The organism is Streptococcus infantis, assembly GCF_047460405.1.
GTDB lineage: Bacteria > Bacillota > Bacilli > Lactobacillales > Streptococcaceae > Streptococcus > Streptococcus infantis_Q.
Genome location: NZ_JASHGH010000008.1, coordinates 1 through 94339, shown reverse-complemented (window position 1 = coordinate 94339; position 94339 = coordinate 1). Strand labels below are relative to the sequence as shown.

The window sequence follows — 94339 nt, the reverse complement described above, 5'->3', positions numbered from 1 at the left end:
GTTGTTCCATCGTTACCTACTTCAACTTTCGTTGCTGTTGGGTTAGCTTTCTTAACGGCTTCTTCTACTTTAGTTTTTTCTGCGTCTGTTAAGTTTGCTGGATCTTTAACTGGAGTTACTTCTGGATCTACAAGACCATTTGAGTCAGCTGTTTTAGCTGTCTTCTCTGGTGTTAGTTTTGCTGTTGATCCGTCTGGGAAGGTTACAGTTGTTGTTCCATCGTTACCTACTTCAACTTTCGTTGCTGTTGGGTTAGCTTTCTTAACGGCTTCTTCTACTTTAGTTTTTTCTGCGTCTGTTAAGTTTGCTGGATCTTTAACTGGAGTTACTTCTGGATTTTTAGCTACAAAATCTGATAATGATCTTGTATCTTTAGATCCGTCTGTGTATGTTACTACAAGATTTCCATTAGCATCTTTTTCTACTGATTTAATCTTAGTCTTAGCATCTTCAGCATCTACAGCTTTACCTTTTTTCTCTGCTAAGTTAGCATCATCATTACTCTTAGAATACTCAATTTGTAATTTTTCTTTGATTTTATCTAACTCATCTTGCGTTACGTTAGCTGGGTCTGTTACAGCAACTTTTTCAGTTGGAGTTGCTATATCGTATTTAGATGTTTGATTTTTAACTACAAATCGAACATATCCTGGTTTTTCTTTGGCGTTAGGATCTACATCTATCGCTCTATAATCAGTGTTTGAAAGTTTACCGTCATTATCTTTAGACACAACGAAACTTGTCCACTCTTTACCAGCTGCTAGATTAGTTTTACCAGTCATCTTGACAGTCGCTGTTCGTTTGTCAGCAGATACTTCACCTACTCCTGTAGTAACTGTACCATCAGTGATTTTACCTGTTGTAAAACCATAGTCTGTAGTATTATCTTTACTAATATCTCCAGGTCCACGTAGGTAAAGATCTTTAACTTCATTTTCATCTGCACCTTTGAAAGTTAAATCAGTATTTTCACCTGTATAAACATAGATTTGTTTATTAGCTTGATTTGAGTATGGAGCCTCAACTGTTGGCGCTGGACCTTGAACAATTACAGTGTGAGTTAATACATCTGATTCTTTTCCTTGGCTATCAACCGCTTTATATTTAACTTCATATCTTCCCGCAGTTGTTGTATCCACAGTCTTAACAGATTCATCTCCATTTACTGAGATTACTTCAGCACGTACTTTAGTTCCAAGTGTTGCATCTTTATCATCTTCATGGTCTGCTGCAGTAACAAGTGATACTGGATCTACAGTATCTCCTACATTTACTGTAGTTTCTGGTTGAGCATTTTTAGAAGCAAGTGTTGGTTTTTCGTTTGTTACATTAATTTTGTATCTTCCTAAACGACTTGGAGGCGAAGAAGGTCCATTATGACTGATAATTTCTAACTTATTGTCACCTTCTTGGAATAGCGCATTTTCGTTCATTGTCAATGTGATTGTATGAACAGATACTCCTTTTTCCACTGACTTAATAGTTGCTTTATCACCATTTTTGATGATTGACCATCCATTTTGGCTTTGTTCTAAAGCGACCTCAGTCGTAGATGTAGCACCTTTATTAGTATAGAAGAAATATGATCTTCCCGCATCATGTGGTACAGTGATCGTTACTTCTTTTGCTCCTGCTACAACACTCTTACCATCTTTAGCTGCTGCTGATGGTAAAATCTTAGATTCCCCTACTGCTACTGAAACTGCTCTTGACTCAGTCTCAATTCCATTTACAACTTGTGTAATTTCTACTGGATTTTTAGGTGCAAAGAAGCGTCTTGTTGCTTCATTAGCTCCTGGTAATTGTGTATTACTATTTAATCCTTCTTCTAATGGAAGTCTCCAGTTACCATCTTCTCCTACTACAGCTGTTTTTTCTGAAATCACAGCTCCTGTTTCTGGATTCTTAACAGTAACTTTAACTTTTGCTCCAGGTGTACCTGTCCCTGTTAATTCTGAATCTGATGATGGAACTGAATCCGGAATACTTCCTGATGCTTTTATTGTTGTATTTACTGTTGGTGCAGTTCCGCTCTTGATTAGTTTAGATTTTGCGATTGAATCTGTTGATCCATCTTTATAAATAACAGTGAAATTATTACCAGACTCGGTTACATCGGCAACTACAGTTTTAGCATCATCAAGTAAAGTTCCTTTTTTACTTGCTAATTGTGCATCGTCATTTGTTTTTGAATATTCAACCTTAAGGCTGTTTTTAACGTTTGTTAGTTCTTCTGTTGTTAGTTGAGCAGGATTTGTAACTAAAACTTTATTTGCATTCGCTAACTCAACTGGATCGTATTTATATGTCTGAGGTTTTACAATAACGTTGAATGCTCCTAGGTCTCTGTCTTTTGATTTGTCACCTTGAGCAATATTATCAAGCATATTACCTGCCTTATCAACTACTCTAACATATCGCCAACCTAAAGTAAGTCCAGTAGTTTTGGCTTTTTCTAACTGTCCTGCATTCAGTTCACCACCTGGTAACCCTCTATAATGAATTATAGCTGGACTTTGTTCAGATGCTGTTGTATCGCTAGTAAATATATTTGCTTTATAACCATATTGTACATCAAGCATATCTGTTTCACCTGCTACAGGATTGAAAGAATTATTCCCTCCTCGTAAAACAGTTGCACTTTTGATAACACCTGAATTATCTTTAATCTTGATATCGAAACCTGATGGCTCCGCTCCATAAACGTAGACATCTTTACCATTTGAAAATGGAATTTCTACTGTTGGCGCTTCGTTTTCAGCAGGATTTACAACTACAGTAACTTCAATCTCGTTTGACTCTTTACCTTGGCTATCAACAGCTTTATACTTAACTGTATAAGTGCCTTGGGTATTTGTATCAACTGTCTTGGTTGCTGCGTCACCATTTACTGAAACAACTTCAGCATGGACTTTATTACCTACTGTTACTTGCGCATCATCTTCTGTATCTGCTACTGTCACAAGAGATGCAAGGTCAAGTTGAGCACCTTGAGCAACAGTTTTTCTGTTTCCTTCAACTGCTGATGCTATTGTAGGTGCTTCGTTCGTTGCAGTTAATGTTGGACGTTTAGCTTCTGGTGCTTCTGTTGCTCCAGGTAGAGCTCCTCCTGCCGCACTGTAAAGAGATTGTGCTTGTATGTTAATTCCATTAGAACCTTCTTTAATTGCGTTTTGAACGAATGTTAATTTTACTATATGGAAGATAGGATCATTTTGTGTATCTGCCATTGTTGCAGTTAGTATTGATGTATCTTTAGATTCAGGGTTCCCATTGTTCATAGCTACTTGAAGGTCATTAGAATTTGCGAATCCTACCCATAAATTGTCCGCGTCTTTCGGAACTTTTACCAATACTTCTTTTTGTCCTGCAACTACTGTATTGTTAACAAATTCTGGACGTCCAAGATAAACTCGTGTCTCATCGTTTAATATATTATTTACATCTATATACTTTACTGTAATTTTTGTTTCATGCTGATCTTTGTTAAATGCATCTCTACTAGCTTTTAATGGTTCTTCTAATGGCACAGTCCATTTTCCATTAGTTACTAATGCGCTATAAACTCTCGTACCTCTATCTGGAGTTTCAACTGTAACTTCTACAGTTTTTCCGTTAGTCCCAGTCCCTGATAAAGAAGCATCTGCAGATGTTACACCACGACGGGGTACACCTGCTCCATCAGTATAATTTACAGTGTCTGTAACTTGAGGAGCCCCTGAATCGTTTCTTCTAAATCCTGAACCTTCTTCGGCCTTTGCAGGAATGGCGTGTGAATTAGTCGCACTTGGTTCAGTGTTTTCTGCTTTTTTACCTACAGTTTCTTTTCCTTCAGTTGTATCTACCGCTGGAATTTCTTTTTTCTCTACAGGTTTATTTTTTAATTTAGAGTTAACTGTAGTGACAAGTTTGCTGTAAGCTTGTTTTAGTTCAGCTTGAGTTGTTGCATTCGCTAATGTAGCTTTTGCTGCTTCTAAATCAGCTTTTAAGGCTGCAACACTTTCTTCAGTTTTGTTATCGTAAAAACCGTTAGAAAGTTTTGTCTCAATTTCTGAAATGTAGCTTTCAAGTTGAGTTTTGTTCAAAGCTGGCGCTACTTCTGTCGCAGGCTTAGACTTGTCTTCTTCAGGTTGTGGTTTAGCGCTTTCAGTAACCTGATTTCCCTGAATTTCATCCGCTTGAACTGATACAGCTCCATTACCTAAGAACATGAAAAGAGCAGCGACTGCTACACTGGCCGCTCCAAAGCTATATTTACGAATCGAGTATCGCGTGACCTTTTCACGGCGCAAACGTTCAACACGACTCATGGAGTTTTTGTGTTCCATTTTTTTTCTCCTTTTGGAATTAGTTGATATAGCTTCTACATAACAAAATTTATTACTTAAAAAGAATGAGTAATATCCTCTTGTGTATGCAGGAACCTACACTCATATTCTACCCTATTTTCAATATATATGCAAACTTTTCGAATTCAAAATTTCGCAAAAAATAAAAGAAACAGTTTGAAAAAGTAGGGAATTTTCAGACAGTTTGATTTTGCATTTTTTGCACTTATATATATTTAATTGTAACATTATACAGTTATATTTTAGTGCGATTTATACTTAATTACAGAAGATTTTACATATGCATAATTAGAATTCGAGTAAGTTTAAAAACGAAAACAAGCATTGACTATTGACCCAATACTTAATGAAAATCAAAGAACAAACTAGAATGCTAGCCGCAGGCTACTCAAAACAGTGTTTAAGGTCGTGGATAGAACTTACACAGTCAGCTCAAAGCACTGCTTTGAGGTTGTAGATAAGACTGACGGAGTCAGTCACATATATAATCCAATGCGACGTTGACGTTGTTTAAAGAGATTATCGAAGGGTACAATATAAAACATGCTATCTAATTCGATAACATGTTCCCATTCTCATTTATAGCAAAGACCCAAACTCAGCAAGGGGCATGCCCAATTGCTGGCTGGCAAATTCAGAAGCCAGAAGACCTTGACGAACCATATCCAGAAAGGCAAAAAGTTTCTCACGCTCCAGTCCCTGTTCTAAGCCTTTTTCTTCGGCTCGTTCCAAAGCATAGTCCTGTGGTAACAAGGCTTGTTCTTCTCGCATACGTAGTTGACTAAACATTTTCCTGTCCTCCTCGGACCAGCTTTTGTAGTCTAGCAGTTGGTCTGCTTGGCTGATGGCTCGGTCGGGTTCTTGGGTAAAGGGTTTGTTCCCGAAAAACTCCAACCAGGGCTTGCGAACCTCGTCTTTACTGGTTTCTCAGTTTTTTTAATTCCAAGAACGCTATCTTGACTAGATGGTTTTTTTATACTATAAATCTCCAGCTATTCATTTTAGTTTCTATAACTTCACTTTTCTTTTCTATCATTTTCCTTGCTTTTTTGATATAATAAATTTAGAATGATTCTTCAAAGGAGGCATCTATGCGTTTTAATCAATTCAGTTACTATCCTGTAAGCCAGCAACAAGCTTTACATGAATTATCCAGTCTTGGCTTCAAGATCGACCCTGCACTTTCAACTAAAGAACAGTTTGAAGTTTTTGTCAGAACTTGTTTTTTTAATTATAAAAATACCGACTATCCCCTCTCAACTTTGGCAGTTGATAAGGAGACTGACCTACTCACTTTCTTCAATTCTGATCGTGAATTAACTGCAGAAATCTTTTATACCGTAGTTTTTCAATTGCTTGGATTCAGCTACCTTATAGACTTCGAAGATGGTCAAAGCTTTCATAAAAAAACAGGACTTCCTATCGTATTCAGCAATTTAGATGATAACCTCTATCAAGTCCTTAACACGCGCACTAAAAAAGGAAATACCTTGATCGATCAGCTCGTTAGTGATGGTCTTATCCCTGAGGACAATGATTATCACTACTTCAATGGCAAGAGTTTGGCTACTTTCTCAACTCACAATGCTATTCGTGAAGTTGTTTATGTAGAAAGTCGTATTGATTCTGATAATGATGGTCTACCTGATTTAGTCAAGGTTAACATCATCCGTCCGTCTTACCAAGGCAAAATTCCAGCTGTCATGACTGCAAGTCCATACCACCAGGGAACCAATGATAAAGCTAGTGATAAGGCCCTCTACAAAATGGAAGGGGAATTAGCAGTCAAAGAACCTCACGAGATTAGCTTAGAAGAACCAAGTATTAGTTTTGTTGAGCCAGTTAGCCAAGCCGATCTTGTGGCTGAAGCCGAAGAAAAACTCACTCATATTAATAGTAGCTACACTCTCAATGATTATTTCCTTCCGAGAGGATTTGCTAATATCTATGTATCAGGTCTTGGAACCAAGGATTCACAAGGTCTGATGCCAAATGGTGATTATCGTCAAATTGAAGGCTACAAGAATGTTATCGATTGGCTCAATGGTCGTTGTCGTGCCTTCACAGACCACAGTCGTAAACGTCAAGTCAAGGCTGATTGGTCAAATGGAAAAGTTGCTACTACTGGACTTTCTTACCTTGGTACAATGTCTAATGGTCTTGCTACTACAGAAGTTGATGGTTTAGAGGTCATCATTGCTGAAGCAGGGATTTCATCATGGTATAACTATTACCGTGAAAACGGTCTTGTCACAAGCCCTGGAGGTTATCCAGGTGAGGACTTCGATTCATTAGATGAATTAACTTATTCACGCAATCTTCTAGCTGGTGACTATATTCGTGGGAATGAAGCTCACAAAGCATCCATGGAAGAGCTTAAGATAAATCTAGACCGTAAGACTGGGGATTATAACCAATTTTGGCATGACCGTAACTATCTGCTTAATGCCCACAAGGTCAAAGCAGAGGTTGTTTTCACACACGGTTCGCAAGACTGGAACGTGAAACCACTTCATGTCTATCAAATGTTCAATGCACTGCCAAGTTCTATTAAAAAACACCTCTTCTATCATAATGGTGCTCATGTTTATATGAACAACTGGCAGTCTATCGACTTCCGTGAATCCATGAATGCTTTGTTGACTCAAAAATTACTGGGCCAAGAAACTGAATATCACCTACCTACAGTCATTTGGCAGGATAACACCAGCCCTCAAACTTGGTTGACACTAGATGATTTTGGCAATCAGACTGATAGGAAGATTATCCCACTTGGTAGTGATGAGGCAGTTATTGATAACCAGTATGAAGAGTCAGACTTTGAACGTTTTGGGAAAACCTATCAAACCTTTAATAATGAACTCTATCAAGGCAAGGTCAACCAGGTTACCATTGATATTCCTATTTTAGAAGATATACAACTAAACGGGCGTGTCAAACTTAACCTCCGTCTCAAGTCAAGTACCAATAAAGGTCTTCTCTCTGCTCAACTTCTCGAACTTGGTCAAAAGAAATACCTACAACCGTATCCAGGAGTCTTGTCTGCTCGTACGATTGATAATGGTCGTTACCACATGCTGGAAAATCTTTGCGAGCTACCGTTTAGCCCAAATGCACAGCGCGTTATCACCAAAGGCTATCTCAATCTTCAAAATCGTCATGATTTACTGAAAATTGAGGAAGTTAAGCCTGATGAATGGATGGAATTTCAATTTGAACTCCAACCAACTATTTACAAACTAAAAGAAGGCGATACAGTACGTCTCGTTCTTTACACAACAGACTTTGAGATTACTGTACGTGACAATACAGACTATCACTTGACTGTAGACCTTGAACAGTCCAATCTTGAGATACCTTTTCAAAGGGAGGTAACTGTAGATGAACAAAGCCGAGCAAAGACACCAGCTCATCCGAGCCCTAATCACTAAACAAAAAATTCATACCCAAACTGAATTACAAGAACTACTGATTGAAAACGGAGTACAGGTCACACAAGCAACACTTTCAAGAGACATCAATCTGATGAATCTTTCTAAGATTCGTGAAGGGGAGCACTCCTATTATTCAATCAACACTGACTCTACATCCAAGTGGGAAAAACGGCTAGAAGTCTATATGGAGGAAGCCCTCTACATGATGCAACCCGTCCAACACCAGGTTGTTATCAAAACCTATCCAGGTTTGGCACAATCCTTCGGATCTATCTTGGACGCCCTAAACTTCCCTGAAATAGTGGCTACTATCTGTGGAAATGATGTCTGTTTGGTTATCTGCGAGGATAAGGAACAAGCTCAATCTTGCTTTGAACGCCTCAAACAATTTGCACCACCTCTATTTTTTGATCGGTAGCAAAAACCCGTGATTACAGTCATCACGGGTTTATTTTATGATTTGTTATTTTCAGCTTGCTTTTTAGTCCTTGCAAGTCTCAAAGCACGATTTGGATTGAGGCGATTAAAGAGTTCTTCTAACTTTTTCTCATTCCAGACGTCTGCTGCAGAAACAAAATTTCCATCAGCATCACGGAAAGATATCGGTTTATCTCCCATAGCTATCTCCTAGTCTACAAACTCAAACTCAAACTTACCGATACGAACCAAATCTCCATCCTTGGCGCCACGAGCACGGAGAGCTTCATCAACTCCCATACCACGCAACTGACGAGCAAACTTCATGACAGACTCATCACGATCAAAGTTAGTCATGTTAAAGAGTTTGATGAGTTTTTCACCTGAAAGTACCCAAGTTGCATCGTCATCACGACTAATTTCAAATGGTTTTTCTTCTTCGTCAAAGCCATAATAAACTTCTTCTTCCATTTCTGACTCGTCATAAAGAAGGAATTCTGGAGTCTTATCAAGGAGCTCTGCTGTTGCATCTAGTAAAGGTGCAAGACCTTGCTTAGTCAAACCAGAGATTGGGAAGATGGCTGGTAAGTCCTCGAACTCATCATAGTTAGCCGCCAATTTTTTCTTGAACTCTTCAAGGTTTTCTTGACTATCAGGCATATCCATTTTATTGGCAACAATAATCTGTGGACGCTCCATAAGACGAAGGTTATAAGATTCCAACTCTTTGTTAATAGCTAGATAATCTTCGTAAGGATCGCGACCTTCACTGGCTGACATATCGATGATGTGAAGGATAACGCGAGTACGCTCAATATGGCGAAGGAATTGAGTTCCCAAGCCCACACCTTGACTTGCTCCTTCAATCAAACCAGGAAGGTCTGCCACTGCAAAGGACTCACCTGATTGGGTACGGACCATACCAAGATTTGGAACGATTGTTGTAAAGTGATAGGCACCAATTTTAGGTTTTGCAGAGGTAATTACGCTGAGCAGAGTTGATTTTCCAACTGAAGGGAATCCAACCAAACCAACATCCGCAAGAATTTTAAGTTCTAACTGTAATTCGCGCTCCTGACCAGGTTCTCCATTTTCAGAAATCTCTGGAGCAGGATTTTTTGGTGTCGCAAAACGGATATTCCCACGACCACCTCGACCACCGTGAGCAACGATAAACTCTTGACCGTGCTCAATCAAGTCAGTAATAACTTTTCCAGTTTCTGCATCACGAACAGTTGTTCCTTGCGGTACTCGAACAATCAAGTCTTCTGCACCGCGTCCGTGCATTCCTTTGGTCATCCCTTTTTCACCCGATTGGGCTTTAAAATGACGATTGTAACGGAAGTCCATCAGGGTACGTAAACCTTCATCTACAACGAAAACAACGTTACCACCACGGCCACCGTCACCACCCCATGGTCCTCCATTAGGGACATATTTTTCTCGGCGAAAAGCAACCATGCCATCGCCACCATTTCCAGCCTTGACCTTAATCTTGGCTGTATCTAAAAACATACTCATATTCTTTTCTCACTTTAAAAAGGGCTGGGAAATCCCAGTCACCAACTATTACTACTTGCTAGAAATACTAGCTTCTTAAAATCTGCTAAATACACCGATGGCTGTAGCAAAGATACCTGCTAAGGTTACAAACAACATAATCAAAACGACGAATAGTGTCAATTTCTCAAAAAATGTTTTTTTACGTTTTCCATTATCACCAAATGCCATTATTTTCTCCTTTTCTATAATTCCCTATTTTTAATATTCTTCCGAAACTGGAGCAATTGCCCACAAGATTAAGTAAGCAATAAGTCCGCTACCATAACAAAAAGCTAGAACTCCCCAGATCACACGTACGATTGTCGGATCAATATCAAAATAATTAGCCAAACCAGCGCATACTCCACCGATTTTTTGATTTCGACTACTTCTCATAAATTTCTTTTTCATTTCTTCATTTCCTTTCTTCGAAGACCTTAGTCATTCCAATAATCTCTCAAATCATTCAACTGTTTCTTGGATGCTTTTAACATTCGTTTAGAACTTTTGACTGGAACTGAAACTGCCTGTTGTGGCAAGTAAAATACTGTCTTTAAAATCCGTTGTGTCATCGGCTCATCACGAGTTAATTCTTTTTCAAAATTGTTTGAGATGATAGCATCCAAATAAAACTCATGGACTCTCTTAGCAAAATTCTCAGCTGAAATTTCATACAATTTTTCAGCCAAAAGTTTTTCATCCATCCTTGGAGTTGCAATTAAAGCTTCTAAAATAGCCCCTGCTAGATCTCTCTCTTCATAATAAAGAGTTCCAAACATCTTATCGCTAATCAAATTATCTAGATAAGGATTTCCATGAGCTATTACCGGAGTCTTACTTGCAAGACTTTCAAGATAGGTCAAGCCTTGCGTCTCACTAGTTGAAGCTGAAATGAAGAAATCAGCCGCCTTATAGTAAAGTGCTGTCTCGCTTGGAGCGATCATACCTGTAAAGATAACAGAATCCTGAATCTGCAAATCTTCTGCTTGCTCCTTGAGGTTTTCCAGATAAGGTCCATCTCCAGCTACGACTAATTTAACATTTTGCTCTTCTTTTAGAACATCTGGAAGTGCTGCCAAAACAGCTTGAATGTTCTTTTCGTAAGACACCCGGGAAAGACTAAGAAGCATCTTTTCGTCTTTCTTAATGCCTAATTTATCACGTAAGTCTACGATATGTTCTGGTCCAATCTCAGGTTGTTCAAACTTGGCTAGCTCAATACCTGTAGGAATGACACGCTTTTCAACTTTGACCTTATAATCAGATAACAAGTCACGCACAATCTCACTCGGACAAATCACACCATCCACATCATGAAGAAATCCCCTTACAAGATACTTGACCATGCTCGGACGAATCAACAAACCCTTAGCAATGTAGTGAACATAGTCCTCGTACTGGGTATGATAGGTATGAATGACTGGGATTTTCAGTTCTCGAGCAATCCAAATTCCCAATAAACCAAGAGAAAACTCAGTCTGCGTATGAATAATATCCAGCTTGTATTGTTTGGCAATCTCAAGAGCTTTCGTAAATCCACGATAGGCGAAACGACGGTCTTTAAAGGCAAAGAAAGGAACACTAGGGATACGGATAATCTGCCAGTCTTCATAACGATTGACATCCTTATCGGTTGTCGTAAAGATAAAGACGGCATGTCCTTGCTTTTCAAGTTCTGTTTTTAAGGTTCGAATACTGGTCGCAACACCCGAGACCTGTGGGAAATAAGTATCTGTAAATAATCCAATTCGCATATACTACCTCATTTTTTTCCTAAAGCTGCTTGCTCCCGATAGAATTTTAGCCAGATTTCAAGCAAATGCTCTTCTGAGTATTCTCTTGAAATAGCCTTTGCCTTTTCTTTCAATTCTCTCAGAGCTTCTGGATGCTCCCGATAGTCCAAGATAGCTTCTTTCATCTCATCCACATCAGTAGTTGGTCTATAATTTCCCTCCAGAATGACCTTGTATAGATCCAAATCACGAAGCATAATGGGAGCTTCACAACTTGCTGCCTCTAAAATAGTCATTGGAAAGAGTTCATTATAGCTTGGAAGTAAGAAAAGATCAGCCAAGGCATAGAGCTCTCTCATCCGTTCTGGGTCAACAATCCCTGGGAAAATTAGATTTTCAGGAGGATTATCCATAATCTTTTTATAGCGTTCATAACCATCCGTTATACCACCAAATGAGAAACCACCAGCCCAAATAAAAGTAATATCCGGTAATTCCTCAGCTAGAGTGATAAAGTCATCTATTCCTTTACGCTTCTGAACCTGACCTGCACCAACGACTACAAACTGATTCTCATCAATTCCCATATCTTTTCGAAGTTGTTCAACTTGCTCTATAGGAAGTGGATGCCATTTTTCTTTGTTGACAAAGTTAGGAATATAGGTCACTTTTTCACGTGGAATCCCAGCAGCAACCAAATCATCAATGAAGGTAGGATTAACCACAACCAGATGCTCCATACGCTCATAAAAAGAAAATACATAGCGTTTGACAATCCCCTTTAAGAAGAATGGAATCTTCAAACTACCTTCCAAGGTATCTGGTAAGAAGTGAACATAGCCAATCTTACGACCAGAACGTTTTTTCTGAAAGGTCGAGAGATAATAAGGAAAATCAATCGTATGAAAATGAGTAACGTCCGCCTCAATCGGTAGATTTTCCGTTACGATCAGTTGGTCTTTCGCATCTCGTTTCAAAAGCTGCACCAGTTCACGGTAAGCACCAGACACACCTTGGCCAGCTACCTTTTCACTTGAACTTAGCATATTGATGCGTAATTTCTCTTTTTCCATAGTAACCATTATACCATTTTCTTCAAATAAAATCAGCAAATTAAAAGAGAGATAGTATAAAAGCTGGGAATTTCCTGGCGTCAACACTATTTCTCTTTTTATCATTTATTTACTTGATGCCTAAAGCGATACGAGCGTAACGGCTCATTTTCTCAACTGTCCAAGCTGGATACCAAACTAATTTGACTTCAACGTTAGTAACCTCTGGAACATCCGTCATAGCATCATAGATTTGGTCAGTTAAAAGATCTGCCAAGGGACAACCCATGGTTGTCAAGGTCATATCAATTTCAGTCTCACCTGTATCGCCATCAAAACGAATCTCGTAGATCAAGCCTAGATTGACAATATCAATCCCCAATTCAGGGTCAATCACTTCTTCTAGGGCTGTCAAAATACGTGTTTTGATATTTTCAATTTGCTCTTCTGTATAAGCCATCTTCACTCTCCCTCAACTTAATCTTCAATGAAATCACGAAGTGGTTTGCTTCGACTTGGCTGGCGAAGTTTTCTCAAAGCTTTTGCCTCAATCTGACGGATACGCTCACGAGTCACGTTGAAGACTTTACCAACATCTTCCAAGGTACGCATTTTCCCATCATCAAGACCAAAACGGAGACGCAAGACATTTTCTTCACGATCTGTAAGAGTATCCAAGACTTCATCCAACTGCTCACGCAAAACGATACGAGTTGTGTAGTCAACTGGATTTTCAATCACTTCATCTTCGATAAAGTCACCAAGATGGCTATCGTCCTCTTCACCGATTGGTGTTTCAAGAGAAACCGGCTCTTGGGCAATCTTGAGGATTTCACGAACCTTGTCAGGTGTCATATCCATGCGTTCAGCGATTTGTTCAGGAGTTGGATCTTGTCCCAACTCTTGAAGAAGATTACGTTGTTCACGAACAAGCTTGTTAATGGTTTCCACCATGTGTACTGGAATACGGATGGTACGAGCTTGGTCAGCAATTGCACGAGTAATGGCCTGACGAATCCACCAAGTCGCATAAGTTGAGAATTTGAACCCTTTAGAGTAGTCAAATTTATCAACGGCCTTCATCAAGCCCATGTTTCCTTCTTGGATCAAGTCAAGGAACTGCATTCCACGTCCAACATAACGTTTAGCGATAGATACTACCAAACGAAGGTTCGCTTCTGCAAGGCGTTGTTTAGCTTCGATATCACCCGCTTCAACAGCAAGGGCCAACTCTTTTTCCTCTTCATTTGTAAGCAGAGGCACAACCCCGATTTCTTTCAAATACATACGGACAGGGTCATTGACCTTAGCAGAGGTTGAACCAATCAAATCTTCATCAGTCAACTCTGGTTCTTCCTCAGTGCTCAAAACACGCGCACTAGGATTTCCTTCGTTGTCCGTAATTGAGATACCAGCATCTTGAATGCGTTGCAAAAGATTCTCAATACCTTCCACATCTAAAGTGAAGGGAATTACGAGGGCGTTATTGATTTCATCATCAGTTGCTGTACCAGTTTTTTTATGATTGCGAATAAATTCCGCTACTTGGACGTCAAAGGTTGTTACTTCTTTTTGTTTTGTTGCCATTCTTACTCCATTCTTCTTTTTTGGGCAATTAAGCGTTCTAGCTCTTCTAATGCGGTGTCTGTATCACCGACATGGCTAGCTTCCTGAACTTTCTTTTTAATTTGCAGATTTTCCTGATTCAAAAGAGCTCTTTTTCGTGACTCTTCCACTTCAGCTAACTCGTGAGGGGACATCTCAGGTGGCAAATCTAAGGCTAGGACTTGATACCACGCACTCTCCACTTCTCTGGTCTGATGAGCCAAATCCTCAGATGAGATACTTCCATTATCAATCAAGAGTCCATACAAGGTCTGAAACTCTGGAGTTTCAAAGATAAAATCCTCTCTTAAGCGATAGTCATTAAGCACCAAGGGATGTTCCATCATTCGGTAGAGGATATGGGCTTCCGCTCTCATCACTGCTGTCAGCTGCTTGGTAACAGACATAGTGACAGGACTCGGACTATAGGTCTCCTTGACCTTCTCCTTTCTCTGTCTAACACGACTTTCATTGACAATATGTTCGACTTGCTGATAGTCAAAAGATGGCAAGTGATCCGTCAAAATGTGAATGTAGGAATTCTGAGCTGTGATAGAGGGTTCCTTGGCGATTAAGGGGGCAATTTTCTCTATAAATTCAATCTGGGCTTGTAGATTTTCACTATTTTCAGGTCTGAAATGATGAATGTAAAACTCAACAGGACTAATGCGTGTATTGGTTAAGAGATAAGCCAAGTCTTGAGGAGAGTTTTTCTGCAAATATTCATCCGGATCCATCGCATCAGGAATCTGGACTACTTGGACAGGTATATCTTTAAGCTCGTCCAAGGCTTTAGCCGTCGCAGCTTGCCCAGCCTTATCTCCGTCATAGGTGACGATCACTTTTTTGGTAAAGCGTTTCAGATGCTCCACATGTTCACTTGTCAGTGCGGTACCCATAGAAGCAACTGCATTTTCAATACCAGCACGATAAGCCGCAATGACATCCATAAACCCTTCCATCAGGTAGATTTCAGGAGCCTTGCCCGAGCCTTTTTTTATCCTCTCCAAATGATATAATTCGTAACTCTTGTTAAAAATTGCCGTCGCTCGACTATTTTTATACTTTCCAGTTTGAGAATCTTCTTCTTGCCATACACGACCAGAAAAGGCAATCACCTTTCCTTGATCATTTGAAAGAGGAAACATAATGCGATTATGAAAGGTATCAAAGAATTGGTTACTCTCAGATAGATAAAACAAACCTGAATCCAGCAAGTCCTTCTCACTATAATCATCTGCTAAACGTTGATAGAGATAAGAGCGTTCTGCTGGGGCCAAACCAATCATAAAATGCTTGAGAACATCATCTGTTAAGCCACGTTTATAGAGGTAGTTCCTAGCCTCCTCACCCATCTTAGTTGTCATGAGGATGGCATGATAAAACCGAGCAGCCTTGTCATGCATATCGTAGAGATTTTGATGCGGCGACCTAGGCTGTACAGAACTATGAACAGGCGCTGCCATCTGAATCCCAAGTCTCTCAGCTAATATCCTCACCGCATCCGCAAAGGTTACCTGCTGATACTCCTCGATAAACTTAAAAACATCTCCAGAACGACCACATCCAAAACAGTGGTAAAACTGCTTATCCTCGACCACGTTAAAGGAAGGAGTCTTTTCACCATGAAAAGGACAGAGCCCTAAAAAGTTCCGTCCAGATTTTTGTAAGGAAATCACTTCTCCTATGATTTCGACAATATTGGTATTGTTTTTGATCTCTTCGATGAGTCTCTTGTCAACCATAGACAATACCTCCATTTTATCACAGTTTACTCTAACTAGTATAGCTTATTTCTGAAAAAAAGTAAACCATTTCATACACTTTACATGAGACTATTTCATAAAACTAGCTAGTCACTTTCTCCACTTTTACATCATTTTCAGATACAATATCCACTAAAAAATGCGTCGACATTAATTTGTAGTGATGGAGCTTTTTATTAACTATATTTGCAGAAGCGACCAAGTCCCCAAATTCTGCATTCTCGACTTCATAGATATAGTTGGTCAGATAAAGTGGTCTGTTCTTTGCTAATCCTTGCTCCCAGTAACTATCTATTAATTCTAAACTTTCCTGGACTGAACGGAAAGCCCAAACTTTTGTAAAGGTAAATTTAAATTTTTCCGAATCTTCCAAGTAGGCAATTAGAGTATCTCCGTCTATATTTATCTCGATACCATAGTCGCCAAAAGGGATGAAGCCCGGTTTAATTTCCGTCCATTTTTCCATATCAATTCTCCAAGTTCTATTTTCTGATAATTGTACTACAGCGGTGTACATGTTTATTTAGCAAATTTTCTAGTATTGACTGATACTTAAATTAGAATTTGCGGACACAAGAATCTCCACTACACTATCTTGAGTTATGATGATATAATGTTGTGAATACAGTGTTCCTGCACTACCATAGGCTGTATATCCGAGTTTATTCACTAATTGACTATTTTTGACTTCATAAATGATATTTTGGAAATTATTTTTTTCATATTTTTTAAACATCTCTTTATCCAGAATTGCAGATAAATACAATTCCCTGCTAAAAAATCGTGCTTCATCATAGCAAAAACATGATAATTTAAAACGATTCTTTTCTCCAATCAACCGAATTTCTTGACCATCTGACAAGTTTGTCAACAGGACCTTTAACCTATAATTATCTACAGGAATCAAATCTTTAAAGACTTCTACCCATTCTTCATTTTTAGTTTCTAGTTCTAATTTCATTTATACCTTCATTATTCTCTTTTAACGTTTTAAACATCTAATTTTCATCTATTTCATTTGATACTTCAATCAGTAAATCTTGAAGTTCCTCTAAATCAAGATACAGATTTCTAACTCCTACAAGTAACTGAGAAAAGGCTTGTCTATCTAATTGGCGATTCTCACTTAATGACTCAACAATCCAAGAATTTCCCTTCTCTATCCATTTTAAATGAAGGGGTAAATAATCATTTAAAATATCATCTATATTTTCTAGATTAGTAGAAGATATCTTGTTAGAGGTTTGACTGTCATTTATTAAAGATAAACTTTTACTTATTTTTTTCAACTCTGTTTCTATCGTCACTTTAATCTCCTCCCTTGTGAGCCAATATCTAAGACTCCAAATCATCCAAAGATTAGATGCTATAGTCTTAATGAAGGCCTTATTCCCCAGCAAACTCCCTGGTAAAATAGTCCATCTTAAATCCAATGAGGAAAATCCATTCTTGAAAATCTTCTTGTATGTATGCCATGTTTTTATCTCCTGCTTTTTTATAAAACAATGCCTTTATCTGAATTTCTAAAATTTTTTAAAGTTACTTGGCTTAATCATTCATTTTGTTTTTTTAAAATATACCATAGTCATTCAGAAAAGATTATTGCAAAATCTCTGTAATAGTAACTTCTCTTTCTGACTTTAAATCATAAAATCCTATATGTACATTGTCATCATATAGCCAAAACAAATCTGTTCCATATTTTGCGGGAAAAATTTCTAGTAGAACCGGAGCAATTTGCACTATACTTGTCACACCTAGAATTGTAAAATTATCAGGATTAGAAATATATTCTTCATCATCGATAGAAGATAATATTGTCCAGCCATTTAACTGAGAAATTGAAGATTTCTCTCTATAAGTGTACTGAATCGGATAGCCATTTATTACATTATTTGAAACCATAAATCCACCAAAATCACTATTATTCATCAGCAAGTAACCCTCCATTTTCAGATAATAAATCTTGTCTCCAACTGAATTCTCTCGCATAATCTATAGCTGACTTCCCTTGAAAATCTTTACGGTGAATATCAGAACCACTAGCAATCAACATCTCATATAAAGGCAAGGCTTCCTTGGTTGTTAATTTCAAGACTGTAATCGCAGCAATCAATGGAATTGCCCCATATTTATCAACTTGGTTAACATTTATCCCTGCTTTCAACAACATTGACATGACCTTAGTTGCATACTCAACATCTACTCTCCAATTCGCTTTAAACTGAAACAAATTATGTAAGGCATTTCTATTATCTGAGTCTAAACAATTAACATCAATTTTTTCATCAATAAGAAACTGAATAATCTTAAGTTTTTCATCTAGCAAAGTATTGCTAGTTAAAACCATGTTCAACAAATTCAATTTCTCATGTGTGTTTTGATTGACATCTCCCTTGTAGAGCGAATAAAACTCTTCAAACGTTCCTTCTTGAGCTGCATCAAATATATCTTGTAATACCATTCCTTCACCTATTCATATTTATGACTTCTATTTGATTTTGGTACTTCAATTTGAAAGTTAGCAGGATTTGACCGGTTTGATTCTAATCAATCTACTATTTGGATCTATTGCTTGCTAAACTATCAACTTGCCAAATCTTAATCATATGTCACTTTTACTTTAAATTCAACTGTCTGATCAGATATATTCTTTATTTTGATTTCGAATCCTTTCTTTGAAGCAAACGAAAAAAGTGCATTTTGAGGTGGATCCATAATAATACCTTCGCGATCGACACCAATGCCATTATGAGGATTCTCTAATATCGTTACATCCCAGCTTTATGTTTTTTCATTGTAATGATAGGTTTCAATCCGAGAATCCTTAATATTATATCCAATTCCTTTTTCAGGATCAAACCAATCATCACCTCGAGAAAGCTTTATATTCCCATCTGTAGTAACTGGAATTACCTCTACATGGATTATGGAGTCCAAACTCTCGGAGTGTCCGTTTACACGCACCTTTGTCTCTTCACTTGGACCTAAAGTAATGATTCCCCATTTTATATTACAGATCACAAGAGTTAGGATGGATACAGTAAACAGTAAGATGGCTAAAAGAACAAAATCTAATTTTTTCAATTTAACTAACATCCTTATTTCATATTAAACTTATACTCACAAAATTTATCGTATAAATCTTACTTTCAATTAACTTTTCAATTTTAGATTTATACTCTTCGAAAATCGAATTCAAACCACGTTAGCTTCACCTTGCCGTACTCAAGTACAGCCTGCGGCTAGCTTCCTAGTTTGCTCTTTGATTTTCATTGAGTATTATATTCAGAACTACAATAATTTAATAAAAGCAAGTTAGTCTACAACTTGCTTCCTTGAGTAAAGATAAGTCGAATCTTAAAAATCCCCCCATATTATTTATCTTTTATTTCATTGGTTTTCTGCATTTACGAATCTCTTCTCCTAATTCAGAATCCAATTGTAAGGCTTTATCATCTGACAAGAGTAATGGAATCATTTTGAAATATTCATCTACATAACTATGATGTAATGTTTCAGCATTTGCAACCTCAAAATAAGGTAAAGTACCAAACTTAATATAACTGAAAGCTTTTCTTAAAAGTTGAGCTGGCGAACATACACAATAAATTTGTTTAAATTTCATTTCTTCAAAAATCTGAGTTGCAACATAACACTCATCAGTAGAATTATAAACTCCCTGATCTCCTTTATATTTTACATTCATCTCATCACTATATATTACTGCACTACTTATCCCTTTTTCTACTAAATAATTTTTTCCGGCACCGCTAAGAGAAAGTTCATCTACTACTTCATTATTTTTATGAATACTTCCTGGAACATAAATATATACACTTTCTCCCGATTGATTTAATCTGTTATATAACTCTATAGCCTTATCCAAGCGTTTTGAAAACTCTTCATTAGGATATTTTCCTTCATCTAATGGGTGCTGGGCTGCAACTTCAATTAATAAACCTTTGCCAGTTTGTCTTGACTTTATCATCCGTTCTGATGAAGATTTTAATAACTCTTCCCAATTTTTGTACTGAGATTCTTTTTTTATTTCATTTTCACCTAATGTTAGAGAAGCCTTATTCCAGATACTTTCAAAGTGTTCTTCCATCATTTCAATAAAGTTAAAATCCCCCTCATCTTTGTTAATATCATCAACCCTCTCACCAGTTAACATAAAATTTTCAACAGACTTATATGGAGGAAGAGTGATATTCAACCATACTTTCGTTGTTATTTTACCCTTTGAAGGTTTACTTTGAGATAAAATAAACGGTAAACGATACTCAGTTGAGTAATAGCGAATTTCCATCTTTTTTTCACGTTTATAATACTCAAGTTGTTTACATAACTTTTCAATTTCCTTTTTTATATCTTTGCCATTTTCTAAATAGCCTTGTTCAATGTCTAGTTGTTCTAGTTGCTTAATCTTATTTAAATATTGCTCTACCACGTTAATATCTAAAATGTATGATTCATACTCGTTGACTATTTCACGAATCTCTTCACTAATCTTTGTTCCAGATTTACGATTTTTTTGCTCTACTTCTAAATTTTCAATATCAGTTAAGAAATGATTATCTACTTGCGCGCATAAAAATCGAATGTGCATACCTTTATCCATAGCTTTTTTTAGAGGCGTCTTGTTAGCACTAAAAAAACCATAACCCGATACAAAGATAATATCTAATCTCTCAGTATCTTTACACATCTTCTTTATATCAGTTTTAGAAAACCCCTTCTTTGAAGCCGTCCCCTTAAAACCATAGGATTCCATTTTTTTTGAAATACGGATATAGCTTGTCATTTTATCAATTACAAATAATGCAAATCCTCCTGCTATAATTGTTGGAATTAAATTAGTCAGACTCCCCTCGATGATAGCTTTATAATCAAGTTCAGAAAAAATATTCAATAAATTCATAAAAATCACCTCAAGTTCATTTCCTATATTATAACATACATTTACTATTTATAAAGCTCTCTCTATTCATACTTAGTTCTATTCTTTCATAGATTTCAATGGCACAATCTCTACATCCCCAAGATTATCAACGGAGTAGCGTTGACTACCTTTTTTGAACCAGCGTTCTAGAACAACATCATAGAGCATGAGGTGGGATTTTTCTTTAATCCAAGCTTCATCAATCCCATAAGGCTTTAAATACTCTAGTGCTTCGTTGGGATCTGTTAGCTGAAAACTTGGTAAACCTTTAGTCGAACTAAAACCATAGGAAATTTTCAAATATGATGCTAAATCAAGTTCTCCTCTAGTCTTTATTTCTATACGATAACCGGTCAATCCATATGCTAATGATTGATCAGATTCCGAAATTTCAATAGTTTGTTTGAGCATCTTATCTCTATAATCATAATCAATAAAAAGGTATCTGCCATCAGGTAACGACCGCCTATACTCAATTAGAAATGTTTTTTCAATACCTACATACACTAATATAGTTTCACTCTCAGATAAGCCTGCTTCAGGACTCATACCAACTATAATATCCTTATCGCGATATGATTGGCCTCCGTCAACGGCTTTACTAAAATCAGCAAGTCCAGGTAAAACACCACTATGGGTTTCTGCATAGTTCATCTCTAAAAAGACATTACTTAAAGATTCATACACTCCTTTATAATAATTCTTTTGATACAAACGATATAAACCAAACAAAGTTAGAAAAACTAATACAGTTATGACTAGGATTTTTAAAATTTTTTTCATTTACCTTTTTCCTTACTTAAATCTTGGATAAACTGATAAGCAACATTATTCTTCTCTTTTAACAGCTCCATTGCTTGGGTATCATCCTATTCAGAAAAACTTAGTGGCATAATCTCTACATCCCCAAGATTATCAACCGAGTAACGTTGACTACCATTTTTAAACCAGCGTCCTAGAACGACATCATAGAGCATGAAGTGGGATTTTTCTTTAATCCAAGCTTCATCAATCCCATAAGGCTTTAAATACTCTAGTACTTCGTTGGGATTAGTTAAGTAAAAATTTGGTTTTTCCACAGTGCCCGCTCTCTTAAAATACGACTCCAAATTTATCTCCCCGCTATCCTTATTTCTTATATTATACGCAGCTAAGTAGTATGCCAGTGAACTTTTAGAATCTGAAATTTCGATAGTTTGGTTAAGATTTTTATTCTTATAATTGTATCTAATAAATAGATATCTCCCATCAGATAACAGTTGCTGGTATTCAATAATAAAAGTTTCTTCAAAACCTACAATCACTTCTAAACTTTCATTTTCAGACAAGCCTGCATCAAGTCCTATGGAAATTATCCTGTCTGGATCTCTAAACGATTGACTCCCGTCAATAGCTTTACTAAAATCAGCAAGGCCAGGTAAGACACCACTACGGGTTTCTGCATAGTTCATTTCTAAAAAGACATTACTTAAAGATTCATATACTCCTTTATAATAATTCTTTTGATAGACACGATATAGACCAAACAAAGTTAGAAAAACTAATACCGTTGTGAGGACGATTTTTAAAATTTTTTTCATGACTTTTTCCTTACCTAGAACTTATATACTTTACAAAGTAAAAATACATTTTAAATACCTTATTTTAGAGACAAGATAAAATTTAGACGCAAAACACTTTTTTATAATTTTTTTATCTTTAGCAACATTTTCCTTATAATCATTATACTATAAAATCTTAGACGGTGGAATCCAGACCATTTTTAGATAATCTCCCTTTAATACAAAAAACTTAGAAGCAAAAGCCTACTTCTAAGTTTTTAAGGATGCGTGATTTAAAAATTATCTACTCAAACAGTTGATAGTAATCGGAAATCTTCATCTTGGCTTTTTCATCCTTGTTTAAATCTTGGATGATTTGTCCATCTTTCATAACAATCAAGCGATTTCCATACTTGAGAGCATCTTCCATATGGTGAGTAATCATCAAAGCTGTTAGATGGTCCTTGTTGATAAAGTCATTCGTCAATTCCATCAAGGCGACACTTGTCTTAGGATCAAGAGCAGCTGTATGTTCATCCAACAAAAGGAGTTCTGGACGTTTCAAGGTCGCCATCAATAAACTCAAGGCCTGTCTTTGTCCACCTGACAAGAATTCAATCGGTGTATCCAAGTGTTTCTCTAGTCCATTTCCAACCTTCTCAATAGTTGCTTGAAATTCTTCCTTGTAAGCTGAGAGTCTTCTTGGAAAGAGACCACGTTTTTCTCCACGGAATTTTGCAATCAAAAGATTTTCTGCAACTGTCATACGAGGGGCAGTTCCCATCTTAGGATCTTGGAAGACACGAGAGAGGTACTTGGCACGCTTTTCAGGACTGAAATGAGTCACATCCTCACCCATGATGCGAATACTCCCGCTAGTCAAAGGCAGAGTCCCTGCAATGCTATTAAAGAGGGTTGACTTGCCTGCTCCATTTCCACCCAAGATTGTGATGAAGTCATGTTCATAAATATCCAACGAAACATCGTTTAGGATAATTTTTTCCTCATCGAAGCCATTTTTCACAATTTTTGTGGCATTTTTTAATTCTACAATTGCTGTCATTTGCTTAACTTGATTCCTTTCAAGTATTTATCCTTAAGTGTTGGAATTACAAGACAAGTTGCTAGGATAAGAGCACTGTATAGGCGAAGGTAACTAGTATTAAAACCGAGAGCAATAACGCCCCATACCAAGAATTGATAACTGATGGAACCAACAACAATAGTAACCAAGCGTTCTGCTAGAGTAAGACTCTTAAAGAGAACCTCACCGATAATCAAGCTGGCAAGACCAACAACGATAACACCGATACCACGAGAGACATCCGCATAACCTTCTTGTTGAGCGATAAGTGCGCCAGCAAGTGCGATTACACCATTTGACAAGACCAAGCCCATAAGCTCCATACGTCCTGTATTGATACCAAAACTACGAGCCATGTCTGGATTATCCCCTGTAGCGATATAGGCCTGTCCAAGTTTGGTATCTAGGAAGAAAAGCATGAGAAGGATAACCAAAGTCACAAAGATTAAACCTGTCAGTAATTGATTAACCTCTGATGAAAATGGAAGAACATCTTGGATTTGCTTGGTGTTTAAGAGTCCAAGGTTAGCCCGTCCCATAATCATGAGCATAATAGAATGACAAGAAGTCATGACTAAAATTCCTGATAAAAGAGTTGGAATTTTCCCTTTGGTATATAATAACCCCGCTGCTAAACCAGCAAGACACCCTGCCCCTACAGCCGCTAAAGTCGCAAGAAAAGGATTAACTCCTTGCGTAATCAGAGTCACTGCTACAGCTCCTCCCAAGGGGAAAGAGCCCTCCGTTGTCATATCTGGAAAGTTCAGGATACGAAAGGTCATAAAGATTCCTAAACCTAGGATAGCCCAGACCAATCCCTGTGAAATAATAGATATTAGCATGTTTGATTCGTTTCCTTTATTCTAAAAATTGGAGGAGATGTCTCCAACTCCTCCTTTATTCTTATTCGATTACTTGACCAGCTTCTTTGAGAACTGATTCAGGAATTGTGATTCCAAGTTCTTGAGCAACTTTTTTGTTAATCACTGATTTACCAGTTGAGAAGACATTAACTGGTGTATCTGCAGGTTTTTCACCCTTCAAGACTTTGGCAATCATTTTACCAGTAGCAACACCAAGATCGTGTTGGTCAACAACCACTGATGCCAAACCGCCTGCTTCTACCATGGCAGTCGCACTTGGGTAGATTGGTTTTTTAGCTGTTTGGTTGCTTGATACTACAGTTGAGAACGCAGATGCGATTGTGTTGTCAATTGGAATCCAGATTGCATCTACTTTACCAGTCATAACATTAACTGTTGAAGCAATTTCGTTAGTTGATGGAACTGCGAATGTTTCTACTTTCAAACCAGCTTTTTCAGCATAAGTTTTAAATTCTTCAACTTGTGATTTTGAGTTATCTTCACTACTTGAGTAAAGAGCTCCAACCGTCTTGACATCAGGAGTCAATGTCTTGATCAATTCAACCTGTTGTTGAGCAGGGTTATGGTCGGATACCCCTGTGATGTTTCCACCTGGTTTTTCCAAGTTTTGTACAAGGTTAGCTCCAACTGGGTCTGTAATAGCTGCCATGATAACAGGAAGGTCTTTTGTTGCACTTGCTAGACCTTGAGCTGCTGGAGTTGCAATACCGACAACAACATCGTTTCCGTTTGCTACCAATTGTTTACTCATGGTTGCAACCTTACTTTGGTCACCTTCTGAGTTCATAAAGTCGATTTTAACTTGGTCACCTTTATAGCCTTCTTCAGCAAGTCCATCTTGAATACCTTGATAAATCAAGTCGAGTGATGGGTGGCTGACGAACTGTAGAACACCAACCTTAGCAGTTTTATTTGCTGTCTCAGTTTTAGTTTCTTGCTTCGTTAAGCTAGAATACACCAAGCTTCCTCCAACTACAAGTGCTAATGCTACGATAATACCAATTAAACGTTTATTCATATCTATTTCTCCTTATTCCTCTTAAACTTAGTAATGTTCATTTCACTTTCAATATAACTTTACTAAGCGTCGCCATCGTTTGATTTCCATAATTTTTTCCTCCCCATAGAAAAAGTCCTCACACAAAAAACTTGTGTGAGGACGTCGATGCGCGGTGCCACCTCAATTATAGGAACTAGTCCTATCGCTCTTACTCGCTAAAACGAGTTGCACTGTAAGGTGTGCTCACCGAATTCTTATGATTTCAAATTCTTAATAACATTCAGCCCAATTTTCATCACTTCCACCTATCTGTTTCCACCAACCACAGACTCTCTAAAAAATTTCAATGATTACTTTCTGAATGCTTAAATTATATCATTTTACTAAAACTTGTCAAGGGTTTTCATAAAATATTTTAAAAAATTACGAAAATTCCTACGATTTTTGGAAAATGGAGCTTGTATCAACCTGAATTACGTAATCCTGTAGCAATTCCGTTGATAGTTGTATGGATCAATCTTTCTTCATCTGAAGATAGCTCACCACGACGTTGACGCTTAATCAATTCCAACTGAATATAGTTAAGGATATTGAAATAAGGCATGCGGTAGTTGAGACTGTCTTTCAAATAAGTATTTTCTGCCAAGAGATCATCATAGCCTTCGATGGCTAAGATAACGTTCTTGGTCAATTGCCATTCATCTAAGATGGTATAGTAGATTGCTTGGACTTCTTCACTTTCACACAGTTTAGCGTACTCAAAGGCGATGTTCATATTTGATTTGGACAAGACCATATCAACGTTAGATAGGAGTGACTGGAAGAATGGCCAGTTTTGATACATATCACGAAGATATTCGATATTTTTGGGATCTTGGTCAATAAATTCCTTAAAGCTTGAACCAACTCCATACCAACCTGGGAACATAACACGACTTTGTGACCATGAGAATACCCAAGGAATAGCACGTAGACCACCGATTTCAGTGATCGTTTTACGAGCTGCTGGACGAGAACCAATATTGAAACTTGAAATAGCCTTGATTGGACTAGATTCAAAGAAATAATCATAGAAATGGTCATTTCCAAATACAAGCTCACGGTAGATATCGTAACTACGTTCTACTACTTGGTCCATGATGGCTTCATAGCGATTTGACGTATTGGTATCACTCTTCTTCTTGGTAATCATACGGTTGATAGCTGCTGAAACCAACATTTCAAGGTTATAGTAAGCTGCATCCTTGTTTCCGTATTTGTTTCCGATAACTTCCCCTTGCTCTGTCAATCGAATACGATCCTTAATTGACTTGAGCGGTTGAGAAGCAATAGCATCATAAGTAGGGCCACCACCACGGCCAACGGTACCACCACGACCATGGAAGAAGGTTACTTTGACTCCAAATTCATCACCAATAGCAGTCAATTGTTGTTGGGCCTTATAGAGTGTCCAACAAGATGATAGATAACCGCCATCCTTATTACTATCAGAGTAGCCAAGCATGATTTCTTGGTAATTGTTTTTAGAAGCAATCCATTTCTTAGCAAGTGGTAGAGAGAAATACTTTCTCATTGTTTCTTCAGAATGGTCCAAGTCCTCAATTGTTTCAAAGAGAGGAACAATCTGAACACGCGCTTTTTCAGCATCTACCAGACCAACTTCTTTTAGCATAATAGCCAACTCAAGCATATCTGATACGCTAGTTGCGTGAGAGATAATCGTTTGACGAATAACGTCCTCTCCCAAACGATCTTTTAATTCACGTGCCGTTTTGAAAATAGCTAATTCTTTTTCGAGAAGTTCAGACTTCTCAGCATGAGTTGCAGACAAGATTCGAGGATCTTCTAACAATTCATGTAAAAGCAAGTCGCATTTTTCATCTTCTGATAAATCACTATAGTGGTCATTGATTCCAGCAGATGCCAACAATTCTGCTACACAGGCTTCGTGGACGCTTGAATCTTGACGCATGTCGATGGAAGCCAAGAAGAAACCAAATACTTCTACAGCTTCTAAAAGTTCTGCAAATTCACCTGTGAGTAAGGACTCTGCCTTGTTTTCAAGTAATGAATCCTTAATGGTATATAGATCTTTTTTAAACTCTTCAACTGTTTCGTAAAATGGTGGACGATCTTCAGCTAGCTCTTGAATAGCTCCTGAAAGTCGATTGCTAATATAATCTGTAATCACTCCTTGTTGATGCCCTTGAGTACCAAGAAGACGTTCAACAGGATGACGTTCATCAGCTGACGAGCCAACAACAGACCATTCTTTTAAATTCAAGAGAGTTTGAATCAATTTGGACTGAATCAAATGAAAGGCACGACGATAAGGTTCTTTTTCACGAAAGACTGATGTATCTCCAGACTGAGCAGCCATTTCTTCAACAGCTTTACTAGTTTTTGATAAATTCGTCGAGAGAGAGAAGGTACGATAGAGACTAGAAATCTTGCTAATATAGTAGTTCAAGATCACTTCACTTTGGATAGTAGCAGAACGCATAAGTGTTTCAGCTGTTACAAATGGATTTCCATCACGGTCTCCGCCGATCCACATTCCCATAGTAATTGGTTTGGCTTGTTTAAGATCAATTCCTTGCTCTTTTGCTAGACGTTTGTACTCTAGCATCAAGTTAGGGACAGCCTGTAGGAAGGAACTATTGTAGTACTCCATCACATTGGTGATTTCGTTGGTTACTTTTAGTTTCTTCTCACGAATCATATCTGTCTGCATGATAATCTCAATATAGCGACGAAGATCATTATGCCATTTTTCCTTGTTAATGAGTCCCATTCTCACGTCACGATATTTACGTAAAAGGGTATGGATATGAGTGGTCAAATCCAACATACTCTTACGTTGAACTTGAGTTGGATGGGCTGTCAAAACTGGCACCACATTCAAGTGTTCAAGAATCTCGGCAGCATTTTCTTTTTCAGCCACCATTTTAATAGTTGTTGACAATTTACCCAAATAGTCTTGATCAACATTATTTAGGTGGTTAATCTCATAAGCCAAGTCAACATCTTCTGAGATGTTAATTAAAAGAGGTAAAATAGAGAAGTATCTAGAAATGTAGACCATCTCATCATTTGAAAGCCCTGTTACTACTTTATCTAGCCCTTGATAGTCAAGTTTTGAAGAAAGTTCCTTCAAGTGCATAATCTTATCAAAGGTTTCAGCAGGAAGCATATTTTTTGTGATATCTTCCAGCATATCTGTCAAGATTTGAACTTCTTCTTGTACGACCGTTTTGTTACTATAATTTTCTAACTTTTGAAGAGACATTTTTTTCTCCTTGTTATATTATGTCTTAGAGTTGCGCTTCTAATTCGCGATAGAGTTTGGCACGTTTTTCGCTGGCATCAATATTCAACACAAAGGCGATAGCTACTGATAGGACCAAAAGACTGTTTCCACCTTGCGATAGGAAGGGGAAGGTTACCCCTGTTGAAGGGATCAAGCCTGATATACCGCCAATGTTAACAAATACCTGTATTAGAATCATTCCACCAATACCAATTGCCACCATAGAGTTGAAAGGATCTCTCGCTCGAATACCAACCAAAATAATACGAAGAATCAAGAAGAATAGAAGAGCCAAAATAAGACTAGCTCCTACAAATCCAAACTCCTCTATCACAATCGAAAAGACAAAGTCTGTATGAGCTTCTGGTAGATAACCTCGTTTTTCAATGGAATTTCCTAATCCAAGACCAAACCAGCCACCGTTAACCATTGCATAGTAAGAATTAGCCAACTGATGTCCAGATCCTGCTAGGTCATTAAAGGGGTTGAAAAAAGCACTGAAACGCTTGGCAACATAACCAAATACGGGAATTTTAGAGAATTTCTCAACACCGATAAAGCGAATGGCTGTTAAGGAAATCATAGAGACACCAGCTAGTAAGCCAAGAATAGTTGTGAACCATCGATAAGCTATTCCACTGATGGTATACATGAGCAAGGATACTAAAATCAAGATGGTTGCATTTCCAAGGTCAGGGAAGATTGCCAAACTACCAATCATGACCAAGAGGACAAAACGCCAATCATTAAAGGCTCTTGGCAACCACTGATTGAGGGTTAAAACTTGGAAGTCATAAACTGCTATCTCATCTTGTTGTTTTGAAAAACGCTGAGCCAAGTACCAAATGATAATAATCTTTAGATACTCTGCTGGTTGAATCGTGATGGGACCAACCTTGATCCAGCCATAGGCTCCATTGATGGGACTACCTATTAACCGTGCCAGAGCTAGGAGTATCAGCTCGACAAACATAACGATAAAGAGCAACCGCTCATTACGAAGAAATCCTAATTTTAATTTATAGATTAAGGCTATTAAGAATAAACTGGCTATCCAGAAAATTCCCTGATTTCGCACTAGATATAATGCACTTTTCCCCTCCTGAATAAGGGTCGCACTAGTTGTCGAATAAACTACTATCAATCCTAAAACGGATAACAGTAAATAAGGAATCAAAATGGAATAATTCAGCAGGTGCCTTTTACTTATTTTCATATGTCACCTATCTTTCGGAAAAATATTTTTATTTTCCCTTATTATTTCTAGTTTTACATGCTATTATACCATTTTTTAGCCTAGAAAAAAACTCTTACAGTATAAACATTCGAATTTTACTCAAATATAGCATAAAAAGGGCAGTAACGCCCTTTCTATTTTATCTATATTTTCGTTTTCCTGCTAAAGCAAGTAGTCCAATACTTGCACCAAGCACTGCTAAGAGATTCGATTCTTTCGTTCCAGTATTTGGAAGTTGTTTCTCAGGTTCTGATTTTGCATTTGTAGCTTGTGCAGGCGCTTGATAAGTTTTATCGTCTTTAGTTCCTACAGTCACTTTCTCTGCTTTGTAATTAACCACATTCCCACGACCGTCTACCACTGGTACTGGTTGGTAACCTGCTTTTTCTAGCTCTTTACGTTTTTCGTCTGCAAGTGCAGCCAAGCGTTTTGTTTCTGCTTCTTCATACTTCGCTTTGGCAGTTTCGTAAGTAGTCTTAGCTTGATCTGCTGCAAGGCTCTTAACTTCATAGTCTACTTTAGCTTCGTTTTGTGCTTTATAAGCATCTTTAAGCTCTGCTTCTGCTTTTTCAAGTTCTGCTTTTACTTCTGCCAAACGAGTATGCGCACTGTTAAGGTCTGCAAGCTCTTTTTCGGCTTGTTTAACTTCTTCTTGTGCATCTTGAAGTGCTTTCTTAGCATTAGATACCGCTTTGGCTTTGCTTGAAGCGATTACTTCAAGATTTGCCATCTTATCTTCTTCTGCTTTAAGTGCCTCTTGTGTAGTTTGAAGAGCTTTCTCAGCGTCTTTCAATTTTGCTTGTGCATCTTTAAGAGCTTCTTCTGTAACAGCTGCTGCTTGCTTTTCTTTAGCATCAGCAACTCCATTTTGTTCTTGAGTGACTTCTGCTTGTTTTGTACCAACAGTTTTGCCTTGAATAGCTACATTACGGTCTGCATCATCTTGTTCAGTTTGCGCAGAAGATACCCCTTGTTCAGCAGTTGGAACGCTTGCTTTAGCAGTTTCCACTTTCTTTTCTGCGTTTTGAATCGCTTCTGGTGTTGCTTTGTCAGCAATCTTTTGAGCATCGTCTTTAGCTTGTTTCAAGCTTTCAACTTTCTTTTCTGCTTTATCAGAAGTTTCATTCGCTCGATCCAAAACCTCTTTTGCCTTATCGGCATCTTCTTGGGTTTGTTTAGCAGTAACACCAAGTTCAGCGACTTCTTCCTTAGTAGGAGTTTTCACTTCTACTGGTTTTGGTGTTTCTTTTTCAACCAATGCTGGCTCGTTTTTGACATCAATAACATTAATTGTTGGCTCAGTTTGAGCATTGCGCACACCACCTGCATTATCGACATTCAGTTCAGTTACCTCATTTGCACTTACAGTCGTTGCAAGTCCAGTTGCTGCTATTGCAGTCAAAGTAATCAATTCTTTTTTCATAGGTTTCCCCTCATTATTTTTTTATAACTTCATTATATCATATTTTACAACTTTTTAAAGTTATTTTATAAAAATGTAACCATTTAAAGTCTAAAAAATACAGTCGTTTGTCTGTATTATGTAAGTAGCGAGGTACTACATGGTAAACAAAAAAAGTAATTTGCAAGACTACATTTCTAAACGCATCCGTTTACTCAGACTAGAAAGAGGATATACTCAAGAACAATTAGAGGAGATGGCTGACTTAGGAACAAATTATGTTTATAAACTAGAAAATCTGTCAACAAACTTAAAAATTCAAACACTTGAAAAAGTTATGGAAGCATTAGATGTTGACTTAGATACCTTCTTTGACATTCAACTTAAAGAAGAAGATCCAAAAATATCACGACTTATTGATGAATTAAAGATACTTCCATTAGAACAACGTTCTCGAGTAGTAGATGCACTCTTACTAATTTTAAATGAAATTCAATAACAAAAAAACTATCTACTTTCTAAAATAAGAAAGGCAGATAGTTTTTTTTATTAGTTTGATGAACTACTGCTACTGTCAGTAGTTGCTTCACCCTTGATGTACTGAGTAAAGATATTTTGGAAAGTTTGGTCTTTCACTTTGATGTTGGCATCTGTCAATTCTTTACCGATAACACCTTGAACAAAGGTTGCATCATTTTGTTTTTGAGTCAAAATAATTGTTTTGAGCTTTTCTTTATAATCGTCTAGATTTGAAGATTTTTCTGACTTCTTCGTTAACTTAACAATGTAGAAACTACTTGTATAAGCTTGAGTTCCTGGAGCAGTGATAACATCTGAAATTCCGTTGACATCAAGAGCAAAAGCTGCTTTCTTAACTACATCTGGTAATTCTGTTGATGCAGAGTCAAAAGTAATTTCTCCACCATTTTCTTTTGTCTTTTCGTCTGTAGAATTGTCTTTTGCAAGTTGTGCAAAGTCAGCTCCAGACTCTTTTGCTTTGGCAAGAACTTCCTTAGCCTTATCTTCACTGTCAAGTTTAATAATTTGAGCCGTTACTTCTGGAGTATACTCTTCAAAAGCTTTTTTGTAGTTTTCATCTGTTAATTCAGCTTCAGCAGCTTTCTTAACAGCATACTCAACTAATTTACTTGTACGAATTTGAGCTTTACGGCTTTCTGCAGTCATACCTGAACGGGCGAGAATCGTTTGATAGCTATCACCGTATTTCTTTTGTTCTTCTGCAACTGCATCATCTACTTCTTTATCACTTACTTCTGAACCATATTGTTTTTCAAAAACTTTTTGAATGGTCATATTCAGCAAGACTTGTTGAGCAGTAGCATTATTTTTGACTTCTTCAAAGAATTGATGCTCAGTAATAACATCGCCTTTCATGCTAATCAAGTCAGTTCCTTCAGAACTGTTTGAACAAGCAGCCAAAGTAGCTACTGACAACAATGTGATGGCTCCTGCCATTAGTTTTTTCTTCATGTTTACTCCTTTTGTATACTAAATAAAGGTTTACCTTATCTATTTTACTGAATTGTCTTAAATTTATCTGAAAATCAATCAATCTCGGGTAGTTCAATCTCTGCTGTATTTTTTCTCAGCATGAGAATTCCGTCTCCAAGAGGAACCAAAGTAGCGGTTAATCCTGGATTGTCCAAAGTCGCATCAAAGAGGCGTTGCAAGCCACGATAGATGGTTCTTTGTCCTCGACGAACTTCCATGATATCCTTAGCCACATCCCCACCCTGGAATATATCATCCAAGACTACCACTCCTCCAACTTCCAAACGTTTGAGGATTTCTGGTAGAAAGATGATGTACTTGGATTTAGCAGAATCCATAAATACAAAGTCATAGGTCTCAGTCAACGTTGACAGGACATCTACCGCATCACCTTCTAAGAGAGTGATTTGTTTGCGGCTATCAAATTTTGCAAAATTTTCTTTGGCAAAACCAATCATCTCAGGATTTCGGTCAATAGTGGTGATTTTTGACTTGGGTGAATGCTCTGCCATTAAAAGTGCTGAAAATCCAATAGCCGTACCGATCTCTAAAATGTTTTTTGGTTGAATGGTTTCCATAAGGAAACGAAAATAAGCGACGGTTTCATGAGGAATGATAGGGATATTCTCCTTGCGAGCAAAGTTTTCTAGCTCTTTTAGAGAACCCGTCACCTGCTTTTGTCTGTGGCGCATGAACTCGACAATCTCATGCTTGACAACAGGACGTCGCATGTTATGATTGGCATTTTTACTATAAGACTTTACCATCTGCCTTATGCCAATCCTAATTTTTCAACAAGAGCTTCAAACTCATCTAAACGGCGTTCAAAGACAGCAAAGGCATCGTTGAGGTAGTCTTCCTTCTCCATATCAACGCCTGCTTTTCTCATGACATTAAGTGGATAGTCTGACTTCCCTGCTTTGAGGTAATCGATATAGCGATCACGATCTTCTTGGCTACCATGCACAATCTTTTCAGCCAAGGCTGAAGCTGCTGCAAAGCCTGTTGAATATTGATACACATAGTAGTTGTAGTAAAAATGTGGAATACGGGCCCATTCATATTGAATTTCAGGATTGTCTTCTTTACTCAAACCATAGTAAGCTTCATTCAAGTCGGCATAAAGCTCATTTAAGAATTCACTAGTCAAGACTTCACCATTTTGGTCAGCTTGGTGGATAGCGTGTTCAAATTCAGCAAACTGAGTTTGACGGAAGACTGTACCACGGAAGCCATCTAGGAAGTTGTTTAAGATTGCAAAGCGAGTTGCATCATCTTGAACTTCCTCTAACAGTTTTTCAGTTAGGATATTCTCATTAGTAGTTGAAGCAATTTCTGCTAAGAAAATTGAATAGTCTCCATAAACGTATGGCTGGGTTTCACGAGTATAGCTAGAGTGCATACTATGTCCAGTTTCATGGACAAGAGTAAAGAGATTATCTAGATTGTCCTGCCAGTTAAGAAGCATGAAGGCATTTGTATCGTATGATCCACCTGAATAAGCACCTGAACGCTTGCCTTGGTTTTCATACACATCTATCCAACGTTCGCTAAAGGCACGTTTAACTCGACTCAAGTAATCATCACCCAAAACTGCCAAAGCTTCTTCTGCCTTCTTTAAGGCTTCCTCGTAAGTAAAGCTGTAGTCTACTGAAGAAAGTGGTGTATAGACATCATACATCTTGAGGTCTGGAATACCCAAGATTTTTGAACGTAGTGCAAGATAACGATGCAAGAGTGGCAAGTGTTTGCGAACTGCTGACACTAAATTGTCATAGACACTTTCTGGTACAAAGTTAGCCGCAAGAGCAGCCTGACGAGCACTCTCATAATTGCGAACTTTAGCACGGTAGTTTTGGACTTTGACATTGGTCTGTAGAGTCTTAGCATAGGTGTGCTGGAACTGCTCGTAAGTAGCATAAAGTGCTTCATAGGCACAACGACGTACTTCTCGATTTTTTGATTCCATCAAACGTACGTAGGTTCCGTGAGAGAGCTGCACTTCATTATCTTCGTCATCTAAAACGTAAGGGAAAGTAATATCAGCATTGTCTAGGATAGCAAAGGTTTCACTTGCCGAACCAAAAATTTCACTGGCTCCTGCAAGCAATTCTTCTTCACGCTGTGAAAGAACATGATCTTTCTTTTGTAAGAGCTGATCAAAAAAGTGTTTATAAAGCTCAAGTTTAGGTTCAGCAGCCAAGAAAGCTGTCATTTGTTCCTCAGTAATCTTCATAAACTCTGGCTCGTAGAAAGAAAGTGCCTGATCCAGCTGGCTATAAAGCGTCATAGCCTTAGCATAGTATTCTTGATACTTAGCTTCGCGCGTGTCTTGGTCATTTTTCATGTGCGCATAGACATAAAGCTTCTCCAACTGGCGCTCTAACTCTAGAGAACGTTCCGTAATTTCAAGCAAACTCTGAGCGCTGTCTAAAAGATGACCTACATATTGGTCAACTGTTTCCACTTCCTCTGACAGTTGCTTGAGGGCTTCTTCCCAAGCCTGATCAGTAGCAAAGATCGTTGATAGATCCCATTTGTCTTTTTCATTTATTTCATTTCGTTGTAATACCATAAGATTCCTCCATCCTTTCTATTTTACCACATTTTTTAAGAAATATTGCTGATAAAAAGCTGGGGGATAGAGCTTTTGTGTGTCAGTTTTGGGATTTTGTTGATAATAGGCCTGAAAATTGTTGTAATAGCCCTGCAAATCTATAGTTATCTGGCAAAATTGACCTTTTTCTATAGGCCTTACTTGGGGAAACCAGTCTTGAACATCAAAATTTAGTAAATTCTTTCCCTGAGCATAAGCTTCCCCCTGTTTCCTCATCCAGTAAGGATTTTTATAATAGAGTTGTTGGCGAATATAGTCACAAATCGTTTCATCTTGTGATACATCCATACTTGCTATTCTTTGCTTCTGATAGGGAAGCCGTAAAATCTCTATGAGATTGCCTTGCCCATAAGGAAACTCCCTTATTTGATAATAAAGATTCCCCTTTAAATCTTGATGGATCATGTATTTCAAGCGTAGTATGTCCCTTTGCTGATCTAATTCCCATAGATGAAAGCCCATATTTTGACTAAAGGAAAGCAGGTCTCTTTGGAGCTGAGTCAAACGTTCTTTTAACCAAAGTTTTTGACCGACTAGCCAAAGTACTTGGTAGCCATTTTTTCGATAGCCCAGGCTTCTCTCCTCCAAAAGTTGGCGTGAAATAGGACTACACTGAACTTCTAAGGCAAGCTGTTTATTGACTAAAATATCTGCAATTTGTTTTAGTTGAGGAATGGGACATTCAAGCTCGGCCTTGTCATTTTTCATCGCCCAATTAAAAAGGGCAACCTTATTTTCCAGATGCTCTAGACTCTCATTTTCGTAGTAAAAATCACACTGTTTGAGCGAAACATGGGCAAAATGCGTCCGTAGGTTCTTCCCTTTTCTTAATCGAACCAAAGCTCCACAAGCTGGACAAGTATAGCTTTGTTTAACTAATTTATCCTCCAAGGCATTGACTAAGCTTCCTTTTTCATCTCTGGCTAAAAACATTTATACCCCCTTTTCTACTTTATTCGAAAAGAATAAGAAAAAGGCTGATCAAACCAGCCTCATGGATTATTTAACGAATTAAGAGAGGAATCTTATCCCCTTTTTCTTTTTAATTTCTTTTCCAACATAGGGATGATGTTAGAAATCTGATCATTTTTTATGACTAGGACTCCGTACTCATGGCAACGATTGATATATGCTGGATTTATTTTCCCAGAACAAACAATTAGTTTTAGACAACTTTCCCCAGCAAAATGATTGGCGTAAAGCTCTAATTCATTAATCGCCTCTACTGATAAGTCTGTCATTTTACAGGAAATAAAAACAATGGACCGACCTTTACGAAGTACAACATCAATCTCATTTTGTACATTATCAGCCTCAGGGAAAATACCATTCCAATCAATTTCAGCTCCAATCATACATTCATCAAAATACTCTGACTCTAGCGCTAAAAGATAGAGATAGAGTTCCAAAATGTGACCTTTGCTACGACAAAGGAGTTGGGCCTCGGGGCTAGAAAAAGTATAACTAACGCGATTAGAAGTTTCCTCTTCAATATGGAGCAAGTCAGCATCTGTTAATAAGGAAATGATGGATTTAGGGTAATAATAACGTTTCCCATTATTCTCTAGCACTTTCCCTGTTTCAGAATGAAGATTACTCGTCTTTGCTAGAGCAAAAAATTGAGTTACTTTTAACCATTCTTCTGGTTTTGAAAGGGCGCTATTTGCCAATTTTTTGATAGCAGCAATTTGTTTAGGCGTATGGAAAGGTTGCTTGGACTTTAGTAGTTTACCACCACGTAGGGCAATCAACTGCTGGATGGATAGAGTTGGGACCACCAGGTTCTTTTTCTCCAATTTTCCAAGCTTCCAATCATACTGTAGACCATGGTCAACATCCATTGCAAGAAGTGGTATATTTCTGTCCAAAGCATACTGATAAAGAGATAGAGCTAGTAAAGAGTCGCCTCCAAAAACATCAAAGGTTATTTGTTTGTCATTTGTGAGGATAATATCCAGATTCTCTGCTAGATTTTCAAGACTTAGTTGCCTAAAGTGAACCTGTTTTATACGTGGGACTTGCTTCGTCAAAAAATGTTTCAATGACAACTTTTCTTCTTCGGAGATTTTCTTCCTAGCAAGAAATAGGATCTCGTCATAGTCACTCACGAAGGCTGGATAAACATTTTTCTCTAAAGAATGGCGATCATAGATTTCTACTAGCAAACCGGTCATGCTACTACCTCCCTATACAAACATTGGTTGTTGGCATGGAAACTTCTAAATGTTTGAAAATATCCATAAAAATTCTGGCTACTTAAACTTTTTGCCTACACTTCTAGTATAGCATAAATTGAGAACTTCCTTTCTTATTAGGGTAACAAAAAAGGAAATAGAAAAATCCTTTTCTATTCCCTTAGTCTTTTATTTTACTTTTCTTGCCAACATGGTCGCAAAGCGTAGTTGGATACGATTTCCGTTTTCATCACGACGGTGCAAATGACCAGGATTTTCATTATACTTCACTAACTCCCAGTCCTGGTAGTAATTTGCTAATTCCCCCTCTTTAAAGGTAAAGGGAAAATTAACTGAACATGGATAATCTTCCGTATCCATGGCACAAACAATCAAATTGTAGCCACCGATAGAGGTTTGTTCCTGCATGTTTCGGATAATAGCAGGAATACGTTCTGCTTGTAAAAACATGAGCACAACCGTTGATACGATAAAATCATAAGTTTGTCCAATGCTAGCTGAATTGATATCGTAGAGACCTACAGGCATTTCTAAATCTTCTTGCTCTACGATACTTTGCAACATTTCAAGGGATAGCTCATTTTGATCTACAGCTGTGACATCAAATCCATGTTGAGCGAGAAAGAGGGCGTTTCTTCCTTGACCACATCCTAGGTCAAGTGCCTTACATGGCTTCACCGTCTGCATAGCTTCTAAAACCTCCGAATGAACTGGATTGCTATTGTATTTCTTTGGGAAATAATCCTCTGGTTTACAATAAAATTCCAGATACCATTCTACATCATCTGTGGCAGCTTCCACTCTGTGCCAAGCTTGAGGTTGCGCCATAGGATTATCGGCACCTGCTTCAAAGAGGTGCTCAGCTATAACTTCCCCCTCCTCAGTCAATTCAATAAACTTAAGAGCCCCTTTTAATACGGTAATCTTGCCCCAGGTTCCGACCTTAGTATTGTGTTTTCTTTGAACAGCTTCTGGCATGGTGTCTTTATTCCAGACAGGCATGCGTTTATAGGCAACTAGTTTTTCCATTTACTTCACTCTTTCTATCGATGGTTAACTGCTTTCATAACACGCGCAATGTCTCGGTCTTGCTCACGACGTTTAATCGACTCACGTTTATCGTAGTCATGTTTTCCTTTAGCAAGTCCTAAAAGAAGCTTGGCATAGCCGTCTTTGATGTAGACTTTAAGTGGAACCAGAGTCATCCCTGTCCCTTTGGTTTCTTGCTCCAATTTCTGGATTTGTTTTTTATGAAGGAGAAGTTTACGACGACGTTCTGGCTCCTGGTTCCAGATGTTGCCCTCCTCATAAGGAGCGATATGGACATTGCTCAGCCAAACTTCCCCATTCTTAACCTGAGCAAACCCATCTTTCAGATTGATGCGGGCTGCTCGAACACTTTTGATTTCTGTACCAGTGAGGACCATTCCTGCTTCAATGGTATCAACAATTGTATAATCGTGGCTTGCTTTCTTATTTTGTGCGACGACCTTTCCCTCGCCCTTTGCCATGCTTAGCTCCTTTCTTTGCTACTTCCTTATAAAAAGGTTTCTTGCTCTTTTTCTTCTTGTCTTTTGATGAATGCTTGCGCTTATCACTTGAGCGACCAGCTTTTCTCTTGTCTTCTTTCTTATCCGAACGACTACCTCTATCCTTGCGGCCAGAGTCTTTCAAACCTTTCTCAATCACATCAAATTCGCTTGGAATAAAGGAGAAATCAATCTCCCCTGTCATCTTATCGGCTCTTTCGACACGAATGCGTATCTGTTGTCCCACACGGAAGGTTGTCCCTGATTTCTCCCCACGAAGAGTCAAATCACGTTCGTTAAAATGATAGAACTCAGGTAAATTAGTAATGTGAATCAAGCCTTCGACTGTATTTGGCAATTCAACAAAAAGACCAAACTTGACGATACTTGAAACGACTGCATCATACTCTTCACCCACAAACTCTTCCATGTATTCAGCTTTTTTCATGGCTTCAACTTCACGCTCTGCCTCAATAGCTCTGCGCTCACGATTTGAAGACTGGGTCGCAATCTCAGGAATTACTTGTTCAAAATGCTCCGCTACTTCCTTAGAACGTCCATAGTCACGAATCATACGATGAACAAGGAGGTCCGGATAACGGCGAATCGGACTGGTAAAGTGAGTGTAATAGTCCGCAGCTAGTCCATAATGACCGTGATTATGCTCAGAATAACGAGCCTGTTGCATAGAACGCAGAAGCATCATAGAGAGAACATCCGCATAAGGCTCACCTTCAACAGCACGCATGATGTCTTGAAGAGCTTCCTGACTAATCTCACTAGCAGTCCCATAAATTCTCAAGCCAAAACTTGAAGCATAATCAATAAATTTCTGAACTTTCTCAGCTTTAGGCTCCTCGTGAATTCGATAAATAAAAGGAAGTTCCAACTTGCTAAAATGCTCAGCAACTGTTTCATTGGCAATCAGCATAAAGGACTCAATCATACGTTCTGCAGTACCGCGATGACGAAGAACAATATCTACTGGTTTCCCTTGCTTGTCAACCAAGATTTTAGCTTCATTGGTATCAAAATTAAGAGCTCCACGCTTAATCCGCATACCTTCAAGAATTTCATGGAGCTTGGCCATGAGTTCGATGCTAGGAACAATTTTCTTATACTCTTGTCTCTTCTCTTCATCACCTTCTAGGATATCATTCACATCACTATAAGTCATACGGAAACTTGTCTTGATAACTGTCTGCGTAATGGTGTAATTACGAACCCGACCATTTTTGTCAATCTCCATAATAGCAGATTGAGTCAAGCGGTCCACTTGAGGATTAAGAGAACAGATGCCATTTGAAAGGCGTTCTGGTAGCATTGGAACTACTCGGTCTGTCACATAGACAGAGGTCGCTCGATTGAGGGCTTCCTTGTCAAGGGCAGAACCCTCTGTTACATAGTATGAAACATCCGCGATATGAACTCCTAGTTCAAAATTTCCATTCTTCAAGTGCTTGATGTGAACTGCGTCGTCCAAGTCCTTAGCATCTGCTCCATCTATGGTAAATGTAATTTCATCTCTCAGGTCCAGACGGCCTTCCATGTCTTTTTGGGATGGAGCATCAGGTACACTTTCTGCTTCTTTAATAACAGCCTCTGGAAATTCTGAGACAATGTCCATTGATTCCAAGACCTCAAGAACGTCAATTCCTGCATCCGTTGAATGTCCCACAACATCTAAAACACTCGCCACAAAGAAGTCGTGTTTCTTACTTGGGTATTTATCGATAAAGACCTTGAGAACTTCTGTCCCTTCTAGTTTGAGAGATGGCTTTTTCACATAAATCGGTTGACTAATCTTTTGATTTTTAGAACGGATATAACCCGCATACTTTGGTTTCTCTTCATCAAGAATAATTTGCCCAACAACTGTTGTTAAACTGTGCTCTAGGATGTCGATAATCTTTGCTTCTGCAGCAGTTCCTTTGTTACGGTCAGCAACTTTCTTGATGACAACTTCAACAGTATCACCATCAATGGCATAATTAACATCACTTTTTCCAACAAAAAGATCGTCTTCTTCGCCTTCAAGACTTACAAAACCGAACCCATTTTTATGGGCATGGAAAATTCCTTTTAGGGTAATCTCATGTTTTTTCTTCTGTTCTAGGGTTAAACTACCATCTTCTTCAAAGCGAATCTGGTGCTTACGTTCCATCAAGGAAAGAGTTTTGATTAACTCACGGAAGTCCTTTGAACCACCCTTCCCGAGAGCACTGGCCAAGTCATTAACTGTGACACTCCCCTTTTCTTGTAAATATTCTTTTATTTTATCTTTCATGTTTACTTTCTAGATTTATAATATTTTCTTTTTGGTGTAAAACCTTCTCAAACATCATTTAATACTCAATAAAAATCAAAGAGCAAACTAGAAAGCTAGGCGAAGGCAGTACTTGAGTACGACAAGCCGACGCTGACGTGGTTTGAATTTGATTTTTGAAGAGTATAAAAATAAAAATAGGCAAAGATCCAGTCCCGCCCATTATTTTCTTATCTACTTGATAATACCGTCAATGCTAAGGCAATGGCTAGCCAGAAAAAGACTAAAATTCCTGTCAAACGTTGCATCACAGCTTCAAAACCGCGCGCTTTGCTACGTTCAAACAAATCACCTGCACTGGCATCAAATACATTGCTAGATTGGTTTTTAGTTGGTTGCATAAAAATTGCAATCACAATCACAACAGATAATACTAATAGAATGGTTAATAATAGGTTATACATATCAAACTCCTTAAAATCCCTATTATTCTACCATAATTTCTACTTAGATTCAAGATGTAGAGTCACTTTTCTTTCTTTAGGACAATACTTTAAGACCTCAATCTTGTCTGGATGGGTTTTGGAGTTCTTACTGGTTAGATAATTGATGCTGCCACAAGAGGAGCATTTGAGATTGATTTTTACTCGCACTAGATTTCCTTCACTTTTAATAATGTTCTAAATTGGATAAGGTTAAATAAACAACTGAGAGCTACACAAAGAGCTGTTGCATAAAATACTGAGTGATAGCCAAATTGTCCCGCTACTGCTGATCCTGCTAAGGGACCTATCACTCCTCCTAGATAAAAGAAGACTTGATTAAAGGCAAATACCCTTGAAATGCCAACTTTAGGGGTCATTTTGCTTAGGAGAGCATTGACACCAGGTATCAGAGCTCCTGTCCCCAAACCAAATAGAAAACGATAGAAGCCTAATTGGAATGGGCTAGTCGCATTTGCACATAATAGATATATGAAAACTGAATATCCCTGAGCTAGGACAAGGAGTCGATGATTGCCCACTTTATCACCTAATTTACCCATGATACCTGCACTCATCATACTTGAAAATCCCATGCTGGATACAATCAAACCAGAGACAAAGAGGAGATTCTCTTTCTGTCCCAGATCTCGTACATACAGGGCAAGGATGGGACCAATAGATTGGGCAGCAAATTGAATCACAAAGCTAGTTAGAAATAGATTTATCAGGAGAAAAGGGTATTTAACAGAAGTAAAGAGCTCTTTTGTAGGCAGTGCTTTTTCTTTTGGCACTGGTTGAAAGTTTTCTTTGATAAAAAGAATGGTTAAGATAGCTGCCAAAAACAGGAAACTACCAACCAATAAAAAGACATTTCGAATTCCAAAAATTTCGGCAATGAAACCACCTACAAATGGACCGGTCAAAGTTCCAGCGACAACACCAGTTGATAAAGTCCCTAGAGCGTATCCCGACCTATCTTTGGGAACTTGACTTGCAATTAAAGCTGTCGCATTAGGTACAAATCCTGTAAAAACTCCATTAAGAAACCGTAAGAACAAGAGCCAGAAAACATTTGGAACAAAGGCCAGACCACCCATAGTGATGGTCATGGCTAGACCTGCTCGTATCATCATAGGTTTTCGACCATACTTGTCTGCCAATATTCCCCAAATTGGTGATACAAAGGCTGCAGAAATGGCTGAGACTGATATAGCTAACCCTGAATAAAAGGCAACTTGATCCCCTTTAATTCCTAATTGTTCCACAAAAATAGGCATGAAAGGGACAACAAGAGAAATGCTGGCTCCCGTTAAAAAGCAACCAAACCAAGCAATACGAAGATTATCCTTCCAACTAATCTCTTGCATGGACATCGCCTCCTTCAAGTAAGGTCACTACTTGACTCAAAAGCTGCTCTCGACTGCCATTATTGTCTAATATATAAGTAGCAAATTTCTTCTTTTCTTCTAAAGGCCACTGTGAAGCTAAACGAGTTTTAGCTGACTCTTGAGATAACTGATCACGGTTCATTAAGCGATCCAGCTGGGTATCTCGCCTTACATAAACTAGCCAAGTTTCATCGAACCATGAAGCATAGTCCTGTTCAAAAAGCAATGGAATATCCATGAAAAATAGGTCCTCAGTCTTAGATAACTTATCTCTCAAAGAGCCTAACTCTTCACGGATAATTTGTCCCTGGGTTTCCTTGGACCATTCTTGCTCTTCAGGATTTGAAAAAATAAGGCTCGCAAGCAAGGGACGATTCAGTTCACCATTTTCAAGAAGGATCTTTTCCCCAAAATGCTCCACTAAAATCTGATAAAGGCGACCACCAGGTTTTTGAAGTTGGTGAACAAGAGTATCCGCATCTACCACTTCAAACCCTTTTTGTCTTAGAAAATTTGTGACAGTGGACTTACCTGACGCAATACCACCAGTGATTCCGATTATTTTTCGCATCAGTCCCTCCTTTGACACTGAGGACAAAAATGGGTTCCACGACCACCGAGTTGAATTTTTTCGATGATGGCTCCACAGCGAGAACATGCCTCTCCAGTCTTATCATAGACCTGATGAAAATCCTGCATGGTTCCATCTTCCCCAAAGGCATTGGTATAGGTCCGAATGGTTGAGCCACCTTTTTCAACAGCCTGTCCCAATACAGCAATGGTCTGGTCATGAATGGCTGTCGCTTCTGCTGCTGTCAAAGTCTGGGAAGGTCTAGCCGGATGAACCTGAGCTCGCCAGAGAACCTCATCCACATAGATATTGCCAAGTCCAGCTACCAAAGTCTGGTCTAGGAGATGGGATTTGATAGGCTTTTTAGATTTCTTCAGGGCACCTATAAAATTCTCTAAATCAAAGTCCTGGTCTGTAGGTTCAGGACCTAATTTTTTAAAAAGAAAGTAGGCTTCCAAAAGGTCAGGCGCCAAGAGTTCCATAGTACCAAACTTGCGAACATCCTCATAAACAAGCGTGCCACTATCCTCAAATTGGAAGAAAACATGGGCATGCTTTCGTTCAGGAACCTGGTCTGGATAATAAAAATACTTGCCTTCCATTCGCAGATGGGAAATCAAGACCTTATCTGTCAGGTAGAAAAGCAGATACTTGCCACGGCGTCCCATCGATTGAATTTCTTGACCAGGCACTTCATTTTGAAACTCGTCCAAATCTGTCTTTATCATCTTAGGATAACGAATATCAATGGTTGTAATCTTCTTCCCCAGAATCAATTTTTCAAGACCTCGTCGAACCGTTTCGACTTCAGGTAATTCAGGCATAGCTTCTCCTTCTCTAAAAACAAGAAGCAGGCTACTGCCCACCTCTTCTTAATATTCTTTTTCGTTATAGCCAAAGTCAGCCAAATCTAGCTTCTTATCTCGCCAGTTTTTCTTAACCTTGACCCAAGTTTCTAGGAAAACCTTGTCCCCTAGCATAAGCTCGATATCACGACGGGCCATAGTCCCAATCTTCTTGAGCATAGCACCACCTTTACCGATGACAATCCCTTTTTGGCTGTCACGCTCCACCATGATGGTTGCTCGGATATGAACTTTATCAGTTTCCTCATCTCGTTTCATAGAGTCCACCACTACTGCAACTGAGTGTGGAATTTCTTCACGAGTTAAGTGTAAGACCTTTTCACGAATCATCTCAGAAACCAAGAAACGCTCTGGATGGTCTGTGATTTGATCGGATGGGAAATATTGGAAACCTTCTTCAAGATTTTCACTGAGGATATCTACCAAGCGAGAGACATTATTGCCTTGAAGGGCTGAAATAGGAACAATTTCCTTAAAGTCCATCTGATTACGGAAATCATCGATTTGAGCCAAGAGCTGGTCTGGATGAACCTTGTCAATTTTATTGACCACCAAAATTACAGGAACCTTAGCAGCCTTGAGTCGTTCGATAATCATGTCATCACCCTTACCACGTGGCTCGTCTGCAGGAACCATAAAAAGAACAGTATCTACTTCACGAAGGGTGCTATAGGCTGACTCTACCATAAAATCTCCGAGTGCTGTCTTAGGCTTGTGAATTCCAGGAGTATCGATAAAGACGATTTGCTCCTTATCAGTGGTGTAAATCCCCATGATCTTATTGCGCGTTGTCTGCGCCTTATCACTCATGATAGCAATCTTTTGCCCCATAACGTGATTTAAAAACGTTGACTTCCCTACATTTGGACGTCCTAAAATGGCTACAAAGCCTGATTTAAATGTCATAATTTCCTCTTACTGTTTAAAATAATAAATCCCAAATCCGTGGGAGAAAGATGAGTGCACCTGTCAAAGCGGCAAAAAGTGAGACTACGAGCACGGCACCAGCTGCCATGTCTTTAGCTTTCTTTGCCAACATAGAAAAGTGATAGTGACTAGCCAAATCTACTACATTTTCAATAGCTGAATTAATAATCTCAAAAGCTACTACCATGAAAATGCTCAAAAGCAGAAATAACCATTCGATTCGTGACACCTGAAAAACAAAACCTGCAAGGACAACTACAAGAGCTGTTGCTGCATGCTTTCTCATATTACGTTCTTCCTTAATCGCAGTAAAAATCCCTGTAATGGCAAATTCTAAACTGGAGATTAGGTCACGATTTTTCCATTTTCGTTTATTGTCTTGTGAGTCCATAGGCTGTCAAAATTTCTTCTTGTAAACCGAACATCTCCGCTTCTTCCTCGGGAGTGTAGTGATCATAGCCGTTAATGTGTAAAAAGCCGTGCACTGCCAAGAAGCCCATTTCACGTTCAAAACTATGACCGTACTCCTCAGCTTGCTCATGTGCCTTATCAATAGAAATGAAAAGCTCACCGATATAAGCATCAAATTCTGACATCATATCTGCCAAGTCGGGATCATTTTCCAGATCTTCCTCATCAAAGGCAATCTCTAACTCCGGCTTATATTCAAGACTGATAACATCTGTTGGACGATCGGTATCACGAAACTCTAGATTGAGTTCATGGCTTCGTTCGTTGGTCACAAATGTGACCGCCATTTCCTTGTCTTCTTTTCCAATTTTTTTTGCAGCAAATTCTAAAATTTCCTGTGTTTGTTCTAAAATTTCTTTTGAAACTTGTCCAGTTTCATCTACCATTTCAATATACATGTGCTTCTCGATTCTCTTTACTTGGCTTTATTATATCACATTTCTATGATTTTATTCTACCTTTTTGATATAATACTATGGAATACATTCACGAGGAGAGAACCATGTCATTTGATGGATTTTTTTTACACCACATGGTTGAGGAATTGCGAACTGAACTACTCAATGGTCGCATCCAAAAGATAAATCAACCCTTTGACCAAGAACTGGTCTTGCAAATCCGTAGCAATCGTAAAAGTCATCGTTTGCTCCTGTCTGCCCATCCAGTTTTTGGTCGCATCCAGTTAACAGAGTCTACCTTTGAAAACCCTGCTCAGCCATCTACTTTTATTATGGTATTGAGAAAGTACCTTCAAGGAGCAGTTATCGAGTCAATCGAGCAGATTGAGAACGACCGTATTGTGGAAATCACAGTTTCCAATAAAAACGAGATTGGGGACCATATCCAGGCCACACTCATCATCGAAATTATGGGGAAACACAGCAATATTCTCCTTGTAGATAAGTCTAGTCACAAAATTCTTGAAGTTATCAAGCATATCGGTTTCTCTCAAAATAGCTACCGTACCTTATTACCTGGTGCTACTTATATTGCTCCTCCAGGCACAGAGGCTCTCAATCCTTTTACCATCAAGGATGAAAAATTGTTTGAGATTCTACAAACTCAAGAACTAACTGCCAAAAATCTCCAGAGTCTCTTTCAAGGTATAGGGCGAGATACGGCAAACGAATTGGAAAAATTATTAACGAATGATAAACTATCCAATTTCCGAAGCTTTTTTAAGCAAGAAACCAAACCTTGCTTAACAGACAAGTCTTTCTCTTGTGTGCCTTTTTCTAGCAAAACAACGGAGAATTTTGATAGCCTTTCTCAATTACTTGATGTCTATTACAAGGATAAGGCAGAGCGTGATCGAGTTAAGCAGCAAGCTAGCGAACTCATTCGCCGAGTTGAAAATGAGCTACAAAAAAATCGTCAAAAACTTAAAAAACAAGAAAAAGAACTCCTTGCTACTGAAAATGCAGAGGAATTTCGTCAAAAAGGTGAATTGCTAACGACTTTTCTTAATCAAGTTCCCAATGACCAAGATCAGGTCATTTTGGACAATTACTACACCAATCAACCTATCACGATTGCACTTGATAAAGCTTTAACACCAAACCAAAATGCTCAACGTTACTTCAAGCGTTATCAGAAATTAAAAGAAGCTGTTAAATACCTGACTGAACTAATCGAAGAAACCAAGGCTACTATTCTTTACCTAGAAAGCGTAGAGACAGTTCTCAACCAGGCTGGACTAGATGAAATTGCTGAAATTCGTGAGGAATTAATTCAAACAGGATTTATCCGCAGAAGACAAAGAGAAAAAATCCAGAAACGACAGAAACCTGAGCAGTATCTAGCTAGTGATGGAAAAACAATCATCTATGTGGGGCGCAATAACTTACAAAACGAGGAATTGACCTTTAAAATGGCCCGTAAAGAAGAACTCTGGTTCCATGCTAAGGACATCCCTGGAAGTCACGTTGTTATCACTGCCAATCTCAATCCTACTGACGAAGTTAAGACAGATGCGGCAGAGCTAGCTGCTTACTTTTCAAAAGGCCGTCTCTCTAACCTCGTTCAGGTAGATATGATTGAGGTCAAAAAACTCAATAAGCCCACAGGTGGTAAACCAGGATTTGTGACTTATACTGGACAAAAGACTCTCCGTGTCACACCTGACCCTGAGAAAATTCAATCCATGAAAGTAAAATAAGGACTTTTAACCTGAAGGCTGTCAACATTTTAGATTTTTAAAAAAAGGAGGTAAGCTCAATGCTACGGCATATCAAGTCTATTTTAACCATTATATTCGGAGCTGCCATCTATGCCTTCGGACTCACGTATTTCGTTGTGCCCCACCACTTATTCGAGGGGGGAGCAACTGGGATCACCTTGATTACCTATTATCTCTTTAACATTCCCATCTCTTTGATGAACCTGTTAATCAATATCCCGCTCTTTATTCTAGCCTGGAAAATATTTGGTTCAAAGACTCTGTACACAAGTTTGCTCGGAACCATTTCCTTATCCATTTGGTTAGCAATCTTTGAAAAGATTCCTCTCCACTTTAATCTTGAAGGAGATTTGGTTATCGTTGCCTTGGTTGCGGGTGTTCTTTTAGGACTTGGTCTAGGTATTATCTTCAATGCTGGTGGTACCACTGGAGGGACAGATATCGTTGCTCGAATCCTGAACAAGTACACCAATATCTCCGTAGGGAAATTACTCTTTGCACTAGACTTCCTCATCTTAATGCTCATTTTAATTATCTTCCAAGACCTTCGTCTCGTTACTTATACACTTCTATTTGACTTCATCGTTTCAAGAGTTATTGACTTGATTGGTGAAGGCGGATATGCTGGAAAAGGTTTTATGATTATCACTCAAAAGCCTATGGAAGTGGCAGATAAAATCAATGAAGAGTTAAGTCGAGGTGTCACCTTCATATCTGGACAAGGTTACTACAGTCAAAAAGATTTAAAAATTATCTACTGTATCGTAGCAAGAAATGAAATGATTAAGATGAAAGAATTGATTCATACGATTGATCCTAAAGCCTTTATCACCATCACTGAAGCTCACGAAATTCTTGGAGAAGGCTTCACCTTTGTAAAAGAAGAAACTTCATAACATCTAGATATCAAAAATGAGGCTGGGACAAAAGTCCTAGCCTCTCAATTGTCTTTGGATTGTCGAACAAGACGCAGTGGTTGAGTGGGCTCTACTTCGCTGATTTTATCAGCTTTTACAACCCTACTCAACTGTGCGGAGGTGGGACGACGAAATCGAATTCTAACGAATTACCGATTTCTGTCCCACTCTCATTTTTTTGATGATAAAAACGGAAGAATTAAATCTTCCGTTTCACAAATCATTATTTTTCAGCTGTCAATGCTGCCATAGTGATGTAGTTGTATGGTTTATTGAAGTGTGGCAAGAAGAATAGGTCTGTCAAGGCCAATTTTTCAATTGTAACGTGTTCTTGGATAGCAAGTGAGAACATGTGGATTCCCATAGCGATTCCAGGATCACGTGATACCATTTGAGCACCAAGGATTTCACGGCTATCTTTGTCGAAGACAATCTTGATAGCTACTTCATGGTTGTCATGTTTCATAAATTCTGGTTTTTGAAGATCGTTGAAGCCAGTTTCAGTTGCATTGTAGCCTGCAGCTTTTGCTTTTTCAAGAGTCAAACCAGTTGAAACCATGTGAAGACCGTAGATAGAGATACCGTTTGATCCTTGAACACCGATTCCTTCAAGTTCATGTCCACAAGCGTTGTAAGCACCTACGATACCAGTACGAACTGCGTTTGATGCAAGAGCGATGTAGCTAGTGTCTTTACGAGCGTTATCATAAACAGTCGCACAGTCACCCACAGCAAATACACCTGGGATAGATGTTTCTTGTTTTTTGTTAACAAGGAAAGCACCGTTGCGGAAGAGTTCAATCTTACCATCAGCAAGAGCTGTGTTAGGACGGAAACCAACTGCAAGGATAACCATATCAACGTCAAAGCTTTCTTTGTCAGTGATCAAGCGTTCAACTTTACCATCACCTTCGATAGCTTTTACAGTTTGACCAAGTGCCAAGCGGATGTTGTGGTCTTCCAAGTTTTTAGCCATCAATTGAGTGAAGTCTTTGTCGTAGTATCCGTTCAAGACTGTATCTACGATATCAACAAGAACAACTTCTTTTCCAAGACGTTCGAATGCTTCAGCAAGCTCAACACCAATGTATCCACCACCAACAACAGCGATACGGTTAAGATTTTGGCTCTTATCTGCAAGTTTGTTGATAACTTCTTCAGCGTTTTGATACAATTTAACGAATTGTACATTTTCAAGAGTAGCTTTGAACTCACGGTTACCTTTAACAATTTCAACACCTTCAATTGGTGGCAAGATTGGTGTAGAACCAGTTGCAAAGATCAATTTTTCGTATGATTCTTTGTGTTCTTTTCCTTCAACTTCTGCAGTAACAACTTTGTTATCGTAGTCGATTGAAAGTACAGGTGAGTTCATGTAAATTTTCGCACCTTTAGCTTCAAGCGTTTCTTTATCAGAGTAGAACAAGCCTTCAGGACCGTCGATTTGCTCACCGATCCAAAGAGCCATTCCACATCCAAGGAATGAAATATTTGAGTTTTGGTCAAATACAACGATCTCGTTTTCGTTTCCAAAGTTGTCCAACATAGTGTTGATACATGCAGTTCCAGCGTGGTTAGCACCCACAACTACGATTTTACTCATAAGATAAATCCTACCTTTAATTTTTATTTACCCCTCTAGTATATCATTATCTGTGAGCGTTTACAAGCTTTTTACTTATTTTCCCTTATTTTTGAAAAGATTGAAAACATATATCATCTTATTTTCAGCGTTTTCAAATTTTATTTTAAGGGAATTTAGTTTATTTGAGCATATTTCTTGACTTTTTTTAAAAAATAAATTGTGAAAACGCTGACTTTATGATATTCTATTTACATGGGGATAAAATATAAATCTTTACATCACTTTCATGATAGGATTTACAACTATTTCCAATTGACTTGAAAGGAGTTGGTTTTTTGCCTCTTAGTTCATCTTCTGAACGACTAATGGGAACTACGATTACCATTTCCTTAGTACACGAGCAGGCTGATAGTCTGCTCAGTCAAGCTTTTGATTTGCTAAAGGAGCTTGAATTTCGCTTCAACGCCAATAGTTCTGAATCGGAATTGATGGAAATCAACCATCAGGCTGGAATAGCTCCAGTCAAGGTTCACCCTGATTTATTTGAACTGATTTCATTAGGTTTAGACCATAGTCTAGCACCTGGAAGTCATCTCAATATCAGTATCGGTCCCTTGGTTCAAACCTGGCGTATTGGTTTTTCCGATGCGAAAGTTGCTAGTCCTGAAGAAATTGCTTCCGTTTTACCATTGATAGACCCTCGCTTGATCAAACTCGATTCAATGAATTCAACTGTTTTCCTTGAAAAAAAGGGGATGAAAATTGACTTAGGTTGTTTAGCAAAGGGCTATAGCGCAGATAAGGTTGCTACTTTCTTAAAAGAAAATGGTGTCACTTCTGCTCTTATCAATCTAGGAGGAAATATCCTTACCATTGGTAATAACCAAGCCAGAAATGGACAACCTTGGCAAATTGGTATTCAAGACCCTAATCATCCACGTGGTAATCACCTGATGACCTTATCTATTACTGGAAAGTCAGTTGTTACATCTGGAATTTATGAACGGCATCTTGAAATCGATGGAAAGGATTATCATCACATTTTCGATAGTGAAACGGGCTATCCTATTGAAACGGATTTGGCTAGTTTAACGATTATATCTGACCGCTCAGTTGATGGTGAGATATGGACCACACGATTGTTTGGCCAACGTAGCGCTTCTATCATGTGGCAAATCGAAAATATCGATGGAATCGAAGCCATCCTTATTGATAAAGATGGACATATCGCTTGTTCATCCGGTATCTAAAGATAAATAATAAATAATGCAAAAAGAGAAAGGAAAGCTCATGCTAAAACTTATTGCTATTGTAGGAACTAACTCTAAACGTTCCACAAACCGCCAACTGCTTCAATATATGCAAAAACACTTTGCTGATAAAGCAGAAATCGAATTGGTAGAAATTAAAGATCTTCCAGTTTTCAACAAACCTGCAGATAAACTTATTCCTGCAGAAGCCTTGGAAATCGCTGCAAAAATCGAAGCAGCTGATGGTGTGATTATCGGTACTCCTGAATATGATCACTCAATTCCTGCCGTTCTTATGAGCGCTCTTGCTTGGATTTCTTATGGAGTATTTCCACTCCTTAACAAACCAGTGATGATCACAGGCGCTTCATACGGTACACTCGGTTCTTCACGTGCTCAATTGCAACTCCGTCAAATCTTGAATGCACCAGAAATTAAAGCAAATGTTCTCCCAGATGAGTTCTTGCTCTCTCATTCTCTTCAATCATTCGATAAGAATGGTGACTTGGTAGATCTTGATGTCATCAAGAAATTGGATGCCATCTTTGATGACTTCCGTATCTTTGTTAAAGTGACTGAAAAATTGCGTAACGCACAAGAACTTCTTCGTAAAGATGCAGAAGAATTTGACTGGGAAAATTTGTAAGATAGGAGATTGAAAGAATGAAATTTGTTGGACTTGTTGGATCAAACTACGACCAATCATATAACCGCAAACTCTTGGAATTCATCCGTCGTAACTTCAAACTGAAATTTGAATTAGAAGTTCTTGAAATCGATGAAGTTCCAATGTTTAACCAAGACGAAAAATGGGACGAAAGCTTCCAATTACGCCTTCTTTACAATAAAATTACTCGTGCTGATGGTGTGATTATTGCTACTCCTGAGCACAACCATACAATTTCTGCTTCACTCAAGTCAGTTCTTGAATGGCTTTCATATGAAGTACATCCATTCGAAAACAAACCAGTTATGATTGTGGGTGCTTCATACTACGATCAAGGAACTTCACGTGCTCAAGTTCACCTTCGTAAAATTCTTGATGCACCAGGAGTAAATGCCTACACATTACCAGGTAATGAATTCCTTCTTGGAAAAGCCAAAGAAGCTTTTGATGCAAACGGAAACATTATCAACGAAGGAACTGTTAAATTCCTTGAAACTTGCTTAGATAACTTTGTCAAATACGTGGGAGTCGTTTCTAAATTGAAAAAACCAAAACCAATTGAACCAGAAGACTTGGATTGTGGAAAACCAATCACTACAACTATTACAGAAGTTGACCCTGATGATCCAGAATGGGTAGAAAAAGTTGCAGAAATTACAGGTGCTGTATCTGGGGATACATACGTTAAACTTGACCATGGTATCCTTACAGTTAACCAAATTGATATGTTCTTGAAAGCTATGCCATTTGAATTGACATATGCTGACGATAATAACCAATTCCTCTACTACAACAATGCTCACCAAGATCCTGATACAATGTTTGCAAAACGTGTACCATCTCAATCTGGTAGCCGTATGTCAACAGTTCATGGATCACTTCCACCTGCACGTATGAAAAACGTTGAGTGGGTTATTGGAACTCTTAGAAACGGTAACCAAGAATACGTACGTACAATTGTTCCTGGTTCACCTGCTGGTGTTATCAATACTCACAACTACCAAGCAATGTACTATCCTGACGGATCATATGCTGGTATCAATGAAATTGTCTTTAACTTCCAACCATGGCTTGACTGGTACTTGAAAGAAACAGGTCAACGCTTGGTAGGAGGAAGCGGTCCGTTTGCTCCTGCTGCTGGAGGTCACGGAGATGCCGATGCTACTTCTGGTGCTTCTGACTCAGCTGACGGAGGCCATGGAGATGCCGATGCTACTTCTGGGGCAAGTAACTAAAATCTAATACTAAAGGAACCTCTCTTGGTTCCTTTTTTTTAAAACAAATACTCGGTTAGCATAGGCTAACCGAGTATTTAATTTATTCAACTTATGAATTTGGATCGTCAAGACTACGACCATGCAAACCCTTTTCACGTTGTACCTGACGAAGTTTTTCAGGAGTCACATCATTCCCATCTTCATCTACGATTTTGATTCCTTCAATGTGATGACGAACTGAACGACGATAGCCTTCAATATATTCCTCACGAAGTTTAGCTTGTTCTACTTTTTCTTCTGCAGTCAAGCCTTCTGTTTTTTTCTTTTTCGCAAGCTCATTAATACGAGCGATTTTTTCTGGTGTCATATTTGGACCTCCAATCTACTTTTTAATTTTATTTTGTATTAAGAAGATTAAAAGCAGCTACTATTTTTGCTTTATTGACAAGTTCAGCTAGAATAGCCAAACGATTATTCTTAACATCAATATCCTCTGCCATAACCATGGTATTGTCAAAGAATGCATCAATAACTGGACTAAGAGCAAATAGTTGTGTTAATTTATCGCTTGCTGAACCTTTCAATTCTAAGCTTTCTACAGCTTGAGCTAGTTCTCTTTCTTGTTCATTTTCAAAGAGACTAGTATCAACTTTGACTGAGCCTTCTGCTTTTTCTGCTAGGTTAAAGGCACGAGATAATGATTCAACTGATGATTTATAGTTTTCAGTTTTTGCAGCTTCAGTTAAGGCTTCTGCTGCTTCAATCATATCTGCAACAACAAAGTTTGAACTTGCAAGAACAGCTTCCTTAATATCTTTTACAGTAGAACCCATCATCTTATCAACACGAGCTTTGATGAAGTTAAGCACTTCTTCTTGGTTATCGTAAGTTAGGCTATCAAATGATAAAGCATAAAGACTCGCAATCAACTCGTCCATTGGAATATTCCATCCAAAGTCCTCTAAGATTCGAACAATCCCTTGTGTTGCACGACGAAGGGCATAAGGGTCGTTTGAACCAGATGGAATCAAACCAACAGAGAAGAAAGATAAGAGAGTATCTAATTTATCAGCTAGTGCAAGTATTGCTCCAACTTTAGATTCAGGAAGAGCACTGTCTGCAGAATCTGGAAGATAGTGCTCACGAATAGCTTGTGCCACTGCTGCGTTCTCACCAGCGAGAAGAGCATATTTCTCACCCATGATCCCTTGAAGTTCATCAAATTCACCAACCATACCAGTCAAGAGGTCAAACTTATAAATAGCTGCAGCACGAGCAAGATCAATAGTTTCATCAACTGATAAACCTGCTTTTTCTGCCAAAAGGACAGCAATTTGTCCAGTACGAATCATGTGTTCACGTAATGAACCAATCTTTTCATGGAAGGTTACATGTGATAATTTAGCTACAAGATCTTCAATCTTCAATTTTTGGTCTTCACGCCAGAAAAATTCACCATCTTCAAGACGCGCAACTAAGACTTTCTCATTTCCTCGGATAACATTATCCAAATACTCTGCATTTCCGTTACGAACAGAAATAAAGTTTGGTTTTAGATTTCCATCAAGGTCTCGAACTACAAAGTAGCGTTGATGAGTCTCCATTGAAGTGACCAAAACCTCTTCTGGAACCTCTAGGTACTTAGGATCAAAATTCCCCATGAAGGCAGTTGGGTATTCAACCAAATTCAGAACTTCATTCAAGAGTCCTTCATCAATTTGTACTTGAACACCTTCTTCAGCTTCAATAGCCTTAATTTGCTCACGAATCATATTTTCGCGTTCAGTGCTATCAGCAATAACATAAACTTTGCGCAGGTCTTCTTCATAGCTGTCAGCATGCTGAATTTCTACTTCATGACCAAGGAAACGATGTCCACGACTGACTCTTCCTGAATGAATATCTAGGAAATCCATATCGAGTGCCACATCATCCAAAAGAACTGTCAATGTATGGACCGGACGGATATATTCAAAGGTATTGTTTGCCCAGTGCATACTTACTGGGAAACTTAAGCTAGCCAATACTTCTGGAATTCCAGCCAAAACTTCCTCAGCTGGTTTTCCAGCTTCATGCTTAGTCACGTAGACATATTCTTCACCCTTAATTTCACGGAATTCGATATCATCTACAGTCAAGCCTTTACCACGGACAAACCCTTGCGCTGCTTTAGAGAAGTTTCCTTCTGCATCCAAAGCAATTTTTTTAGAAGGTCCTTTAAAATCTTCAGTCAAATCCGTTTGTTGGTCTGCCAAGCCAAGTACGCGAACAGCCAATCGACGTGGAGTTGAAAAAGTTTGAATTCCTTCGTATGAAAGGCGGTTATTATCCAAAAAGGCTGCCATTTTTTCACCTAGTTGTTTTTCACTTGGTGTGACAACGTAGGCTGGTAACTCTTCGAGTCCTAGTTCTACTAATAAATTTTTTGCCATGTTTTTTCCCTTACAAAATTTCTTCTTTTTGATAGGCACCTTAGGTACTGGGGACGTTGCTAACTAACTTTGTGAGTCTGTGGGGAAATCTTCTGTCTTCTTGACAAAGATTTCCAACAGTCTCATCAAAGTGGATTTAGGCAACTGATTTTTGAACCCAAAGTTTCAAAAATCCCCAGATACCAGTACGGCGGTGCCTATCCCTTTAGCAAGTCTTCGACTTGCCTCTGGGTGCCATACGGGCTCACTTTGTTCGCCCTTTTTCTATTCTTGTAACTGTTTTTATTCTTCCTCTTCTGCTAAGAGTTTTGCACGTGTTGCTTCATCAAGAAGTGGGTATCCAAGTTTCTTGCGTTCTGCGACGAAGGTCTTGGCTACAACACGAGCCAAGTTACGAATACGAGCGATATAACCAGCACGTTCTGTAACGGATACTGCTCCACGAGCATCAAGCAAGTTGAAGGTGTGTGAACATTTCAAAACGTAGTCATAGGCAGGGTGAACAAGACCCAATTCCAAAGCACGTCCTGCTTCTTTTTCAAATTTCTCAAAATTTTCAAGCAACATATCTTGATCTGAAACTTCAAAGCTGTATTTTGAATGCTCATATTCTGGTTGAAGGAAGATTTCTCCGTATTTAACGCCTGGAGCCCACTCAATATCATAAACAGAGTCTACTTCTTGGATATAAGAAGCTAAACGTTCCAAACCATAAGTAACCTCGGCTGTAACAGGACCAGTTGCCAAGCCACCGACTTGTTGGAAGTAAGTGAACTGAGTGATTTCCATACCGTCAAGCCAAACTTCCCAACCAAGACCTGCTGATCCAGTTGATGGGTTTTCCCAGTTATCTTCAACGAAACGAATATCGTGTTCCAAAGGATTGATACCCAATTTTTCCAATGACTCTAGGTAGAGCTCTTGAATGTTTGATGGTGATGGTTTCATCACCACTTGGAATTGATGGTGTTGGTAAAGACGGTTTGGATTTTCCCCGTAACGACCGTCTGCTGGACGACGTGATGGCTCTACGTAAGCCGCATTCCATGGTTCAGGACCAATGGCACGAAGGAAAGTGTACGGACTCATGGTTCCCGCACCCTTTTCATTGTCATAAGCCTGCATGAGCATACAACCCTGGTCATTCCAGTATTGTTGCAAAGTAAGGATAATTTCCTGGAAAGTCAATTTTTTGGACATATTTTACTCCTTTATTATAATTTCTTGCGACCTAGAGTACAAAAAGAACCGTGTCTTTGCTCCTAAGTCAAGTGACCTAGGGGCGTCAGAAACGCGGTTCCACCCTAATTTATTACTTCATTATTTTTTAAAATTTACCAAAAGCGCCACACTCATCTCTCAATCACCTGACTCTCACTACCACAGGCTCGCTTGGGATTTACTGATAAGATATTCTTTCTTGTCGTCTATTATAACAAAAAGAAATGAAAAAGTAAAATTATTTTATCATCACTCTTATATTTTTCTCAGTATTAATTCTTACTAATCTTTCCAATTCTTTAGAATATTATCAATCGCATTCACCGATCGTATTCCTGAAACTAAAAGTACAAACCGCAATGACACATTTCTATAAGAAGAGCTGATAAAAATACACAATAATAATTTATTGACGATATGATCTTCTACTTTCTAGAAGCATTTCTAAATACTTCTTCCTTATTGAAGAACGATGATTAAATTGGTAAAAGAGGTAGCTAAGGAATCAATATCTAAAAAGTCAAATCCACTAATATACTGGATTGCATAAAAGAGCAGTAAAATATCGATTTTTTCAGTATTTCCAGTGTAGAGGGAAGAATTTCTTTTCCATGCTACTGAGAAATTACTTATAGCATAGATGGCAATCGGATATCCATTTTTGTGACTGGCAAGATATCTCCTTTAGTACCTGAGCCAATAGTTGTCATTTCATAATTATTAAAATTGTATTGAAAGATTCCCTGCCAATATGTTGGTTTCCACAAATGGTCACACCTTTCTTCTTCATCATAAATCGAGTCCTGATATGGTCCTTTTGCGACAACTCTTTTCTTTTTTGAAATGGATTCGAGTTTTCTCAATAAAAAATTTCTTTATCACTTGTACGTAGATGATAAGGCCCCTCTTCTTGAACGATTTCAAACCTATCCATCCAATTTTCGTCATATGTCGATTTTGACTGAAGGACCAGTCCTTCTGTGTCTATTGACATATTAAAGAAATCAAAAACTCTTTTGGAACAAAGCTGACTTCATTGTTTGATCGTCAACCTTCAAGTCAGATTCTCACTAAGTCTTAACTAAATCATTTCAAAAAATGAGAGAATCTCCTAGTTCAACTATTAATCATTATCAAAACTAAACCTTCCAAAAGAAGTTCTGTTCACTTACCAAAACCTTAGAGACTTGAATATCTTGGCATACAATGTCAATTAACATACTTGATAAAGTAATTGTAGCTTGCATCATATTGTTTTTCTCGACGATAAGTCTAATATCATGCACAGTGTGAGACATGAGATTTTCAAAAGGAATATCCTTCATATTGAAATTTCTTGTACCAGTCTCAGTTTTCCAACATGTCCAACCAGCGTCCGTCTCATAGTTTACCTTAAAGCAACGGTAGAAAACAATCTCCCAGCAATACTGATCCGATTGTCCATTTTCAACTTCAATATAGAGTCTACATTCATCTCCAAAAAATGAAGCTCTAAAGTCTAATGCATAGGCGTCCCAGTAGTTCGTACCCTCAATCTCTTCCTCTAGCTTTAAAATGTCCACTAGTCTCTCCCCTTCAATTTTTTAATTAAAATCTAAAAAATGTATACATCTATAGAATAAACGAGAAACGCTTGCTAAATCATTACATTTCTAGTTTGTTCATCATGTAATATTACTGCCCTTTTATAGTCTTTTGAAAAAATTCTAGGCAAATGATTTCTAAAATGCTTTAGATTTTCCAATTGAGTTTTGACATAAAATTGACATCGATGGAGCCCCTCGTCATTATCTGCTACTTCCATATCCACTTCAATATTTAACTCTTCTTTTTCATTAATAGGTGCAAAAGTAAAAACAAAATAACCACTTCCACCAACCCTATCATCTCCAAAAATGATCTTTCTTGCTAGATTAGGATTTTCTATATAGTCATCCATGGTCAGTAATACCTTCGTCATCTCATCCTCAAAGAGATAGCATACTTGATAAATTGTTAGAAACTTTGTTTCACAAGTAAGCCTAACTTCGCAAAAATTTTCCGATTCATCGAACCACTCACTTCGTAGTACTATATTATCCAATTTCTTCCCTCCTCTACACAATGACATATAACACATCACTCTATATTATAAAATTTAACAATAAAAATATGACCATAGATAGGTTATTCAGCCTTTAGCATTTAAACAAATGGTTTCCATGATAGTTTAATAAGTCAGATTTTATTTACGGCTGTATTCAAAATGATGACATTTCAAAAATCTACAAAATCAGTTTATTTTTTTTACACCTTAGAGTTATATGAAATAATAAAAATCGGAGTTTCAATAATTTGAATGGTTCATTGGATTTAAAAAATTCTTAGAAAATCCTTCTTCAGATACTTTTTACAACTACATTTTTACCTTCCTCAAGTGCGAATCTAAAACAAGTTAACATGACTTCAAATAAATCACTGCCTGAACTAGTTATAAAATATTGAGATAAATTTGTGATATGGGAAGCAATTTGATTTCCCCAAGGAGGAGTGACTGACAAATCTTCAAAATCCCATATGATGTCGTGAGGTGGAAATTTTTTCAACTCTTCTTGAATAGATAACAACTCTGCTATTCCACTCTCAATATCTTCCAAAGGAATATCGCCAAAATAAAGTTTATTCATGATAACGGGATACTTACTTCCCCAGTCATTATTCTCTAACTGAACATAAATAGTCGAAAAGAATGAATTAAAAAAGCTCCCTTCTCCTACTGTCCACCAATTATAACCTACCATTAAGCCTACAGACATAAAATCCACCTCCAAATTATTCTTATATATTACGTCTACACAACATAAGTCCTATTATTGTTAATAAAATCATCTGTCTATTGCAGGTTAGCAAATGCTATCCCCTTTTTTCTATCTATTATACACTATCTCTAGCAAATTGTCTTTCCAATCTTTATGGTCGAGATCAAACTTTTATACATCTATGCTTTAATTGTCAATATCCTATTCAATCTTTAATTTCCTTTGATTTCCTAGTAGACCACTTTACCAGATAAGTAAGATTGTTGATTACTTTAGTCGTGTCTGACTAATTTATCTCTTAAACTTCCTCTAATATTCTTAACTGTAACCAATGGCATCGTACTAGTAATTTTAAAGATTATATGGAATTTTTACTCGGATTTTAAAACTATCTGATATTCCTTTAAATCCCATAATGAGATATTGGCGAACATCAGTAAAAATAATAGAAACGGAATTATTCCTAATATAATAAAAGAATCAACTTCATCTGTTATCTTAATAGAATAAACACACCATAAGAGTAGAAATAAGAGGATGAAATAACTCATTATTTTACCAACTGCCATTTTCCAGTTAGCAGGGGACATTTTGACAAGCACACAGGGTCGACCTTCATAGTCGAGTGAAAGTCTTTTTTTATGAGAATATTGAAATCTAAACCCCAACACGAAGAATAAGATTATAAATAATAAACCGAATTTCGATACTGCTGCTACATTTGGAAGTTCAGGTAATAAAGCCTTAACTAAATACCTCCTTAATAGTGTCGTACCGGAAATAATACATAAAGTTGCTCCTACAAACTGATATGGTTTTATATCAGAATAAGTTGAAGAAAGCAATGTCTTGTATTCTTCAGGCTCTATACAATAACATTTATGAGCTCTAAAAAAAGAAAACAATGGAAAGAAAAACAATAAAATACTAGCATCACAATCCAATAAGTAGTACTTGCTATTCCATTCAAAAACACGATATCTTACATTTTTATACAAGCTGTTTATAAGTACCAACTGCACTTTCACCTCCGTCCTAAGCGCTTTTTAGGATCAAATAATGAGGCAGTCCCATTATCTATTTTACTTCCCAGACAATCAAGTCCGTCGTCAAGGCAAGCAATATTGTGATTATATTTTACAATAGTTACCACATCATCTATCATAGCCAAAACAAAACAAAATCCTATCGACTGATGTTCTTTAGAAACGACTATCACTCTATCTTCCTATCTATCATTACTGGGCATAATCCCTACTTTTTTAGCTCAATAGATTCACTAGCCATCTATTCTTTTTAGTAGAAACTCTGTAAAATTGCTAGCATAGTATTCTCCATCTCTAAAAACTGCTAACTCATCGGTCAAACTTTCCTGTTTTTGAAAATAAAACATGGCATCTTCCCCTTCACAGATGACTAATTGTTCAGAGTTACTAAACCCTTCTTCTCGGTTCAATTCATTTATGTAAACAATATCCCCGCCTACAACTCTATCAAAATCTAATCCATAGATACTGAAAATTTCTTCTCCGTAAATTTCTCCACCCATGTAGTTTTTAAGCCACCATTTATAGCTTTCAGGAAAAATAAAATGTAATCTTTCTTCAGCTTTTGTAATCCATTCATCAGAAATCCCCTCTCCAAACGGCCCAAAGTCCACACCATCAGTAGAAGCAATCTTCTTTTTTAATTCATCAATCATAATTCACCTATATTTATTTAAATTTTTTAAACTATTAGTAGTTGTCTAACCTGTCTAGCTATTATCTTCCTCACAGAAATGTTTATATTTCTATCATATCAAACAATTAGTATTAATCTAGCAGATATACATTGAATGTTTTTCTTTTTCCATCAACTATATATCTTTCAACATCTTCTTCCCACCATGAAACTGTATCAGATAATATTTCTAAAAAAGTATTTTTAGAGTTTGCATCCTTGATAAAAAGATCATTTGAATTATTAAGAAAAATATTAATCCTCTCTGAATGTATATAATTAGAACGCTGAAGTCGATCAGATAATGCATCCCAATTACCATCTTGGAGATCATTAATATTAAAACTTTTGGCTAATATCTCTATCGCATCTCTTTCACTTTGTACTTTTTTTCCATCAATATTTAGATTGAAATCATTAGAGCACTTAACCATTAAATAGTTTTTCTCTAACTTTGATATTTTTCTATAAACATTCACTTAAAGTTCTTCTCCTAAACTGTTTAAAAAAATTTTTAAAGTTCGTACTACTTTCATTTTTCAATCCAAGACCCCGTAACTCTAGTAGTTCTTGTTGACCTTTCTCCATCCCCATTCAAGCATTACTTTATACATTTTGGGCATAATCTAATGGTTTACATTTGATAAAAGAATGAGCTTCTAGTAATAACTTAACCATTCTTAAACTCTTACTAATACCTTCATCAACCTTGATATGCTTATCAATATGTATATCAATAAAGTTTTTGGCTGTTAGGATTTGTTGGGGTATTGGGTTAATTTTCTAAAGTAGGCAAGTCCTTTACTAAGACCACCACTCTTTTACAATTTGTGCAGTCTTAAGTAGCGCCCTCATAAACTAATAAATAGGCATTGTAATTCAAAGTATTTATAACCTTATAACTCGATAAAATAGATTGGGCAAGCCCCATAAATCCACCATTTAAAACTTGATAAACAAAATGATTTTCGGGATGGATAGTAGTTATATCTAACTCATATTCCGATTCAATTGAACGTAAATCCAGTCCTTCATCAATCAATCTAAAAGCAACATAATCGTCACATTTTATAAGTTTATCACTAATTTTAAAATAGAGTTCACTATCATTGGTTAAACTAGCTTCTACATAATATAAACCTTCCTCAATGTTTCCTACTTCACTTATTTTCAAGGGGACGCCCGATATTTTTTGCTCTTCAGTAGCTGTTTTTTCAAATTTAAATGTCAAGGAAACATTTATGAGTATTTCCATCATACCTTTATTAGAAAGGAAAACATAATGATTAAAATCATCAGCTGACCATATACCACAAGATCGATAACTAACTTCTTTCGATAATTTACTATCAAAAACTTGGTAGATTCCATAGCCATCAAGTTCATATTCTTTATTATATAGTTCACTATACTTTTTACTAACAAACGATAGATACTTAATATAATTAACTGATAAATTGAATGTCTGGGTTCCATCAAATATCTGAACTATATCTGCATCTTGGGTTTCATGAGCAATCTGAAAGGCAAAATCCATGTACTCTGAAGAAATCGTATCCGTAAATAATTTTATTACTCTACACACTTTCATACCTCAATATCTCATTTTTATATCTCAATCATCAATTCGCTAGATTATCTGATATCTAAAAACGTAAATCAGTTCTCTGACTATCATAATAACTTGTACATAAATTGTCAAGTTCAGCTTTCTCTCAAACTTATTCTATCTGAGCTATAAGTAAACTTTATATGACACCATAAGTAAAAAAATCTCCTGAAGAATAAATTCCTCAAGAGATTTTAGATTGATTTAACTCATAATCCTATGTCATCAAAAATCTAAACCGATAATTATCCATTCATCCACATAATCCCAAAAAGGTATCGGATATTCTGGCAACTCATCCTTTGACCAAAATACACCTCCTTCATCTATTGGTTTAGACAAATCTAATACGAGATACGTTCCCATACCATTGCTAAAAAAATTGTAATAACAGGAAATGTCAGCTGTTAACTGCTCCTCAAATTCCCAATCATAATCGGCTATTGGTTCAATCATATCTAGGTCGTCTAATCCCATACTTTTACTCGTAAAATCATTAAAACCTGCATGAATGTGTGTATAGAAATCACGGATACTTCCGTCAAATTCTAGTTTGGACTGATTAAAGTGATCTGTAAACTCTTGGTTCGAAATCGGCATTTTGCCCTCATAAAAAACCAAGCTATTGCTTTGATACGTTCTAATCGAATAAAGCAATGAGTAATTGTTTCCAATTTTGATAAGATCTATATCTTCTGAAAATTCCTCTAGATATGAGATTGTATTGCTGAGTTCCTCAGCTAGATATTTTTTCCATTCTCCTAGGATTATTTGTTTTCTTTTAGAAAAATCTGATGTTTGAAACGCATCCCGCCAATATTGTGGAATAGGATGATTGGACAGATTTTCAAAATTAGATAAAATCTCGACCATCTCTCCAGATGGAACATATTTCTTTAAAAAATTTAATTTTTCATTCATAAACTACCTCCAATTTATTTATCATAGATAAAGTTATCTATCATGCTCTGAAGTTCCCTTTCTAAGATTACTTCTTTTCTTTTCTTATCAAATCCCTCCAAAGTAACAAATTTTTTCTTTGAGAATATATGATCAGATTCTATTTTCTTGGTAATGACATTTCCTGGTATTGCAAAATCATGCATCGCAGACTAATCCCTTCATTGACTCTCATTCAAAGATCTGATATGGAGCATTATCTCTAAATTCTATATTCTGCAGCAGATAATTTATTTTTCCAATATCGTACTTTAGATATTAAAGTACCCGATTTAACCGCAAACATTCGGAAATTTTCTACTGTCATTGGTAGACGTTCAACCGTGGGCTTCGTTGTCACAATATCAGCCTAAGGAGCTTCAACTATTTGACTATTACTACTCCACTACTGACCATTACCCGACAGTCTCACTCTCATAATCACACATATATGTCAAAGCGTTCTATGGAGTTCTATTATCAAAATATTTGGCACTTCCATTCCGAAATATTTCAATTCTTCTAGTATCGTATTTATGATTATCAATTTCAGAATAAATCCAAACAGGATAATCATCATCATGTTACCAATAAGTTCGATAGTATTCCATTATTGGCCCCCCGTCTGATTTTTATCATTAAAAAGTTGTAATGTTTTTTCAAAATCATTTTTTGAAATTTCTATTACGGTAATTTCCTCACTATCGTTGATAGATTCTAAATCTTCATCGGTAGGAAATTCACCCAACTCAAAGGGAGTATTAGCATCATAATAACTAATTTTTCCATCTAAAAAAATTTCTAGTTTTCTAATCTCATCCCCCTGATTATCAACTTCTGAAAATATCCATGTTGCATATTCGAGAGATGACTGCTCCCAATAAGTTCTATAATATTTCATTAGCTTCCTCCTAATTTTCACCATAATTTACAATACGATTTGTTATATCAAGAGAAGATTCATTAGGCGAATGGATTCCCTGTCGTGTCTGTAGTTTTTAATGATTATCGCAAAGTTCAAACTACTCAGTTTCTTCTAATAAGGAAGGATTAATAATTAATTCTCTTTCAATGTCCCATCCTATTCCACTGATAGTCGTTATTCCATGCATCCCTAATAATTTAGGCTCTTTATCCAATAATTCCCCAGTCTCTTTACAGAAAAAGTTACCTTTACAATGAATACTATAGAATCCAAAATCCAGCTTTTTCTCTTCCTCTGTTAAGGGAATATTAGCGATAGTATGGAAATATCCTTTTTTCCAATATGCATCACCTACAATAGCAGGTGAAATTAACAAGTTAGAATAATCTGGCTTGTATTTATCAATATTTTTTTCATGAGTAATTCCTTTAAAGATAAATACAACATGTTTTCCTTCCACAAAAGAATCCGGAACTTTTCTAACTATATTAGCAACCAGCACTTTACCATAAAAGTAGATTCCCTCCCTAGGAGACACAAGAAATACATCTCCCACTTTTGGAATTGACCTGCTTTTTTTAATCACTTTTAGTTGATGAGTAGCTGCCTTTGTGTCATAAAAGTTTTCTAACTCCTTCTGAATTTCTAAATTTAAACTCTCAAAATGTTCTTTTCTTCTTAAAGCTATTAGATTTGTATTCATTATTAATTTCCTCCATTAAGATATTTTTCACCATTTCATGCATTAGAGACCATCTTTTTAGCAGAGTTCCAACCTTTTTTGATACTGTTCCAGAAGTACCCACTCGGGTCGGTATAGTTGACGGGGTTGTTCTGCACATAACTGTAACGGTTCTGGCTGAGAAGGGATCTGCGTCCTCACCTGGATAACTATCCTCGGTTAAGAAAGCACCTCCCTGACTATCATAATATCTTGCTCGTAAATAGTCAAGTCCGGTATCGTCACGAGTTTCACCGTTATAGGCGAATGGCTGAGCTGTTGGGTCTGTGCTTGTCTTTCTTGCCCCAGAGAAGTTATAGCTGATTGATGCGACGGGCTTGTCCATCCTGAGTCAAACCTGTCACAGAGCCTGATTGGTTAGTCAAGTAGTTGTAGCTGTCACCTGTTTGGTTGTTGAGGTAGCTAGCTCGACCTTTGCCATAACTATAGATCTCTCGTGCCTTGCCATCATGGTCATAGGTTTCAAGGACTTCTGTATGTTCACGATTGATATCATTGACATAGTTGCGTTCCTCGTAGTAGTTGTAGGTATCCTCTCGTGTGGTATAAGGGATGAGGACATCCTGAACCTGACTGGCATAGGTTACTTCTCCCTGTCCAGGTAGGTTCCCAAGTTCTGGTGGATTGATGACGATTCCTTCCTTAGTTTCTCGACCCTTAGCCACTTTCTGGTTGTAGGCTCTCGACACATTGTCAAAGATGCTGTGCCAGAGGCTTCCTACTGTCTGTGCTAGAGCAGACAGAGCTTAGAGTACATTCTGACTAAAGCCATACCAGAAGAGAGAGTTTTCTTCCCCACTTGGGGCTGTATATGGCGACTTACGACCTGACTTATCTCTACCTGCATGCGTTACCTGATCCCCAGATTGAGTATCCTTGGCTTTGCCTTGCAAGAGTTGATAGGTGTACTTGCCTTCCTTGCGACTAGCAGTGAAGACACGATTATCATCTCCGTCGTAAAGTGCAGCCATGAGAAGGCCCTTCTTGTTCTTGATCGCAAGCAGGAAGTTCTCGGTGTCGTAGATGTAGTCTAGCTTTTCTGAGTTCTTCTCAGAAGCGATGTTTATGTCAACATAGTCAGCTAGCAGTAAACTTTATAGTGAACCATAAGTAAAATCTCCTGAAGAAAATCTTCAAGAGATTTATTGATGTTAATTAACACATTGTCTACTAATCCACATAAATGCACATGCCTTCTAATAATCCCTTAGCTTCCTTTAAGCCCTCTAATCCATATTTAGATAAGATTTCTACATCATCAGCCAGTCTGATATCTTGTTGCGGATTAGACAATTTTTCTTTGAATAACTTTACAACTAAATTCAACTCCGCGGTATTCATACCATAGTAATTTTTCCAATGCTCTAAACCAATTTTAAAAGAAGAGAGTTGAGGAATCAAAATATCCCCACCGTTAGAGAATATATCCTTCCAACTATCATTAGATTCTAACTCATTCCCGTTATTCCAGAAACAAGCTGTAATAACTGGGAGAATCTCTCCATTCCTTTCATCCAATAGATATTGCAAGGTCTCTTCCTCAGCCAATCGAAAATTTTGAACTGGACAATTTTCAAAATAGTCTATATAAGAAATAAAATGACTTAAACGTTCACTATTATCAGACCGAATAGCACATACACAAACATCATTTTGAAACGTAACAGTTCCTCGACTGCCAAAACCATCCTGAACGGAATAACTAGTCCCGTCCCAAGAGTGCTCAAAAGATAGTTCTGGAAATTTAGCAGACATAACTGCGCAAGAAATACTTGCTAAATAACATCCTTCATATAAAGTCTTTACATTTACATCATAAGACATCTCAATCACCTCCTGAATCATCATCAGATTTCATTCTATTCTCAAATCTAGGAAAAAACTGTGCATTAGCATAGCTATTAGAACCACCTTTGGTTTTAGGAATAATATGATCTATTTGCCACTCGTTATGTTTACCAGCTTTTTGAGGTTTATATAAAATTTCTACAGGTAAGTCTGAACGAACTACTCCACCATTTCTTACCCTAATCTCTTTTATAATGAATTCCTTTTGAATCGCATCACTTATTGTTTCACCTACTGTATCACTCCATTTTAGAATGAAATGTTAACTACTTTTAGTTTTCTCTGAAAAGGTAACAACATTCTAATTTCCACTTTTAATAATTCTAAGATACTCTGCACCGTCTTTTGTACTACTTATTCAGTCAGCAATCCTTTTTTAGAATATATAATGTTTCCCAAATCATTTGTCCACTCCACTATTTCATCATTACTCCATGTAATAAACAATATGATGTGAGATATTTAAAAATTAGTTGATACATTGTTCTTCACGTCAAGTCCCTAATTCGGTTTTATAAAAAACAACTATTGGTTCTTCAGTATAATTAAAATTCCATCTGTATTTACGTAATGTGTAAAAAACAGCTCACAAAAAGTAGAAGCTAAAGAGTTTAACGAGACAGTGTCATTCCCACATAGTTTCGTCATTATATTTACTTATAAAAGAATAGATTACTTGTGGATTCATAAATAAATAAACAATCTGGTCATATAGATCTTTATTCATGACGAAATTCCCATCTAAAAAGTGTAACTCAATGGTTTCAGCATCCGTATTCATTTCTAAATCTTCAAATTTCTTCATATTACTTTTACGGAAGTAAGAATCTAAAAATTTTTTCCAATTATAACCATTCATGTAAATTCCAAAATGTACTTCAATATAATTTGAAATTTCTCTAACCAGTTTATCTCCAATATCTATCGTAATTATACCTTCATCATTTTTTATGAAACTATCAATTTTTTTGTAGACAGATTATCATTCTTTAATACAAAATTAGGAATGATAGATGGATTCATAATTAATGAACGGTTAATCTCAGCAGCTACTCCTGTAATTGTACAAAGTCCGTACATTCCTAAAATCTGAGGTTCATGTTCTAAACGCTCTCCACTTGAAGTATAAAATGAATCTCCTAAAGGATGAATCTTATAGAATCCTATCTCCAGTTTTTTCTCTTCTTCACTGAGAGGAGAATGTTTAATTACGTAAAAGTAACCTTTTTCCCAATATTGATTACTGACAATAAAAGGATCCGTCAACAATTCATGATAGTTAGGTTTAAATGTTTCTATATCCATAGTATTAAAACATGTTGAAAATATTACGACAACATGGCTTACACTCATCAGGCTATTGCTTGATTCAATGTTTGATTCCATAACTTTCCCCAAAAAATAATATCCTTTTTTGGGGGATAAAACAAACAGATCCCCTTCTTTAGGCAAATCATTACTAGGTTTTATTACTTGGAGTTGATAATCACTCGAATCAAGCTCTTCAAACTTTTTTAATTTTCTTTGTACTTCTTTTGGAAGACTATTAATTTTTTTATCTCTTCTTTCTTTTATCAAATTATTAAAAATCATAGTCTCCTCCTATTTATTATTTTGAGCCCACATAATAGCCTCATCATGAAATTTATTTTTTGACTAATGCTGTTGATCTTATTCAATTTATTTGAGTTACCAATTGGATTTTCTATTAACACTCCATTGAAATCAAAGTACATTTTTTGGTGACAGGCTACTTAATAAATATCCTAATCCAGTTATTAACTTAGAAATTACCAACTAATCAATGAATCTTACAGTATTTTAGGAAAGTAAAGAAAGAATTTCTAACAAAGAACTAGAATATATTTGTTGTCAAAGTAAACATTTCTGCTCTTTTTAATTTTAAATGAGTTTTAGTTATGAACTCGGAGATTAGTTTAAGCAGAAAAGTTACCATTTTGGGATACCTTTACTTCAATGCTAAAGAACATAATCATTGGAAACTAAGAGCTATAAGAAGGACCATTGAAACTCTATTTTAAAATTGTGTTGTTCCTTTTATGTCAAAAAAACACTGGCTAGTGGCTTTGTAGATTTGCAATTGGGATTGGAAAAATTATACTTGTTTTTCTTTAAGATTAACTATCATCACAACTCTAATTTTTATATTCCAATCATCATTCCTGCTAATTATCTGATGTTTTAATATTTAAAACCGTTCTCTGACTATCATAATAGCTTGTGCTTCAATTGTCAAGTTCAGCTTTCTCTCAAACTTATCCTTTAGTAGGAATATTTCTCAGATATGGTTAGACCAAATCTATATAGTATCTATTTTCGCTTCATAGCACTCATCATTCTATGAAATCGTAAGTAGATGAAGTCAGTTTCAATACCCTAGTAAGATAATTTTTGACCACTACTTGAATCTATGAAATACTTCTTCTCACCTTCGTAAATAAGTATGAGTTCTGTTCCAATAGGCATGTTAAAAATTGATAATACTGCTGGTTCTATTTCAAGAATTGTACTCCAGTCACATATCGACATATTTTCAGCATGTGATAGATATTCTTCTGTATCTATTTCGGATAAAAAACGCCATCCGTTATCTAACTCATTAACACTGTTCTCGCGTAATATCCATTTTATATTGGCCTTATTTTCTAAAATATTATTAGATACTATTGAAGCGCCTAATCCCATTCCTTTATTACTCACATTTATAACCTCTATTTATGTTAGCTAGTTCTTAACTTGAATCAGACAAGACAAACTACTCAAACCCATCACCTTTTATATAGTGGATTGAAATAAGATGTGAACAAAGAGGTTAGGAAAGTCAAATTGATTTCTTAGAATCCATAACGTACTATTCTAAATTCAATCTACTATACAAAACTGTACACTGTGAATTCTAAAAAATGCTAAAAATTGACTTAACTGCTCTGGTAAATTTGTTCAGATTCTATTTCATTTCACTATATATCCCAACCAATAAAAAAACCGAAGCCTAAGCTTCGGTCATTTTTCATGGAAACTCTATTATTTAAGAGTAACTGAAGCTCCTGCTTCTTCCAATTTAGCTTTGATTTCTTCAGCTTCTGCAGCTGCAACGCCTTCTTTGATGACACCTGGTGCACCATCAACAAGTTCTTTAGCTTCTTTAAGACCAAGACCTGTGATTTCACGTACAACTTTGATAACGCCGACTTTCTTGTCGCCTGCAGCTGTCAATTCAACGTCAAATGAATCTTTAGCAGCTTCTTCAGCACCACCAGCAGCAGCTACAGCTACAGGAGCAGCTGCAGTTACACCAAATTCTTCTTCGATAGCTTTTACAAGGTCGTTCAATTCAAGGATTGAAGCTTCTTTAATTTCAGCAATAATGTTTTCAATGTTCAATGCCATTGTTATTTCCTCCAAATAAGTTTTAAAATTAGTTTTTTATTTTTTTCGTAGCTAGGCTACGCTGCGTAGCTTAAGATTAAGCTGCGTCTTCTTTGCTTTCTGCAACCGCTTTGACTGCAAGAGCAACGTTGCGCACTGGCGCTTGAAGTACAGAAAGGAGCATAGAAAGAAGTCCTTCGCGGTTTGGAAGAGTTGCAAGAGCAACGATTTCTTCTTTTGATGCGACAGCGCCTTCGATTGCACCACCCTTGATTTCAAGTGCGTCAGCAGTTTTAGCAAAGTCGTTCAAGATTTTCGCTGGTGCGATAACATCTTCGTTAGAAAATGCTACTGCAGATGGTCCAACAAAAACAGATGCAAGATCTTCAAGACCAGCTTTTTCAGCTGCACGACGTAAGATTGAGTTTTTGATAACTTTATACTCAACTTCGCTTCCACGAAGCTCACGACGAAGAACTGTATCTTGTTCAACTGTCAAACCACGAGCGTCTACAACGACGATTGATGCAGCAGCTTTCATTTTCTCAGCTACTACGTCAACTAGTTCCGCTTTTTTAGCAATAATTGCTTCACTCATTAGTGTGTTCACCTCCGTAATTATTTTGCTTGGGGAATTTTTCCAAAAGAAAAACGCGCCCAAACCTAGACACGAAAGTACAATACGCTTCTTTTTACATGATACGTTTTGTCCTCGGTAGGATATTTATGAGTCAAGCTCCCCTACTGTCTTAGGCAGTTTTTTCAAACCGTATATAAGTATACCATACTACTTTGTTTAGTGCAAGAGTTTTTTGCTTATTTTTAAAAAATTTTATTTATTTTTTAACCTTATTTCAAGATAATCTCATCAAAAATCAATTTTAGTTCTTGACTTGTTTGATTTTTTATTGTACTATACAACTGTATATACAGTTAAAAGGAGTTATTATGAATACACAAAAGAAAACACAATTCATGACCTTAACCGCATTGCTAACAGCTATCGCTATTTTGATTCCTTTGGTGATGCCCTTTAAAATTGTCATTCCTCCCGCTTCCTACACTTTAGGAAGTCACGTTGCTATTTTTATCGCCATGTTTCTCTCGCCATGGATGGCTATCTTTGTTATTATAGCTTCTAGTTTAGGATTTCTCATGGCTGGGTATCCGATTGTCATTGTACTTCGCGCCTTTTCCCACATATTCTTTGGAAGTCTGGGTGCTTTCTATCTTCAAAAACATCCTCAAACCTTGGACAATAAGAAATCTTCATTGATTTTTAACTTTGTACTTGGTTTGATTCATGCTATTGCTGAAGTTTTGGCTTGTATGATCTTTTATGCTAGTACTGGAACTGACTTAAAAAATATGTTCTATGTCTTGTTTGTATTAGTTGGATTTGGTACTATTATCCATAGTATGGTAGACTATTACTTAGCCTTGGCTGTTTATAAAGCATTGAGAAAACGCCGTTAAGCGTTAAGAGAGAAGAATATGACAAAAAATCGAAAAGAAGCACTTTTACAACTGTTAAAGGAGTCTCAAAAACCTCTAAATGGTCAAACTTTAGCAGACCGTTTTCATGTAACCCGTCAGATTATCGTTCAGGACATTGCTGTTCTACGTGCTGATGGTGCTCCGATCTTATCAACCAATCGTGGCTATATTTATAAAGAGAATAAAACCAATCCTTATGTTCACAAACTGTTTAAAGTTAAGCACGAGATGGAAGAAATTGGTCAAGAACTTCTAGCTATCGTCGATAATGGGGGACGTGTTCAGAATACCTTGATTGATCATCCTGTCTACGGTGAAATTGAAACCTTGCTCAAACTCTCTTGTCGCCGTGACGTTCAGCATTTTTTAGAGCAAGTCGAAAGATCTGACTTTAGACCACTTTCTGAATTAACAGATGGCGTCCATTATCACCTAGTCGAAGCTGAAAACGAACAAGACCTTCTCTATATCGAGAAGGCCTTGGACCAGCTAGGTTATTTAGTAAAGGATTAGAATATTTTCTTTTCCCATCCATCTTCTGTACGGTGACGATAGAAAAATTCTGACTTATCAGGAGCTTCCATCATCTCCATCAAGGGTAACATATCATAGGCCAGATCCAAGTTTGGAATCTGGTCTTTTTGCACCCAGGAGACTTCTCCTTCATCCGAAGAACGAAGCCTTCCAGAAAACTCAGTCGCCTTATAACAAAAGACAATATAGCGTTCACCCGAATCTAAAGGCCAATTTTTAATGCCGACAAGTTGAGGATTTTGAATCGTCAGACCTGTTTCCTCGTAAATTTCACGAATAACAGATTCAGCGAATGCTTCTCCATTTTCAACATGACCTCCTGGAAAGGCATAGCCAGACCAGCGGTTGGTTTCAGGCGATCGATACTGCATAACCACGCGCTGATTTTCAAGGTCTTCTATTAGACAAATATTAGTTAGAATGGTTAATTGTGCTCGAGACATACATAGACTCACTTTCTAATGTTTAATTTTTTTCTACATACTTAACTTTAGACTTCATAATCAAAGGATTAACTAAGTCATGATATTCATGAATTTCATGGAGTAAGAATCCTCTGATGATTCTTATTTCATTTTTTTCCCTAATCACATAGTAGTCTAAATTGATAGGCATAGATGAATCTGGAACCGTGGAGAAAAATAAAAATATCATAAACCAGATTATGAGAGCAACGAATCCACTGAGAGCTTGAAAAATCAGATGATGCCATTGAAAGATTCTAGATTTATAAAAGATAGTCCACGGATGGATAAATAGGGTTAAACAAAGACCAAAGAACCAGAAATTCCACAAGACCGGTGTAAAGGCTAAACCAAAAAGCCCTAAGATAAAATGAAGCAGTACAAATACCAGGCACAAAAGATAAATAAACCTAAATACAGTTAGATGTTTCATCATGATTGACTCCTTTTCTTTTCAATATATTTCATTACTAGAGTTATAATAGATGCCAAACTGAAAAAGATCAGATAAGTTGCAATAGGAAACCAGATGTAGCGGTGATCTAGGGATAAGAGGGGAGGTAAAATTCCTTTACTATTTTTCCCGCCAATACCAATAAAGAGATGAACTATTAAACCAATACTATTAAGATAGATAAATAAATCTGCATATCTTTTTATTGTCATCCTTGTCTTAGACAAGTCTAGGAACCAATAGTCAAATAATCGATACACCAGACAAAAAAGATTTATATATATTGGAAAACTATAGTTGATATCTCGGTATGGAGACGGAATAGGAAGAAGTTTAAAAACAAGGGTAACACCTAGTCCTATTCCTAAGATGAGAGCAAGGATCAGGAAAAAACCTATAATTTTATGAGAATCTAGCCAAAGCTGAAAACTTTCTTTTCTTGGGTGATTCTTTTTTGTATTTGACTTTCTTTTGTTACTTTGATTTGATTGTATTTTTCCCATTTTCTTCTTTTCTCTTTTTCTTTTCAATATACTTGGAAATTATAATTGTCACAATAGGCACTAGAAAGAAAATGAAATAAGTAACGAGGGGAAACCAGATATAGCGATAGTCTAATGCCCATATCGGAAGTAGTCTTCTTCCTCTTTTAGAGGTCATCCCAATCGTTAACTGTAATACACAAGCAATTCCGTTAGAATATAAAAACACTTCTGCAAAATTTCGCAAGGAAATCCAGTCTTTCCTAAAGTTACGAAGGAAAGTATGATAAGATGCATTCACCAAAAGAACGATATTTAAATAAAGTGGAAAACTATAATGCGGTTCCCGATAGGGACTTGGAATAAAGGTTGTCCCGTACAATAGACATAATATTCCTAGAGCAGAAAAGAACAGAACGCTTGCATCAAGGATCCAGGCAATTGTTGAATGTTGCACAAACCACAGATTCATGCGGTCTAGTAAACCAATCTTTCGATTTGATTTAGAATGCTTTTTGTGTGCACTAACATTCTTTCTCAATCGTTTCTTCTCTCTCCTTCTAATTCATCATAAACAGATATACATTCAACCTATTTAATACAAGTTTTTTATCGTTAGGGAATAATTTTTGATCTTATAATTTACCAGAAATATATATAAATAGTTTTTTTCTTAAATATTCAATAAATGCACCTACAATAAATATTAGAAGTGTCATTAAGAGAATGATCGTGACAAATATAACGAATTTCTGTCCGTCAACTAAAGAATAAATGTTGGGTAAAATCCTTCTAAAAATCAGAGGGTGAACATGAAACAAATATACTCCTAATGTTAATGGAGATAATGTTAAAACTATTTTTTTCAAAGTTAATGGAAGATTTTTGAGACTTAAAAATAGTAGAAATATTGATATTCCTTGAAGAATTACTGTTGGAGATATATAACTTCTCCACTGTTCATAGCCAAGACTGTGCAATAGAAAAGTTAAACTTGTCAGTAAGATAATCATTCCAGCAACTTGCCAGGCTTTAAAACGATTTTCAAAGTCTAATTTATTGATGATAGCTCCTATCATATAAAGGAGTATCATCCATAAAACACTATATCCACCCCACAATCCTAACGAATCTTGTTTAAATATTGTTGGAATAATCGAAAAATATACAAATCCACCACTAACAAAAGGTAATAACAATGCTTGTTTTATGGTTAATATAGCTTGATTTAAAAATGGAGCCACTAACATTAAACCAAAATAACAACTCATATACCAGTATTGACCATGGCTAATTGGCGTAAAAGCAGAGAGCCAATCGCTTAGCGTAACGGATGACTTTGAAAAAAGTGCGAATATTAATGTGATTGAAATCGTATAAAAAATGATTTGCAACCAAAAACTAAACATTTTTTTATAACTAAATTTAGAATGAAGTCCGACATAGCCACTGATTAAAATATAAATATTTACTGCCGAGTAAGAAAATGCTTCTAAATAATTTGCAAAAATATAATAAAAATTCTTTTGAATGGCAACTTTTTCTAAAATTCCTCCCATGCCCAGAACATGTAGATTGCAAATCATCAGCATTGCTAAAATTCTACAAGCTTCAATTCCTAGATGTCTATTTTTCATTAATATACCTTTCCACACTATTTATATAACTTCTCAATCCAACGCCTTGACTTCCAACATCATATCACGAATCTGAGCTGCCAGTTCAAAGTCAAGCACTTCGACGGCTTCTTGCATTTGTTTTTCCAGTTTCTTGACTAATTCTTTGCGTTCTTGTTTGTTAAGGCTATTGATATCGACTTCCTTGTCCTCTTCTTTAGCCACAGTTTTGGTAACAGAAATAAGATCACGGATTTCCTTCTTAATAGTTTGTGGGACGATGCCATGCTCTTCATTGTAAGCCATCTGGATTTTACGGCGGCGAGCCGTTTCATCGATGGCTTTTTGCATAGACTGAGTCATAGTGTCCGCATACATGATTACATGTCCCTCGCTATTACGGGCAGCACGACCAATGGTCTGAATGAGACCACGTTCGTTTCGGAGGAAGCCTTCCTTATCGGCATCGAGAATGGCAACTAAACTCACTTCAGGAACGTCAATCCCTTCACGAAGGAGGTTGATTCCGACCAAGACATCAAAGACTCCTAATCGTAAATCTCGGATAATCTCCGTACGTTCCAAGGTCTTGATATCCGAGTGCATGTACTTGACTTTGATCCCCATTTCCTTGAAGTAATCCGTCAAATCTTCTGCCATTTTCTTGGTCAAGGTAGTAATAAAGGTGCGCTCGTTCTTTTCAACTCGGGCATTGATTTCCCCCAAGAGGTCATCAATCTGTCCCATGGTTGGACGCACTTCTACCTCAGGATCCAAAAGACCTGTTGGACGGATGATTTGTTCAATCACGGTGTCAGTTTGTTCCATCTCGTAATCACCAGGTGTCGCTGAAACATAAACAATCTGATGCACATGACTTTCAAACTCTTCACGACGAAGGGGACGATTATCCAAGGCAGATGGCAAACGGAAACCATAATTAACCAACATTTCCTTGCGCGAACGGTCACCATTGTACATTCCCTTGATCTGCCCCATGGTCATGTGACTCTCATCTATCATAATCAAAAAATCATCTGGGAAGAAGTCAAGAAGAGTATAAGGAGGCTCTCCTTCGCTCCGTCCATCCATGTGACGGGAATAGTTTTCAACGCCGTTTGTATAGCCCATCTCACGAAGCATCTCAATATCGTATTCTGTTCGTTGTTTCAAGCGTTGCGCTTCAAGGAGTTTGCCTTCCTTCTCAAAGATAGCTAACTGCTCCTCCAACTCGGCCTGAATCTTTGCAATAGCTACTTCCATGTGGTCATCATTGGTCACAAAGTGAGTCGCTGGGAAAATCGCCAAATGATCCACTTCGCCCAGAACTTGACCAGTTAAAGCTTCGACTTCACGGATGCGATCAATCTCATCGCCGAAAAACTCTACGCGAAAGGCATGCTCATCACGAGAGGCTGGGAAAATCTCCACTACATCCCCACGCACACGGAATCTTCCCCGTTGGAAATCAATGTCGTTGCGCTCGAACTGAATATCAACCAAATCATTGAGCAGTTTATCTCGAGAAATCTCAAGACCCGGACGCAGACTTACGACGCTATCAGCGTATTCCTTAGGCGAACCCAAACCATAGATACAAGATACAGATGCTACAACGATGACATCGTTACGCTCTAAGAGCGCTGATGTAGCGGAGTGACGAAGTTTATCAATCTCATCGTTGACTGAACTATCTTTTTCGATGTAGGTATCGCTCGACGGCACATAGGCCTCTGGCTGGTAGTAATCATAGTAAGATACGAAGTACTCAACTGCATTTTCTGGGAAAAATTCTTTGAACTCCCCATAGAGCTGGCCTGCTAGGGTCTTATTGTGGGCGATGACTAGAGTTGGTTTATTAACTTTGGAAATCACCTGGCTCATGGTATAGGTCTTTCCTGTACCAGTCGCCCCCATCAGGATTTGAGCCTTTTCTCCACCCTCGATATTATCTACCAACTGTTCGATAGCTTGCGGTTGATCCCCAGATGGTTGGTATTTGGATACAAGTTTAAATTTGTTGTCTGTAATTCTATTGATCATAATTGCCTCATACACATTTTCTATCCTTCTATTTTACCATAAAAAGGATCGACTTACCGATTCTCAACTTCTTGCCACCCGGCATCTTATGTCATATCTTCTTACATAAAAACACTAAATATTTGCCAACTTTTTTATTTTCTGCTATAATGGGTAAATATTCTAAAAAGGAGACTAAACATGAAGAAAAAAATCCTTGCATTTTTATTATTTTTATTTCCCTTATTCTCTTTAGGCTATGCTAATGCGGACACTATCAAGATTGTTAGTGATACTGCTTATGCACCCTTTGAGTTTAAAGATACAGACCAGACTTATAAAGGAATTGATGTCGACATCATCAATAAAGTCGCTGAGATAAAAGGATGGAATATCCAAATGTCTTATCCAGGCTTTGATGCTGCTGTAAATGCGGTCCAAGCAGGGCAAGCAGATGCGATCATGGCTGGTATGACAAAAACCAAAGAACGTGAAAACGTCTTTACCATGTCTGATACTTACTATGATACAAAAGTTGTCATCGCAACGACTAAATCTAACAAAATCACTAAGTATGAAGAACTCAGTGGTAAAACTGTTGGTGTTAAAAACGGTACTGCCGCACAACGTTTCCTAGAAAGCATCAAAGATAAATATGGTTTCACTATCAAAACCTTTGATACTGGTGATTTGATGAATAACAGTCTCAGTACAGGGGCTGTAAATGCCATCATGGATGACAAACCAGTCATCGAGTACGCTATTAACCAAGGGCAAGATCTCAGTATCAACATGGACGGAGAAGCCGTTGGAAGCTTTGCTTTCGGTGTTAAAAAAGGCAGCAAGTACGAATACCTAGTTACAGAATTTAACGAAGCTTTAGCTCAGATGAAAAAAGATGGTAGCTTGGACAAAATTATCAATAAATGGACAAACTCTTCTAAAACTAGTTCACAAGTGACTTCTCTCACTTCAACTACAAGCGCAGGTCAAAAAGCTACTCCAGTCAAATCAAAATACGTTATCGCTAGTGATTCTTCATTCGCACCATTCGTTTTCCAAAACTCAAGCAACCAGTACACTGGTATTGATATGGACTTGATCAAGGCTATTGCCGAAGACCAAGGTTTTGAAATTGAAATCACCAACCCAGGATTTGACGCTGCTATTAACGCAGTTCAATCTGGTCAAGCTGATGGTATGATTGCTGGTATGTCTGTTACAGACGCTCGTAAAGAAACCTTTGATTTCTCTGATTCTTACTATACAGCTAATACGATTCTTGGAGTTAAGGAATCAAGTACCATTTCTTCTTATGAAGATTTGAATGGTAAAACAGTTGGTGTTAAAAACGGCACGGCCTCTCAAACCTTCCTAACGGAAAATCAAAGCAAATACGGTTATAAAATTAAAACCTTTGCAGACGGTTCATCTATGTATGACAGCTTGAACACTGGTTCAATTGACGCTGTGATGGATGACGAACCAGTTCTTAAATACTCTATCAGTCAAGGGCAAAAATTAAAAACACCAATCGAAGGTACTCCAATCGGTGAAACTGCTTTTGCAGTTAAAAAGGGAAGCAATCCTGAATTGATTGAAATGTTTAACAACGGTCTTGCAAATCTTAAAGCAAGTGGTGAATTCCAAAAGATTCTTGATAAATACCTTGCAACTGATTCAACAAGTGAATCATCAACTGTTGACGAAACTACTATCTGGGGCTTGTTGAAAAACAACTATAAACAACTCCTAAGTGGACTTGGAATTACCCTTTCTCTAGCTTTGATTTCCTTTGCAATTGCGATTGTTATCGGGATTATCTTTGGTATGTTTAGCGTTAGTCCTTATAAATCACTTCGTCTTATTTCAGAAATCTTTGTCGATGTGATTCGTGGTATTCCATTGATGATTCTTGCAGCCTTTATCTTCTGGGGAGTTCCTAACTTTATTGAATCTCTTACAGGCCAACAGAGTCCAATCAATGACTTTGTCGCTGGTACAATCGCCCTCTCGCTAAACTCAGCTGCCTACATCGCTGAAATTGTTCGTGGTGGTATTAAGGCTGTTCCTATCGGACAAATGGAAGCTAGTCGAAGTCTTGGAATCTCATACAGTAAAACCATGCGTAAGATTGTCTTGCCACAAGCAACCAAACTCATGCTTCCAAACTTCGTCAACCAATTTGTTATCGCACTTAAAGATACAACCATTGTATCTGCAATCGGGCTAGTAGAGCTCTTCCAGACTGGTAAGATTATCATCGCCCGTAACTACCAAAGTTTCAAAATGTATGCAATTCTCGCAGTCTTCTATCTTGTGATTATCACTCTTCTTACTAGACTTGCAAAACGCTTAGAAAAGAGGATTCAATAATGGCTAAATTAAAAATCGATGTTGATAATTTACATAAACAATATGGTAAAAACAAAGTCCTTAAAGGAATCTCAGCAAAATTCTACGAAGGAGATGTTGTTTGTATCATAGGGCCTTCTGGTTCAGGTAAATCAACTTTCTTGCGTAGCTTGAATCTCCTTGAGGAAGGTACAAAAGGTCATATCACGGTTAATGGTTATGATTTGACGGATAAAGCAACCAACGTGGACCACGTTCGTGAAAATGTCGGAATGGTTTTCCAGCACTTCAATCTTTTCCCACACATGACGGTATTAGAAAATATCACTTTCGCTCCAGTAGAGCATAAGTTGATGACTAAGGCTGAAGCTGAAAAATTGGGAATGGAACTCCTTGAAAAAGTTGGATTGGCTGATAAAGCTAATGCAAACCCTGAAAGCCTATCAGGTGGACAAAAACAACGTGTGGCTATCGCTCGCGGTCTAGCCATGAACCCTGATATCATGCTCTTTGACGAACCAACTTCTGCCCTTGACCCTGAGATGGTCGGCGACGTTCTTAACGTTATGAAGGAATTGGCTGAACAAGGCATGACTATGATCATCGTAACCCACGAAATGGGATTTGCCCGCAAGGTTGCCAATCGTGTGATCTTTACTGCTGACGGTGAATTCCTCGAGGACGGAACACCTGACCAAATCTTTGATAACCCACAACATCCGCGTCTTAAAGAATTTTTAGACAAGGTTCTAAACGCCTAGAGACAGGGCTAAAAGTCTTTATATTCAAAAAAACGCATTGTATCAGGTGTTAAAAGCTTGATATTATGCGTTTTATTGTAGACAGATTTACTTCGGTTGCTCCTAATACTCAATGAAAATCAAAGAACAAACTAGAAAGATAGCCGCAGGTCGCTCAAAGCACTGCTTTGAGGTTGTAGATAGAACTGACGAAGTCAGCTCAAAACACTGTTTTGAGGTTGTAAATAGAACTGACGAAGTCAGTAACATATATACGGTAAGGCGACGCTGACGTGGTTTGAAGAGATTTTAGAAGAGTATGAAATTAAGTTTTTGCCCAGACTCTTAATATAGACGTATTGGATTTTTGGATTTTTTAGAAAATTATGATAAAATAAAAAATATGAAAATGGGGATTCCTCATGCCTAGTTTAACTAGGAAACAAAATAGAAATTAGGTAGCTAGATGTCATCAAAAGTTATTGTTACAATTTTCGGTGCAAGTGGGGATTTGGCCAAACGTAAGCTCTACCCTTCACTTTTTAGACTTTATAAATCAGGTAATCTTTCTGATCATTTTGCTGTTATTGGAACTGCTCGTAGACCTTGGAGTAAGGAGTATTTCGAATCTGTCGTTGTCGAATCTATTTTAGACTTGGCAGATAGTGTGGAAGAAGCTCAAGCATTTGCGAGTCATTTTTACTATCAAAGCCACGATGTTAATGATACTGAGCACTACATCGAACTACGCAAGCTTCAGGCTGAATTAAACGAAAAATATCAGACTGAGCACAACAAACTCTTCTTCCTCTCAATGGCACCTCAGTTCTTTGGTACCATCGCCAAACACCTCAAATCAGAGCAGATTGTTGACGGTAAAGGCTTTGAACGTTTGATCGTTGAGAAACCTTTTGGAACAGACTATGAGACTGCAAGCAAACTAAACGAAGAACTCCTAGCTACTTTTAACGAAGAGCAAATCTATCGTATCGACCACTATCTCGGTAAGGAAATGATTCAAAGTATTTTTGCCATTCGCTTTGCCAATATGATTTTTGAAAATGTTTGGAATCGTGAGCACATCGATAACGTACAGATTACCTTTGCAGAGCGTCTCGGTGTTGAAGAACGTGGTGGCTACTATGATGAGTCTGGTGCCCTTCGAGACATGGTTCAAAACCACACTCTCCAACTTCTTTCACTCCTTGCTATGGACAAGCCAGCAAGCTTTACAAAGGATGATATTCGCGCAGAGAAAATCAAAGTCTTTAAAAATCTTTACCACCCTACAGATGAGGAACTCAAAGAACAATTCATCCGTGGTCAATATCGTTCTGGTAAAGTTGATGGCATGAAATACATCTCTTACCGTAGTGAACCAAATGTTAACCCTGAATCTATGACAGAAACCTTTGCATCAGGTGCCTTCTTTGTAAATACTGATCGCTTCCGTGATGTACCTTTCTTCTTCCGTACAGGGAAACGCCTCACCGAAAAAGGAACACACGTGAACATTGTCTTCAAGCAAATGGATTCCATTTTCGGAGAGCCACTAGCACCGAATGTGCTTACTATCTACATCCAACCAACTGAAGGATTCTCTCTCAGTCTTAACGGTAAAAAGGTCGGAGAAGAGTTTAGCCTTGCGCCAAATTCTCTTGACTATCGAACAGATGCGACTGCTACAGGTGCTTCACCAGATCCATATGAAAAACTGATCTATGATGTTTTGAACAATAATTCAACTAACTTTAGCCATTGGGATGAAGTGAGTGCCTCATGGAAATTGATTGACCGTATTGAAAAGCTTTGGGCTGAAAACGGTGCTCCACTCCATGACTACAAGGCTGGTAGCATGGGACCTCAAGCTAGCTTTGAACTCCTTGAAAAATACGGAGCTGAGTGGACTTGGCAACCAGATATCGCCTATCGTAAGGATGGTCGATTAGAATAATCAAAAACAATCCTGCAAGAATTCTTGCAGGATTTTCTTTTATATCAAACCTTCTAGAAGGCCTTTCATAAAGTTCTCAGAATTGAATTCACCGATATCATCGATTTTTTCACCAAAACCAATTAACTTAACAGGGATATTCAGTTCTTCACGAATAGCAAGAACGACACCACCTCGGGCAGTTCCATCAATTTTGGTTAAGACAATTCCTGTAACAGGCGTAATTTTTGAAAACTCTTTGGCTTGTACAAGAGCGTTTTGTCCTGTTGAGGCATCCAGAGCTAGGAAGGTTTCATGTGGAGCTTCTGGAACGACACGTTTAATGATGCGACCAATTTTTTCCAACTCTGCCATCAAGTTTTCCTTGTTTTGTAAACGGCCAGCTGTATCAATCATGAGAATATCAACACCTTCTGCTACTGCTCGTTCCATCCCATCAAAGACAACACTGGCTGGATCAGCTTTTTCTGGTCCTGTAACCACTGGAACATCCACACGACGTCCCCATTCAGCTAATTGAGCAACTGCACCAGCACGGAAGGTGTCTGCAGCAACCAGCATGACTTTCTTGCCAGCTTGTTTGTAACGGTGAGCAAGCTTACCAATAGATGTTGTTTTGCCGACTCCATTGACACCTACAAAGAGCATAACTGTCAAACCATCTTGGAAGTTAATGCTTTCATTGTATTGTCCATCTTTTTCGTAGAGCTCTACCAATTTTTCAATGATCACACGACGGAGGGCATCTGGTTTCTTGGCGTTTTCAAGTTTAGCTTCGTAACGTAGCTCTTCTGTTAAGTTTGAAGCTACCTGTACACCAACGTCACTCATGATTAAGAGTTCTTCTAGTTCTTCGAAGAATTCTTCATCAACAGAGCGGAAGTTAGCAAAGAAGGCATTCAAACGAGCACCAAATCCCGTACGAGTTTTCTTGAGACTACGGTCATATTTTTCCTGTACAGTCTCTTGGACTTGAGGAATTTCTTCGATTACTAGATCTTCTTCCACTTCTTGAGAAGTGTCTGCTTCCGTTTCGTCTGATTGAGCTTGATTAGCTTCTTCATCGTCGCTATCACTTGAAGGTACTTCTTCGACTGGTGACTCAGGTTCTTCTGCAACAAACTCAACTACTTCTTGAGAGCTGTCTTCAGTTTCTTCAACTTCTGTTGACTCTGACTCTTCCTGACAACAATGACACTCAGTTTCCTCTTCAAACTGAGTCTCTTCTTTCTGAGGGGCGGTTTCTGCTTCAACTGTCTCTAGAATAGTTTCTGCTACTGGTTCTGCAGACTCACTAGCTTCTTTAGAATAAGTTTCCTCAACTTCTGAACTTTGGTCGATTTCCTCAGTATTTTTCACTTCAACTTCTTCAGTTCCAAGTGCTTCAACTTCCTCGCTAGGCTCTGTCAGATCCAAGTTTTCCAAAGCTTCTTTAACGACTTCTTCGATTTTTGGTTCTTCTTTTCTCCCAAATAAACGGTCAAATAATCCCATTCTTTAGTTCTCCTTCAGTACATATTTTTCAATGGCCCAGGCAACAGCTTCCTCGTCATTGGTCATAGGGGTTACTACATTTGCAACTTCCTTGACCTCAGGCACAGCATTTTGCATAGCAACTCCGAGTCCTGCCCATTCAATCATGGAAAGGTCATTGGCCTCATCTCCACAAGCCATCACTTGACTTTGGTCAATTCCTAGATGGTCGATCAATTTAGCTAATCCAGTAGCCTTATGAACGTTCTTTGGTGACCATTCCAAAAGCATGTCGCGAGATTTAAAAATTTCATAATTGTTAAACAAGTCTGGTGAAATATTAGCAATTGCGGCATCCAGTGGTTCTTGAGCAAAAGCGGTCACACATTTGTTGTAGGTCATTTGACTAGACAAATCTTCAAAGTCAATTGGAACAAAGTTTAAAACAGGGTTAAACTTGGCGTAAAGACTTTCTTGATCTGATTGGATTTGGTAAACTGTACCTTCTGAAATGGCATCTAAAGGAATGCCTAGTTTTTCAGTTTCCTCGTAAATACGTGTCACATCATCAATAGAGAATACTGTCTTATCGAGGATTTCACCTGTATTTTTCTGAACCAATCCTCCATTAAAAGTAATGGTATATTCATCCTCATGACCGTCTGTTCCGAGCTCTTTGAGGAAGAAATCCATAGCTTTGAGGGGACGCCCAGTTGTTAGTACCACTTTGACACCCTGATCACGCGCAGCCTTTAAAGTTGCCTTGGTACGATCCGTCAATTTCTTGTCTGTCGTCAGCAAGGTTCCATCTAAGTCCAAAGCAATTAATTTAATATCTGCCATTACAATTCCTCCATATAAGCGATAACTGATTGGTCCTTGTGGTGTCCAATAACAGTTTCAGCTAATTCTAAAATCTCTGGACGTGCATTTTCAGGTGCCACTGGGTGCCCAACCACTTGCATCATGTGAAGATCATTTAGATTATCACCAAAGGCCATCACTTGATCCATATCTAGATTCAATTTCTTAGCCAATTCAACAATAGCAACTCCCTTGTCAACATGGTCTAAAACGATGTCAATGGATTCAAAGCCTGTCGTCATAGCCTTGACTCCAGGAACATGTTCATTGACCCAAGCTTCTCCAGCGTCAACCGTTTCTTCAGTAAAGTTAGTTGTGAATTTGAAAATCTCATCGGTAATATCTTCTAGTCTGGCTACTTTTTTGATATTTTCATTGTAATGATGGCTAAACATAAGATAGATTTCATCTACTGTATCTAAGACATAGCAAGCCTTCTTACCGGTCAAGAGCATCTTTTTCTCATCAAAATATGGTGAAGTCTTTAGCTTTTCAAATGTTGATAGGTAAAAATCACGAGGCATGGTTGCTTCATAAAGGTCCTCTCCATGGAAACGAACGAGACTCCCATTTTCAGCAATGAAAATAATCTCATCTTTAACATCCGCAAAATGCTTTTCAAGTGACAAAAGCCCACGACCAGATGCAACAGCAAAGTAGATTCCTTTTTCTTGATAAGAATGGAGCAACTTTTTCAGACGCTCCATATCAAATTGACCGGCACCATCCAAAAAAGTACCGTCCATATCCGTTGCTACTAATTTAATCATAAAATTCTTCATACTCCAATTAATAAATCTACCTTCTATTATACCATAGAAAAAGTAAATAACGCCTAATCCACATGAGATTAGACGCTGATAAAATGACTATTTTAAACTTATTTACGGGTTTAGAATCAAACTTTCAGCCATTCATCAATTCAAGGTTCTCTTATCCATATTTGGCAAAGAGAGTCGGAATTTAATGATGCAGAGTCGAATCACAAAACCAACAATAGAAACAATGATAAAGACAGTGATTCTTGGAAAGTGAAGGACAAAGGCCAACCAATAATAAATAACTCCAATTACGAAAGATAGAAGGGCATAAATATCTTCTTTTAGAACACTTGGTACTTCATTGATCAGGAGGTCTCGGATAATTCCACCACCTGCACCCGTTAAACAGGCCAAAATCCCTGCAGACATCAAATTTAGCTTACTATCCACTAAGGCTGTGGCTCCGATTAGAGAGAAGATAATTAACCCAATCGAATCAAAGATGAGGTAAGCTTCTCTCAACCACTTATAGAACTTTTTTTCATGACTAGCATTGGCCTGTTTTGAAGTTACAAAGACATACATGATAACCACTACAAGGATAGAGACATAAATCGGGCTGGGATCAGCAAGAGAGGAAGGAAAACGACTGATAATAGAATCTCTCAAAATCCCTCCGCCTACTGCCGTTACAATTGCCAATAAACTAATTCCAAAAATATCTAATCGTTTACCAAATCCTTTGATGGCTCCTGAAGCCGCGAAGGCTATAGTCCCAATATAATTACAGATCATTAGGAATAGATCGAAATCCATATAAGCTCCTCAATTTATTTTTGTAACCCTCCGACTTCTTGAAGGTCATTCTAAATACTTTAGCTTGAAATGTTGTATCGAAAACAAACTAAGCATCCATATTTTCTAAATCTTTTAGTTTAACAGATACAATCTTAGAAACACCAGATTCTTGCATGGTCACCCCATAGATAGAGTCTGCTGCTGCCATGGTTCCCTTACGGTGGGTAACAACGATAAACTGGCTATCCTTGTCAAATCGGTTGAGATAATCCCCAAAGCGTTTAACGTTTGCTTCATCGAGTGCAGCTTCTACTTCATCCAAGATAACAAATGGAATGGTCTTGACCCGAATGATTGAGAAGAGCAAAGCCAGAGCTGACAAGGCCTTCTCTCCACCACTCATGAGATTGAGAGATTGGATTTTCTTGCCTGGTGGTTGCACAGAGATTTCAACACCTGCTGTCAATAAATCACCCTCGGTCAGGATTAGGTCTGCTTGGCCACCACCGAACATCTGCTTAAAGGTCACCTTAAAGGACTCACGAATAGCTTCGAATGTTGATTTAAATCGTTCCTTCACTTCATCGTTCATCTCTGTAATGGTTTCAAGAAGAAGATTTTTGGCAGAAAGAATGTCATCACGCTGACTATTTAAGAATTCCAAGCGTTCGTGAACTTCGTCAAACTGTTCAATGGCATCAAGATTGACTGGACCAAGTGAACGGATAGATTTTTCTAAATCCTTGACCTCTTGTTCAGCCATAGCTAAATCTTCCAATTGGTTGGCTTGTTCTAACGCTTCAGTATAACTAATCTGGTATTCTTCAGTCAGTTGACCTTGAAGATAGCGAAGGCGGTCCGTAATCTTCTCTTTAGTTGCTTCTGCACGTGTTTGCTTACGAATCCATTCTTCATTTTGCTGACGAGCTTGTTCTAAATGACTGGCTATATCATCCAACTGTCCTTCAATATCATCCAGTTCAAACTGCTTACGAATGAGCCCTTGTTGAATTTCTTCCTTCTGACTCTTGGCTTCTGCTTCCTGCTTGGCCAAAAGTTCTGTATCAACCTTTTCAAGATTGTCTACCTTTTCTTGGAGAAGGCGTTCGATTTCATCTTGCTCGATATTGAGGTTCTCAAGTTCTTTGTTAATCCGTTCAATATCTGCAACTTCGTAACGTTTTTGTCCTATCATTTCTGTTTTGAGCAGACGTTCTTGAGAAAGTTTATCCTGCAAGCTTTGATAACGTTCTTGAATCGCATTTTTATTGGACTTGATTTCTTCAATTTCTGATTCTAGCTTTTGCTTTTCAGTTGCAATGATCGAAAGACGTTCTTGGCATTTTTCTTTTTCAGTTTGCCAATCTCCACCTCTGAGATTGTTTAATTCTTTTTCCTGAAGATCTAGAAGTGTTTCGAATTCTTTGACTTGCTGGCAAGTTTGTTGATAAGCAAGATATAAGCCCTGCTCCTCTATACGAGCTTGCTCTCCTTGAGACTTAATAGTCTCCAAAGTTTGACTGAGGGCTGTCAAGCCTTCTTGAACAGATTTCAGATTTTCTTCCTCTTGACGAAGAAGTTTTTCTTCTTGAGCGATTTCTTTTTGCAGCTGCTCTAATTCAGGCTTGATGAAAATGCTGTTATTTTGACGATTAGCACCACCAGCATAAGAACCACCTGTTCGTAGCTCTGTTCCATCGAGAGTTACCATCCGAACTTGATAGCGCACCTTACGAGCCGCATCACGCGCATGCTCTACCGTATCAAAGATTGCTGTGGTAGCTAGCAGGTTTTTAAAAATAGCTTCATGCTTTGCATCAAAAGTAACCAATTCATCTGCCATTCCAAGAAAACCTGGACTTGAGGCAATCACATCTTGGTTCTGATCTGAAATGCTACGAGCCTTAATAGTTGTCAAAGGTAGGAAAGTCGCACGACCAGCTCGATTTCGTTTAAGGAAGTCGATAGCCTTAGTCGCAGCCTGTTCATCTTCAACGATGATATGTTGGCTACTTGCACCAAGGGCAATTTCGAGGGCTGTCTGATAACGAACATCAAAAGTTAAATGTTCACTGACCGCTCCGACAATACCGCCCAGGCGATTTTTTTCTTGTAGAACACTCTTAACACCTGCATAGAAATTACTATGATTTTTAAGAATGTTTTCCAGACTTTGCGCCCTGGCCTGCTTGTTTTTCAGACTATCTAGACGGTCAAAAAGTTGATTTTGCTGACTTTGATAAGCCTGCTTTTGTTCTTCTTCCTGTTTAGCATTCGTATGATAGTCAGCAAGCAAGGTCTGTACTTTTTCTTTTGCTGATTTTAGATCAGCCTCTTGTTCACTTGCCTTAGACTTAGCAGAAGCTAATTGTTCCTTCAAGGACTCCAATTGTTCTTCTTGCTTTTGAGTCTGTTGGCGACTATTTTCAAGGTCATTTTCAATACGTGTCAGCTGGTTAGACACATCCGCTTCTTCCTGCAAGAAAGCTACGAAACGTTCACGCAATTGCTCAATCATTTGGTCTGGATCATCAGAAAAAGCTAACAACTCAGCTTCTAAACGATTGAGCTCCTTGGTATTAACTGCTAGATTTGCTTCTAACTGACTGAGATTTGTTTCTTTTTCTTCCCTCTCTTGAATGAGAACATTTCTCTTTTCGTCCAAACTAGCCAAACGAGCCTGTGCCTCTTGTTGATTGAGAGCAACCTGCTCAGTTTCTAGTTTAGACAAAGCTAACTTACGTTCTAAATCACTTATTAAACTAGTCAAATCCATCAAGCTTGACTGGTCTTTTGCCATCTCAGCCTGTAAATCATGCCGTTTCTTCTTGAGAGTTTGATTTTCTTCTTCTAAGTTTTGACGTTTTTGATAATAACTGGTTAAAAGTTCTTGAACTTGGTTTAATTCTTCTTCTGTTAGATCCAATTCAGCCTTATTGGCTTGAATTTGTGCAACTAAAACATCCAAGTAGATGGCTTTACGCTGACCGTCTAATTCTATAAATTTTCTAGCTGTTGCTGCTTGCTTTTCTAATGGTTTGATTTGATTATCTAACTCATAAATGATATCTTCTAAACGATCCAAGTTGTCTTGGGTTTGTTGAAGCTTACTTTCCGTCTCTTTACGTCGAGTTTTATACTTCAAAACTCCAGCCGCTTCTTCAAAAATAGCGCGACGTTCCTCAGGTTTAGAGTTAAAGATTTCTTCGACCTTCCCTTGGGAAATGATGGAGAAAGAATCACGTCCGAGACCAGTATCTAAGAAAAGGTCATGAATATCACGGAGACGAACTTTTTTCCCGTCTATCTTGTACTCACTATCTCCACTACGATAGATATGACGTTCAACTTTGATTTCCTGGCTTGCATCCTTGATAAAGCCATCTTGGTTATCCAAAGTAACAATAACAGAAGCGTAGTTTAGAGGTTTCCGACTTTCTGTTCCTGCAAAGATGACATCAGGCATCTTCCCACCACGCAGACTCTTGACACTAGATTCACCAAGTGCCCAACGGAGGCTTTCAGTGATATTTGATTTCCCAGAGCCATTTGGTCCTACAACCGCCGTCACCCCTTGGTCAAAAACAACCTTGGTCTTGTCAGCAAAGGACTTAAACCCTTGGATCTCAATTTCCTTTAAATACATGAATCCAGCCCTTTCTCAACTGCATTTTTAGCGGCTTCCTGCTCGGCCAATTTTTTAGAGCGTCCTTTACCTGAACCTAGACTTTGTCCCTCAACAAGGACTTCAACCTCAAACATCTTATCATGGGCTGGCCCAATCTCTGAAATCACCTGATAACGAATATCAACATCTCCATTAACTTGGAGCAATTCTTGCAGGTGAGTCTTATAATCCTTGATCATCTCAAAATCGCCAGCTTCAACCTTAGGAATCATGACTTGGTAGATAAAGGTTTTTACAGTCTTTATATCCTTGTCTAAAAGCAGAGCACCCAAAAAGGCTTCAAAGGCGTCTCCCAAGATCGTGTCTCGGTTACGGCCACCAGATTTTTCCTCCCCCTTACCAAGCTTGATAAACTGGTCAAACTGACAATCACGGGCAAAACCAGCCAAACTCTCCTCACGGACAATCATGGCACGGAATTTTGACAAGTCCCCTTCTGGTTTTTTAGGGTATTTTTTAAACAGATATTCTGAAATTAATAATTGCAGAACAGCGTCTCCTAAAAATTCCAAGCGTTCGTTGTGTGAAATTTTTAAGAGGCGGTGCTCATTGGCATAACTGGTATGGGTAAAAGCTGTTTCAAGTAAGCTTTTATCTGTAAAAACAAGCTCAAAACGGTCTTGTAACACTGATTCTAATTCTTTCATGATTACCTCTTTCTAAATCATTATAATCCTATCCATTATATCAAAAAAAGCCTTCATAGTCAGAAAAGAACAGTGAAAAGCTCATTTTCTAACTTCTAGCTAAAATCAGTCCCTAGCTAGCGGATTGAGCTTTTTTTTGGTATAATAAATCTTATGGAAATTGAAAAAACCAATCGAATGAATGCTCTGTTTGAATTTTATGCAGCCCTTTTGACTGATAAACAAATGAACTATATCGAACTCTACTATGCAGACGACTATAGTTTGGCTGAAATTGCTGAAGAATTCGGTGTCAGTCGCCAGGCCGTTTATGATAATATCAAACGAACTGAAAAGATTCTGGAAGACTATGAGATGAAGCTCCATATGTACTCTGATTACATTGTTCGCGGTCAGATTTTTGACCAGATTTTGGAGCGCTACCCAGAAGACAGTTTTCTACAAGAGCAAATTGAGATTTTGACCAGTATTGATAATAGGGAGTAATCATGGAAAATCTTGTTGTCTATAAAGGAATACCTTGCAAACTATTAGCTGCAGAGGAACCATTTCCTACTCGACTACAGATTATCTCGCCCAATGATATCTCCAAAGCTATGCAAATAGGTTTTAGCTGTTGGGGTTATCCAACTGAAATAATGAAAGAAGTCACCCCAGAAGAACTTGTCTCTTTACAAGATTTTGGACGATTTCCACCGAATTGATTTAATAATAGGAGAAAAAAATGGCATTTGAAAATTTAACAGAACGTTTGCAGAACGTCTTTAAAAATCTTCGTAAAAAAGGAAAAATTACAGAGAGCGATATCCAAGAAGCAACCAAAGAAATTCGTCTGGCTCTTTTAGAAGCCGACGTTGCTTTGCCTGTGGTTAAGGATTTTATCAAAAAGGTTCGTGAACGTGCGGTCGGTCATGAAGTCATTGACACCCTCAATCCAGCCCAACAAATCATCAAGATTGTCAATGAAGAATTGACAGAAGTCCTTGGTTCAGACACAGCTGAGATTATCAAGTCACCAAAAATCCCAACCATTATCATGATGGTCGGTTTGCAGGGGGCTGGTAAAACAACTTTTGCAGGCAAACTTGCTAACAAACTTAAAAAGGAAGAGGATGCTCGTCCTTTGATGATTGCAGCCGACATCTATCGTCCTGCTGCCATTGACCAGTTGAAAACACTTGGACAACAGATTGATGTTCCCGTATTTGCTCTTAGTACTGAAGTTCCTGCAGTTGAGATTGTTCGCCAAGGTTTGGAGCAAGCCAAAGCCAACCATAACGACTATATTTTGATCGATACGGCAGGTCGTTTGCAAATTGACGAACTTCTCATGAATGAGCTCCGTGATGTAAAAGCACTTGCTCAACCAAATGAGATTCTCTTGGTCATCGATGCCATGATCGGTCAGGAAGCTGCAAACGTTGCGCGTGAATTTAACGCTCAACTAGAAGTTACCGGTGTCATCCTTACCAAGATTGACGGGGATACTCGTGGTGGTGCTGCCCTTTCTGTTCGCCACATCACTGGAAAACCAATCAAATTCACTGGTACAGGTGAAAAGATTACTGACATTGAAACCTTCCACCCTGACCGTATGGCCAGCCGTATTCTCGGTATGGGAGATATGCTAACTCTGATCGAGAAAGCTTCCCAAGAATACGATGAGCAAAAAGCACTTGAAATGGCTGAAAAGATGCGTGAAAACACCTTTGATTTCAACGATTTCATCGATCAGTTGGATCAGGTGCAAAATATGGGTCCAATGGAAGATTTGCTCAAGATGATTCCTGGCATGGCCAACAATCCTGCCCTTCAAAATATGAAGGTGGATGAAAAACAAATTGCTCGCAAACGTGCCATCGTCTCTTCTATGACTCCTGAAGAACGTGAAAACCCAGACTTACTTACTCCAAGTCGCCGTCGTCGTATCGCTGCCGGTTCTGGTAATACCTTTATCGAAGTCAACAAGTTCATCAAGGACTTCAACCAAGCTAAACAACTCATGCAAGGTGTCATGTCTGGTGACATGAACAAGATGATGAAACAGATGGGCATCAACCCTAACAACCTTCCTAAAAATATACCTGGTGGTATGGATATGTCAGCCCTTGAAGGTATGATGGGACAAGGTGGTATGCCTGACTTGTCATCTCTTGGAGGAGCAGGAATGCCTGATATGAGCCAGATGTTCGGTGGAGGTCTCAAGGGTAAAATCGGTGAATTTGCTATGAAGCAATCCATGAAACGCATGGCTAATAAAATGAAAAAAGCTAAGAAAAAACGCAAATAAAAGGGGCTCTATAATATTTGTAGTGGGTAAATCCCCTATAGATATTATGGAGCCTATTTTGTTGTAGAAAAAAAGTCCCATATGACCTATAATGAAAAGCGACAAAACAACTCATTAGAAAGATTCATATG

General features: G+C 37.8%; 93 protein-coding genes, 3 pseudogenes and 1 other annotated feature. Of the genes and pseudogenes, 16 read left to right on the top strand and 80 right to left on the bottom strand.

Annotation, left to right across the window (positions count from 1 at the left end):
- Both QM928_RS05275 and QM928_RS05270 read right to left on the bottom strand, forming a co-directional pair.
- A partial coding sequence (locus QM928_RS05275) for a YSIRK-type signal peptide-containing protein (protein ID WP_414294685.1) occupies nt 1-4328 on the bottom strand: 4328 nt, incomplete at its 3' end.
- Between the two features lie 600 nt (nt 4329-4928).
- Nucleotides 4929-5322 (bottom strand): annotated as a pseudogene (locus tag QM928_RS05270) (hypothetical protein); the annotation flags it as partial.
- A 118-nt stretch (nt 5323-5440) separates the two neighbouring features.
- Between QM928_RS05270 and QM928_RS05265 the strand changes: the two are divergent.
- Complete coding sequence (locus tag QM928_RS05265; RefSeq protein WP_414294684.1) at nt 5441-7780, top strand: Xaa-Pro dipeptidyl-peptidase; 2340 nt, start codon at nt 5441-5443, stop codon at nt 7778-7780.
- Nucleotides 7731-8201: an arginine repressor gene (locus QM928_RS05260; protein ID WP_075231622.1), complete on the top strand. Its 471-nt coding sequence runs from the start codon at nt 7731-7733 to the stop codon at nt 8199-8201. Before QM928_RS05265 ends, QM928_RS05260 begins: the two co-directional genes overlap by 50 nt.
- Before the next feature lie 35 nt (nt 8202-8236).
- Here the strand turns inward: QM928_RS05260 and QM928_RS05255 are convergent, their stop codons facing one another.
- The 25 genes and pseudogenes from QM928_RS05255 to QM928_RS05135 all read right to left on the bottom strand — a co-directional run bounded on the left by QM928_RS05255 (nt 8237) and on the right by QM928_RS05135 (nt 31322).
- Nucleotides 8237-8401 (bottom strand): hypothetical protein, encoded by a 165-nt coding sequence (locus QM928_RS05255; RefSeq protein WP_049502767.1) that lies wholly within the window; start codon nt 8399-8401, stop codon nt 8237-8239.
- 9 nt (nt 8402-8410) lie between these two features.
- On the bottom strand, nt 8411-9721 hold the full coding sequence (obgE, locus tag QM928_RS05250) for a GTPase ObgE (RefSeq protein ID WP_414294683.1): 1311 nt from the start codon (nt 9719-9721) through the stop codon (nt 8411-8413).
- A 75-nt stretch (nt 9722-9796) separates the two neighbouring features.
- Entirely contained in the window at nt 9797-9931 is a 135-nt protein-coding gene (locus QM928_RS05245; RefSeq protein ID WP_049548929.1) for a DUF4044 domain-containing protein, read from the bottom strand.
- A gap of 30 nt (nt 9932-9961) precedes the next feature.
- Nucleotides 9962-10153, bottom strand: coding sequence for a PspC domain-containing protein (locus tag QM928_RS05240; protein ID WP_414294682.1), 192 nt, complete (start codon nt 10151-10153; stop codon nt 9962-9964).
- 26 nt (nt 10154-10179) lie between these two features.
- Nucleotides 10180-11496 carry a glycosyltransferase family 4 protein gene (locus tag QM928_RS05235; RefSeq protein WP_414294681.1) on the bottom strand — a complete coding sequence of 439 codons (1317 nt, stop codon included), beginning with the start codon at nt 11494-11496 and terminating at the stop codon, nt 10180-10182.
- 8 nt (nt 11497-11504) lie between these two features.
- Nucleotides 11505-12557 carry a glycosyltransferase family 4 protein gene (locus QM928_RS05230; RefSeq protein WP_075231625.1) on the bottom strand — a complete coding sequence of 351 codons (1053 nt, stop codon included), beginning with the start codon at nt 12555-12557 and terminating at the stop codon, nt 11505-11507.
- Between the two features lie 100 nt (nt 12558-12657).
- Entirely contained in the window at nt 12658-12987 is a 330-nt protein-coding gene (locus tag QM928_RS05225; protein WP_000331926.1) for a metal-sulfur cluster assembly factor, read from the bottom strand.
- Between the two features lie 17 nt (nt 12988-13004).
- Nucleotides 13005-14114 carry an RNA polymerase sigma factor RpoD gene (gene rpoD / locus QM928_RS05220; RefSeq protein WP_000201894.1) on the bottom strand — a complete coding sequence of 370 codons (1110 nt, stop codon included), beginning with the start codon at nt 14112-14114 and terminating at the stop codon, nt 13005-13007.
- A 2-nt stretch (nt 14115-14116) separates the two neighbouring features.
- Nucleotides 14117-15877: a DNA primase gene (dnaG, locus tag QM928_RS05215; RefSeq protein ID WP_414294680.1), complete on the bottom strand. Its 1761-nt coding sequence runs from the start codon at nt 15875-15877 to the stop codon at nt 14117-14119.
- 103 nt (nt 15878-15980) lie between these two features.
- Entirely contained in the window at nt 15981-16364 is a 384-nt protein-coding gene (locus tag QM928_RS05210) for a hypothetical protein (RefSeq protein WP_281334962.1), read from the bottom strand.
- Between the two features lie 69 nt (nt 16365-16433).
- On the bottom strand, nt 16434-16859 hold the full coding sequence (locus QM928_RS05205) for a hypothetical protein (protein ID WP_414294679.1): 426 nt from the start codon (nt 16857-16859) through the stop codon (nt 16434-16436).
- Nucleotides 16860-16896: 37 nt separating this feature from the next.
- Nucleotides 16897-17205 (bottom strand): hypothetical protein, encoded by a 309-nt coding sequence (locus QM928_RS05200; protein ID WP_281334964.1) that lies wholly within the window; start codon nt 17203-17205, stop codon nt 16897-16899.
- A 292-nt stretch (nt 17206-17497) separates the two neighbouring features.
- Entirely contained in the window at nt 17498-17830 is a 333-nt protein-coding gene (locus tag QM928_RS05195) for a DUF2185 domain-containing protein (RefSeq protein ID WP_228113855.1), read from the bottom strand.
- Nucleotides 17823-18362: an ankyrin repeat domain-containing protein gene (locus QM928_RS05190; RefSeq protein WP_153224714.1), complete on the bottom strand. Its 540-nt coding sequence runs from the start codon at nt 18360-18362 to the stop codon at nt 17823-17825. The genes QM928_RS05195 and QM928_RS05190 overlap by 8 nt, the downstream gene beginning before the upstream one ends.
- A gap of 8 nt (nt 18363-18370) precedes the next feature.
- Nucleotides 18371-18430, bottom strand: a pseudogene (locus QM928_RS05185) (GH-E family nuclease); the annotation flags it as partial.
- 252 nt (nt 18431-18682) lie between these two features.
- A complete protein-coding gene (locus QM928_RS05180; RefSeq protein ID WP_153224715.1) occupies nt 18683-18997 on the bottom strand; it encodes a hypothetical protein in 315 nt (104 codons plus the stop codon).
- Between the two features lie 289 nt (nt 18998-19286).
- Complete coding sequence (locus QM928_RS05175) at nt 19287-20822, bottom strand: hypothetical protein (protein WP_153224716.1); 1536 nt, start codon at nt 20820-20822, stop codon at nt 19287-19289.
- Between the two features lie 78 nt (nt 20823-20900).
- The gene (locus QM928_RS05170; RefSeq protein ID WP_414294678.1) at nt 20901-21626 is read right to left on the bottom strand and encodes a TipC family immunity protein; all 726 of its coding nucleotides are present in this window, start codon (nt 21624-21626) and stop codon (nt 20901-20903) included.
- Between the two features lie 86 nt (nt 21627-21712).
- Nucleotides 21713-22423 (bottom strand): TipC family immunity protein, encoded by a 711-nt coding sequence (locus QM928_RS05165; protein ID WP_414294677.1) that lies wholly within the window; start codon nt 22421-22423, stop codon nt 21713-21715.
- 265 nt (nt 22424-22688) lie between these two features.
- Nucleotides 22689-23447 (bottom strand): ABC transporter ATP-binding protein, encoded by a 759-nt coding sequence (locus QM928_RS05160; RefSeq protein WP_414294676.1) that lies wholly within the window; start codon nt 23445-23447, stop codon nt 22689-22691.
- Nucleotides 23444-24310, bottom strand: a complete 867-nt coding sequence (locus QM928_RS05155; RefSeq protein WP_414294675.1) for an ABC transporter permease — start codon at nt 24308-24310, stop codon at nt 23444-23446. The genes QM928_RS05160 and QM928_RS05155 overlap by 4 nt, the downstream gene beginning before the upstream one ends.
- Before the next feature lie 61 nt (nt 24311-24371).
- Complete coding sequence (gene trpX, locus QM928_RS05150) at nt 24372-25370, bottom strand: tryptophan ABC transporter substrate-binding protein (RefSeq protein WP_414294674.1); 999 nt, start codon at nt 25368-25370, stop codon at nt 24372-24374.
- Between the two features lie 445 nt (nt 25371-25815).
- Nucleotides 25816-28641, bottom strand: a complete 2826-nt coding sequence (gene ppc / locus QM928_RS05145; RefSeq protein ID WP_414294673.1) for a phosphoenolpyruvate carboxylase — start codon at nt 28639-28641, stop codon at nt 25816-25818.
- 25 nt (nt 28642-28666) lie between these two features.
- On the bottom strand, nt 28667-29878 hold the full coding sequence (ftsW, locus tag QM928_RS05140; protein ID WP_281334969.1) for a cell division peptidoglycan polymerase FtsW: 1212 nt from the start codon (nt 29876-29878) through the stop codon (nt 28667-28669).
- A 160-nt stretch (nt 29879-30038) separates the two neighbouring features.
- On the bottom strand, nt 30039-31322 hold the full coding sequence (locus QM928_RS05135; protein ID WP_414294672.1) for an LPXTG cell wall anchor domain-containing protein: 1284 nt from the start codon (nt 31320-31322) through the stop codon (nt 30039-30041).
- 139 nt (nt 31323-31461) lie between these two features.
- Between QM928_RS05135 and QM928_RS05130 the strand changes: the two genes are divergently transcribed.
- Nucleotides 31462-31800, top strand: a complete 339-nt coding sequence (locus tag QM928_RS05130; RefSeq protein ID WP_414273440.1) for a helix-turn-helix domain-containing protein — start codon at nt 31462-31464, stop codon at nt 31798-31800.
- A gap of 50 nt (nt 31801-31850) precedes the next feature.
- Here QM928_RS05130 and prsA read toward each other — a convergent pair whose 3' ends face one another.
- The 16 genes from prsA to ybeY form a co-directional block, all read right to left on the bottom strand.
- Entirely contained in the window at nt 31851-32792 is a 942-nt protein-coding gene (gene prsA, locus QM928_RS05125; protein ID WP_414294671.1) for a peptidylprolyl isomerase PrsA, read from the bottom strand.
- Between the two features lie 74 nt (nt 32793-32866).
- Nucleotides 32867-33580, bottom strand: coding sequence for an O-methyltransferase (locus tag QM928_RS05120; protein ID WP_414294670.1), 714 nt, complete (start codon nt 33578-33580; stop codon nt 32867-32869).
- Nucleotides 33581-33585: 5 nt separating this feature from the next.
- Nucleotides 33586-35388, bottom strand: coding sequence for an oligoendopeptidase F (pepF, locus tag QM928_RS05115; protein WP_414285215.1), 1803 nt, complete (start codon nt 35386-35388; stop codon nt 33586-33588).
- An 18-nt stretch (nt 35389-35406) separates the two neighbouring features.
- Nucleotides 35407-36363: a competence protein CoiA gene (locus QM928_RS05110; RefSeq protein WP_414285216.1), complete on the bottom strand. Its 957-nt coding sequence runs from the start codon at nt 36361-36363 to the stop codon at nt 35407-35409.
- A 92-nt stretch (nt 36364-36455) separates the two neighbouring features.
- A complete protein-coding gene (locus QM928_RS05105; protein ID WP_414294669.1) occupies nt 36456-37604 on the bottom strand; it encodes a hypothetical protein in 1149 nt (382 codons plus the stop codon).
- 189 nt (nt 37605-37793) lie between these two features.
- Nucleotides 37794-38654, bottom strand: a complete 861-nt coding sequence (gene tehB, locus QM928_RS05100; RefSeq protein ID WP_075231647.1) for an SAM-dependent methyltransferase TehB — start codon at nt 38652-38654, stop codon at nt 37794-37796.
- 14 nt (nt 38655-38668) lie between these two features.
- Nucleotides 38669-39136 (bottom strand): SsrA-binding protein SmpB, encoded by a 468-nt coding sequence (gene smpB, locus QM928_RS05095; RefSeq protein WP_153224728.1) that lies wholly within the window; start codon nt 39134-39136, stop codon nt 38669-38671.
- A complete protein-coding gene (gene rnr, locus QM928_RS05090; protein WP_414294668.1) occupies nt 39099-41441 on the bottom strand; it encodes a ribonuclease R in 2343 nt (780 codons plus the stop codon). The genes smpB and rnr overlap by 38 nt, the downstream gene beginning before the upstream one ends.
- 209 nt (nt 41442-41650) lie before the next feature.
- Nucleotides 41651-41884, bottom strand: a complete 234-nt coding sequence (secG, locus tag QM928_RS05085; RefSeq protein ID WP_000282514.1) for a preprotein translocase subunit SecG — start codon at nt 41882-41884, stop codon at nt 41651-41653.
- A gap of 39 nt (nt 41885-41923) precedes the next feature.
- Nucleotides 41924-42073, bottom strand: coding sequence for a 50S ribosomal protein L33 (rpmG, locus tag QM928_RS05080; RefSeq protein ID WP_001809104.1), 150 nt, complete (start codon nt 42071-42073; stop codon nt 41924-41926).
- Nucleotides 42073-43272, bottom strand: coding sequence for a multidrug efflux MFS transporter (locus tag QM928_RS05075; protein ID WP_414294667.1), 1200 nt, complete (start codon nt 43270-43272; stop codon nt 42073-42075). Before QM928_RS05075 ends, rpmG begins: the two co-directional genes overlap by 1 nt.
- A complete protein-coding gene (coaE, locus tag QM928_RS05070) occupies nt 43259-43864 on the bottom strand; it encodes a dephospho-CoA kinase (RefSeq protein WP_414294666.1) in 606 nt (201 codons plus the stop codon). The genes QM928_RS05075 and coaE overlap by 14 nt, the downstream gene beginning before the upstream one ends.
- Nucleotides 43864-44688 carry a DNA-formamidopyrimidine glycosylase gene (gene mutM, locus QM928_RS05065; protein ID WP_414294664.1) on the bottom strand — a complete coding sequence of 275 codons (825 nt, stop codon included), beginning with the start codon at nt 44686-44688 and terminating at the stop codon, nt 43864-43866. The genes coaE and mutM overlap by 1 nt, the downstream gene beginning before the upstream one ends.
- 48 nt (nt 44689-44736) lie before the next feature.
- Nucleotides 44737-45636 (bottom strand): GTPase Era, encoded by a 900-nt coding sequence (era, locus tag QM928_RS05060; protein WP_414294663.1) that lies wholly within the window; start codon nt 45634-45636, stop codon nt 44737-44739.
- A gap of 16 nt (nt 45637-45652) precedes the next feature.
- Nucleotides 45653-46048, bottom strand: coding sequence for a diacylglycerol kinase family protein (locus tag QM928_RS05055; RefSeq protein WP_075231657.1), 396 nt, complete (start codon nt 46046-46048; stop codon nt 45653-45655).
- Nucleotides 46029-46526, bottom strand: coding sequence for an rRNA maturation RNase YbeY (gene ybeY / locus QM928_RS05050; protein ID WP_000275150.1), 498 nt, complete (start codon nt 46524-46526; stop codon nt 46029-46031). Before ybeY ends, QM928_RS05055 begins: the two co-directional genes overlap by 20 nt.
- A gap of 104 nt (nt 46527-46630) precedes the next feature.
- On the opposite strand from ybeY, the gene QM928_RS05045 reads away from it, so the two are divergent.
- Complete coding sequence (locus tag QM928_RS05045) at nt 46631-48286, top strand: NFACT family protein (RefSeq protein ID WP_414294662.1); 1656 nt, start codon at nt 46631-46633, stop codon at nt 48284-48286.
- Between the two features lie 59 nt (nt 48287-48345).
- Nucleotides 48346-49203 (top strand): YitT family protein, encoded by an 858-nt coding sequence (locus tag QM928_RS05040; protein WP_414294661.1) that lies wholly within the window; start codon nt 48346-48348, stop codon nt 49201-49203.
- A gap of 244 nt (nt 49204-49447) precedes the next feature.
- Here the strand turns inward: QM928_RS05040 and nox are convergent, their stop codons facing one another.
- Complete coding sequence (gene nox / locus QM928_RS05035; protein WP_248034176.1) at nt 49448-50827, bottom strand: H2O-forming NADH oxidase; 1380 nt, start codon at nt 50825-50827, stop codon at nt 49448-49450.
- A gap of 317 nt (nt 50828-51144) precedes the next feature.
- Here nox and QM928_RS05030 point away from each other — a divergent pair, with 317 nt between their 5' ends.
- From QM928_RS05030 to QM928_RS05020, 3 genes are read left to right on the top strand one after another with little or no spacing between them, the layout of a single operon-like run.
- Nucleotides 51145-52059, top strand: a complete 915-nt coding sequence (locus tag QM928_RS05030) for an FAD:protein FMN transferase (RefSeq protein ID WP_414294660.1) — start codon at nt 51145-51147, stop codon at nt 52057-52059.
- Between the two features lie 40 nt (nt 52060-52099).
- On the top strand, nt 52100-52705 hold the full coding sequence (locus QM928_RS05025) for an NADPH-dependent FMN reductase (protein ID WP_315639243.1): 606 nt from the start codon (nt 52100-52102) through the stop codon (nt 52703-52705).
- A gap of 17 nt (nt 52706-52722) precedes the next feature.
- The gene (locus QM928_RS05020; protein WP_414294659.1) at nt 52723-53961 is read left to right on the top strand and encodes an NAD(P)H-dependent oxidoreductase; all 1239 of its coding nucleotides are present in this window, start codon (nt 52723-52725) and stop codon (nt 53959-53961) included.
- A 91-nt stretch (nt 53962-54052) separates the two neighbouring features.
- Here QM928_RS05020 and QM928_RS05015 read toward each other — a convergent pair whose 3' ends face one another.
- The 24 genes and pseudogenes from QM928_RS05015 to rplJ all read right to left on the bottom strand — a co-directional run bounded on the left by QM928_RS05015 (nt 54053) and on the right by rplJ (nt 72167).
- Nucleotides 54053-54310 (bottom strand): DUF896 family protein, encoded by a 258-nt coding sequence (locus tag QM928_RS05015; protein ID WP_000187071.1) that lies wholly within the window; start codon nt 54308-54310, stop codon nt 54053-54055.
- Nucleotides 54311-54338: 28 nt separating this feature from the next.
- Nucleotides 54339-56375, bottom strand: a complete 2037-nt coding sequence (gene glyS / locus QM928_RS05010; protein ID WP_414294658.1) for a glycine--tRNA ligase subunit beta — start codon at nt 56373-56375, stop codon at nt 54339-54341.
- Nucleotides 56376-56657: 282 nt separating this feature from the next.
- On the bottom strand, nt 56658-57575 hold the full coding sequence (glyQ, locus tag QM928_RS05005) for a glycine--tRNA ligase subunit alpha (protein WP_000038760.1): 918 nt from the start codon (nt 57573-57575) through the stop codon (nt 56658-56660).
- Between the two features lie 1160 nt (nt 57576-58735).
- On the bottom strand, nt 58736-59158 hold the full coding sequence (locus QM928_RS05000; RefSeq protein WP_414294657.1) for a hypothetical protein: 423 nt from the start codon (nt 59156-59158) through the stop codon (nt 58736-58738).
- Nucleotides 59159-59232: 74 nt separating this feature from the next.
- On the bottom strand, nt 59233-59679 hold the full coding sequence (locus QM928_RS04995) for a hypothetical protein (RefSeq protein WP_083301285.1): 447 nt from the start codon (nt 59677-59679) through the stop codon (nt 59233-59235).
- Nucleotides 59680-59974: 295 nt separating this feature from the next.
- Entirely contained in the window at nt 59975-60391 is a 417-nt protein-coding gene (locus tag QM928_RS04990) for an immunity 70 family protein (RefSeq protein ID WP_311522366.1), read from the bottom strand.
- Between the two features lie 374 nt (nt 60392-60765).
- Nucleotides 60766-61416 (bottom strand): DUF443 family protein, encoded by a 651-nt coding sequence (locus tag QM928_RS04985; protein ID WP_414294656.1) that lies wholly within the window; start codon nt 61414-61416, stop codon nt 60766-60768.
- A gap of 257 nt (nt 61417-61673) precedes the next feature.
- Nucleotides 61674-62096, bottom strand: coding sequence for an SMI1/KNR4 family protein (locus QM928_RS04980; protein ID WP_414294655.1), 423 nt, complete (start codon nt 62094-62096; stop codon nt 61674-61676).
- Between the two features lie 112 nt (nt 62097-62208).
- Nucleotides 62209-62595, bottom strand: a complete 387-nt coding sequence (locus QM928_RS04975; protein WP_414294654.1) for a barstar family protein — start codon at nt 62593-62595, stop codon at nt 62209-62211.
- 359 nt (nt 62596-62954) lie between these two features.
- Nucleotides 62955-63707 (bottom strand): hypothetical protein, encoded by a 753-nt coding sequence (locus QM928_RS04970; RefSeq protein ID WP_414294653.1) that lies wholly within the window; start codon nt 63705-63707, stop codon nt 62955-62957.
- A gap of 243 nt (nt 63708-63950) precedes the next feature.
- Entirely contained in the window at nt 63951-64646 is a 696-nt protein-coding gene (locus QM928_RS04965; protein ID WP_414294652.1) for a hypothetical protein, read from the bottom strand.
- Between the two features lie 482 nt (nt 64647-65128).
- Nucleotides 65129-65233, bottom strand: a pseudogene (locus QM928_RS04960) (DUF6881 domain-containing protein); the annotation flags it as partial.
- A 41-nt stretch (nt 65234-65274) separates the two neighbouring features.
- The gene (locus QM928_RS04955; RefSeq protein WP_311522374.1) at nt 65275-65565 is read right to left on the bottom strand and encodes a DUF6881 domain-containing protein; all 291 of its coding nucleotides are present in this window, start codon (nt 65563-65565) and stop codon (nt 65275-65277) included.
- A gap of 121 nt (nt 65566-65686) precedes the next feature.
- Complete coding sequence (locus QM928_RS04950) at nt 65687-66292, bottom strand: immunity 26/phosphotriesterase HocA family protein (protein ID WP_414294651.1); 606 nt, start codon at nt 66290-66292, stop codon at nt 65687-65689.
- On the bottom strand, nt 66249-66656 hold the full coding sequence (locus QM928_RS04945) for an RHS repeat-associated core domain-containing protein (protein ID WP_414294650.1): 408 nt from the start codon (nt 66654-66656) through the stop codon (nt 66249-66251). The genes QM928_RS04950 and QM928_RS04945 overlap by 44 nt, the downstream gene beginning before the upstream one ends.
- Nucleotides 66625-66996 (bottom strand): hypothetical protein, encoded by a 372-nt coding sequence (locus tag QM928_RS04940; RefSeq protein ID WP_414294649.1) that lies wholly within the window; start codon nt 66994-66996, stop codon nt 66625-66627. Before QM928_RS04940 ends, QM928_RS04945 begins: the two co-directional genes overlap by 32 nt.
- An 81-nt stretch (nt 66997-67077) precedes the next feature.
- Nucleotides 67078-67302 carry a hypothetical protein gene (locus QM928_RS04935; protein WP_414294648.1) on the bottom strand — a complete coding sequence of 75 codons (225 nt, stop codon included), beginning with the start codon at nt 67300-67302 and terminating at the stop codon, nt 67078-67080.
- Between the two features lie 199 nt (nt 67303-67501).
- Complete coding sequence (locus tag QM928_RS04930) at nt 67502-68155, bottom strand: hypothetical protein (protein WP_414294647.1); 654 nt, start codon at nt 68153-68155, stop codon at nt 67502-67504.
- A 1-nt stretch (nt 68156) separates the two neighbouring features.
- Complete coding sequence (locus QM928_RS04925; RefSeq protein WP_371607865.1) at nt 68157-68315, bottom strand: HNH endonuclease; 159 nt, start codon at nt 68313-68315, stop codon at nt 68157-68159.
- 489 nt (nt 68316-68804) lie between these two features.
- Nucleotides 68805-69038, bottom strand: a complete 234-nt coding sequence (locus tag QM928_RS04920) for a hypothetical protein (protein ID WP_414321991.1) — start codon at nt 69036-69038, stop codon at nt 68805-68807.
- 89 nt (nt 69039-69127) lie between these two features.
- Nucleotides 69128-69772 (bottom strand): Imm26 family immunity protein, encoded by a 645-nt coding sequence (locus tag QM928_RS04915; RefSeq protein ID WP_315639263.1) that lies wholly within the window; start codon nt 69770-69772, stop codon nt 69128-69130.
- A gap of 804 nt (nt 69773-70576) precedes the next feature.
- Entirely contained in the window at nt 70577-70900 is a 324-nt protein-coding gene (locus QM928_RS04910; RefSeq protein ID WP_371607661.1) for a DUF2185 domain-containing protein, read from the bottom strand.
- 324 nt (nt 70901-71224) lie between these two features.
- Nucleotides 71225-71590, bottom strand: coding sequence for a 50S ribosomal protein L7/L12 (rplL, locus tag QM928_RS04905; RefSeq protein ID WP_001196968.1), 366 nt, complete (start codon nt 71588-71590; stop codon nt 71225-71227).
- A gap of 76 nt (nt 71591-71666) precedes the next feature.
- Complete coding sequence (gene rplJ, locus QM928_RS04900) at nt 71667-72167, bottom strand: 50S ribosomal protein L10 (protein ID WP_314043182.1); 501 nt, start codon at nt 72165-72167, stop codon at nt 71667-71669.
- Nucleotides 72168-72205: 38 nt separating this feature from the next.
- Nucleotides 72206-72341 (bottom strand) — a sequence feature (ribosomal protein L10 leader region).
- Between the two features lie 176 nt (nt 72342-72517).
- Between rplJ and QM928_RS04895 the strand changes: the two genes are divergently transcribed.
- Together QM928_RS04895 and QM928_RS04890 are read left to right on the top strand one after the other, a co-directional pair.
- A complete protein-coding gene (locus QM928_RS04895; protein ID WP_414294646.1) occupies nt 72518-73045 on the top strand; it encodes an ECF transporter S component in 528 nt (175 codons plus the stop codon).
- Between the two features lie 18 nt (nt 73046-73063).
- The gene (locus tag QM928_RS04890) at nt 73064-73579 is read left to right on the top strand and encodes a transcription repressor NadR (protein WP_281334992.1); all 516 of its coding nucleotides are present in this window, start codon (nt 73064-73066) and stop codon (nt 73577-73579) included.
- Here QM928_RS04890 and QM928_RS04885 read toward each other — a convergent pair.
- From QM928_RS04885 to uvrB, 6 genes are all read right to left on the bottom strand, one after another.
- Nucleotides 73576-74043 carry an 8-oxo-dGTP diphosphatase gene (locus QM928_RS04885; RefSeq protein ID WP_281334993.1) on the bottom strand — a complete coding sequence of 156 codons (468 nt, stop codon included), beginning with the start codon at nt 74041-74043 and terminating at the stop codon, nt 73576-73578. The two genes, QM928_RS04890 and QM928_RS04885, sit on opposite strands and share 4 nt — an antisense overlap.
- A 22-nt stretch (nt 74044-74065) precedes the next feature.
- Entirely contained in the window at nt 74066-74500 is a 435-nt protein-coding gene (locus QM928_RS04880) for a hypothetical protein (RefSeq protein WP_045763321.1), read from the bottom strand.
- Nucleotides 74497-75021: a hypothetical protein gene (locus tag QM928_RS04875; RefSeq protein WP_241768492.1), complete on the bottom strand. Its 525-nt coding sequence runs from the start codon at nt 75019-75021 to the stop codon at nt 74497-74499. Before QM928_RS04875 ends, QM928_RS04880 begins: the two co-directional genes overlap by 4 nt.
- Nucleotides 74993-75541: a hypothetical protein gene (locus QM928_RS04870; RefSeq protein WP_414294645.1), complete on the bottom strand. Its 549-nt coding sequence runs from the start codon at nt 75539-75541 to the stop codon at nt 74993-74995. Before QM928_RS04870 ends, QM928_RS04875 begins: the two co-directional genes overlap by 29 nt.
- Before the next feature lie 94 nt (nt 75542-75635).
- Nucleotides 75636-76637 carry an acyltransferase gene (locus QM928_RS04865; RefSeq protein WP_414294644.1) on the bottom strand — a complete coding sequence of 334 codons (1002 nt, stop codon included), beginning with the start codon at nt 76635-76637 and terminating at the stop codon, nt 75636-75638.
- Between the two features lie 33 nt (nt 76638-76670).
- Nucleotides 76671-78659 (bottom strand): excinuclease ABC subunit UvrB, encoded by a 1989-nt coding sequence (gene uvrB / locus QM928_RS04860; protein WP_414294643.1) that lies wholly within the window; start codon nt 78657-78659, stop codon nt 76671-76673.
- Between the two features lie 180 nt (nt 78660-78839).
- Here uvrB and QM928_RS04855 point away from each other — a divergent pair, with 180 nt between their 5' ends.
- The 3 genes from QM928_RS04855 to zwf all read left to right on the top strand — a co-directional run bounded on the left by QM928_RS04855 (nt 78840) and on the right by zwf (nt 83687).
- Nucleotides 78840-81014, top strand: coding sequence for an ABC transporter substrate-binding protein/permease (locus QM928_RS04855; RefSeq protein WP_414294642.1), 2175 nt, complete (start codon nt 78840-78842; stop codon nt 81012-81014).
- Entirely contained in the window at nt 81014-81754 is a 741-nt protein-coding gene (locus QM928_RS04850; protein ID WP_049503260.1) for an amino acid ABC transporter ATP-binding protein, read from the top strand. The genes QM928_RS04855 and QM928_RS04850 overlap by 1 nt, the downstream gene beginning before the upstream one ends.
- Nucleotides 81755-82199: 445 nt before the next feature.
- Nucleotides 82200-83687: a glucose-6-phosphate dehydrogenase gene (gene zwf, locus QM928_RS04845; RefSeq protein WP_315639273.1), complete on the top strand. Its 1488-nt coding sequence runs from the start codon at nt 82200-82202 to the stop codon at nt 83685-83687.
- Nucleotides 83688-83726: 39 nt separating this feature from the next.
- Here zwf and ftsY read toward each other — a convergent pair whose 3' ends face one another.
- From ftsY to rnc, 6 genes are all read right to left on the bottom strand, one after another.
- Nucleotides 83727-85181 carry a signal recognition particle-docking protein FtsY gene (gene ftsY, locus QM928_RS04840; RefSeq protein WP_414294641.1) on the bottom strand — a complete coding sequence of 485 codons (1455 nt, stop codon included), beginning with the start codon at nt 85179-85181 and terminating at the stop codon, nt 83727-83729.
- Between the two features lie 3 nt (nt 85182-85184).
- Complete coding sequence (locus tag QM928_RS04835) at nt 85185-86003, bottom strand: Cof-type HAD-IIB family hydrolase (protein ID WP_414294640.1); 819 nt, start codon at nt 86001-86003, stop codon at nt 85185-85187.
- The gene (locus QM928_RS04830) at nt 86003-86794 is read right to left on the bottom strand and encodes a Cof-type HAD-IIB family hydrolase (protein WP_180364496.1); all 792 of its coding nucleotides are present in this window, start codon (nt 86792-86794) and stop codon (nt 86003-86005) included. Before QM928_RS04830 ends, QM928_RS04835 begins: the two co-directional genes overlap by 1 nt.
- A gap of 147 nt (nt 86795-86941) precedes the next feature.
- Entirely contained in the window at nt 86942-87601 is a 660-nt protein-coding gene (locus QM928_RS04825; protein WP_414294639.1) for a trimeric intracellular cation channel family protein, read from the bottom strand.
- An 88-nt stretch (nt 87602-87689) separates the two neighbouring features.
- On the bottom strand, nt 87690-91229 hold the full coding sequence (gene smc / locus QM928_RS04820) for a chromosome segregation protein SMC (RefSeq protein ID WP_414294638.1): 3540 nt from the start codon (nt 91227-91229) through the stop codon (nt 87690-87692).
- The gene (gene rnc / locus QM928_RS04815) at nt 91220-91918 is read right to left on the bottom strand and encodes a ribonuclease III (RefSeq protein WP_414294637.1); all 699 of its coding nucleotides are present in this window, start codon (nt 91916-91918) and stop codon (nt 91220-91222) included. The genes smc and rnc overlap by 10 nt, the downstream gene beginning before the upstream one ends.
- A 153-nt stretch (nt 91919-92071) precedes the next feature.
- On the opposite strand from rnc, the gene QM928_RS04810 reads away from it, so the two are divergent.
- From QM928_RS04810 to ffh, 3 genes are read left to right on the top strand one after another with little or no spacing between them, the layout of a single operon-like run.
- Complete coding sequence (locus QM928_RS04810) at nt 92072-92404, top strand: putative DNA-binding protein (protein ID WP_049503199.1); 333 nt, start codon at nt 92072-92074, stop codon at nt 92402-92404.
- A 2-nt stretch (nt 92405-92406) separates the two neighbouring features.
- A complete protein-coding gene (locus tag QM928_RS04805; RefSeq protein ID WP_414294636.1) occupies nt 92407-92622 on the top strand; it encodes a 2-oxoglutarate:acceptor oxidoreductase in 216 nt (71 codons plus the stop codon).
- Between the two features lie 20 nt (nt 92623-92642).
- Nucleotides 92643-94208: a signal recognition particle protein gene (gene ffh, locus QM928_RS04800; RefSeq protein ID WP_414294635.1), complete on the top strand. Its 1566-nt coding sequence runs from the start codon at nt 92643-92645 to the stop codon at nt 94206-94208.
- The last annotated feature ends 131 nt before the right edge of the window (nt 94209-94339 follow it).

Bases quoted from the DNA above. Each gene is read 5' to 3' on its own strand.
- QM928_RS05265 (WP_414294684.1), top strand. From the start codon at position 5,441: ATGCGTTTTAATCAATTCAGTTACTATCCTGTAAGCCAGCAACAAGCT.
- QM928_RS05260 (WP_075231622.1), top strand. From the start codon at position 7,731: ATGAACAAAGCCGAGCAAAGACACCAGCTCATCCGAGCCCTAATCACT.
- QM928_RS05255 (WP_049502767.1), bottom strand. From the start codon at position 8,401: ATGGGAGATAAACCGATATCTTTCCGTGATGCTGATGGAAATTTTGTT.
- obgE (WP_414294683.1), bottom strand. From the start codon at position 9,721: ATGAGTATGTTTTTAGATACAGCCAAGATTAAGGTCAAGGCTGGAAAT.
- QM928_RS05245 (WP_049548929.1), bottom strand. From the start codon at position 9,931: ATGGCATTTGGTGATAATGGAAAACGTAAAAAAACATTTTTTGAGAAA.
- QM928_RS05240 (WP_414294682.1), bottom strand. From the start codon at position 10,153: ATGAAAAAGAAATTTATGAGAAGTAGTCGAAATCAAAAAATCGGTGGA.
- QM928_RS05235 (WP_414294681.1), bottom strand. From the start codon at position 11,496: ATGCGAATTGGATTATTTACAGATACTTATTTCCCACAGGTCTCGGGT.
- QM928_RS05230 (WP_075231625.1), bottom strand. From the start codon at position 12,557: ATGGTTACTATGGAAAAAGAGAAATTACGCATCAATATGCTAAGTTCA.
- QM928_RS05225 (WP_000331926.1), bottom strand. From the start codon at position 12,987: ATGGCTTATACAGAAGAGCAAATTGAAAATATCAAAACACGTATTTTG.
- rpoD (WP_000201894.1), bottom strand. From the start codon at position 14,114: ATGGCAACAAAACAAAAAGAAGTAACAACCTTTGACGTCCAAGTAGCG.
- dnaG (WP_414294680.1), bottom strand. From the start codon at position 15,877: ATGGTTGACAAGAGACTCATCGAAGAGATCAAAAACAATACCAATATT.
- QM928_RS05210 (WP_281334962.1), bottom strand. From the start codon at position 16,364: ATGGAAAAATGGACGGAAATTAAACCGGGCTTCATCCCTTTTGGCGAC.
- QM928_RS05205 (WP_414294679.1), bottom strand. From the start codon at position 16,859: ATGAAATTAGAACTAGAAACTAAAAATGAAGAATGGGTAGAAGTCTTT.
- QM928_RS05195 (WP_228113855.1), bottom strand. From the start codon at position 17,830: ATGAATAATAGTGATTTTGGTGGATTTATGGTTTCAAATAATGTAATA.
- QM928_RS05190 (WP_153224714.1), bottom strand. From the start codon at position 18,362: ATGGTATTACAAGATATATTTGATGCAGCTCAAGAAGGAACGTTTGAA.
- QM928_RS05180 (WP_153224715.1), bottom strand. From the start codon at position 18,997: ATGTTAGTTAAATTGAAAAAATTAGATTTTGTTCTTTTAGCCATCTTA.
- QM928_RS05175 (WP_153224716.1), bottom strand. From the start codon at position 20,822: ATGAATTTATTGAATATTTTTTCTGAACTTGATTATAAAGCTATCATC.
- QM928_RS05170 (WP_414294678.1), bottom strand. From the start codon at position 21,626: ATGAAAAAAATTTTAAAAATCCTAGTCATAACTGTATTAGTTTTTCTA.
- QM928_RS05165 (WP_414294677.1), bottom strand. From the start codon at position 22,423: ATGAAAAAAATTTTAAAAATCGTCCTCACAACGGTATTAGTTTTTCTA.
- QM928_RS05160 (WP_414294676.1), bottom strand. From the start codon at position 23,447: ATGACAGCAATTGTAGAATTAAAAAATGCCACAAAAATTGTGAAAAAT.
- QM928_RS05155 (WP_414294675.1), bottom strand. From the start codon at position 24,310: ATGCTAATATCTATTATTTCACAGGGATTGGTCTGGGCTATCCTAGGT.
- trpX (WP_414294674.1), bottom strand. From the start codon at position 25,370: ATGAATAAACGTTTAATTGGTATTATCGTAGCATTAGCACTTGTAGTT.
- ppc (WP_414294673.1), bottom strand. From the start codon at position 28,641: ATGTCTCTTCAAAAGTTAGAAAATTATAGTAACAAAACGGTCGTACAA.
- ftsW (WP_281334969.1), bottom strand. From the start codon at position 29,878: ATGAAAATAAGTAAAAGGCACCTGCTGAATTATTCCATTTTGATTCCT.
- QM928_RS05135 (WP_414294672.1), bottom strand. From the start codon at position 31,322: ATGAAAAAAGAATTGATTACTTTGACTGCAATAGCAGCAACTGGACTT.
- QM928_RS05130 (WP_414273440.1), top strand. From the start codon at position 31,462: ATGGTAAACAAAAAAAGTAATTTGCAAGACTACATTTCTAAACGCATC.
- prsA (WP_414294671.1), bottom strand. From the start codon at position 32,792: ATGAAGAAAAAACTAATGGCAGGAGCCATCACATTGTTGTCAGTAGCT.
- QM928_RS05120 (WP_414294670.1), bottom strand. From the start codon at position 33,580: ATGGTAAAGTCTTATAGTAAAAATGCCAATCATAACATGCGACGTCCT.
- pepF (WP_414285215.1), bottom strand. From the start codon at position 35,388: ATGGTATTACAACGAAATGAAATAAATGAAAAAGACAAATGGGATCTA.
- QM928_RS05110 (WP_414285216.1), bottom strand. From the start codon at position 36,363: ATGTTTTTAGCCAGAGATGAAAAAGGAAGCTTAGTCAATGCCTTGGAG.
- QM928_RS05105 (WP_414294669.1), bottom strand. From the start codon at position 37,604: ATGACCGGTTTGCTAGTAGAAATCTATGATCGCCATTCTTTAGAGAAA.
- tehB (WP_075231647.1), bottom strand. From the start codon at position 38,654: ATGGAAAAACTAGTTGCCTATAAACGCATGCCTGTCTGGAATAAAGAC.
- smpB (WP_153224728.1), bottom strand. From the start codon at position 39,136: ATGGCAAAGGGCGAGGGAAAGGTCGTCGCACAAAATAAGAAAGCAAGC.
- rnr (WP_414294668.1), bottom strand. From the start codon at position 41,441: ATGAAAGATAAAATAAAAGAATATTTACAAGAAAAGGGGAGTGTCACA.
- secG (WP_000282514.1), bottom strand. From the start codon at position 41,884: ATGTATAACCTATTATTAACCATTCTATTAGTATTATCTGTTGTGATT.
- QM928_RS05075 (WP_414294667.1), bottom strand. From the start codon at position 43,272: ATGCAAGAGATTAGTTGGAAGGATAATCTTCGTATTGCTTGGTTTGGT.
- coaE (WP_414294666.1), bottom strand. From the start codon at position 43,864: ATGCGAAAAATAATCGGAATCACTGGTGGTATTGCGTCAGGTAAGTCC.
- mutM (WP_414294664.1), bottom strand. From the start codon at position 44,688: ATGCCTGAATTACCTGAAGTCGAAACGGTTCGACGAGGTCTTGAAAAA.
- era (WP_414294663.1), bottom strand. From the start codon at position 45,636: ATGACATTTAAATCAGGCTTTGTAGCCATTTTAGGACGTCCAAATGTA.
- QM928_RS05055 (WP_075231657.1), bottom strand. From the start codon at position 46,048: ATGGACTCACAAGACAATAAACGAAAATGGAAAAATCGTGACCTAATC.
- ybeY (WP_000275150.1), bottom strand. From the start codon at position 46,526: ATGTATATTGAAATGGTAGATGAAACTGGACAAGTTTCAAAAGAAATT.
- QM928_RS05045 (WP_414294662.1), top strand. From the start codon at position 46,631: ATGTCATTTGATGGATTTTTTTTACACCACATGGTTGAGGAATTGCGA.
- QM928_RS05040 (WP_414294661.1), top strand. From the start codon at position 48,346: ATGCTACGGCATATCAAGTCTATTTTAACCATTATATTCGGAGCTGCC.
- nox (WP_248034176.1), bottom strand. From the start codon at position 50,827: ATGAGTAAAATCGTAGTTGTGGGTGCTAACCACGCTGGAACTGCATGT.
- QM928_RS05025 (WP_315639243.1), top strand. From the start codon at position 52,100: ATGCTAAAACTTATTGCTATTGTAGGAACTAACTCTAAACGTTCCACA.
- QM928_RS05020 (WP_414294659.1), top strand. From the start codon at position 52,723: ATGAAATTTGTTGGACTTGTTGGATCAAACTACGACCAATCATATAAC.
- QM928_RS05015 (WP_000187071.1), bottom strand. From the start codon at position 54,310: ATGACACCAGAAAAAATCGCTCGTATTAATGAGCTTGCGAAAAAGAAA.
- glyS (WP_414294658.1), bottom strand. From the start codon at position 56,375: ATGGCAAAAAATTTATTAGTAGAACTAGGACTCGAAGAGTTACCAGCC.
- glyQ (WP_000038760.1), bottom strand. From the start codon at position 57,575: ATGTCCAAAAAATTGACTTTCCAGGAAATTATCCTTACTTTGCAACAA.
- QM928_RS04990 (WP_311522366.1), bottom strand. From the start codon at position 60,391: ATGTCTGTAGGCTTAATGGTAGGTTATAATTGGTGGACAGTAGGAGAA.
- QM928_RS04980 (WP_414294655.1), bottom strand. From the start codon at position 62,096: ATGATTGATGAATTAAAAAAGAAGATTGCTTCTACTGATGGTGTGGAC.
- QM928_RS04970 (WP_414294653.1), bottom strand. From the start codon at position 63,707: ATGAAAGTGTGTAGAGTAATAAAATTATTTACGGATACGATTTCTTCA.
- QM928_RS04965 (WP_414294652.1), bottom strand. From the start codon at position 64,646: ATGAATGAAAAATTAAATTTTTTAAAGAAATATGTTCCATCTGGAGAG.
- QM928_RS04955 (WP_311522374.1), bottom strand. From the start codon at position 65,565: ATGAAATATTATAGAACTTATTGGGAGCAGTCATCTCTCGAATATGCA.
- QM928_RS04950 (WP_414294651.1), bottom strand. From the start codon at position 66,292: ATGAATACAAATCTAATAGCTTTAAGAAGAAAAGAACATTTTGAGAGT.
- QM928_RS04945 (WP_414294650.1), bottom strand. From the start codon at position 66,656: ATGGACAAGCCCGTCGCATCAATCAGCTATAACTTCTCTGGGGCAAGA.
- QM928_RS04935 (WP_414294648.1), bottom strand. From the start codon at position 67,302: ATGGCTGCACTTTACGACGGAGATGATAATCGTGTCTTCACTGCTAGT.
- QM928_RS04930 (WP_414294647.1), bottom strand. From the start codon at position 68,155: ATGTCTTATGATGTAAATGTAAAGACTTTATATGAAGGATGTTATTTA.
- QM928_RS04920 (WP_414321991.1), bottom strand. From the start codon at position 69,038: ATGAATGGTTATAATTGGAAAAAATTTTTAGATTCTTACTTCCGTAAA.
- QM928_RS04915 (WP_315639263.1), bottom strand. From the start codon at position 69,772: ATGATTTTTAATAATTTGATAAAAGAAAGAAGAGATAAAAAAATTAAT.
- rplL (WP_001196968.1), bottom strand. From the start codon at position 71,590: ATGGCATTGAACATTGAAAACATTATTGCTGAAATTAAAGAAGCTTCA.
- rplJ (WP_314043182.1), bottom strand. From the start codon at position 72,167: ATGAGTGAAGCAATTATTGCTAAAAAAGCGGAACTAGTTGACGTAGTA.
- QM928_RS04895 (WP_414294646.1), top strand. From the start codon at position 72,518: ATGAATACACAAAAGAAAACACAATTCATGACCTTAACCGCATTGCTA.
- QM928_RS04890 (WP_281334992.1), top strand. From the start codon at position 73,064: ATGACAAAAAATCGAAAAGAAGCACTTTTACAACTGTTAAAGGAGTCT.
- QM928_RS04885 (WP_281334993.1), bottom strand. From the start codon at position 74,043: ATGTCTCGAGCACAATTAACCATTCTAACTAATATTTGTCTAATAGAA.
- QM928_RS04880 (WP_045763321.1), bottom strand. From the start codon at position 74,500: ATGATGAAACATCTAACTGTATTTAGGTTTATTTATCTTTTGTGCCTG.
- QM928_RS04875 (WP_241768492.1), bottom strand. From the start codon at position 75,021: ATGGGAAAAATACAATCAAATCAAAGTAACAAAAGAAAGTCAAATACA.
- QM928_RS04865 (WP_414294644.1), bottom strand. From the start codon at position 76,637: ATGAAAAATAGACATCTAGGAATTGAAGCTTGTAGAATTTTAGCAATG.
- uvrB (WP_414294643.1), bottom strand. From the start codon at position 78,659: ATGATCAATAGAATTACAGACAACAAATTTAAACTTGTATCCAAATAC.
- QM928_RS04855 (WP_414294642.1), top strand. From the start codon at position 78,840: ATGAAGAAAAAAATCCTTGCATTTTTATTATTTTTATTTCCCTTATTC.
- QM928_RS04850 (WP_049503260.1), top strand. From the start codon at position 81,014: ATGGCTAAATTAAAAATCGATGTTGATAATTTACATAAACAATATGGT.
- zwf (WP_315639273.1), top strand. From the start codon at position 82,200: ATGTCATCAAAAGTTATTGTTACAATTTTCGGTGCAAGTGGGGATTTG.
- ftsY (WP_414294641.1), bottom strand. From the start codon at position 85,181: ATGGGATTATTTGACCGTTTATTTGGGAGAAAAGAAGAACCAAAAATC.
- QM928_RS04835 (WP_414294640.1), bottom strand. From the start codon at position 86,003: ATGGCAGATATTAAATTAATTGCTTTGGACTTAGATGGAACCTTGCTG.
- QM928_RS04830 (WP_180364496.1), bottom strand. From the start codon at position 86,794: ATGATTAAATTAGTAGCAACGGATATGGACGGTACTTTTTTGGATGGT.
- QM928_RS04825 (WP_414294639.1), bottom strand. From the start codon at position 87,601: ATGGATTTCGATCTATTCCTAATGATCTGTAATTATATTGGGACTATA.
- smc (WP_414294638.1), bottom strand. From the start codon at position 91,229: ATGTATTTAAAGGAAATTGAGATCCAAGGGTTTAAGTCCTTTGCTGAC.
- rnc (WP_414294637.1), bottom strand. From the start codon at position 91,918: ATGAAAGAATTAGAATCAGTGTTACAAGACCGTTTTGAGCTTGTTTTT.
- QM928_RS04810 (WP_049503199.1), top strand. From the start codon at position 92,072: ATGGAAATTGAAAAAACCAATCGAATGAATGCTCTGTTTGAATTTTAT.
- QM928_RS04805 (WP_414294636.1), top strand. From the start codon at position 92,407: ATGGAAAATCTTGTTGTCTATAAAGGAATACCTTGCAAACTATTAGCT.
- ffh (WP_414294635.1), top strand. From the start codon at position 92,643: ATGGCATTTGAAAATTTAACAGAACGTTTGCAGAACGTCTTTAAAAAT.